95 protein-coding genes, 1 tRNA gene and 3 pseudogenes (2 of these 99 running past the window's edge) are annotated in these 115343 nt (G+C 58.7%); 44 read left to right on the top strand and 55 right to left on the bottom strand.

All coding sequences use genetic code 11. The features are described from left to right. Window positions 1-1850, bottom strand: the 5' portion of a protein-coding gene (gene smc, locus ACA068_RS10230) for a chromosome segregation protein SMC (protein WP_497309526.1). Its footprint begins 1639 nt before the window's first position; only the first 1850 of its 3489 coding nucleotides appear in the window; it begins with the start codon at window positions 1848-1850; the stop codon falls past the left edge of the window. 2 nt (window positions 1851-1852) lie between these two features. After that, a complete protein-coding gene (locus ACA068_RS10225; protein ID WP_109628876.1) occupies window positions 1853-2512 on the bottom strand; it encodes a GntR family transcriptional regulator in 660 nt (219 codons plus the stop codon). Between the two features lie 266 nt (window positions 2513-2778). Here ACA068_RS10225 and xdhA point away from each other — a divergent pair, with 266 nt between their 5' ends. The 4 genes from xdhA to guaD all read left to right on the top strand — a co-directional run bounded on the left by xdhA (window position 2779) and on the right by guaD (window position 8942). After that, window positions 2779-4233: a xanthine dehydrogenase small subunit gene (gene xdhA, locus ACA068_RS10220; RefSeq protein ID WP_497309524.1), complete on the top strand. Its 1455-nt coding sequence runs from the start codon at window positions 2779-2781 to the stop codon at window positions 4231-4233. Further along, window positions 4226-6625 carry a xanthine dehydrogenase molybdopterin binding subunit gene (gene xdhB / locus ACA068_RS10215; protein WP_497309522.1) on the top strand — a complete coding sequence of 800 codons (2400 nt, stop codon included), beginning with the start codon at window positions 4226-4228 and terminating at the stop codon, window positions 6623-6625. The genes xdhA and xdhB overlap by 8 nt, the downstream gene beginning before the upstream one ends. A gap of 143 nt (window positions 6626-6768) precedes the next feature. Continuing rightward, window positions 6769-7614, top strand: a complete 846-nt coding sequence (gene xdhC, locus ACA068_RS10210) for a xanthine dehydrogenase accessory protein XdhC (protein ID WP_497309520.1) — start codon at window positions 6769-6771, stop codon at window positions 7612-7614. Window positions 7615-7637: 23 nt separating this feature from the next. Continuing rightward, window positions 7638-8942, top strand: a complete 1305-nt coding sequence (gene guaD / locus ACA068_RS10205) for a guanine deaminase (RefSeq protein ID WP_497309518.1) — start codon at window positions 7638-7640, stop codon at window positions 8940-8942. A gap of 154 nt (window positions 8943-9096) precedes the next feature. Here the strand turns inward: guaD and ACA068_RS10200 are convergent, their stop codons facing one another. Beyond that, on the bottom strand, window positions 9097-9861 hold the full coding sequence (locus ACA068_RS10200) for a GntR family transcriptional regulator (protein WP_064378756.1): 765 nt from the start codon (window positions 9859-9861) through the stop codon (window positions 9097-9099). A gap of 349 nt (window positions 9862-10210) precedes the next feature. On the opposite strand from ACA068_RS10200, the gene ACA068_RS10195 reads away from it, so the two are divergent. Then, on the top strand, window positions 10211-11401 hold the full coding sequence (locus ACA068_RS10195; protein ID WP_497309516.1) for a benzoate/H(+) symporter BenE family transporter: 1191 nt from the start codon (window positions 10211-10213) through the stop codon (window positions 11399-11401). 193 nt (window positions 11402-11594) lie between these two features. On the opposite strand, the gene ACA068_RS10190 is transcribed toward ACA068_RS10195, so the two are convergent. Then, window positions 11595-11939 (bottom strand): YggL family protein, encoded by a 345-nt coding sequence (locus ACA068_RS10190; protein WP_007896965.1) that lies wholly within the window; start codon window positions 11937-11939, stop codon window positions 11595-11597. 234 nt (window positions 11940-12173) lie between these two features. Here ACA068_RS10190 and dacB point away from each other — a divergent pair, with 234 nt between their 5' ends. Further along, window positions 12174-13634 carry a D-alanyl-D-alanine carboxypeptidase/D-alanyl-D-alanine endopeptidase gene (gene dacB, locus ACA068_RS10185; RefSeq protein ID WP_497309514.1) on the top strand — a complete coding sequence of 487 codons (1461 nt, stop codon included), beginning with the start codon at window positions 12174-12176 and terminating at the stop codon, window positions 13632-13634. Between the two features lie 169 nt (window positions 13635-13803). On the opposite strand, the gene ACA068_RS10180 is transcribed toward dacB, so the two are convergent. Both ACA068_RS10180 and rlmKL read right to left on the bottom strand, forming a co-directional pair. After that, on the bottom strand, window positions 13804-16203 hold the full coding sequence (locus ACA068_RS10180; RefSeq protein ID WP_497309512.1) for a sensor domain-containing diguanylate cyclase: 2400 nt from the start codon (window positions 16201-16203) through the stop codon (window positions 13804-13806). A gap of 141 nt (window positions 16204-16344) precedes the next feature. Then, complete coding sequence (gene rlmKL / locus ACA068_RS10175) at window positions 16345-18615, bottom strand: bifunctional 23S rRNA (guanine(2069)-N(7))-methyltransferase RlmK/23S rRNA (guanine(2445)-N(2))-methyltransferase RlmL (protein ID WP_497309510.1); 2271 nt, start codon at window positions 18613-18615, stop codon at window positions 16345-16347. Between the two features lie 530 nt (window positions 18616-19145). Between rlmKL and rmf the strand changes: the two genes are divergently transcribed. Beyond that, on the top strand, window positions 19146-19361 hold the full coding sequence (gene rmf / locus ACA068_RS10170) for a ribosome modulation factor (RefSeq protein WP_003223300.1): 216 nt from the start codon (window positions 19146-19148) through the stop codon (window positions 19359-19361). Between the two features lie 283 nt (window positions 19362-19644). Here rmf and ACA068_RS10165 read toward each other — a convergent pair whose 3' ends face one another. After that, window positions 19645-20664, bottom strand: coding sequence for a quinone-dependent dihydroorotate dehydrogenase (locus tag ACA068_RS10165; RefSeq protein ID WP_497309508.1), 1020 nt, complete (start codon window positions 20662-20664; stop codon window positions 19645-19647). 231 nt (window positions 20665-20895) lie between these two features. Between ACA068_RS10165 and ACA068_RS10160 the strand changes: the two genes are divergently transcribed. From ACA068_RS10160 to cobA, 7 genes and pseudogenes are all read left to right on the top strand, one after another. Further along, a complete protein-coding gene (locus ACA068_RS10160; protein WP_497309506.1) occupies window positions 20896-22107 on the top strand; it encodes a CmpA/NrtA family ABC transporter substrate-binding protein in 1212 nt (403 codons plus the stop codon). A 15-nt stretch (window positions 22108-22122) separates the two neighbouring features. Continuing rightward, window positions 22123-22698, top strand: a complete 576-nt coding sequence (locus ACA068_RS10155; RefSeq protein ID WP_008146285.1) for an ANTAR domain-containing response regulator — start codon at window positions 22123-22125, stop codon at window positions 22696-22698. A 356-nt stretch (window positions 22699-23054) separates the two neighbouring features. Continuing rightward, window positions 23055-24266: a nitrate/nitrite transporter gene (locus ACA068_RS10150; RefSeq protein WP_497309504.1), complete on the top strand. Its 1212-nt coding sequence runs from the start codon at window positions 23055-23057 to the stop codon at window positions 24264-24266. Window positions 24267-24273: 7 nt separating this feature from the next. Beyond that, window positions 24274-25947: a bifunctional protein-serine/threonine kinase/phosphatase gene (locus tag ACA068_RS10145; protein WP_497309502.1), complete on the top strand. Its 1674-nt coding sequence runs from the start codon at window positions 24274-24276 to the stop codon at window positions 25945-25947. A 423-nt stretch (window positions 25948-26370) separates the two neighbouring features. After that, window positions 26371-27627 (top strand): annotated as a pseudogene (locus tag ACA068_RS10140) (NAD(P)/FAD-dependent oxidoreductase); the annotation flags it as partial. 2 nt (window positions 27628-27629) lie between these two features. Further along, window positions 27630-30344, top strand: a complete 2715-nt coding sequence (locus ACA068_RS10135) for a nitrate reductase (RefSeq protein ID WP_497309501.1) — start codon at window positions 27630-27632, stop codon at window positions 30342-30344. Between the two features lie 10 nt (window positions 30345-30354). Further along, window positions 30355-31140 (top strand): uroporphyrinogen-III C-methyltransferase, encoded by a 786-nt coding sequence (gene cobA / locus ACA068_RS10130; protein WP_497309500.1) that lies wholly within the window; start codon window positions 30355-30357, stop codon window positions 31138-31140. 75 nt (window positions 31141-31215) lie between these two features. On the opposite strand, the gene ACA068_RS10125 is transcribed toward cobA, so the two are convergent. From ACA068_RS10125 to ppsA, 8 genes are all read right to left on the bottom strand, one after another. Continuing rightward, window positions 31216-32250 carry an OmpA family protein gene (locus ACA068_RS10125; RefSeq protein ID WP_497309498.1) on the bottom strand — a complete coding sequence of 345 codons (1035 nt, stop codon included), beginning with the start codon at window positions 32248-32250 and terminating at the stop codon, window positions 31216-31218. A gap of 107 nt (window positions 32251-32357) precedes the next feature. Further along, window positions 32358-32948 (bottom strand): RNA polymerase sigma factor SigX, encoded by a 591-nt coding sequence (gene sigX / locus ACA068_RS10120; protein WP_010456518.1) that lies wholly within the window; start codon window positions 32946-32948, stop codon window positions 32358-32360. 87 nt (window positions 32949-33035) lie between these two features. Next, on the bottom strand, window positions 33036-33860 hold the full coding sequence (locus tag ACA068_RS10115; RefSeq protein WP_008048604.1) for a mechanosensitive ion channel family protein: 825 nt from the start codon (window positions 33858-33860) through the stop codon (window positions 33036-33038). Between the two features lie 2 nt (window positions 33861-33862). Further along, window positions 33863-34111 (bottom strand): CrfX protein, encoded by a 249-nt coding sequence (locus ACA068_RS10110; RefSeq protein WP_497309496.1) that lies wholly within the window; start codon window positions 34109-34111, stop codon window positions 33863-33865. Between the two features lie 63 nt (window positions 34112-34174). Then, entirely contained in the window at window positions 34175-35170 is a 996-nt protein-coding gene (gene cmaX / locus ACA068_RS10105) for a divalent cation transporter CmaX (protein WP_497309494.1), read from the bottom strand. A 39-nt stretch (window positions 35171-35209) separates the two neighbouring features. Beyond that, window positions 35210-35701 carry a ribonuclease E activity regulator RraA gene (rraA, locus tag ACA068_RS10100; protein WP_497309492.1) on the bottom strand — a complete coding sequence of 164 codons (492 nt, stop codon included), beginning with the start codon at window positions 35699-35701 and terminating at the stop codon, window positions 35210-35212. Between the two features lie 121 nt (window positions 35702-35822). Continuing rightward, on the bottom strand, window positions 35823-36812 hold the full coding sequence (locus ACA068_RS10095; protein WP_497309491.1) for an alpha/beta fold hydrolase: 990 nt from the start codon (window positions 36810-36812) through the stop codon (window positions 35823-35825). A gap of 100 nt (window positions 36813-36912) precedes the next feature. Then, window positions 36913-39288, bottom strand: a complete 2376-nt coding sequence (gene ppsA, locus ACA068_RS10090; RefSeq protein ID WP_497309489.1) for a phosphoenolpyruvate synthase — start codon at window positions 39286-39288, stop codon at window positions 36913-36915. 174 nt (window positions 39289-39462) lie between these two features. On the opposite strand from ppsA, the gene ppsR reads away from it, so the two are divergent. Continuing rightward, window positions 39463-40281 (top strand): posphoenolpyruvate synthetase regulatory kinase/phosphorylase PpsR, encoded by an 819-nt coding sequence (gene ppsR / locus ACA068_RS10085; RefSeq protein WP_497309488.1) that lies wholly within the window; start codon window positions 39463-39465, stop codon window positions 40279-40281. A 121-nt stretch (window positions 40282-40402) separates the two neighbouring features. Here the strand turns inward: ppsR and ACA068_RS10080 are convergent, their stop codons facing one another. Beyond that, window positions 40403-41812: an aminotransferase-like domain-containing protein gene (locus tag ACA068_RS10080; protein WP_497309486.1), complete on the bottom strand. Its 1410-nt coding sequence runs from the start codon at window positions 41810-41812 to the stop codon at window positions 40403-40405. A gap of 136 nt (window positions 41813-41948) precedes the next feature. Between ACA068_RS10080 and ACA068_RS10075 the strand changes: the two genes are divergently transcribed. Next, window positions 41949-42836, top strand: a complete 888-nt coding sequence (locus tag ACA068_RS10075; protein ID WP_497310562.1) for a DMT family transporter — start codon at window positions 41949-41951, stop codon at window positions 42834-42836. A gap of 75 nt (window positions 42837-42911) precedes the next feature. Here the strand turns inward: ACA068_RS10075 and prpD are convergent, their stop codons facing one another. From prpD to ACA068_RS10045, 6 genes are all read right to left on the bottom strand, one after another. Further along, the gene (gene prpD / locus ACA068_RS10070; protein ID WP_497309484.1) at window positions 42912-44396 is read right to left on the bottom strand and encodes a 2-methylcitrate dehydratase; all 1485 of its coding nucleotides are present in this window, start codon (window positions 44394-44396) and stop codon (window positions 42912-42914) included. Window positions 44397-44596: 200 nt separating this feature from the next. Next, the gene (gene prpF, locus ACA068_RS10065) at window positions 44597-45799 is read right to left on the bottom strand and encodes a 2-methylaconitate cis-trans isomerase PrpF (RefSeq protein WP_497309482.1); all 1203 of its coding nucleotides are present in this window, start codon (window positions 45797-45799) and stop codon (window positions 44597-44599) included. Between the two features lie 54 nt (window positions 45800-45853). Then, window positions 45854-48448: a Fe/S-dependent 2-methylisocitrate dehydratase AcnD gene (acnD, locus tag ACA068_RS10060; RefSeq protein WP_497309480.1), complete on the bottom strand. Its 2595-nt coding sequence runs from the start codon at window positions 48446-48448 to the stop codon at window positions 45854-45856. Window positions 48449-48653: 205 nt separating this feature from the next. Continuing rightward, complete coding sequence (gene prpC / locus ACA068_RS10055; RefSeq protein ID WP_497309478.1) at window positions 48654-49781, bottom strand: bifunctional 2-methylcitrate synthase/citrate synthase; 1128 nt, start codon at window positions 49779-49781, stop codon at window positions 48654-48656. A gap of 138 nt (window positions 49782-49919) precedes the next feature. Next, window positions 49920-50810, bottom strand: coding sequence for a methylisocitrate lyase (gene prpB / locus ACA068_RS10050; RefSeq protein WP_010456549.1), 891 nt, complete (start codon window positions 50808-50810; stop codon window positions 49920-49922). Continuing rightward, complete coding sequence (locus tag ACA068_RS10045; protein ID WP_178082343.1) at window positions 50807-51526, bottom strand: GntR family transcriptional regulator; 720 nt, start codon at window positions 51524-51526, stop codon at window positions 50807-50809. Before ACA068_RS10045 ends, prpB begins: the two co-directional genes overlap by 4 nt. Window positions 51527-51828: 302 nt before the next feature. Between ACA068_RS10045 and rloA the strand changes: the two genes are divergently transcribed. The 4 genes from rloA to pabB all read left to right on the top strand — a co-directional run bounded on the left by rloA (window position 51829) and on the right by pabB (window position 56354). After that, window positions 51829-52365, top strand: a complete 537-nt coding sequence (gene rloA / locus ACA068_RS10040; protein ID WP_497309476.1) for a retropepsin-like aspartic peptidase RloA — start codon at window positions 51829-51831, stop codon at window positions 52363-52365. A 5-nt stretch (window positions 52366-52370) separates the two neighbouring features. Continuing rightward, window positions 52371-53906 carry an osmotic stress tolerance membrane protein RloB gene (rloB, locus tag ACA068_RS10035; RefSeq protein WP_497309474.1) on the top strand — a complete coding sequence of 512 codons (1536 nt, stop codon included), beginning with the start codon at window positions 52371-52373 and terminating at the stop codon, window positions 53904-53906. Further along, complete coding sequence (locus ACA068_RS10030) at window positions 53906-54892, top strand: alpha-L-glutamate ligase-like protein (protein WP_497309472.1); 987 nt, start codon at window positions 53906-53908, stop codon at window positions 54890-54892. The genes rloB and ACA068_RS10030 overlap by 1 nt, the downstream gene beginning before the upstream one ends. Window positions 54893-55016: 124 nt before the next feature. After that, window positions 55017-56354: an aminodeoxychorismate synthase component I gene (gene pabB, locus ACA068_RS10025; RefSeq protein WP_497309470.1), complete on the top strand. Its 1338-nt coding sequence runs from the start codon at window positions 55017-55019 to the stop codon at window positions 56352-56354. Window positions 56355-56363: 9 nt separating this feature from the next. Here the strand turns inward: pabB and thrH are convergent, their stop codons facing one another. Beyond that, window positions 56364-56981, bottom strand: a complete 618-nt coding sequence (thrH, locus tag ACA068_RS10020; protein WP_497309469.1) for a bifunctional phosphoserine phosphatase/homoserine phosphotransferase ThrH — start codon at window positions 56979-56981, stop codon at window positions 56364-56366. 173 nt (window positions 56982-57154) lie between these two features. On the opposite strand from thrH, the gene ACA068_RS10015 reads away from it, so the two are divergent. Then, window positions 57155-57895, top strand: a complete 741-nt coding sequence (locus ACA068_RS10015; protein ID WP_150800675.1) for a phosphoadenylyl-sulfate reductase — start codon at window positions 57155-57157, stop codon at window positions 57893-57895. Between the two features lie 70 nt (window positions 57896-57965). Here ACA068_RS10015 and ACA068_RS10010 read toward each other — a convergent pair whose 3' ends face one another. Then, window positions 57966-58889 carry a LysR family transcriptional regulator gene (locus tag ACA068_RS10010; protein ID WP_497309467.1) on the bottom strand — a complete coding sequence of 308 codons (924 nt, stop codon included), beginning with the start codon at window positions 58887-58889 and terminating at the stop codon, window positions 57966-57968. Between the two features lie 125 nt (window positions 58890-59014). Between ACA068_RS10010 and ACA068_RS10005 the strand changes: the two genes are divergently transcribed. Then, window positions 59015-59761 carry a 3-oxoacyl-ACP reductase family protein gene (locus ACA068_RS10005; RefSeq protein WP_497309466.1) on the top strand — a complete coding sequence of 249 codons (747 nt, stop codon included), beginning with the start codon at window positions 59015-59017 and terminating at the stop codon, window positions 59759-59761. A gap of 54 nt (window positions 59762-59815) precedes the next feature. On the opposite strand, the gene ACA068_RS10000 is transcribed toward ACA068_RS10005, so the two are convergent. Continuing rightward, window positions 59816-60511: an HAD-IA family hydrolase gene (locus ACA068_RS10000; protein WP_497309464.1), complete on the bottom strand. Its 696-nt coding sequence runs from the start codon at window positions 60509-60511 to the stop codon at window positions 59816-59818. 252 nt (window positions 60512-60763) lie between these two features. Here ACA068_RS10000 and ACA068_RS09995 point away from each other — a divergent pair, with 252 nt between their 5' ends. Then, a complete protein-coding gene (locus ACA068_RS09995; protein WP_497309462.1) occupies window positions 60764-65026 on the top strand; it encodes a DUF6531 domain-containing protein in 4263 nt (1420 codons plus the stop codon). Window positions 65027-65045: 19 nt separating this feature from the next. Here ACA068_RS09995 and ACA068_RS09990 read toward each other — a convergent pair. Next, window positions 65046-66262 (bottom strand): IS3 family transposase gene (locus ACA068_RS09990; RefSeq protein WP_497304932.1). Its coding sequence is split into 2 segments (ribosomal slippage): window positions 65046-65917 and window positions 65917-66262, totalling 1218 coding nucleotides; the frame shifts between segments, so codons are not numbered across the junction. Window positions 66263-66334: 72 nt separating this feature from the next. Between ACA068_RS09990 and ACA068_RS09985 the strand changes: the two are divergent. Together ACA068_RS09985 and ACA068_RS09980 are read left to right on the top strand one after the other, a co-directional pair. After that, window positions 66335-66949, top strand: a pseudogene (locus tag ACA068_RS09985) (scabin-related ADP-ribosyltransferase); the annotation flags it as partial. Between the two features lie 2 nt (window positions 66950-66951). Next, on the top strand, window positions 66952-67347 hold the full coding sequence (locus ACA068_RS09980) for a hypothetical protein (RefSeq protein ID WP_497309461.1): 396 nt from the start codon (window positions 66952-66954) through the stop codon (window positions 67345-67347). A 627-nt stretch (window positions 67348-67974) separates the two neighbouring features. Here the strand turns inward: ACA068_RS09980 and ACA068_RS09975 are convergent. The 7 genes from ACA068_RS09975 to ACA068_RS09945 form a co-directional block, all read right to left on the bottom strand. Continuing rightward, window positions 67975-68184: a hypothetical protein gene (locus tag ACA068_RS09975; protein ID WP_497309460.1), complete on the bottom strand. Its 210-nt coding sequence runs from the start codon at window positions 68182-68184 to the stop codon at window positions 67975-67977. 106 nt (window positions 68185-68290) lie between these two features. Beyond that, window positions 68291-68473, bottom strand: coding sequence for a hypothetical protein (locus ACA068_RS09970; protein WP_497309459.1), 183 nt, complete (start codon window positions 68471-68473; stop codon window positions 68291-68293). 124 nt (window positions 68474-68597) lie between these two features. Beyond that, on the bottom strand, window positions 68598-69026 hold the full coding sequence (locus tag ACA068_RS09965; protein ID WP_497309457.1) for a glycine zipper domain-containing protein: 429 nt from the start codon (window positions 69024-69026) through the stop codon (window positions 68598-68600). Window positions 69027-69219: 193 nt separating this feature from the next. Beyond that, complete coding sequence (locus tag ACA068_RS09960; RefSeq protein ID WP_497309455.1) at window positions 69220-69591, bottom strand: bacteriocin; 372 nt, start codon at window positions 69589-69591, stop codon at window positions 69220-69222. 308 nt (window positions 69592-69899) lie between these two features. Continuing rightward, a protein-coding gene (locus ACA068_RS09955) for an IS3 family transposase (RefSeq protein WP_497303394.1) occupies window positions 69900-71455 on the bottom strand; the annotation gives its coding sequence in 2 pieces (ribosomal slippage) (window positions 69900-70988 and window positions 70991-71455; 1554 coding nt in all). A gap of 146 nt (window positions 71456-71601) precedes the next feature. Continuing rightward, the gene (locus tag ACA068_RS09950) at window positions 71602-71787 is read right to left on the bottom strand and encodes a hypothetical protein (protein ID WP_497309453.1); all 186 of its coding nucleotides are present in this window, start codon (window positions 71785-71787) and stop codon (window positions 71602-71604) included. A gap of 186 nt (window positions 71788-71973) precedes the next feature. Further along, window positions 71974-72294 (bottom strand): YbjQ family protein, encoded by a 321-nt coding sequence (locus tag ACA068_RS09945; RefSeq protein WP_497309452.1) that lies wholly within the window; start codon window positions 72292-72294, stop codon window positions 71974-71976. Between the two features lie 322 nt (window positions 72295-72616). Here ACA068_RS09945 and ACA068_RS09940 point away from each other — a divergent pair. Beyond that, window positions 72617-72950: pseudogene (locus ACA068_RS09940) on the top strand (type II toxin-antitoxin system RelE/ParE family toxin). Window positions 72951-72960: 10 nt separating this feature from the next. Continuing rightward, window positions 72961-73263, top strand: coding sequence for a Fis family transcriptional regulator (locus ACA068_RS09935; protein ID WP_497309450.1), 303 nt, complete (start codon window positions 72961-72963; stop codon window positions 73261-73263). A 189-nt stretch (window positions 73264-73452) separates the two neighbouring features. On the opposite strand, the gene gapS1 is transcribed toward ACA068_RS09935, so the two are convergent. Both gapS1 and ACA068_RS09925 read right to left on the bottom strand, forming a co-directional pair. Beyond that, window positions 73453-75048 (bottom strand): GapS1 family protein, encoded by a 1596-nt coding sequence (gapS1, locus tag ACA068_RS09930; protein ID WP_497309448.1) that lies wholly within the window; start codon window positions 75046-75048, stop codon window positions 73453-73455. Window positions 75049-75331: 283 nt separating this feature from the next. Continuing rightward, window positions 75332-75421, bottom strand: a tRNA-Ser gene (locus ACA068_RS09925). A gap of 308 nt (window positions 75422-75729) precedes the next feature. Between ACA068_RS09925 and ACA068_RS09920 the strand changes: the two genes are divergently transcribed. The 3 genes from ACA068_RS09920 (at window position 75730) to ACA068_RS09910 (ending at window position 78489) form a co-directional block, all read left to right on the top strand. After that, window positions 75730-76419, top strand: a complete 690-nt coding sequence (locus ACA068_RS09920; protein WP_131062465.1) for a crotonase/enoyl-CoA hydratase family protein — start codon at window positions 75730-75732, stop codon at window positions 76417-76419. A 214-nt stretch (window positions 76420-76633) separates the two neighbouring features. Then, window positions 76634-77356 (top strand): 1-acylglycerol-3-phosphate O-acyltransferase, encoded by a 723-nt coding sequence (locus tag ACA068_RS09915; RefSeq protein ID WP_497309446.1) that lies wholly within the window; start codon window positions 76634-76636, stop codon window positions 77354-77356. A 161-nt stretch (window positions 77357-77517) separates the two neighbouring features. Further along, window positions 77518-78489 (top strand): magnesium and cobalt transport protein CorA, encoded by a 972-nt coding sequence (locus ACA068_RS09910; protein WP_497309444.1) that lies wholly within the window; start codon window positions 77518-77520, stop codon window positions 78487-78489. A 108-nt stretch (window positions 78490-78597) separates the two neighbouring features. On the opposite strand, the gene ACA068_RS09905 is transcribed toward ACA068_RS09910, so the two are convergent. From ACA068_RS09905 to ACA068_RS09895, 3 genes are all read right to left on the bottom strand, one after another. Further along, on the bottom strand, window positions 78598-79320 hold the full coding sequence (locus ACA068_RS09905) for an amidotransferase (protein ID WP_497309442.1): 723 nt from the start codon (window positions 79318-79320) through the stop codon (window positions 78598-78600). A gap of 95 nt (window positions 79321-79415) precedes the next feature. After that, window positions 79416-81560, bottom strand: a complete 2145-nt coding sequence (locus ACA068_RS09900) for a 3-hydroxyacyl-CoA dehydrogenase NAD-binding domain-containing protein (RefSeq protein ID WP_497309441.1) — start codon at window positions 81558-81560, stop codon at window positions 79416-79418. 26 nt (window positions 81561-81586) lie between these two features. Further along, window positions 81587-82792 (bottom strand): acetyl-CoA C-acetyltransferase, encoded by a 1206-nt coding sequence (locus tag ACA068_RS09895; RefSeq protein WP_497309439.1) that lies wholly within the window; start codon window positions 82790-82792, stop codon window positions 81587-81589. 599 nt (window positions 82793-83391) lie between these two features. Between ACA068_RS09895 and ACA068_RS09890 the strand changes: the two genes are divergently transcribed. After that, complete coding sequence (locus tag ACA068_RS09890) at window positions 83392-84213, top strand: c-type cytochrome (RefSeq protein WP_497310561.1); 822 nt, start codon at window positions 83392-83394, stop codon at window positions 84211-84213. 120 nt (window positions 84214-84333) lie between these two features. On the opposite strand, the gene ACA068_RS09885 is transcribed toward ACA068_RS09890, so the two are convergent. The 10 genes from ACA068_RS09885 to ACA068_RS09840 all read right to left on the bottom strand — a co-directional run bounded on the left by ACA068_RS09885 (window position 84334) and on the right by ACA068_RS09840 (window position 93547). Further along, window positions 84334-85149: a transglutaminase family protein gene (locus ACA068_RS09885; RefSeq protein WP_497309438.1), complete on the bottom strand. Its 816-nt coding sequence runs from the start codon at window positions 85147-85149 to the stop codon at window positions 84334-84336. Continuing rightward, window positions 85146-86096 carry an alpha-E domain-containing protein gene (locus ACA068_RS09880; protein WP_131062458.1) on the bottom strand — a complete coding sequence of 317 codons (951 nt, stop codon included), beginning with the start codon at window positions 86094-86096 and terminating at the stop codon, window positions 85146-85148. Before ACA068_RS09880 ends, ACA068_RS09885 begins: the two co-directional genes overlap by 4 nt. Window positions 86097-86108: 12 nt before the next feature. Further along, entirely contained in the window at window positions 86109-87518 is a 1410-nt protein-coding gene (locus ACA068_RS09875) for a circularly permuted type 2 ATP-grasp protein (RefSeq protein WP_017337349.1), read from the bottom strand. 399 nt (window positions 87519-87917) lie between these two features. Further along, window positions 87918-88259, bottom strand: a complete 342-nt coding sequence (locus ACA068_RS09870) for a ribonuclease E inhibitor RraB (protein WP_219095560.1) — start codon at window positions 88257-88259, stop codon at window positions 87918-87920. Window positions 88260-88472: 213 nt separating this feature from the next. Beyond that, window positions 88473-88706 carry a hypothetical protein gene (locus ACA068_RS09865; RefSeq protein ID WP_477793103.1) on the bottom strand — a complete coding sequence of 78 codons (234 nt, stop codon included), beginning with the start codon at window positions 88704-88706 and terminating at the stop codon, window positions 88473-88475. 227 nt (window positions 88707-88933) lie between these two features. After that, complete coding sequence (gene speE / locus ACA068_RS09860; RefSeq protein ID WP_497309436.1) at window positions 88934-89809, bottom strand: polyamine aminopropyltransferase; 876 nt, start codon at window positions 89807-89809, stop codon at window positions 88934-88936. A gap of 248 nt (window positions 89810-90057) precedes the next feature. Continuing rightward, a complete protein-coding gene (locus ACA068_RS09855; RefSeq protein ID WP_010456621.1) occupies window positions 90058-90249 on the bottom strand; it encodes a PLDc N-terminal domain-containing protein in 192 nt (63 codons plus the stop codon). 64 nt (window positions 90250-90313) lie between these two features. Further along, entirely contained in the window at window positions 90314-90844 is a 531-nt protein-coding gene (locus ACA068_RS09850; protein ID WP_497309435.1) for a hypothetical protein, read from the bottom strand. A gap of 245 nt (window positions 90845-91089) precedes the next feature. Further along, complete coding sequence (locus ACA068_RS09845; protein ID WP_169856727.1) at window positions 91090-91608, bottom strand: ankyrin repeat domain-containing protein; 519 nt, start codon at window positions 91606-91608, stop codon at window positions 91090-91092. A 112-nt stretch (window positions 91609-91720) separates the two neighbouring features. After that, on the bottom strand, window positions 91721-93547 hold the full coding sequence (locus ACA068_RS09840; RefSeq protein ID WP_497309433.1) for a long-chain-acyl-CoA synthetase: 1827 nt from the start codon (window positions 93545-93547) through the stop codon (window positions 91721-91723). Between the two features lie 343 nt (window positions 93548-93890). On the opposite strand from ACA068_RS09840, the gene ACA068_RS09835 reads away from it, so the two are divergent. Continuing rightward, window positions 93891-94169: a DUF3509 domain-containing protein gene (locus ACA068_RS09835; protein ID WP_090181818.1), complete on the top strand. Its 279-nt coding sequence runs from the start codon at window positions 93891-93893 to the stop codon at window positions 94167-94169. A gap of 201 nt (window positions 94170-94370) precedes the next feature. Here the strand turns inward: ACA068_RS09835 and mtnC are convergent, their stop codons facing one another. From mtnC to aroC, 5 genes are all read right to left on the bottom strand, one after another. Beyond that, entirely contained in the window at window positions 94371-95054 is a 684-nt protein-coding gene (gene mtnC / locus ACA068_RS09830) for an acireductone synthase (RefSeq protein WP_497309431.1), read from the bottom strand. 4 nt (window positions 95055-95058) lie between these two features. Next, entirely contained in the window at window positions 95059-95604 is a 546-nt protein-coding gene (locus tag ACA068_RS09825; protein ID WP_259150911.1) for a 1,2-dihydroxy-3-keto-5-methylthiopentene dioxygenase, read from the bottom strand. A gap of 48 nt (window positions 95605-95652) precedes the next feature. Then, complete coding sequence (locus ACA068_RS09820; RefSeq protein ID WP_497309430.1) at window positions 95653-96279, bottom strand: methylthioribulose 1-phosphate dehydratase; 627 nt, start codon at window positions 96277-96279, stop codon at window positions 95653-95655. Beyond that, a complete protein-coding gene (locus ACA068_RS09815; protein ID WP_497309428.1) occupies window positions 96276-97421 on the bottom strand; it encodes an MFS transporter in 1146 nt (381 codons plus the stop codon). Before ACA068_RS09815 ends, ACA068_RS09820 begins: the two co-directional genes overlap by 4 nt. A 177-nt stretch (window positions 97422-97598) precedes the next feature. Next, on the bottom strand, window positions 97599-98690 hold the full coding sequence (gene aroC / locus ACA068_RS09810) for a chorismate synthase (protein WP_497309426.1): 1092 nt from the start codon (window positions 98688-98690) through the stop codon (window positions 97599-97601). 129 nt (window positions 98691-98819) lie between these two features. Between aroC and ACA068_RS09805 the strand changes: the two genes are divergently transcribed. Both ACA068_RS09805 and ACA068_RS09800 read left to right on the top strand, forming a co-directional pair. Further along, window positions 98820-99773: an alpha/beta hydrolase gene (locus ACA068_RS09805; RefSeq protein WP_497309425.1), complete on the top strand. Its 954-nt coding sequence runs from the start codon at window positions 98820-98822 to the stop codon at window positions 99771-99773. Window positions 99774-99872: 99 nt separating this feature from the next. After that, on the top strand, window positions 99873-100664 hold the full coding sequence (locus ACA068_RS09800; RefSeq protein WP_497309423.1) for a hypothetical protein: 792 nt from the start codon (window positions 99873-99875) through the stop codon (window positions 100662-100664). A gap of 126 nt (window positions 100665-100790) precedes the next feature. Here ACA068_RS09800 and prmB read toward each other — a convergent pair whose 3' ends face one another. Then, window positions 100791-101699, bottom strand: coding sequence for a 50S ribosomal protein L3 N(5)-glutamine methyltransferase (gene prmB, locus ACA068_RS09795; RefSeq protein WP_497309422.1), 909 nt, complete (start codon window positions 101697-101699; stop codon window positions 100791-100793). 238 nt (window positions 101700-101937) lie between these two features. Here prmB and ACA068_RS09790 point away from each other — a divergent pair, with 238 nt between their 5' ends. From ACA068_RS09790 to ACA068_RS09745, 10 genes are all read left to right on the top strand, one after another. Further along, window positions 101938-102528 (top strand): cysteine hydrolase family protein, encoded by a 591-nt coding sequence (locus ACA068_RS09790; protein WP_497309420.1) that lies wholly within the window; start codon window positions 101938-101940, stop codon window positions 102526-102528. 130 nt (window positions 102529-102658) lie between these two features. Then, a complete protein-coding gene (locus ACA068_RS09785; RefSeq protein WP_010456650.1) occupies window positions 102659-102979 on the top strand; it encodes a hypothetical protein in 321 nt (106 codons plus the stop codon). An 87-nt stretch (window positions 102980-103066) separates the two neighbouring features. Beyond that, entirely contained in the window at window positions 103067-103624 is a 558-nt protein-coding gene (locus ACA068_RS09780; protein ID WP_497309418.1) for a Smr/MutS family protein, read from the top strand. A 77-nt stretch (window positions 103625-103701) separates the two neighbouring features. Continuing rightward, window positions 103702-104247 carry a GTP cyclohydrolase I FolE gene (gene folE / locus ACA068_RS09775; RefSeq protein ID WP_003204506.1) on the top strand — a complete coding sequence of 182 codons (546 nt, stop codon included), beginning with the start codon at window positions 103702-103704 and terminating at the stop codon, window positions 104245-104247. A 101-nt stretch (window positions 104248-104348) separates the two neighbouring features. After that, entirely contained in the window at window positions 104349-104720 is a 372-nt protein-coding gene (locus tag ACA068_RS09770; RefSeq protein ID WP_497309416.1) for a glutathione S-transferase N-terminal domain-containing protein, read from the top strand. Window positions 104721-105056: 336 nt separating this feature from the next. Further along, window positions 105057-106406 (top strand): NCS2 family permease, encoded by a 1350-nt coding sequence (locus ACA068_RS09765; protein WP_042932677.1) that lies wholly within the window; start codon window positions 105057-105059, stop codon window positions 106404-106406. Window positions 106407-106478: 72 nt separating this feature from the next. Then, window positions 106479-107108 (top strand): LysE family translocator, encoded by a 630-nt coding sequence (locus tag ACA068_RS09760; protein WP_497309414.1) that lies wholly within the window; start codon window positions 106479-106481, stop codon window positions 107106-107108. 209 nt (window positions 107109-107317) lie between these two features. After that, the gene (locus tag ACA068_RS09755; protein ID WP_497309413.1) at window positions 107318-110917 is read left to right on the top strand and encodes a calcium-binding protein; all 3600 of its coding nucleotides are present in this window, start codon (window positions 107318-107320) and stop codon (window positions 110915-110917) included. A 232-nt stretch (window positions 110918-111149) separates the two neighbouring features. Beyond that, window positions 111150-113039, top strand: a complete 1890-nt coding sequence (locus tag ACA068_RS09750) for a hypothetical protein (protein ID WP_497309411.1) — start codon at window positions 111150-111152, stop codon at window positions 113037-113039. Between the two features lie 108 nt (window positions 113040-113147). Continuing rightward, entirely contained in the window at window positions 113148-115007 is a 1860-nt protein-coding gene (locus ACA068_RS09745; protein WP_497309409.1) for a hypothetical protein, read from the top strand. A 155-nt stretch (window positions 115008-115162) separates the two neighbouring features. On the opposite strand, the gene uraH is transcribed toward ACA068_RS09745, so the two are convergent. Further along, window positions 115163-115343: the 3' portion of a hydroxyisourate hydrolase gene (gene uraH, locus ACA068_RS09740; RefSeq protein ID WP_010456673.1), read on the bottom strand. The gene runs 173 nt beyond the window's last position; 181 of the gene's 354 nt are visible here — the last part of the coding sequence; its start codon lies beyond the right edge, outside the window — the gene reads right to left on this strand; it ends in the stop codon at window positions 115163-115165.

Here is a 115343-nt window from a genome sequence, read left to right as displayed (position 1 = left end):
TGACTGCGCAAGGCCAACGCCTGCTCGAGACTTTCGACCGGTTTGACCTGCCCCAACCAGGGTGACAGATCGATCTGCGCCTCAACCTTGTCGAGCAGGCTGCCTGGTACGCGCACGCCATCGCTCGCCGGGCTGAGTAAACGTAAATCGCCTTGGGCAAAACCGGCCAGATCGAAATCGCCGAAGTCATCCACCAGCACCGCTTGCAGGTCGGCACCGAGCACGGTTTCCACCGCCAGCTCCCAACCCGCTTCAACTTTCAAACCTTCGGCCAGACGCGGACGGTCCGCCAGATGCTGTTCGCGCAGCCATTCAGCGGTGCCGGTGCCCGGATCGAGCGCGGCTTGCTGCAAGGCTTCGAGGGAAGCGAGACGACCGTTCAGGCGCTGCAAATCGCCCTGGGCCTGCTGCTGATTTTGCAGCGCTAATTGCAATTCCTGACGCAGTTGCTCAAGGCGTTCGACCTGGGCTTCTTCGCTGGCCTGCAAATCTTCGAGGGTCGCTTCGCTCGCGGCCAGTTGCTCGCTGAGCTCCATGATCGCCGCGTCTTCCGGGTCCGCCGAGAGCAACGCGCGCTCTTCGCCAAGACGCTTCTGGCGATCGGCCAGACGCTCCATGCTGGTTTCGAGTTGCTGAATGCGTGACTGCTGGACCTCGGACTGGCGGCGCGGCTCGGCGGCCGTGAGGTTGAAGGTGTCCCACTGCTCCTGCCAGCCGTGCATGGTGGTTTCGGATTCTTCCAGCGCCGCGGCGGCCTCTTCGGCGGCGGCGCTGGTGACTTCCTGCTCCGGCGTGAGCATGTCCAGCTCTTCGCCGAGGGTCAGCAGCAAGGTGCGGTCGTGACCCAGGTGCGATTCGGTTTCCAGGCGCGCCCGCTCGGCTTCTTTCAGATCGTCCTGCAACTGCCGCAAGCGCTGCTGACCGTGCTGGATGCTCTGCTCGACCCGGGCAATGTCGCCGCCGACTGAATAGAAGCGCCCCTGCACCAGATTGAAGCGTTCTGACAGGTCATGGTGCCCGTCACGGAAGCGTTCGATGCTGGCGTCGGCGTTGCGCTGCTCGGCAACCAGGGATTCGAAGGTGACTTCCTGATTGCCAATGACTGCTTCGCGCTGCCCGACCTGTTCGTTCAACGCCTGCCAGCGCAGCGCCGACAGTTGGGCCTTGAGCTGACGCTCCTCGCCTTTGTATTCCTGATACTTCTTGGCGGCCTCGGCCTGGCGATGCAGGCGCTCAAGCTGACGCTCAAGCTCTTCACGCAAATCGGTCAGGCGGGCCAGGTTTTCATGGGTGCGACGGATGCGGTTTTCGGTCTCGCGCCGACGCTCCTTGTACTTGGAGATACCCGCCGCTTCTTCGATGAAGTTGCGCAGGTCTTCGGGCTTGGACTCGATCAGCTTGGAGATCATCCCCTGCTCGATGATCGAATAGCTGCGCGGGCCCAGGCCGGTGCCCAGAAAGATGTCGGTGATATCGCGGCGGCGGCATTTGGTGCCGTTGAGGTAGTAGGTGGTCTGGCTGTCGCGGGTCACTTTGCGGCGAATGGAAATTTCCGCGTAGGCGGCGTATTCGCCAAGCAGCGTGCCGTCGGAGTTATCGAACACCAGTTCGATACTCGCCTGGCTCACCGGTTTACGGCTGGTCGAACCGTTGAAGATGACGTCGGTCATCGACTCGCCGCGCAGGTTCTTCGCCGAACTTTCGCCCATCACCCAGCGAACGGCGTCGATGATGTTCGACTTGCCGCAGCCATTGGGCCCGACCACGGCCGCCATGTTGCTGGGGAAGTTCACCGTGGTCGGGTCGACGAAGGATTTGAACCCTGCCAGCTTTATGCACTTGAGCCGCACGCTTAAGCGTCCGTCAGGGCAGAAACCACCAGATCGCTGCTGCGCTGGGCATACGCCGTCAGCACTTCGCGGATCTGCGGAAAGTCACGGGCCAGCACGGCGGCGAGCAAGCGTTCGAACAACTCCAGGAACTCGCTCATCGACGCCTTGCGCTGGTCCAGGGCGAGGAAATACGCACGGCTCATCGCCGGTTGCAGGTTCTCGACGGTTTCCTGCAAGTACGGGTTGTTGGCGAACGGGTACGCGGCGCGCATCACGTTAAAGCTGTCGTCGACGAAGGTGCGGATGTCCTGACGCTCGTAGCTGGCGGCCAGGCGCTGCTGGATCTGCACGAACGGCGCCATGTCGGCCTGAACCTGCCAGCCTTTGGCGACGGCGTTGCCGAGCAAAATGTACAGCTCGCTCATCAGCGTGCACAGGCTCTGCACTTTATGGGCCGTGAGCTCGGTAACGTGGGCACCGCGTCGCGGCAGGATCGCGATCAGGTGGCGGCGCTCGAGGATCAGCAAGGCTTCGCGGACCGATCCGCGGCTGACATTGAGGGCCAGCGTAACCTTCTGTTCCTGGATGCGCTCCCCGGGCTTCATTTCGCCACGAATGATGCGTTCGGCGAGGTGGTGAGCGATTTGCTCGGCGAGGCTGTCCGGCGCCTTGAACGTCATGGTTGTCCTTCAAACTCTTCGATCTGCACAAGCGGCGCAGTGTAGCGCACATGAAGGGTCATGGCGGAGTGCCCACTCAGCGGTTTTTGGCACGAATCAAGCAAAAAGCAGGCTAACCCGCGAGGGTCAATAATGAAGGAACGAGTCGTTGATCGACAAAATGGCTTTTCCTGACCTTTAAGTCAGAAAATCATTGACCGCAAAGTCAGACCTGATAAATTCGGTCCAAGTCGGTTAACAACAATAATGAGTCTGCGAGGCCTTCCGTGATCCAGTTTTTACTTAACCAGGAACTCCGTAGCGAGCACGCCCTGGACCCAAACCTGACCGTGCTCAATTATCTGCGCGACCATGTGGGCAAACCCGGCACCAAAGAAGGCTGCGCCAGCGGTGACTGCGGCGCCTGCACCGTGGTGGTCGGCGAGCTGCAAACGGATGACGATGGCCGCGAACACATTCGCTATCGCAGCCTCAACTCGTGCCTGACGTTCGTGTCGGCATTGCACGGCAAACAACTGATCAGCGTCGAAGACCTCAAGCACCAAGGCGAATTGCACAGCGTGCAGAAAGCCATGGTCGAGTGCCACGGCTCGCAATGCGGCTTCTGCACCCCGGGCTTCGTCATGTCGCTGTTCGCCCTGCAAAAAAACAGCGATCAACCGGATGCTCATAAAGCCCATGAAGCACTGGCCGGCAATCTCTGCCGTTGCACGGGCTATCGACCGATTCTGGAAGCCGCCGAGCAATCTTGCTGTGGTAAACAACCGGACCAATTCGATGCACGCGAAGCCGACACCATCGCCCGCCTGAAAGCCATCGCCCCCACCGACATCGGCGAACTCAACAGCGGCGACAAGCGTTGCCTGGTGCCGCTGACCGTGGCCGATCTGGCCGACCTCTACGACGCTTATCCACAGGCCCGGCTGCTGGCCGGCGGTACGGATCTGGCATTGGAAGTCACCCAGTTCCACCGCACCCTGCCAGTGATGATTTACGTTGGCAACGTCGCTGAAATGAAGCGCATCGAGCGCTTCGAAGATCGCCTGGAAATCGGCGCCGCGACCGCCCTCTCCGATTGCTACGAAGCCTTGAAGGCCGAATACCCGGATTTCGGCGAATTGCTGCAACGCTTCGCTTCATTGCAGATTCGCAACCAGGGCACCCTCGGCGGCAATATCGGCAACGCCTCGCCAATCGGTGACTCGCCTCCCCTGCTAATTGCCTTGGGCGCGCAGATCGTCCTGTGCAAAGGCGAAACCCGCCGCACCCTGGCCCTTGAAGATTACTTCATCGATTACCGGGTCACCGCGCGTCAGGAAAGCGAGTTCATCGAGAAGATCATCGTGCCGCGTGCCTGCGCCGAACAGCTGTTCCGTGCGTACAAGGTTTCCAAGCGCCTGGACGATGACATTTCCGCCGTTTGCGCCGCGTTCAACCTGCGGATTGAAAACGGCGTGATCGCCGACGCCCGCGTCGCGTTCGGCGGCATGGCCGCGATTCCGAAACGTGCGAATAACTGCGAAACCGTGTTGCTCGGCTCACCGTTCAATCACGCCACCGTCGAACGCGCCTGCGCCGCACTGGCCGAAGATTTCACGCCGCTCTCGGACTTCCGCGCCAGCAAGGAATATCGCCTGCTCAGCGCGCAGAACCTGCTGCGCAAATACTTCATCGAACTGCAAACGCCGCACATCGAGACTCGGGTGACCGCTTATGTCTAACCATCACGCCGTAGAGAAGACCCAGGCCGAATTGGCTGAACTGTTCGCCAAGGACCTGACTACCGGTGTCGGCCGCAGCGTCAAGCACGACAGCGCCGCCAAGCATGTGTCGGGTGAAGCGCAGTACATCGACGACCGTCTGGAATTTCCGAACCAGCTGCACGTTTACGCACGCCTGTCGGACCGCGCCCACGCGAAAATCATCAGCATCGACACCAAGCCCTGCTACGCCTTCGAAGGCGTGCGCATCGCCATCACCCACGAAGATGTGCCGGGCCTGAAAGACATCGGGCCCTTGCTGCCGGGCGATCCACTGCTGGCAATTGATGACGTGCAGTTCGTCGGTCAACCCGTACTGGCGGTTGCCGCAAAAGATCTGGAAACCGCACGCAAAGCCGCCATGGCCGCGATCATCGAATACGAAGATCTCGAGCCGGTGCTGGACGTGGTCGAAGCCTTGCGCAAACGCCATTTCGTGCTCGACAGCCACACCCATCAGCGTGGTGATTCGGCCGGCGCCTTGGCCACCGCTGAACATCGCATTCAAGGCACGCTGCACATCGGCGGCCAGGAACACTTCTACCTCGAAACCCAGATTTCTTCGGTGATGCCGACTGAAGACGGCGGGATGATTGTCTACTGCTCGACGCAGAACCCCACTGAAGTGCAGAAACTGGTGGCCGAGGTTCTGGACGTGTCGATGAACAAAATCGTCGTCGACATGCGCCGCATGGGCGGAGGTTTCGGTGGCAAGGAAACCCAGGCCGCGAGCCCGGCGTGCCTGTGCGCAGTCGTCGCCCACCTCACCGGCCAGCCGACCAAGATGCGCCTGCCGCGGGTCGAAGACATGCTGATGACCGGCAAACGTCACCCGTTCTACGTCGAATACGACGTCGGCTTCGACAGCACCGGTCGCCTGCACGGTATTGCCCTGGAACTGGCCGGCAACTGCGGTTGCTCGCCGGACCTGTCGGCGTCAATTGTCGACCGTGCGATGTTCCACGCCGACAACTCTTATTACCTCGGCGATGCGACCATCAACGGTCACCGCTGCAAGACCAACACCGCCTCAAACACCGCATACCGTGGTTTCGGCGGCCCGCAAGGCATGGTCGCCATCGAGGAAGTGATGGACGCGATTGCCCGGCATCTGCACCTCGATCCGCTGGCGGTGCGCAAGGCCAACTACTACGGGAAGACCGAGCGCAACGTCACCCACTACTACCAGACCGTCGAGCACAACATGCTCGAAGAAATGACCGCAGAGCTGGAAGAAAGCAGCCAGTACGCCGAGCGCCGTGAAGCGATCCGTCGCTACAACGCCAACAGCCCGATCCTGAAAAAAGGCCTCGCGCTGACCCCGGTGAAATTCGGTATTTCCTTCACCGCCAGCTTCCTCAACCAGGCCGGTGCGCTGATCCACGTCTACACCGACGGCAGCATCCACCTGAACCATGGCGGCACCGAAATGGGCCAGGGTTTGAACACCAAAGTCGCGCAAGTCGTGGCGCAAGTGTTCCAGGTAGAAATGGACCGCGTGCAGATCACCGCGACCAACACCGACAAGGTGCCGAACACCTCGCCGACCGCCGCTTCCAGCGGTGCCGACCTCAACGGTAAAGCGGCACAGAACGCGGCGGAAATCATCAAGAAACGCCTCGTGGAATTCGCCGCCCGGCATTACAAGGTCAGCGAAGAAGACGTGGAATTCCACAACGGTCATGTGCGGGTTCGCGATCACATCCTGACCTTCGAAGCGCTGATCCAGCAGGCGTATTTCGCCCAGGTGTCGCTGTCGAGCACCGGCTTCTACAAGACCCCGAAAATCTTCTACGACCGCAGTCAGGCCCGTGGTCGGCCGTTCTATTACTACGCCTTTGGTGCAGCCTGTTGCGAGGTGATCATCGACACCCTGACCGGCGAGTACAAAATGCTCCGTACTGACATCCTCCACGACGTCGGCGACTCGCTGAACCCGGCCATCGACATCGGCCAGGTCGAGGGCGGTTTCATCCAGGGCATGGGGTGGCTGACCATGGAAGAACTGGTGTGGAACAACAAAGGCAAACTGATGACCAACGGCCCGGCCAGCTACAAGATCCCGGCCGTGGCCGACATGCCGCTGGACCTGCGGGTGAAGCTGGTGGAAAACCGCAAGAACCCGGAAGACACGGTGTTCCATTCCAAGGCTGTGGGTGAGCCACCGTTCATGCTCGGCATCGCGTCGTGGTGTGCGATCAAGGATGCGGTGGCGAGCCTGGGTGACTACAAGCATCAACCGAAGATTGACGCACCGGCGACCCCGGAGCGGGTGTTGTGGGGGTGTGAGCAGATGCGGCAGTTGAAGGCGGCAAAGGCTGCCGAAACCGAAGTTGAGTTGGCTTCGCTCTGATACCGAGGCGCGGCCTTCGCGGGCAAGCCTCGCTCCTACAGATTGATGGTGTATCGCGATGATGTGCACGACGCGAATACTGTAGGAGCGAGGCTTGCCCGCGAAGAGGCCCGAACAGACAACACAGATGTCGAGGTGAAAACATGTACAACTGGATCGACGCCCTCGCCGACCTGCAATCCCAGGGTGAACCCTGCGTGTTGGTGACCATTATCGAAGAGCTCGGCTCGACGCCGCGCAATGCCGGTTCGAAAATGGTCATCAGCGCCAACCAGACCTTCGACACCATCGGTGGCGGGCACCTGGAATACAAAGCCATGCAGATCGGCCGCGAGATGCTGGCCAGCGGCAAGCAGGACACCCATCTGGAGCGCTTCAGCCTCGGCGCCAGTCTGGGCCAGTGCTGCGGCGGCGTGACCGTGTTGCTGTTCGAACCGATGGGCCAGGTCCAGGCGCAGATCGCCGTGTTCGGCGCCGGCCATGTCGGCCGGGCGCTGGTGCCGCTGCTCGCCAGCCTGCCCTGCCGGGTGCGCTGGATCGATTCGCGGGAAGCCGAATTCCCCGAGCAGATCCCCCACGGCGTGCGCAAAATCGTCGCCGAAGAACCGGTGGATGAAATCGACAACCTGCCCGCCGGCAGCTACTGCATCGTCATGACCCACAACCACCAGCTCGACCTCGAACTCACCGCCGCGATCCTCAAGCGCGACGACTTCGCCTACTTCGGCCTGATCGGTTCGAAGACCAAACGGGTGAAGTTCGAACACCGCTTGCGTGACCGTGGTTTCGACAGCGCCGTGCTGCAACGCATGCGCTGCCCGATGGGCATCGGCGAAGTCAAAGGCAAGCTGCCTGTGGAAATCGCCATCTCCATCGCCGGCGAAATCATCGCCACCTATAACGCCAGTTTCGGCCAGCAAACTGCCAGCGCCGGATCATCGATCGCCAAACTGCTGCCTGCCTCACGCCGCAGCCAAGCTTCGAACTAAAAAGCCACGAACTGAGAAATTTTATGCCTCTGACTCGCAAAGCCTACCGCGCCGCCATCCTGCACAGCATCGCCGACCCCGCCGAAGTGGGCATCGAAGCCTCGTATGAGTATTTCGAAGACGGCCTGCTGGTGGTCGATAACGGCCAGATCAGCGCCCTCGGCCACGCCAGCGACTTGCTGCCGACCCTGCCTGCCGATATCGAGATCACTCATTACCAGGACGCGCTGATCACCCCCGGTTTCATCGACACCCACATTCACTTGCCGCAAACCGGCATGGTCGGCGCCTACGGCGAGCAGCTTCTGGACTGGCTCAACACTTACACCTTCCCGTGTGAGAGCCAGTTCGCCGACAAGGCACACGCTGACGAAGTCGCGGACATTTTCATCAAGGAACTGCTGCGCAACGGCACCACGACGGCGCTGGTGTTTGGCAGCGTGCACCCGCAATCGGTGAACTCATTCTTCGAAGCCGCCGAGCAGCTGGACCTGCGGATGATCGCCGGCAAGGTGATGATGGACCGTAACGCCCCGGACTATCTGACCGACACCGCCGAATCCAGCTACGTGGAAAGCAAGGCGCTGATCGAGCGCTGGCACGGCAAGGGCCGCTTGCACTACGCGGTCACCCCGCGCTTTGCCCCGACCAGCACCCCGGAACAACTGACCCTCGCCGGCCAGTTGCTCAGCGAATACCCCGACCTGTACATGCAGACCCACATCAGCGAAAACCTGAAGGAAGTCGAGTGGGTCAAGGAGCTGTTCCCCGAGCGCAAGGGCTACCTCGACGTTTACGATCACTACCAATTGCTGGGCGAGCGCTCGGTGTTCGCCCACGGTGTGCACCTGTGCGACGACGAATGCGCGCGGCTGGCGGAGACGGGTTCGGCGATTGCTTTCTGCCCGACCTCGAACTTGTTCCTCGGCAGCGGCCTGTTCAATTTGCCGATGGCCGAGAAGCACAAACTCAATGTAGGTTTGGGCACGGACGTGGGCGGCGGCACCAGTTTTTCGCTGCTGCAAACGTTGAACGAAGCGTACAAGGTCATGCAACTGCAAGGTGCGCGCCTGAGCCCGTTCAAATCGCTGTACCTGGCAACCCTGGGTGGTGCGCGTGCGTTGCGCCTGGAAGACAAGATCGGCACGCTGAAACCGGGCACCGACGCCGACTTCCTGGTGCTGGACTACAACGCCACGCCGCTGCTGAGCTATCGCTTGAAGCAGGCCAATAACATTGCCGAGACGTTGTTTGTGTTGATGACACTGGGGGATGACCGGACCGTGTTGCAGACGTATGCGGCGGGGAATCAGGTGCATCAGCGCTAGGTTTTTTCGGGCATAAAAAATCCCCCGTACTCTTCAGTCCGGGGGATTTTTATTGCCTTTGAAGCCGCCTTCGCGGGCAAGCCTCGCTCCTACAGGTTTAACGCGAAGCCCTTGTAAGAGCGAGGCTTGCCCGCGAAGGCCGCAACTCGATCGTTCAGAGTTTGGCAGCAGGCCGCCCAGGCTTCTTGGTCTGCAACAAATGCGAGAACACCGCATGCAAATCATCCGACGCGCTTTCTTCATCAAGGTTGAGTTTGCTGTCGATGTGATCCATGTGATGCATCATCAGGTCCACTGCCAGCTCACCATTACGCGCTTCGATGGCGTCGATCAGCTGGGTGTGCTCGTCGTAGGAACAGTGCGAACGGTTGCCGCTTTCGTACTGGGCAATGATCAACGAAGTCTGGGACACCAAGCTGCGCTGGAAGCTGATCAGCGGCGCATTCTTCGCTGCTTCGGCCAGTTTCAGGTGGAATTCGCCCGACAAACGGATGCCGGCACCGCGATCGCCACGGGAGAAGCTGTCGCGCTCGTCGTTGACCATCTGCCGCAACTCGGCAATCTGCTCGGCGGTCGCGTGCTGAACCGCCAGTTCAGTGATCGCCCGCTCCACCAGACGCCGGGCCAGGAACACCTGACGGGCCTCCTCGACACTCGGGCTGGCGACCACGGCGCCACGGTTCGGACGCAGCAGCACGACGCCTTCATGGGCCAGGCGCGACAGCGCGCGGCGAATGATGGTGCGACTGACCCCGAAAATTTCCCCCAGCGCTTCTTCGCTCAACTTGGTGCCGGGCGCCAGACGCTGTTCGAGGATGGCCTCGAAGATATGCGCGTAGACAATATCGTCCTGGGTACCGCTGCGGCCGGCTTTGCCTGCTCGCGGTTGTTTCTTTAGGGGCTGCAACTGTTCGTTCATGGGCACTCGAGTCGGGAGAACTGCGGCGAATTGACCGTGACTGTAATACGGCACAGTGGGTCGCTGGCAAGTATCGCGTAAAAAACACCGCGATTGTACACAATGGATGGTGGCAACACGACTGTACGGCTGTTTGTCGCTTCTGCTGTATCGCAACGGTTGGTTACTTTTGAGTTTAGGCTTGATCGCAGAATCCGCCGCTTCCACACAATCCTTTGTAGGAGCGAGGCTTGCCCGCGAAGGCGTCGTACCGGTCGACATCAATGTTGAATGATAGGACGCCTTCGCGGGCAAGCCTCGCTCCTACAGGGGATTCGGCATTTTTATCAGAACAAGGAACACCGCTGTCATGAACGACGCCACGCACACACAGCTCCGCCCCTTGGCCGATACGTCACCGTCGGCGATCGTCGCCGGCTTCATCGCGATGATGACCGGTTACACCAGCTCCCTGGTCCTGATGTTTCAGGCAGGACAAGCGGCGGGCCTGACCAGCGGGCAGATTTCGTCGTGGATCTGGGCGATCTCGATTGGCATGGCGGTGTGCTCGATCGGCCTGTCCCTGCGTTATCGCACGCCGATTACCATCGCCTGGTCGACCCCCGGCGCGGCGCTGCTGATCACAAGCCTGGGTGGCGTGAGTTACGGCGAGGCCATCGGCGCCTACATCACTTGCGCGGTGCTGGTGACGATTTGCGGCCTGACCGGCAGCTTCGAACGGCTGGTGAGAAAGATTCCGGCGTCATTGGCCGCCGCCCTGCTGGCGGGGATTCTGTTCAAGATCGGCAGCGAAATCTTCGTCGCCGTGCAGCATCGTACCGGACTGGTGCTGGGGATGTTCTTCACTTATCTGCTGGTCAAGCGCCTGTCGCCGCGTTATGCCGTGCTCGCAGCGTTGCTGATCGGCACGGCGCTGTCCGGGTTCATGGGGCTGCTGGACTTCAGCGGTTTCCATCTGGAAGTGGCGACGCCGGTCTGGACCACGCCGCACTTCTCTTTGGCCGAGACCATCAGCATCGGTATTCCGTTGTTTGTGGTGGCGATGACCTCGCAAAACATGCCCGGCATCGCGGTATTGCGCGCCGACGGCTACACCGTGCCTGCCTCGCCGCTGATCACCACCACCGGCATCGCCTCACTGCTGCTGGCACCGTTCGGCTCCCATGGGATCAACCTGGCGGCCATCAGCGCGGCGATCTGCACCGGGCCGCATGCCCATGAGGATCGCAACAAGCGCTACACGGCGGCGGTCTGGTGCGGGATTTTCTACGGGATTGCCGGGGTGTTCGGCGCAACGCTGGCGGCGTTGTTTGCGGCGCTGCCTAAAGAGTTGGTGCTGTCGATTGCGGCGCTGGCGCTGTTCGGCTCGATCATCAATGGCCTGAGCATTGCCATGACCGAAGTGAAAGAACGTGAGGCGGCGTTGATTACCTTTATGGTCACGGCGTCGGGGCTGACGCTGTTTTCCATTGGTTCGGCGTTCTGGGGGATTGTGGCCGGGGTGTTGACGCTGGTGATTCTGAATTGGCGCAAGGCCTGAGGGACCCTTCGCGGGCAAGCCTCGCTCCTACAGGGTTGAGTGTCGATCAAAAAACATCGGCACACCTCAATCCTGTAGGAGCGAGGCTTGCCCGCGAAGGCATCCCCGAGATCGACATCGCAGGCCAAGCCATACACCTACAAAAAGCAGGCATAAAAAAACGGCGACCCTTGGGCCGCCGTTTTTTATGACATCAAGCTACCGGATTGATCGGCTTTTCCGGGTACCAGACGTCGATCAGCGGGCTGACGGTTGCTTCGGTCAGTTCGCTGCGGCCTTTGAGCCAGGCTTCAACAGCAGCGCGCTGCTCTTCGGACACCGAGCCACGCTTCTGCAGGCAAACCAGACCGAAGTCGTCGCCGCCAACATAACCCAGACCGTTGGCTTCCATGGCTTCTTTCAGAAACGCGTCGAGGAAAGCATCAATGGCTTCATCAGCCAAATCTTCTTTGAAATCCAGGTTCAGTTCGAAACCCAGCTCTTGAAATTCATCGACGCACAGTTTTTTGCGCAGACGCTGGGAACGGTTAGTCGCCATTGGAACAATCCTCATAAGTAATAACGGGCGGCACTTTAGCAGTTTAAGCCGCTAATTGCCCGACTCTCTGGGGCGCGTGGCTGACCGTCGGTAAAAAAATTGCGGATTAGAGGGCCACGGCAAGGCACAAGCCGTTACACCTTGGGGCATAATGCCGACACTTTCATGACCACTGAGGGAATTTATCTTCATGCCCTCGTCTTTTTTCCCCTCGAATGTAGGGTTTTATTTCACATGATCAAATCTTTGCGTCCCTTGTTGCTGGCCGGTTTCCTTCTTCCTCTGGCCTTCTCCGTTTCCGCCGCCACCATCAACACCGGTCTGTCACCCAACGTCGAAAAAGCCCTCAAGGCCAGCAAGCTTCCGGACAACGCCCTGTCGCTGGTAATGATTCCGTTGAACGGCCCGGGCACCCCGACCATCTACAACGCTGACGTTTCGGTCAACCCGGCCTCGACCATGAAGCTGGTAACCACCTATGCCGCGCTGGAAATGCTCGGCCCGAACCATCAGTGGAAAACCGAGTTCTACACCGACGGCACCCTCAGCGGCGGCATCCTCAACGGCAACCTCTACCTCAAGGGTGGCGGCGATCCGAAACTGAACATGGAAAAACTCTGGCTGTTGATGCGTGACTTGCGCGCCAACGGCGTGACGCAAATCACCGGCGACCTGGTGCTGGACCGCGGTTTCTTCGTGCAACCGCAACTGCCGGAGTTCAACGACGACGGTAATGACGAGAACAAACCGTTCCTGGTCAAACCCGACTCGCTGTTGGTCAACCTCAAGGCCTTGCGCTTCGTGGCGCGCAACGACAACGGCCGGGTCCTGGTGTCAGTAGAGCCGCCGATTGCCAGCATCCATATTGAAAACCAGGTCAAAGCGGTCAATTCCAAGCAATGCACCGGTGGCGTGCGTTACAACCCGGTGACCCAGGCCGATGGCAGCGTGACCGTGACGGTCGGCGGTCAGTTGGGCGAAGGCTGCAGCTCGCAGACTTATCTGTCGCTGCTCGACCACGCGACCTACACCGCCGGTGCCGTGCGGGCGATCTGGAAGGAACTGGGCGGCAGCATCCAGGGCAGGGATCGTCTGGCGCCGACGCCGAACAACGCCAAGGTGCTGGCCCGGGCCTACTCGCCGGATCTGGCGGAAATCATTCGCGACATCAACAAATACAGCAACAACACCATGGCTCAGCAGCTGTTCCTGAGCCTGGGCCAGAAATTCCGCACCGACGCCGACGGTGACGACGCCAAGGCTGCCCAGCGCGTGGTGCGTCAGTGGCTGGCGAAGAAAGGCATCACCGCGCCGCACTTGGTGATGGAGAACGGCTCCGGCCTGTCCCGCGCCGAACGTGTGAGCGCTCGTGAAATGGCGGCGATGCTGCAAGCCGCGTGGCGCAGCCCCTACTCCGCCGAGTTCATCAGCTCGATGCCGATTGCCGGAACCGACGGCACCATGCGCAAACGCCTGAAAACCACGGCGATGCGCGGCGAGGCCCACGTCAAGACCGGCACCCTGAACACCGTGCGCGCGATCTCCGGTTACAGCCGTGACGTCAACGGCAACACCTGGGCGGTGGTGGCGATCCTCAACGACAAGGCCCCGTTTGGCGCGTCTTCGGTGCTGGATCAGGTGCTGCTGGACCTGTATCGCCAACCGAAAGTGCCGGAAACGGCTTCGGTGCTCTGACCCGGATCTACACGACACCTCAGATCCAATGTGGGAGCGAGCCTGCTCGCGATGACGGCGGCACTCTAACAATGATGTGACTGACAGACTGCTATCGCGAGCAGGCTCGCTCCCACACTGGGTCAGTGTCGTTTTCTAAAACTGCTCCCACAGGGGTCAGGATGAAGGCTTAGTTCATCTCTCCTTCAACCCGATCCCGTCCCGCCTGCTTCGCCGCATAAACCCCCGAATCCGCCCGCAGCAACAGCGCATCCGCGCCCTCCCCGACTCGCCAACTGGCAATCCCGAAACTCGCGGTAACGACCCCGACGCCTTCGATCGGTGAACTGCGCAACCCTTGCCACAGCTGTAAGGCCAGGACATGGGCATGTTCTGCGTCGATGTCCGGGCACAGCACCATGAATTCCTCACCACCCAGGCGGCAGAACACGTCGGTACGTCGCAGACGATGACCGATGCGTTCGCACACGACCTGCAACACCCGGTCACCCACGGCATGTCCATGCTGGTCATTGATGCGCTTGAAGTGGTCGATGTCGAGCATGATCACCGACAACTCGCCACCACCGCGCTCGACCCGGGCCATCTCGGTGGTCAGGCGTTCTTGAAAGTAGCGGCGGTTGTGAATTCCGGTCAGAGAGTCGGTAATCGACAGCGCCCGCAGCTCTTCTTCCACCCGCTTCAGGTCGGAAATGTCCGAGATGTAGCCATGCCAGAGCACGCCGCCACCCGGCAGTTCCTCCGGGGTCGCCTCGCCGCGCACCCAGCGCAGGCCGCGCTGAGGCAGTTGCACCCGGTATTCCTCGCGCCACGGGCTCAGGGTGTCCGCCGACGCGCGGATCGAGGCGCGAACGCGGGTCGTGTCCTGGGGATGAATCCGCGTGAAAATCGCCTCGGCGTTGAGCAGCAGCACGTCCGGCTCGAGCTCGTAGATCTCACGAATCCCGTCGCTGGCATAGATCACACTGAAGCGACCGTCAAATTCCATCTTGAACTGATAAATGCCACCGGGCACATGGACGCTGAGCTTTTTCAGCAACAGGTCGCGCGCGGCCAACGCCTCGTGAACGCGCTTGCGTTCGGTGATGTCGATACAGATTGCCAGATGCCCGACCCACAGGCCTTGCTCGTCGAGGACCGGGGTCGCGAGCATGTTCACGGTCAAATGGCTGCCATCCTGACGGACCAGCGTCCACTCCCGCGCTTCGTGACCGCCCTCTTCTGCGCCTTCGACCAACATCGCCTGACAGGTCGGAATCCGCTTGCCATATCGCACACTCAGTTCCGCCGAGCGTGCGACCAGCTCTCGGGGAAAGTGCAGGTTTTCCAGGGTCATGCGCCCCACCACTTCAGCGCTGGAATATCCCAGCATTTGCTCGGCCCCGGCGTTAAAGGTGCTGATGACGCCTCGCAGGTCGGTGGCGATGATCGCCACCTGGGTCGCGGCATTCAGCACGCCGCGCAACTGGCCGTGAGTGCCGCGCAATTCCTGCTCGCGGGCGTGCAGTTCCTGGGTGCGCTGCTCGACCATTTTCAGTGCGCGCTGGCGTTGGCTGACCAGCACGTAGAGCAATGCGCTGAGCAGCACGCTCAGCAAGCCACCGAGCACCACGAGGCTGGTCACCGAGGAATGGTTGGCCTTCAAAAAGGCTTCGCTGGGCAGGATGTCGACTTGATAGTCGCGGTCGGCCATACGCAGCAGGCGTGTCGCGGACAGTTCGCTGGGCGCGGGCGAGTTATAGGACTCGTAAAGCACTTCGTGCTGGTCGTCGGTGGATAAGTCGAGGATGCGCACCGAGAGATAGTCATAACTGGCCTCCGGCAAACCGTCCGCCAGCAGCTGACGCATGCTGATCACAGCCATGACATATCCGTAGGGTTTCGTCGCCGCCGTCGCCGCGTCACTCTGACGCTTCACCGGCGCCACCAGCAGCACACCCCGCGCATAGGCCGGCTCGATGCTGACCAGATGCATCGGCTGCGACACCGCCATACTGCCCAGCTTGTCGGCCCGGTCAAGGGTGGCGCGGCGCAACGGCTGGGCGAACAAGTCGTACCCCAGCGGCGAGCCGAGCCGGCTTTGGGTCTGGCTGAAGAGCACGGCCACGTACTCATCCCGTTCGGCCGCCAATTGCAGTTGGCCGTCGGCATTGAGCTCACGCAGCGTGAAGTCGCTCAACCCCTCCTCGCGCACCTTGCGCTCGAACGCTGCCCGCTCGGCACGGGTGATCCGCGCAGCGAATGAATATGCCTGCGTGCGGTGCAGCAACGGTTGGGTATAGCCTTCGAACTCCTCGCGGGAGACCGACTCGGAATTGGCGAAGAACCGGCGCAGGCCGTCGAGGCGCTGCTCCTGATCTTCGAAACGTTCTTCGATGCGGCTGTAACGTTCGCTGGCGAGCAGCTGGAAACGTTGCCTTAATTGATGGTGAAACAGATTCAGTGTCGACCAGGCCAGCAATCCAGTGAGAATCCCACCGACGAGCAATACCAGCAGCGCGACCAGCCAGGCCGAGACATCTTCGCTGATAAATCCCAGGATCTTGGGGCGCACGGCGTGCAACGACATAAACGCAACTCAAAACGCCAGGTGCGGGAAAGCCCATTGGCCATGCGTTGAGTTATAGCTATTAGCCATCAATTTGACCAGCACTGAAAGAACCCAAGAGCCTTTAAAAATCAAGGCTCTGTGGATCCAATTGCTGATCTGTCAACGCGCTGTGATTTTCCAGGCACGGTGGATCTTGCCGTTGCGGGCGAAATCCGGATCGATGGTCTGGGCGGTGATTTCTTCAACGGCATAACGCGCGGCGAGGTTCTCCTCGAGCGTGAACTTGCGGAAGTTGTTGGAGAAGTACAACACGCCACCCGGCGCCAGGCGCGCCATCGCCAGGTCGATCAATTGCACCTGATCGCGCTGCACGTCGAAGATCCCTTCCATGCGTTTGGAGTTGGAGAACGTCGGCGGATCGATGAAGATCAGGTCGTACTCGTCACGGCAGGCATCGAGCCACGCCATCACGTCACCCTGCTCCAGACGGTTCTTGTCAGAGAAACCGTTCAGCGACAGGTTGCGACGCGCCCAGTCCAGGTAGGTTTTCGACAGGTCGACGCTGGTGGTGCTGCGCGCACCGCCCTTGGCTGCGTGAACACTGGCGGTTGCGGTGTAGCTATACAGGTTGAGAAAGCGCTTGCCGGCTGCCTCTTTCTGAATCCGCATGCGCATCGGGCGGTGGTCGAGGAACAGCCCGGTGTCGAGATAGTCGGTGAGGTTGACCAGCAGCTTCACGCCGCCTTCATTGACCTCGACAAACTTGCCCTGCGCCGCTTGGCGTTCGTATTGCTTGGTGCCGCTCTGACGCTCGCGGCGCTTGACCACCACGCGGCTCTTGTCGATGTTCAAGGCCTGCGGAATGGCGGCCAGGGCATCGAACATGCGCGCCGAGGCTTTTTCCGGATCGATGGACTTTGGCGCGGCGTATTCCTGGACGTGGACCCAATCCTGATACAGGTCGATGGCCATGGAATATTCCGGCATGTCGGCATCGTAGACGCGGTAGCAATCAATGCCCTCGCGCTTGACCCACTTGCCCAAAGCCTTGAGGTTCTTTTGCAGGCGGTTAGCGAACATCTGCCCGCCTTCGCTCAAGCGCGGTTGCTCGATCACCACTGGGGCCGGTTTGATCGGGTTGCCATTCTTGTTGTACTTCTCGTACTTGCCGGGTGCCACGTCATTGTCTGCGACTTCGACTTCGGCCTGCTCACGCTCGACCTGACGCTGTTCCGGGGTGCGACGCTCGCCGGTGACGAACTGGTCCGGCGTGACTTTGATCAGCAGCAATTTGCACGGCAAGGCGCCGTTCCAGAACGAATACTGTTTGTGACTGCGGATGCCCATGCGCTTGCCCAGGTCCGGCGCGCCGGTGAAGACGGCCGCTTCCCAGTTCAGGCAGGCCTGACGCAGACGCTCGCCGAGGTTCTGGTAAAGGTAGAGCAGGCTCGCCTCGTCGCCCAGACGCTCGCCATACGGTGGGTTGCAGATCACCAGACCTTTCTGGTTCTGATCCGGACGCGGCTCGAACGTACCGACTTCGCCCTGGTAGATCTTGATCCATTCGCTCAGGCCTGCACGTTCGACGTTGTTGCGGCCGGGTTGAATCAGGCGCGGGTCGGCTTCGTAACCGCGAATCCACAGCGGTGGCTTGGCCAGACCGGCCGCGGCGCGTTCGGTGGCTTCTTCGTGAAGTTTTTTCCACAGCGCCGGCACGTGGCCGAGCCAGGCGGTGAAGCCCCACTGCTCGCGACGCAGGTTCGGCGCCATGTCGGCGGCGATCATCGCTGCTTCGACGAGGAACGTGCCGACACCGCACATCGGGTCAGCCAGTGCGCCGCCATCGGCCGCAATGCGTGGCCAACCGGAACGGATCAGGATGGCGGCCGCGAGGTTTTCCTTCAGCGGCGCCGCGCCCTGCTGCAAGCGATAACCGCGCTGGTGCAGGCTGTGGCCGGAGAGGTCGAGGGACAAAATGGCTTCGCCACGGTCCAGACGCAGGTGGATGCGCAGGTCCGGGTTGAGCTTGTCGATGGACGGACGGTCGCCCTGCGGAGTGCGCAGTTTGTCGACGATGGCGTCTTTGACTTTCAAGGCGCCGAAGTGAGTGTTGTCGATGCCCGAGCCGTGACCACTGAACTCGACGGCCAGGGTGCCATCGTTGAGCATGTGATCTTGCCACTCGATGTCGAGTACGCCGTGGTACAGGTCTTCGGCGTCCTTCATCGGGAAACGCTTGAGCACCAGCAGCACCCGGTTCGCCAGACGCGACCACAGGCACAGGCGATAAGCGGTTTCCATGGTGGCCATGCCGCGCACGGCAGAGGTGTGCTCACGTGCTTCTTCAAGGCCAAGCCCGACGGCTTCCTCGATCAGCAGGCCTTCAAGGCCTTTAGGGCAAGTGAGGAAGATTTCGAATTGATCGGACATTGGAATTTCAGAGCCTTTAGCTAAGTGAACCGGCAACGCATTGCCGGCCCGGTTTTCAATCAGGCGCTTTTCTAAAAGAGCGCCCGCGTGGCACGAAGGTGTGCCGTCCCACCTGTGCTGCTCAGATTAGAAGAGCTTAGATGCACAGGCAGATAAAAATGTTGATGCAACAAAATGTCATAAGCCGACCCTTCGTCGAATAGTCCTCCTGCTCAACAGGAGCCATTCTCACTAAAGGATTAAACCTATCATCCTGCGGGGGCCCGATCATACAGGGCTTTGACCAATAAACACGGGACAAACATCGTGTTACTTATGGCCTTAGCATCTTTACGGTTACGTTCTTATGACAAAACGATCATTCCCTCGATGTGACGCATTGGTTAGAACTCCATACAGGTTGACGCCGCAACGACGTCAACACCTTGGCTCGCGACGCCGGCAGCGAGCCCCAACGGCAGGAATTTTTCTGCCAGACCTCAATTGAGGTCGACGCGATAAATACAGTCAACAAGTGAGGGCAACACCCTATGAGAAGACTTAAGCGTGATCCGTTGGAAAGAGCATTTTTGCGCGGATATCAATATGGCGTTGGTGGCAAATCCCGTGAGCTTTGCCCATTTACTCTACCGTCGGTACGCCAAGCCTGGATTAACGGCTGGCGAGAAGGACGCGGCGACAACTGGGACGGTATGACCGGCACTGCGGGAATCCACAGACTCAACGAACTTCACGCCGTCGGCTAACACAGGGCACACACTCCGACACGACAATCTGATTACGTAACGACTTACCACGCACGCCCCATCCGGGCGGCGGGCTTCGGCCCAGGGGCTCCTTCGAGGAGCCCTTTTTTATGCCTGCAAAAACCTTTCGCGAGTGAAATCGATCTTGTGGCGAGGGAGCTTGCTCCCGCTGGGCTGCGAAGCAGCCTCCAGACACTCAACATTGTTTGTCAGGAAAAACACGACTGCTTCGCAGCCGAGCGGGAGCAAGCTCCCTCGCCACAAAAGCCCGCTCGCAGAGGGTTCAGCGCAGGGCGGCGATGGCGTCGACGGACTCGCGAATCAGCGCCGGGCCTTTATAGATGAAGCCGGAATAGAGCTGCACCAGGCTGGCACCCGCAGCGATTTTCTCAGCCGCGTGCTTGCCTTCGGTAATGCCGCCGACAGCGATGATCGGCAAGCGCCCGGCCAGTTCCGCCGCCAGTACCTTCACGGTGTGAGTGCTCTTCTCGCGAACCGGTGCGCCGGACAGACCGCCCGCCTCGTCACCATGTTCCATGCCTTCAACGCCGACGCGGCTCAAGGTGGTGTTGGTGGCGATCACCGCGTCCATCCCGGTTTCGATCAGCGCCTGCGCGACCTGTGCGGTTTCTTCGTCGGTCATGTCCGGCGCGATCTTGATCGCCAGCGGTACATGTTTGCCGTGGCGCAAGGCCAGTTCCGCGCGACGGGTCGCCAGATCAGCCAGCAATTGCTTGAGCGAATCGCCAAATTGCAGGCTGCGCAGGCCCGGGGTGTTCGGCGAGCTGACGTTGACCGTCACGTAGCTGGCGTGGGCGTACACCTTGTCCAGGCAGATCAGGTAATCGTCGACCGCGCGCTCAACCGGCGTATCGAAGTTCTTGCCGATGTTGATGCCCAGCACGCCTTTGTACTTGGCCGCCGCCACGCGAGCTAGAAGGTGATCGACGCCGAGGTTGTTGAACCCCATGCGGTTGATGATCGCCTCGGCTTCCGGAAGGCGGAAAATCCGTGGCTTGGGGTTGCCCGGCTGCGGACGCGGGGTGATGGTGCCGATTTCGACAAAGCCGAAACCCAACTGCGCAAACCCGTCGATGGCCGCGCCGTTCTTGTCCAGACCGGCCGCCAACCCTACCGGGTTCGGAAATTCCAGACCCATGACGTTCACCGGCATTTTCGCCGGCGCCTTGCACAGCAAACCGTTGAGGCCCAAACGCCCGCCCGCGCCGATCAGGTCCAGGGACAAATCGTGGGAGGTTTCCGGGGAAAGTTTGAACAACAGCTGACGGGCCAGGGTGTACATGGGCGGTTTTGACTCGAATGGCGGCGAAATGAGGCGGCGATTATAGCCGGGCATCGGTGTCGCAAGCGAGGCGCGCGACAAAATCAGCGGGCGGTGGCATATGCCTTGCACCATCACTGACATCAGCACTCATGCCAACGGCGGGATGAGTCGAAAGACAAAGGCGTCGTCACCTGGCCTTGCCACGGCAAGCAGCCCGGTACGGCGCTTTTTTTTGGAAGGTGTTTAGCCATGAATGAAACCACAGCGGGCCCACTGGCCTGGGTCAATGGCAGCGATGCCCCGGAAAAGACTGAAATCAACCTCGGCTTCATGGCCCTGAGTGACTGCGCCTCGGTGGTGGTCGCGGCCACGCAGGGCTTCGCCCAACCTTACGGCCTGACCCTGAACCTCAAGCGCCAGTCGTCCTGGGCCAACCTGCGGGACAAACTGGTCAGCGGCGAACTCGACGCCGCGCACAGCCTGTACGGCCTTATTTACGCCGTGCACCTGGGCATCGGCGGCGTAGCGCCGACCGACATGGCGGTGCTCATGGGCCTGAACCAGAACGGCCAGAGCATCAATCTTTCTCACGGCTTGCAGGCCTTGGGGGTGACCAGTCCTGAAGCACTGGACCGGCACGTGCACCAAAGTCGCCCAAAACTGACCTTCGCCCAGACATTTCCGACAGGCACCCACGCCATGTGGCTGTATTACTGGCTCGCGAGTCAGGGCATTCATCCGTTGCAGGACGTCGACAGCGTGGTGGTGCCACCGCCACAGATGGTCGCGCACCTGCAAGCCGGGCGTATCGACGGCTTCTGCGTCGGTGAACCGTGGTCCGCCAGCGCGGTTCAGCAAAATCTGGGATTCACCCTGGCAACGACCCAGACCATCTGGCCCGATCACCCGGAAAAAGTTCTCGGCTGCACCCGCGCTTTTGTCGAGCAGTGCCCCAACACCGCCCGGGCGTTGGTGATGGCGATCCTCGAAGCCAGCCGCTTCATCGAAGACAGCAGCGAAAACCGCCGCAGCACCGCGAAGCTGTTGAGCGCGCCCGAATACCTCGATGCACCGCTCGATTGCATCGAACCGCGCTTGCTCGGCGACTACGCCGATGGCCTCGGCAATCGCTGGCAGGACCCGCATGCGCTGCGTTTCCATGCGGAAGGCGAGGTCAACGTGCCGTATTTGTCCGACGGCATGTGGTTCATGACCCAGTTTCGCCGCTGGGGCTTGTTGCGCGACGATCCGGACTACCTCGGCGTGGCCCGTCAGGTCCAGCAACTAGACTTGTACCGTGAGGCCGCCAGCGCAGTCGGTGTTGCCGCCGAGGGTGAGGACATGCGCAGCAGCCAATTGATCGACGGCAAAATCTGGGACGGCTCCGACCCGACCGGCTATGCCCGCAGTTTCAAGCTGCACGCCATGAGCGACAGCTCCCCCCTTCTCGCCAGCCGCTGACAGGAGACTGCGAATATGTTGCGTATCCTGCTGATCAACGACACCGCGAAGAAAGTCGGTCGCCTGAAAGCGGCCCTGACCGAAGCCGGGTTCGAGGTGATCGACGAATCCGGCCTGACCATCGACCTGCCCGCGCGCGTCGAAACGGTGCGTCCGGACGTGATCCTGATCGATACCGAGTCACCGAGCCGCGATGTGATGGAGCAAGTGGTGCTCGTGAGCCGCGACCAACCGCGGCCGATTGTGATGTTTACCGACGAACATGACCCCGATGTGATGCGCCAGGCGATCAAGTCCGGGGTCAGTGCCTACATCGTCGAAGGCATTCACGCACAACGCTTGCAGCCGATTCTCGATGTCGCCATGGCCCGCTTTGAAAGCGACCAGGCCCTGCGCGCCCAGCTCAATGCCCGCGACCAGCAACTGGCCGAGCGCAAGCGCATCGAGCTGGCCAAGGGGCTGTTGATGAAGATGAAGGACTGTAATGAGGAAGAGGCCTACACCCTCATGCGCCGCCAGGCCATGAGCCGGCAGCAGAAGCTGATTCAGGTGGCGGAGCAGATTATTGCCATGAGCGAATTGCTTGGCTGAAGCCTTGCGGAGCCTGTGAAGACGCCTTCGCGGGCAAGCCTCGCTCCTACGGGTCTTGTGTCGCCCACACCCTCTGAACTCACCACAAAACCCGTAGGAGCGAGGCTTGCCCGCGAATGGCCGCAACTCGGTTTCACCTGTTGGCACAGATCTCGCTAAGTAATCGCTACAGGTAACCAACGGCGGTTGCCCCACCTACGACAAAGACGTCGCTCACCTCATTTGCCCATGGCGAATCGGGTGGCGGCGTTTTTTCGTTTTGGCCCCAGAGATCGGGGCCGGTGGTGCGGCCGAGGCGGCGCCCCACCTGCAAGCTTCTGACTCCTTCTCGAGACTCCCTACAGCTGAGGTGCGCGATGAATTCAAGCTTCTGGAAATCTGGCCATACCCCGACATTGTTCGCGGCCTTCCTCTATTTCGACCTGAGTTTCATGGTCTGGTACCTGCTCGGCCCCTTGGGGGTGCAGATCGCCGCCGACCTGCACCTGACCACCCAACAGCGCGGGATGGTGGTGGCCACGCCGATTCTGGCCGGCGCCGTGCTGCGCTTTGTCATGGGCCTGCTGGCGGATCGCCTGTCGCCGAAAACCGCCGGGCTGATTGGCCAAGTGATCGTCATCTGCGCGCTGTTTGGCGCCTGGAAACTCGGCATCCACAGCTACGAACAAGCGCTGGTGCTGGGCCTGTTCCTCGGCATGGCCGGCGCATCCTTCGCCGTCGCCCTGCCGCTGGCCTCGCAATGGTATCCACCACAACACCAAGGCAAAGCCATGGGCATCGCCGGTGCCGGTAACTCGGGCACTGTGCTCGCCGCGTTGATCGCCCCGGTGCTGGCGGCCGCCTTCGGGTGGAGCAACGTGTTCGGCTTCGCCCTGATCCCGCTGATCCTGACCCTCATCGTCTTCGCCTGGCTGGCCAAAAACGCGCCTGAGCGGCCGAAAGCCAAGTCCATGTCCGACTACTTCAAGGCCTTGGGCGACCGAGACAGTTGGTGGTTCATGTTTTTCTACAGCGTGACCTTCGGCGGCTTCATCGGCCTGGCCAGCGCCCTGCCCGGCTACTTCAACGACCAATACGGCCTGAGCCCGGTGACCGCTGGCTACTACACCGCAGCCTGCGTGTTTGGTGGCAGCCTGATGCGTCCGTTGGGCGGCGCGCTGGCCGACCGTTTCGGCGGGATTCGCACATTGCTGGGGATGTACACGGTCGCAGCGATCTGCATCGCGGCGGTGGGTTTCAACCTTCCGAGTTCCTACGCGGCCCTGGCACTTTTCGTCTGCACCATGCTCGGTTTGGGTGCGGGTAACGGCGCGGTTTTCCAATTGGTCCCACAGCGTTTTCGTCGGGAGATCGGCGTAATGACCGGTTTGATCGGCATGGCCGGCGGCATCGGTGGTTTCGCCCTGGCGGCGGGCATGGGCGCGATCAAGCAAAGCACCGGCAGTTATCAACTGGCCCTGTGGTTGTTCGCCAGCCTCGGCGTGCTTGCCTGGTTCGGCCTGCACGGGGTGAAACGTCGCTGGAGAACCACCTGGGGTTCGGCCGCTGTGACCGCCGCTCGGGTCTGAGACCGCAATGAGCCTGCAACTGAGTTTCGCCGAAGCGAGCGCCATCGGCCCTCGTGAGGAAAATCAGGACGCCCTGCGCCTGGTCACTCCGGCCCCGGCGCTGGCGGCGAGCAAGGGTTACCTGTTCGCCATCGCCGACGGGGTCAGCCAGTGCGCCGATGGCGGTCTCGCCGCCCGTTCGACCTTGCAGGCCCTGGCGCTGGACTATTACGCCACCCCGGAAACCTGGGGTGTCGCACAGGCGCTGGATCGCCTGCTGCTGGCGCAAAATCGCTGGCTGCAGGCCAATGGCGGTGGGCAACCATTGCTCACCACTGTCAGTGCTTTGGTCATGCGCGGCAGGCGTTTTACCTTGGCCCATGTCGGCGATTGCCGGGTGTATCGCTGGCACGCCGACACGTTGCAGCGACTTAGCAAGGATCACGTTTGGGACCAGCCGGGCATGCAGCACGTGCTCAAGCGTGCGCTGGGGCTCGATCAGCATTTGGTCCTGGATTTTCTCGACGGTGAATTGCGCCTCGATGAGAGCTTCGTGCTGCTCAGCGATGGCATCTGGGCTGTTCTGGGCGACACCGCCATTGCGGCGATTCTGCGCGATCAACCGGACCTGCACAGCGCTGCGCAAACCCTGGTCAGCGCAGCGCACTTGGCCGGCAGTCAGGACAATGCCAGCGCTCTGTTGGTGCGAGTCGATGCCCTCGGTGAAACGAGCATCGGCGATGCGCTGATTCATTTGCAGCAATGGCCGCTGCCGCCCGCGCTGAAACCGGGCCAGACGTTCGAAGGTTGGCAGGTCGAAGGGATGCTCGGCCAGAGCCAGCAGTCGCTGCTCTATCGGGTTCGCGACAGCCAGCAACAACCCTGGCTGCTGAAAACCTTGCCCGGTGCACTGCGCGACGATCACCTCACCGGGCAGGCATTGCTGTCGGAGGAATGGTTTCTCAAGCGTGTGGCCGGACGGCATTTCCCTGAAGTCCATGCCGCCAGTCAGCGTCAGCATTTGTATTACGTGATGCGCGAATATTCCGGCTCCACTCTGGCGCAGCTGCACGAACGGGTTGCCGCGCTGCCGCTGGCGCAATGGCAGGATCTGGCCGAGCGTCTGCTCAAGGCCGTCGGCATGCTACATCGCCGGCAGATTCTTCACCGCGACATCAAACCGGAGAACCTGTTGCTGGGCGACGACGGTGAGCTGCGCCTGCTGGATTTCGGCCTCGCCTACTGCCCAGGCCTGTCAGAAGATCAACCCACGACCCTGCCCGGCACGCCGAGCTATATCGCGCCGGAAGCCTTCGCCGGTGAGGCACCGACACCGCAACAGGATCTGTACGCAGTCGGTGTGACCCTGTATTTCCTGCTGACCGGGCATTATCCCTACGGCGAAATCGAAGCCTTCCAGCGTCCACGCTTTGGCGTGCCCATCAGCGCCAGCCGCTACCGCCCCGACCTGCCGGACTGGATCGCGCAAAGCCTGGAGCGCGCGGTCGCAGCGGATCCGGGTCAACGCTTTGAAACGGCGGAAGAATGGTTGTTGCTGTTGGAACAGGGAGAGCGACGCAGTTTGAGTGTGCGGCCCAGACCGCTGCTGGAGCGCGAGCCGCTGAAGGTCTGGCGGACGTTGGCGCTGGTGATGTTGGTGGTGAATCTGGTGCTGCTGGTTTTGCTGTTTCACTCATCCTGACTCGAACCAGATCCCCTGTGGCGAGGGAGCTTGCTCCCGTTCGACCGCGCAGCGGTCGCAGAATGTTTGGGTCTGCTTCGCAGCCCAGCGGGAGCAAGCGCCCTCGCCACAGGTTCCCCATGCGCCAAGACCGGGCGGCCCGCTTCGAATCGGTGCAGAAACAGTGAATCTGATCCTGAAATCCTACTCAGAACCCACTAAAACCGAATCCTGAACGACTTGGCACAACCACTGCATTACCTCTCCCAACAGACATAAAGCCCAGCCTTCAACGATGAAGGGTGCGCTTCCCGAGAGAACGGGACCAGGACAAAGGCGTCCTCGCTAGGCAACTAGCGGGACGCCTTTTTTTGTTTGCGCAAAATATGTCGAGCAAGACCTGACAGCCCTGATGAGGCGGGTCCGAGCTCCCCGGAGAACCTGATGAAAAAACTAAAACTGGTGATGATCGGCAACGGCATGGCCGGGGTCCGCACCCTGGAAGAACTGCTCAAGCTGAGCAATGAGCTGTACGACATCACGGTCTTCGGCGCCGAACCCCATACCAACTACAACCGCATCCTGCTGTCACCGGTACTGGCCGGTGAACAGACCTTCGACGAGATCGTACTGAACGATCTCGACTGGTACCTGGACAACAACATCAAGTTGCTGCTCAACCGCAAAGTGGTGGAGATCGACCGAATCAAACGCAGGGTCATCGCCGACGACGGCACCGAAGCGGAATACGATCGCCTGCTGATCGCGACCGGCTCGACCCCGTTCATCCTGCCGATCCCCGGCAATACCTTGCAGGGCGTGATCGGCTACCGCGACATCGCCGACACCCAGGTCATGATCAACACCGCGAAAACCCACAAGCACGCCGTGGTGATCGGTGGCGGGTTGCTCGGCCTGGAAGCCGCAAACGGCCTGATGCTGCGCGGCATGCACGTCACCGTGGTGCACATCGGCGAATGGCTGCTGGAACGGCAACTGGACAACACCAGTGGTCAACTCCTGCAAACCGCCCTGGAAGCCCGTGGCCTGCATTTTCGTCTGGGCGAACAGACCCAGGCCCTGCACGATGCCGGCAACGGCCGGGTCGGCTCGGTTGAATTCAAGAATGGCGACATCATCCCCGCCGACCTGGTGGTCATGGCCGCCGGCATTCGCCCTAGCACTGAACTGGCGGAAAAATCCGGCATTCCCTGCCATCGCGGGATTCTGGTCAATGACACCCTGCAAACCTATGACCCACGGATCTATGCCATCGGCGAATGCGCCAGCCACCGCGGAACCGCCTACGGCCTGGTCGCGCCGCTGTTCGAGCAAGCCAAGGTCTGCGCCAACCACCTCGCGCAACTGGGCTTCGCCACCTACAAAGGCTCGGTGACCTCGACCAAATTGAAAGTCACGGGCATCGACCTGTTCTCCGCCGGCGACTTCATGGGCGGCGAAGGCACCGAAACCATCACCCTCTCCGACCCGATCGGTGGGGTCTACAAAAAACTGGTGATCAAGGATGACGTGCTGGTCGGTGCCTGTCTGTACGGCGATACAGCCGATGGCGGGTGGTATTTCCGACAGATTCGTGAGAATCAAGACATCGACGAGATCCGCGATCACCTGATGTTCGGCGACGCTGCGTTTATGGAGCAGGCCCTCGGCGACGCAGGACACCCAGGCAGGGAAGCAAGCTGATGAACCAGATCACCGCTTCCACCTGCTGCTACTGCGGGGTCGGCTGCGGCGTGCTGATCGAGCATGACGGCGAGCGCATCCTCGGCGTCAGCGGCGATCCGAGCCACCCGGCGAACTTCGGCAAATTGTGCAGCAAGGGCTCGACCTTGCACCTGACGGGCGACTTGACCACGCGAGCGTTGTACCCCGAATTACGCCTGGGCAAAGGCCTGGCCCGCAGCCGCACCGACTGGGACACCGCGCTCGACCACGCGACCAATGTCTTTGCCCAAACCATCGCCGAACACGGCCCGGACAGCGTGGCGTTCTACATTTCCGGGCAGTTGCTGACCGAGGACTATTACGCCTTCAACAAACTGGCGCGGGCGCTGGTGGGCACCAACAACATCGACAGCAATTCGCGGCTGTGCATGTCGTCCGCGGTGGTTGGCTACAAGCGCAGCCTGGGGGCCGATGCGCCGCCGTGCAGCTACGAAGACCTGGAACTGAGCGACTGCGTGATGATCGTCGGCAGCAACATGGCCTACGCCCACCCGGTACTGTTTCGTCGCCTGGAAGAAGCCAGATCCCGCCGCCCGCAGATGAAAGTCATCGTCATTGACCCACGTCGTACCGACACGTGCGATTTGGCTGACCTGCACCTGGCGATTCTTCCCGGGACCGATGTCGCCTTGTTCCATGGGATTTTGCACCTGCTGCTGTGGGAAGACTGGGTCGACCGCGACTTCATCCAGGCTCATACCGAAGGTTTGGCCGAGCTGAAAAATCTTGTACGCGATTACACGCCGTCAATGGTGTCGCAGCTGTGTGGGATCGAGGTCGAGCAATTACAGGAATGCGCCAAATGGGTCGGCACCTCCACGAGTTTTCTGTCGCTGTGGTGCATGGGATTAAACCAGTCCACCGCCGGCAGCGCTAAAAACAGCGCGCTGATCAACCTGCACCTGGCCACCGGGCAAATCGGCCGGCCGGGCGCAGGACCTTTCTCCCTGACCGGCCAGCCAAATGCCATGGGCGGACGGGAAACCGGCAGCCTGTCGAACCTGCTGCCTGGCCATCGCGAAGCGGCCAATGCCGAGCATCGCGCGCAAGTGGCGGCTTACTGGGGTGTTGACCAACTTCCGGAAAATACCGGGCTCACCGCGATCGAGTTGTTCGAGAAGGTTCGCAGCGGAAAAATCAAAGCCCTGTGGATCGCCTGCACCAACCCCGCCCAATCACTGCCGGACCAGACCGCCGTGCGCGCTGCCCTGCAGGCCTGCCCGTTCGTGGTGTTGCAGGAAGCCTTTCGCACCACCGAGACCGCCGCGTTCGCCGACCTGCTGTTGCCCGCCGCCAGTTGGGGCGAGAAGGACGGCACGGTGACCAACTCTGAACGGCGTATTTCCCACGTCCGCCGGGCCATCGTCGCACCGGGTGAAGCGCGTTCCGACTGGGCGATCACGGCGGACTTCGCACAACGCCTGGAAAAACAGTTGCGCCCCGGACAAAACAGTCTGTTTGCCTTTGAAACGCCGGCGCAGGTCTTCGACGAATACAAACTCCTGACCCGCGGGCGTGATCTGGACCTGTCCGGGATCAGTCACGAGCTGATCGATCGCCTCGGTCCACAACAATGGCCTTTCCCTTCTGGCGCCAGCGTAGGCACTGCACGCCTGTATCTGGACGGCATTTTCCCGACCGCCAGCGGACGCGCTCAGTTTGTGGCCGATCCGTATCGCGCGGCCAAGGAACAGCGCGACGTACACTTTCCGCTGACGCTGATTACCGGCCGCTTGCGCGATCAATGGCACGGCATGAGCCGCACTGGCACCGCCGCGCAGCTGTTCGGCCATGTCAGCGAGGCGGTGTTGAGCCTGCATCCGGATGAATTGCGTCGGCATCGTCTGCAACCTGGCGATCTGATCAGCCTGAAAAGTCGGCGTGGCGCGGTGATCGTGCCGGTCGCCAGCGACGACAGCGTGCGGCCCGGCCAAGCCTTTCTGCCGATGCATTTTGGTGACCGTTTTCTCAAGGGCGGCGTGAACAGCCTCACCCTGCCCGCCTTCGATCCGCTGTCAAAACAGCCGGAACTCAAACACAGCGGCGTGCGACTTGAGCCGGTGCAGTTGCCGTGGCAGCTGTTCGCCTTGGTCGAGGGCAATGTTCAACAACATTTTGAGACCCTAAGACCGCTATGTGAGGCGTTTTCCTACGTCAGCCTCAGCCTCGTCGGCCGTGAACGCCCCGCGCTGCTGATACGCGCTGCCAGCGCCATCGCACCTGATCCGCAACTGCTGCGTGATATCGACCGATGCCTGGCGCTCAACGACGGTCCGGTACTGGCCTACGACGACCCAGGGCGTTCCATCGGCAAACGCGTGCGGATCGAGAACGGACGGATCACCGCGATTCGCCTGGCCGGCGAAACACTCGCCCGACACTGGCTGCAAAACCTCTGGCTTGAGGGCCGCGCCGACGAACAACTGCGGCGCTGGCTGTTGGCACCGCTGAGCGTGCCACCGGGTAACGCGGGTACTGCGGCAGCGGGCACAAAAACCCTGTGCAACTGCAAGAACGTCAGTCAAAGCGCAGTCTGCGCCGGCATCAGCCGTGGCCCGGACTTGCAGGGTCTGAAACAACAATTGGGCTGCGGCACGCAATGCGGCTCCTGTGTACCTGAAATCAAGCGCCTGCTGGCTGCCACCGCGCAGCCGATCGCCGTCATCTCGTGAGGAAAATACGATGAGCACAAAAGTCTGGCTGGTGGGTGCGGGCCCGGGCGACCCTGAATTGCTGACCCTCAAGGCTGTTCGGGCGTTGAGAGAAGCGGATGTGGTGTTGATCGACGATCTGGTCAATGACGCGGTGCTGGAGCATTGCCCCGACGCGCGGATCATTGCCGTGGGCAAACGCGGCGGCTGTCGCTCCACGCCTCAAGCCTTCATTCATCGCCTGATGCTGCGTTATGCCCGCCACGGCAAATGCGTGGTGCGGCTCAAGGGCGGCGATCTGTGCATCTTCGGTCGCGGCGGTGAAGAGGCGCAGTGGCTGCGCGAGCGCGGTGTTGAAGTCGAACTGGTCAACGGCATCACTGCCGGGCTGGCGGGTGCGACGCAATGCGATATTCCATTGACCCTGCGCGGCGTTGCCCGGGGCGTAACGCTGGTCACCGCCCATACGCAGGATGGCAGCAGCCTGAACTGGCAAGCCCTGGCCCAAAGCGGCACGACGTTGGTGATTTACATGGGCGTGGCGAAGCTGAGCGAGATTCGCGAGCAACTGCTGGCCGGGGGGATGGCGGCGGATACGCCGGTGGCGATGATTGAAAACGCGTCCCTGCCGCACCAACGCGAATGTCGGAGCGATTTGACGGCCATGGAGCAGGATGCCTGCGTGTTTGAACTGAAAAGCCCGGCGATCCTGGTGATTGGCGCTGTTGCAGCCCGCTCTGCATTTTACTGTGAGGGCGAGCCTGCTCGCGAAGAGGCCTTGTCCATCGACATCAATGTTGGATGTCAACGCGCCTGACTGTTCGCCCCTCACCAAATCGCAGACAAAGAAAAGCCCGGCCTAAGCCGGGCTTTTCTCAGAGCTGCGGGCTAATTACTTAGCGTTAGCTTCTACCGACGCTTCTACGCGACGGTTTACAGCTTGGCCAGCTTTAGTAGCGTTGTCAGCAACTGGGCGGGATTCGCCGTAGCCAACAGACTGAACGCGGGTCGATTCAACACCGTACTGGTTGGTCAGAACTTGCTTAACGGCGTTTGCACGACGCTCGGACAGTTTCTGGTTGTAAGCGTCAGGACCGACGGAGTCAGTGTGACCTTCAACAGTAGTGCTGGTGGCAGGGTACTGCTTCATGAAGTCAGCGAGGTTCTTGATGTCGCCGTAGCTGTTAGGCTTGACTACCGACTTGTCGAAGTCGAACTTCACGTCCAGCTCAACACGAACAACTTCAGCAACTGCTGGGCAGCCGTCAGCGTCAACAGTTACGTTGGCTGGGGTGTCCGGGCACTTGTCAACGTTGTCGCAAACGCCATCGTTGTCGCTGTCGGAGCAGACTTCAGCTGGTGCTGGAACTGGAGCAGCAGCAGGCTTGGAGCCGCCACCGAAGTTCACACCGATACCGACGCTTGGAGCCCACTCGGTGTCGCCCTGGTCGATGTTGTATTGAGCTTCAACGCCAGCACGGGCGTAGAAGTTCTCGGTGAAGTACAGCTTGGCACCGCCACCAACGTTGGCGAAGGTGGAACGGTTACGACCGCCCGAACCGTTCTGACCGATGCTCTGATCGGAGAAACCAGCCGATACGTATGGACGCAGCATGTCGCCTGGGTTGTTGAAGTGGTACAGAGCGTCCAGAGCGGTGTTAGCGCCCTTGATGTTACGACCGTCGTCGGAACGCACGTTGTGCACTTCGTCGTAGGCCAGACGCAGTTCAACGTCGTCGGTCAGGAAGTAACCGATCGAACCGCCGAACAGGTTGCCGTTGTTCTTGAAGTTACGAGCGCTGTCGAATTGTTCTTTCTTGGCGAAGCCTTCGATTTCAACTGCGCCTTGGCCTTGTGCCAGAGCGCCGAAAGAAGTGGCGGCAATCAAAGAACCAATGGCCAAGCCCAAGGTGTTTTTCAGTTTCATCCGTTAAATCCCCATCTGGTGATTGTGAAGCAGTCCCGCAAACCGGGGGACAACTCGGCGGCAAGTCTATCAGAACTTGCCTACACGTAAGAGATATTTGCGCCGAACTAAGTTTCAGCAATGCCTGCAAATTTCTCACGCAATTTATCTAGAGCACGTTTGTAACGCATTTTTGTCGCACTCAAACCCATGTGCATGATGTCTGCGATCTCTTGAAATTCCAGCTCTGCGACAAATCGCAGCACCAGAATTTCACGGTCAATCGGGTTCACATACACCAGCCAGCGATCGAGTCCACCCTTGTCCTCGGGTTTCGGCGTCTTCTCTTCAGACGCTTCCTCGAGGGGGTCCAGACTCAAAGCATCCATCAAGCGACGCTTTCGCCGTTCCTTCCGATACTGTGTGATGCATTCGTTGTACGTGATGCTGTAGAGCCACGTTTTGAACTTCGATTTCCCCTCGAAGTTCTTCAGGCCATACAACACCTTCAACATCACTTCCTGACAGACATCGTCTGCGTCGCGATCGTTCCCCAGATATCGTGCACAGACGTTAAATAATGTTCGTTGGTAACGCCGCATCAGTTCTTCATAGGCGCGTGTTACGTGAAACAGCTCGGTATGCGAGCGCGCGACCAACTCCTCATCAGAGAGCTCGCGGGGGTCGTAGCGCGTGGAGAGCGATTGAGCTTTATTCAAAACAAGTCGGGCCGACAGTCAGGTCAATGTCCGCCGCGGCCCTTACAGAGCCATTTGCGGCGGCATACATTAGCAGGGTTTGCCGGGTTAGCGGCTACTCACATGCTGCTCCAGGAGGATCCGATTGGAGAGAGAGACTAGCTCACCCTCATCGGTCAGCAATGTGGTTTTAACCGTGCCGATCTCTTCAATCTGACCTTCGACCTCGCCAACACGCACTTGTTGCCCAACCTGATACAACTCACGCACATAGATTCCCGCAAGAATCTGACCGGCAATTTCCCGGCTTCCCAAGCCCATGGCCAGCGCAACCGCCAGACCAACGGTAATCAATACGATCACAATCACGTGGTTGAGCAGGTCAGTCTTGACCTCCAACTGGCTGATCGCGACCGAAATACTGATGATAATTACCAAGCCTTGGGCAATTCGCCCCAGGCCCGAAGCGTAATCCAGCCCTACGCCCTCTGCTGCACCGCGCACCAGCCCATTGGCCAGTTGCGCCAGCAAAACACCCACCAGCAGCACCAGCGCGGCGCCAAATACTTTCGGCAAATACAGCGCAAGCATGTCAAGCGTAGCCGAAACTCGCTCAAGTCCAAGGGACTCTGCGGCAGAAACCAGAAAAATCAGCAGAACGAACCAATAGACGATCTTGCCGATCAAGGTCGAGATCGGCACTTGAAGGCCGGCCCGGGACAACAATTTTGTCAGACCGGTGCCGCCCATCAGGCGATCGAGTCCCAGCTTGGCGAGCAACTTGGACAGCAAAGTGTCCAAAAGTTTCGCCACGACGAAACCCAATAGCAAAACGACCAGTGCGCCGAACAGGTTCGGGATGAAATTTGCCACCTTGGTCCATAACGCAGTCATTGCAGTGACGAGGCTCTGTGTCCAGAGATCAAGTTCCATATTCAATCAGCCTTATCAGCGGTGCGAACGGTAGATTTACGGTGACGGGATACCGGCGAGACATGGGCCGAGCCGTTATTGAGGGCAATCATCAGCGCGGGCAACCAGCGGCCCAGCAGGCTGAACAGATCGCCGGCGCCGACCTGGCGGTTGGCGGTTTTCAGGACACGCCCAAGGCACGCATCGTCGTCACGGGTGGACGGTGAGGCGTTCAGCATGTCGCGCAAAGACTGTTCAAACGGATCGTGCATACGCACCTCTCGTGATGTCTGTGAAAGACGCGGTCAAATTTGCTCGGGTCACATGACTCATCGTCACACCCAGCGCAAACGTCGGAATAACCACCACTGCCCCAGTGCCACAGAGACCATCACCAGGCAGGCGATCGGGAAACCATAAGGGCTGGCGGAGAATGGAATTCCACCGACGTTGATGCCCAGAAGACCGGCCAGAAAACTCATTGGCAAAAAGATTCCGGTGATGATCCCGAAGCGGTACATCGTGCGGTTCATGCGCACGCTCAAACGTCGATCTTCGGCCTCAAGGACCAGCCCCACCCGCTCCCGGGTCAATTCCAGTTCCTCGAGGTAACGGGTCAGGCTGTTGTTCAATTCGTTCCAGTAATCGCCATCGTCTTCGACAAACCAAGGCAGCTTTATACGCGTCAGTTGGCCAAAAATATCCCGCTGAGGTGCAAGAAAACGTTTCAATGCCGCAGCCCTGCGACGGATCTGCAAAATGGCGCCGTGCTCGGGTGTATACCGTTCGTCGGCATCCAGCTTTTCTTCTTCCTCATCGACCACTTCCGAGAGGCAACTGACCAGATCCTGCACCTTATGGGTGAGGTACTGAGCCATATAAAGGATAAGTTCAGAGGCGGTTTTCGGCCCTTTGCCTTCGGCCAGCGTCACCAGCAATTCATCGGTGGCGCGCAACGGACGCAGACGAAGGGAAATCACACGCTGGGCGGAGGCAAAGATGCGCACCGAGACCATGTCTTCCGGCTCGGCGCCCGGGTTCAGGTTGACCCCACGCAGAAACAGCAGGAGTTCATAGTCCGGTAGAGGCAGAAGGCGCGGCCGGGTGTTTTCTTCGAGCAGCAGGTCACAGCTGAATGCACTCAGACCGCTGGATTTGCGCAGCCAGGTCTGGGTTTGCGGGTGACTGCGATCCCAGTGCAGCCACAGGCTTTCATGGGCCTGCAGCTGCAAGTCATCGAGTTCAGTCCGGGCTATCGAACGCGCACCGCCTTTACCATCCAGCACCAGAGCATGCACCAGCCCCCACTGCGCGTTTTCTTCCTCGAACATCCTCACTCCATGTTTGCCACAAAAGTTCGCATCGACGCTTTATTCAGGCATCTTCAACGGGCTTGGCGAGATGATCACGCCGTTGTTGTCCGCATAAATGTAATGGCCTGGATGGAACGTCACTCCGGCGAAAGTCACCGGAACGTTAAGGTCGCCGAGCCCACGCCTGTCGGATTTCCTCGGGTGGCTGGCGAGGGCCTGAACGCCCAGATCGGTCTGCGCGAGGATATCGACGTCGCGGATGCAACCGTAGATCACCAGCCCCGCCCAACCGTTTTTTGCGGCTTTCTCGGCCAGCATGTCACCCAGCAACGCATGTCGCAGGGAACCGCCCCCGTCGACCACCAGCACCTTACCGTCACCCTTGAGTTCGACTTGCTCTTTGACTCGCGAGTTATCTTCGAAACACTTGATGGTCACGATTTCGCCACCGAAGGAATCACGGCCGCCGAAATTGCTGAACATCGGTTCCAGAACCTGGATCAGTTCCGGGTAGGCGTCGCACAAGTCAGGCGTTACGTAATGGTTCATCGAGAAACTCCTGTAAAGAGGAAGACAATCGAGGATGTCGCAAAGTGACCGAAAAAGCTCAATGCGTCATATCTTAGCCGCATGCCGACCGGAGCGAAATGCCCTTGTTAGAGCATCGGGCTCAGACGGTCGTGGCCAAATCCGGCTTCTCACCCAGTAGCGGCGTTTGTTGATCGGCCAGCCAGCGAGCCACCAACGGCCAGACTTCGACCTGCGCGGCTTTGCTCACCAGCATCTCAACGTGACCGAAATTATCGCCAAAGCCCTGTTCCCGGCCAAGGTTGATGAATTGCTTGTGTTCGCAACCCACTTGATCGAACAGCTTGCGGCACGCCCACGCCGGATCCTGGTGGTCGCCGGCGGCACTCACGGCCAGCACCGGCAATTGAACCTCGGCCAATCCCGCCCACCAGTCCTTGTCCGCATCGCCGAAGCGCCCGAACAGGCCATACCAGCGCATGCTTTCCAGCGCCAGCCCAATCGGCTCGTCCTCCGGGCCGCGCTTGAGCCGGGAACCAGACAGTTGGGCAAAACGCTTGAGAATGAAGCGACCGCTCCACTCCACCGGTGGAATTTTCAACGGCCAGTAGGTGCGACTGACTTGCGTACCGAAGAACGCCGCAGACGCGACGACAGGCTCGCCGATGTATTGCCCACCCAGCGCCGCCGCCAGCGTGATACCGCCCAGCGAGTGACCTATCCAGTGCGGGACTTGCCCGCTCTGCTCGCGCACAAAGGCGCCAATCGCCGGCAGATCGTAACGGGCGTAGTCGGCAACACGGTTCTTGCGGTAGTTCTGATTACGCTGGGACAGGCCGTGACCACGCATTTCGGGAATCCAGACATCGAACCCCAGACGCGTCAGGTAGGCACCCAGCCCAAGCCCTTTGGGCGAGAACCAGAACCGGCGATTGGAAAAACTGCCGTGCAACAAAATTACCGGCACACCGCGCACAGACGATTCATCGGCCATGCCCAGGCGTGTCACCGCCAGTTCAACGGTGCCGTCAGGGCTGTTGCCAGGTTTCAAACGATAGACATCTTCGCTCAGATCGCCGCGACGCTCGGCGCTGATCAGGGCGACAGGAAATAGGTTGCTGCTGCTTTGCATAATGCTCTTGCACAAAAAAGGGCGGCTTCCAGAGGAGCCCGCCCTGCTTGAATCTCTAAAAAGACCGCCCCGTGTGGGAGCGGCCCTTTCTCTCACACCATCAAACTGCTGCTTGACCTTCAGCCAGGAAGAACCAGGTTTCCAGTACGGAATCGGGGTTCAACGAAACACTTTCGATGCCCTGCTCCATCAGCCACTTGGCCAGATCAGGGTGGTCCGAAGGTCCCTGACCGCAAATGCCGATGTACTTGCCAGCCTTGTTGCAGGCCTGAATCGCGTTCGCCAGCAGCTTCTTGACCGCAGGATTACGCTCGTCGAACAGGTGAGCAATGATCCCGGAGTCACGGTCCAGGCCCAGCGTCAGCTGAGTCAGGTCGTTGGAGCCGATGGAGAAGCCGTCGAAGAACTCGAGGAATTCTTCAGCCAGGATCGCGTTGGATGGCAATTCACACATCATGATGATGCGCAGACCGTTCTCGCCGCGAGCCAGCCCGTTTTCGGCCAGCAGATCGATCACCTGGCTCGCTTCGCCCAAAGTACGGACGAACGGCACCATGATTTCAACGTTGGTCAGGCCCATCTCGTTACGCACGCGCTTGAGCGCGCGGCATTCGAGTTCGAAGCAGTCACGGAACGCTTCGCTGATGTAACGCGAGGCACCACGGAAGCCCAGCATCGGGTTTTCTTCTTCCGGCTCGTAGAGTTTGCCGCCGATCAGGTTCGCGTATTCGTTGGACTTGAAGTCCGACAGACGCACGATGACCTTTTTCGGGGTAAACGCAGCGGCCAGGGTGCTGATGCCTTCGACCAGTTTATCGACATAGAAGCCGACCGGATCGTCGTAACCGGCAATGCGCTTGTCGACGCTGTCCTTGATGTCCTGCGGCAGACCGTCGTAGTTCAACAGCGCTTTGGGGTGGACACCGATCATGCGGTTGATGATGAATTCCAGACGGGCCAGGCCCACACCGGCGTTCGGCAGTTGCGCGAAGTCGAATGCACGATCCGGGTTGCCGACGTTCATCATGATCTTGAACGGCAGATCAGGCATGGCGTCCACGGAGTTTTTCTTGATGTCGAAGCCCAGTTCGCCTTCGAAGATGTAACCGGTGTCGCCTTCCGCGCAGGAAACGGTCACGCCCTGGCCGTCTTTCAACAGCTGGGTGGCGTTGCCGCAACCGACCACGGCCGGGATACCCAGTTCGCGAGCGATGATCGCCGCATGGCAGGTACGACCGCCGCGGTTGGTGACGATGGCGCTGGCGCGCTTCATGACCGGTTCCCAGTCCGGGTCGGTCATGTCGGAGACCAGTACGTCGCCTGGCTGGACTTTGTCCATCTCGGACACGTCCTTGATGATGCGGACCTTGCCGGCGCCGATGCGCTGGCCGATGGCGCGACCTTCAACCAGTACGGTGCCGGTTTCTTTCAACAGGTAGCGTTCCATGACGTTGGCCGAGGTACGGCTCTTCACGGTTTCAGGACGGGCCTGAACGATGTAGAGCTTGCCGTCGTCGCCGTCTTTGGCCCATTCGATGTCCATCGGGCACTTGTAGTGCTTCTCGATGATCATCGCTTGCTTGGCCAGTTCGCTGACTTCGGCGTCGGTCAGGCAGAAACGGGCGCGATCAGCCTTGTCGACGTCGATGGTCTTGACCGACTTGCCGGCCGTGGCCACTTCGCCGTAGATCATCTTAATGGCCTTGCTGCCCAGGTTGCGACGCAGTATGGCCGGACGACCGGCGGCCAGCGTGCCTTTGTGGACGTAGAACTCATCCGGGTTCACCGCGCCTTGTACGACGGTTTCACCCAGGCCGTAGGCGCCGGTGATGAACACCACGTCACGGAAGCCCGACTCGGTGTCGAGGGTGAACATCACGCCGGCGGTGCCGGTTTCGGAGCGGACCATGCGCTGCACGCCAGCTGACAGGGCGACCAGTTTGTGGTCGAAGCCCTGGTGGACGCGGTAGGAAATCGCGCGGTCGTTGAACAGGGAGGCGAACACCTCTTTGGCGGCGCGAATGACGTTTTCGACACCACGGATGTTCAGGAAGGTTTCCTGCTGACCGGCAAAGGAAGCGTCCGGCAGGTCTTCGGCGGTAGCGGAAGAGCGCACGGCCACGGCCATGTCAGGGTTGCCGGCCGACAGCGTGGCGAACGCGGTACGGATCTCGGCGTTGAGCTTCTCGGGGAATTCGGCTTCCATGATCCATTTGCGGATCTGGGCACCGGTCTTGGCCAGGGCGTTGACATCATCGACGTCGAGGGCGTCGAGCGCGGCGTGGATCTGATCGTTCAGGCCGCTCAGTTCCAGAAAATCACGATAAGCCTGAGCTGTCGTGGCGAAGCCACCGGGTACCGATACACCGGCACCTGCGAGGTTACTGATCATCTCGCCCAGGGATGCGTTCTTGCCCCCTACGTGCTCTACATCATGGACGCCGAGCTTATCGAGGGAAACTACGTACTCTACCAAGGTGATCTCTCCACTAACTGTGTTGGAAAAGCTCAGAAGCCGGCTGCTCGGGGGAGCGTTTGCCAGCTGTATGGCCTGGACCTGGAAAATAAGTGAGAATGCGGGCCACTGGCGGCCGGCAAATCGCGCCTATCATATCCAAGATTCGTTATTAGCTTAAGGCCCAAGGTGCAAATGAAACGATCTGCTTTCTTCATCTCCGATGGCACCGGCATCACAGCCGAAACCCTGGGTCAAAGCCTCCTGGCGCAGTTCGAGAACATTACCTTCAGCAAATTCACGCGTCCGTACATCGACAACGTGGATAAAGCGCGGGCCATGGTACAACAAATCAACAAAGCCGCCGAAACCGACGGCTTCCGGCCGATTATCTTCGACACCATCGTCAATCAGGACATCCGTGAGATCCTCGCAACGTCCAATGGTTTCATGATCGACATTTTCTCGACCTTCCTGGCGCCGCTTGAACAGGAACTGACCGAGCATTCTTCCTATACCGTCGGCAAGTCTCACTCGATTGGCAGCAACACCAATTACATGGAGAGGATTGAGGCGGTGAACTTCGCCCTCGACAACGACGACGGCGCCCGCACGCATTACTACGACAAAGCCGACCTGATTTTGGTCGGCGTGTCCCGTTGCGGCAAGACCCCGACCTGCCTGTACATGGCGATGCAATTCGGCATCCGCGCGGCCAACTACCCGCTGACCGAAGACGACATGGAACGCCTGCAACTGCCCACTGCCCTGCGCGCCCACCAGCACAAGTTGTTCGGCCTGACCATCGACCCGGACCGCCTCACCGCCATCCGCAACGAGCGCAAGCCCAACAGCCGCTATTCGAGCTACGCCCAGTGCGAGTTTGAAGTACGCGAGGTGGAGAACCTGTTTCGTCGCGAGAACATCCCGAACATCAATTCCACGCATTTCTCCGTGGAAGAGATTTCGGCGAAGATCCTCGTCGAAAAAGGTGTTGAGCGGCGGTTCAAGTAGATTTGTAGCGCCCGCGAGGACGCCTTCGCGGGCAAGCCTCGCTCCTACAGGTTTTATGTCGATCCCGCATGCAGTGAACGAATCGAACCCCGTAGGAGCGAGGCTTGCCCGCGATGAACGATTACACGGTCTCGGTCAATGCCCTTGCCAACGCTTCAAACCCTTGCAGCAGCAACCGATCATCCCCCGCCGAATTGCACACACTCGCCCGAATGCATTGCGGCACCGCCCCATGCCCGACCGCAAACGCCTCCGCGGTGGCCACCAGATAATTGTTCTGCTTGAGCTCCGCCGCAATCTGCGACGCTCGCCACGGCTCGGGCACTTCGATCCAAAAGTGTGGGCTATTGGGATGAGTCTTGTATCCGACCTCTTCTAACACCGCGCTGACCAAACGCTTGCGGCGGCTGATTTCGACAATCTGCTGCCCCAGCAACTGTTCGGCGATACCGTTTTCGATCCACGCCGTCGCCAGCTCCATCGACAGTGGACTCGCCATCCAGCACGTCCCGCGCACCGCTGCGCTCAAGCGTCCGATCAACGGTTGCGGCGCATGCAGATAACCCGCCCGTAAACCCGCCGAAACCGCTTTGCTCAAGCTGCCGATCAACACCGAACGCTCCGGGGCAAAGTGACTCAAGGGCAACGGCCGTTGCTGCGCCAGCACGGCGTGGGCTTCGTCCTCGATGATCAGCAGATTGTGCTGGCGACAGACTTCGGCAATCGCCTCGCGTCGTGGGACGGACATCACCGCCGCCGTAGGATTCTGGATGGTCGGCGTGCAGTACACCGCAGATACCCGATGATGCAGGCAAACGTCCGACAACGCGTCGGGCAGCAATCCTTCGTCATCCATCCCGACGCCGATCAGCTTTATGCCGAGCATGCGGGCGACGCTGATCAGCCCCGGGTAGGTCAACTGCTCGGTCACCAGTGTGTCACCGGGTTTGAGCAGGGCCATCAACACGCAGAGCAAGCCGTGCTGGCCGCCATTGACGCAAATGACCTGCTCGGCGCTCGGCACGAACGCCTGATGCCGCAGCCAATGGGCACCTGCCGCACGATGGCGCGGTAATCCGCCATCCGCCGTGTAACCGCTGATCATCTGCAAGGTGTGCGGGTCGTTGGCCAAAATCTGCAGGCTTTGACTCAGAAAAGCACCTTCCTGCCCCGGAATCGGCTGATTCCGACTCATATCGAAGAATGGCTGTGGCTCGTCGCTGACATTGCGAAAGCCGGAATCGCGCGGCCGTTCCATCCCGCGCTGACGCACATAGGTGCCATCTCCTACACGAGCCACGACCAACCCTACCCGCTCCAGTTCGCCATACGCACGGCTGATGGTGCCGATGGTCACGCCCAGGCTGTCCGCCAACAAACGATGGGGCGGCAGTTTGCTACCGGGCTCGATCAAGCCGTCGCCGATGCTTTTTTCGAGGGCCTCGGCCAGGCGCTTGTACTTCACGCCGCGCCCCTGAGTCAGGCCTTCTCGCAGAATTGACACCGTGGCAATACTTACTTTGACAGTCATTTCCATCCCGAATAGCGTGCTGAAAACAGGATCAATCAGAAATAGACCTATTTGGTAACCGCGTCAATTTCGACGACGAAGGAGCACGATCATGTCCATTGCCCTCAGCGCATCTTCAAGTATCCGCAATCCCTGGCTGGCCGGACTGGTCACCAGCGCACTGTTCCTGATTGTTTGCCTGAGTTGGGGGACCACGTGGCTGGGCATCAAGATTGCCGTCGAAAGTGTGCCGCCACTGACCGCCGCCGGGCTGCGTTTTCTGATCGCTTTTCCGCTGTTTTTGAGTTTCGCCCTGCTGCGTCGCGAGCCGCTGCTGTTTCCACGGCAAAGTCGCTGGTTTTTCGTGTTCGTCACGCTGTCGTATTTCAGCCTGCCGTATTACTTGCTCAACTACGGCGAGATGCACGTGTCGTCCGGCCTGACCGCGCTGCTGTTCAGCTGCATGCCGGTGTTCATTCTGATGTTTTGCGCCGTGTTTCTGCGGGAGAAAATCTACCCCTCGCAAGTGATTGGCATCGCCATCGGTTTCGGCAGTCTGTTCATGATTATTCGTAGCCAGGGGCTGCACCTGGACCACGCCGAATTCTATGGGGTGCTGGCGATTCTGGCGGCAGCGGTCATGCATGCGCTGTGTTACGTGATCACCAAGAAGCAAGGCAGTGCGATCAGCGTGATTACTTACAACACGCTGCCCATCGGCCTGGCCGGTTTGATGCTGTTTGTGGCGGGGCTGCGCTTCGAAGCGCCAGTGTTCGATGACATCACCGCACGGTCTTGGGGCGCCCTGCTGTATCTGGGGTTGGTGGCCTCAGTGGGTGGGTTTATCGTTTACTTTTTGCTGCTCAAACGTTTGAGTCCGATCATTTTGTCGTTCGTGTTTATTATTTTTCCGGTGTTCGCGGTGGTGATTGGCGCGTGGTACGAGGGGCAAAGTCTTTCACGGGAGTTGATGGGGTATTCGGCAGTGCTGCTGACCGGTTTTGCCATCACCAAATTACCCGTCGAAAAATGGCTCAAGGGCTGACGCCGGTCGCCCCTGCAGGAGACAGCGGTGCGGCAAGTCGGATCGCCGCACCGCTATCTCCTACAGGGATTCGTGTCAGATCACGAACAGGTCGACGAAGCGATTCACCGGTGTCGCTTCAAGCTTCGCCTGATCCTTGCACAACGCAAAAATCTCGGCACTGCGCTGGGCGGTGAAGCGCGTCGCCAGGTTGGCCTTGAACTTGTCCTCCAGCAACGGAATGCCATCGGTGCGGCGACGGCGATGGCCGATCGGATACTCCACTACCACCTTCTCGGTGCTCGAGCCGTCCTTGAAAAACACCTCGATCGCGTTGGCGATGGAACGCTTGTCAGCCTCCAGATACTCGCGGGTGTACTGTGGGTCTTCGGCGATGACCATTTTCTCGCGCAACACATCGATGATCGGGTGCGCCATGTGGAAGCTGTCTTCGTACTGCTCGGCTATCAGATTGCCAAATGCCAGCGGCACCGCCGTCATGTACTGAATGCAGTGGTCGCGGTCCGCCGCATTGGCCAGCGGGCCAACCTTGGAAATGATGCGGATCGCCGACTCGTGGGTGGTGATGACGATTTTATCGATCTCATGCAGACGATTTCTAACCTGTGGATGCAGAGTCACCGCCGCTTCACAGGCGGTTTGTGCGTGGAATTCAGCGGGAAAACTGATTTTGAACAGCACGTTTTCCATCACGTAGGTGCCGTATGGGCGGGAGAAGCTGAAGGCGCGTTTGTCTTCGGACTTGAGCGCCAGATCGTTATTGGTGTGGCTGAACAACACATCGTAGAAGCCCCACTGTTTGGCCGTCAGCACGCCGGGAATGCCCATCTCGCCGCGCATCGCCATGTCCGCCAGGCGCACGCCGCGACTGGACGCATCGCCCGCAGCCCAGGATTTGCGCGACCCGGCATTCGGCGCATGCCGATACGTGCGCAGCGCCTGGCCGTCGGCGAAGGCGTGGGATAACGCTGACAGTAACTGCTCGCGATTGGCGCCCATGAGTTTGGCGGTGACGGCGGTCGAGGCGACTTTCACCAGGATGACGTGATCGAGCCCTACCCGATTGAAGGAGTTTTCCAGTGCTATCACGCCTTGAATCTCGTGGGCCATGATCATGGCTTCGAGCACCACGCGGACAGTCAGCGGCGCATCGCCATTGGCCAGGCGCTTTTGCGACAGGTGATCGGCCACCGCAAGAATGCCGCCAAGGTTATCGGACGGATGCCCCCATTCAGCAGCAAGCCAGGTGTCGTTGTAGTCGAGCCAGCGCACGATGCAGCCGATGTCCCATGCCGCTTTGACGGGATCGAGACGGAAACTGGTGCCGGGGACGCGCGCGCCGAACGGGACGACGGTGCCTTCCACGATAGGGCCCAGGTGTTTGGTGCATTCGGGGAAGCGCAGGGCCAGGAGGCCGCAGCCGAGGGTGTCGATCAGGCAGTTGCGGGCAGTGTCCAACGCTTCCTTGGACTCGATTTTGAAGTTGAGGACGTAATCGGCGATGTCCTGCAGGACGGTGTCGTAGTCGGGGCGGTTGTTCAGGTCGACGTTGGCGCTCATGTTCGATTCACTCTTGAAGTGGTTCGTTGATGGGACCTCGGTTCAGATAAATCTCAGTCGATGACAATTTCTTATTATTGAAATGCAATCCAGTGTGAGAGCGGGCTTGCTCGCGAAGGCGGTCTGACATCCAACATTGATGTCGACTGACCCACCGCTTTCGCGAGCAAGCCCGCTCCCACATGGGCTCGGTGTCGGGATCAGAACGAATCGCCGGGAACACGGACATAACCTTCCATCAACACCCGCGCACTGCGGCTCATGATGGCTTTGTTCACGGTCCATTCACCGTTCACCTGGCTCGCCTCAGCGCCCACCCGCAGGGTGCCGGACGGATGCCCAAAGCACACGGCATTGCGTTCGATACCACCCGCGGCGAGGTTCACCAACGTCCCGGAAATCGCCGCTGCTGTACCGATAGCCACGGCGGCCGTGCCCATCATCGCGTGATGCAATTTGCCCATCGACAACGCGCGCACCAGCAAGTCGACATCACCCGCCGCAATCGCTTTGCCACTCGAAGCAACGTAGTCCGCAGGCTTGGCCACAAAGGCAACCTTCGGCGTGTGCTGACGCTTGGCCGCTTCGTCCAGATCCTTGATCAGACCCATGCGCAACGCGCCGTAAGCCCGGATGGTCTCGAACATCAGCAAGGCTTTTGGGTCGCCATTGATCGCGCCCTGCAACTCGGTGCCTGTGTAGCCGATGTCTTGGGCATTAACGAAAATCGTCGGGATACCCGCATTGATCATCGTTGCCTTGAAGGTCCCGACACCGGGCACTTCGAGGTCATCCACCAGGTTGCCGGTGGGGAACATCGAACCGCCGCCACCCTCTTCTTCTGCGGCCGGGTCCATGAACTCGACCTGCACTTCAGCGGCCGGGAAGGTCACGCCGTCGAGTTCGAAATCGCCGGTTTCCTGCACTTCACCGTTGGTGATCGGCACGTGGGCGATGATGGTCTTGCCGATGTTGGCCTGCCACACGCGAACCACGGCAACGCCGTTGTGCGGGATGCGGCTGGCGTCCACCAGACCGTTGCTGATGGCGAACGATCCTACCGCTGCCGACAGGTTGCCGCAGTTACCGCTCCAGTCGACGAAAGGCTTGTCGATCGAGACCTGACCAAACAGGTAATCGACATCGTGATCAGCCTTGATGCTTTTCGACAGGATCACGGTTTTGCTGGTGCTGGATGTCGCGCCGCCCATGCCGTCGATTTGCTTGTCATACGGGTCGGGGCTGCCGATCACCCGCAGTAACAAGGCGTCGCGAGCAGGACCTGGAACCTGTGCCGTTTCGGGCAGGTCTTTCAGGCTGAAAAACACGCCTTTGCTGGTGCCGCCGCGCATGTAGGTGGCGGCGATTTTAATTTGAGGGGCGATTTGAGGTGCGTGAGCCATAATGTTCCTTTTAGGATCGAGCGGGACCGCATGGCCCCGCCCGAACTCATCGTGTTAAACGGCAACCGCCGATTCTTCGAGGAAGTCCTGAGCGAAGCGTTGCAGCACGCCGCCCGCCTCGTAGATCGACACTTCTTCGGCGGTGTCGAGACGACAGGTCACCGGCACTTCGACGCGCTCGCCGTTCTTGCGGTTGATCACCAGCGTCAGCTCGGCACGCGGGGTGCGCTCACCGATCACGTCGTAGGTTTCACTGCCATCGATGGCCAAGGTGTGACGGTCGGTGCCCGGTTTGAATTCCAGCGGCAACACGCCCATGCCCACCAGATTGGTGCGGTGGATGCGTTCGAAACCTTCAGCGGCAATCGCCTCGACACCGGCCAGACGCACGCCTTTGGCCGCCCAGTCGCGGGACGACCCCTGACCGTAGTCGGCGCCGGCGATGATGATCAGCGGCTGCTTGCGTTCCATGTAGGTTTCGATGGCTTCCCACATGCGCATTACTTGGCCTTCCGGCTCGACGCGCGCCAGCGAACCCTGCTTGACCTTGCCGTTTTCCTGAACCATTTCATTGAACAGTTTCGGGTTGGCAAAGGTGGCGCGCTGCGCGGTCAGGTGGTCGCCGCGGTGCGTGGCGTAGGAGTTGAAGTCCTCTTCCGGAAGGCCCATTTTCGCCAGGTATTCACCCGCCGCGCTGTCCAGCATGATGGCATTCGACGGCGACAGGTGATCGGTGGTGATGTTGTCCGGCAGCACCGCCAGCGGGCGCATGCCCTTGAGCGGACGCGCCCCGGCCAGCGCGCCTTCCCAGTACGGCGGACGGCGGATGTAGGTGCTCATCTCGCGCCAGTCGTACAGCGGCGTCACTTTCGGGCCGGTGTCTTCGTGGATGGCGAACATCGGAATGTAGACCTGACGGAACTGCTCCGGCTTGACCGACGCCTTCACCACTGCGTCGATTTCTTCGTCGCTTGGCCAGATGTCTTTCAGGCGGATTTCCTTGCCATCAACCACGCCCAGCACATCTTTTTCGATGTCGAAGCGGATGGTCCCGGCGATGGCGTAAGCCACTACCAACGGCGGCGACGCGAGGAATGCATTCTTGGCGTAAGGGTGGATCCGGCCGTCGAAGTTACGGTTGCCGGACAACACGGCAGTGGCGTACAGGTCGCGGTCGATGATCTCTTGCTGGATAACCGGGTCCAGCGCGCCGGACATGCCGTTGCACGTAGTGCAGGCGAAGGCGACGATACCGAAACCGAGTTGCTCCAGTTCGGTGGTCAGGCCCGCTTCGTCCAGGTACAGCGCCACGGTTTTCGAACCCGGCGCCAGGGACGATTTGACCCACGGCTTGCGGGTCAGCCCAAGCTTGTTGGCATTGCGCGCCAGCAGGCCGGCGGCGATCACGTTGCGCGGGTTGCTGGTGTTGGTGCAACTGGTGATGGCGGCGATGATCACCGCGCCATCCGGCATCTGGCCCGGCACATCGTCCCATTGACCGGAGATGCCTTGGGCGGCGAGATCGGAAGTTGCGACGCGAGCGTGGGGATTGCTCGGGCCGGCCATGTTGCGCACCACCGAAGACAGGTTGAAGGTCAACCCACGTTCGTATTGCGCATTCTTCAAGCTGTCCGCCCACAGGCCGGTTTGCTTGGCGTAGTTCTCGACCAACTGCACTTGCTCGTCTTCACGGCCGGTGAGCTTGAGGTAGTCGATGGTCTGCTGATCGATGTAGAACATCGCTGCAGTGGCGCCGTATTCCGGGGCCATGTTGGAGATGGTTGCGCGGTCGCCGAGGGTCAGTGCGGCGGCGCCTTCACCGAAGAACTCCAGCCATGCGCCGACGACTTTTTGCTGACGCAGGAACTCGGTCAGCGCCAGCACCATGTCGGTGGCGGTGATGCCCGGTTGCAGCTTGCCGGTCAGTTCAACGCCGACGCTTTCCGGCAGGCGCATCCACGACGCGCGGCCAAGCATCACGCTCTCGGCTTCCAGGCCACCGACACCAATAGCGATCACGCCCAGCGCGTCGACGTGCGGGGTGTGGCTGTCGGTGCCGACGCAGGTGTCGGGGAACGCCACGCCGTCGCGCACCTGGATCACCGGAGACATTTTCTCCAGGTTGATCTGGTGCATGATCCCGTTGCCCGGCGGGATCACATCAACGTTCTTGAAGGCCTTTTTGGTCCAGTTGATGAAGTGGAAACGGTCTTCGTTGCGACGGTCTTCGATGGCGCGGTTCTTCTCGAACGCCTCCGGGTCGAAGCCACCGCGCTCGACGGCCAGGGAGTGGTCGACGATCAATTGCGTCGGCACCACCGGGTTCACTTGCGCCGGGTCACCCCCTTGCAGGGCGATGGCGTCACGCAGGCCAGCGAGGTCGACCAGCGCGGTCTGGCCAAGAATGTCGTGGCACACCACGCGAGCCGGGAACCACGGGAAATCGAGGTCGCGTTTGCGCTCGATGAATTGCTTCAGGGATTCGGTAAGCGTGGCCGGGTCGCAGCGACGCACCAGGTTTTCCGCCAGCACGCGGGAGGTGTACGGCAGGGTGTCGTAGGCGCCAGGCTGGATGGCCTCGACAGCCGCGCGGACGTCGAAGTAATCCAGATGGCTGCCGGGCAGCGGTTTACGGAATTCAGTGTTCATCGTCAGGACTCGGTCACGGTGATAACAAAGGGTGGGGCCTGGCACCGATGCTGAAATGAACTCGGTCAAATGTGGGAGCGGGCTTGCTCGCGAATGCGGTGTATCAGTCGACATAGATGTTGAATGTCAGTCCGTCTTCGCGAGCAAGCCCGCTCCCACATTGGGTTTCGGTTCAATCAGTAACCGGTGCGGTAACCCCCACCATTCAGCGTTGTTCGATTGGCACGAACTTGCGCTGTTCGACGCCTACATATTCGGCGCTCGGGCGGATGATTCGGTTGTTGGCGCGTTGTTCGAACACGTGCGCCGCCCAGCCGGTCAGGCGCGAGCAGACGAAGATCGGGGTGAACAACTTGGTCGGGATGCCCATGAAGTGGTACGTCGACGCATGGTAGAAGTCGGCGTTCGGGAACAGTTTCTTCTGTTCCCACATGGTTGCGTCGATGGCTTCGGAAACCGGGAACAACACAGTGTCGCCCACTTCGTCGGCGAGTTTTTTCGACCAGCCCTTGATCACCTCATTGCGCGGATCGTTGTCTTTATAGATTGCGTGGCCGAAGCCCATGATCTTGTCCTTGCGCGCCAGCATGCCGAGGGTGCCCTCGACCGCCTCTTGAGGCGACGAGAAGCGCTCGATCATTTCCATCGCCGCTTCGTTGGCGCCGCCATGCAACGGACCGCGCAGCGAACCGATGGCCGCGGTGACGCAGGAATACATGTCCGACAGCGTCGAGGCGCAAACCCGTGCGGTGAAGGTCGAGGCGTTGAACTCGTGTTCCGCGTAGAGAATCAGCGAAACGTTCATCACCTTGACGTGCAACTCGCTCGGCTTCTTACCGTGCAGCAGGTGCAGGAAGTGGCCGCCGATGGACTGTTCGTCGCTCACACACTCGATGCGTTTGCCTTCGTGGCTGAAGCGATACCAGTAGGTCATGATCGCCGGGAACGCGGCCAGCAGACGATCGGTGATGTCGTGTTGTTCGGAGAAGTCTTTCTCCGGTTCGAGGTTGCCCAGGAACGAGCAACCGGTGCGCATCACGTCCATCGGGTGGGCGTCGGCGGGAATGCGTTCCAGCACTTCTTTGAGCGCTTGCGGCAAGTCGCGCAGCTTGCTCAGTTTGCTCACGTAAGCGGCGAGCTGTGCCTTGGTCGGCAGTTCGCCGTAAAGCAGCAGGTAAGCCACTTCTTCGAATTGCGCGTCAGCCGCCAGTTCGCGAACGTCGTAGCCGCGATAGGTCAGGCCTGCGCCCGACTGGCCCACGGTGGACAGAGCGGTTTGCCCGGCAACCTGGCCACGGAGCCCGGCGCCACTGAGTACTTTTGCTTCGGCCATTGCTGTCTCCAGTTTTTCTTGAATTTGTCAGGGAAACTTGTAGGAGCGAAGCTTGCTCGCGAAAGCGGTGTGTCAGACGACATTAAATTGAATGTCAGTCCGTCTTCGCGAGCAAGCTTCGCTCCTACAGCGCTTTCATTATTTCTTGGCGGCAAACAACGCATCGAGCTTCTGCTCGAAGGTGTGGTAGTCGATGCGATCGTAAAGCTCCATGCGGGTTTGCATGGTGTCGATGACGTTCTGTTGCGTGCCGTCGCGGCGAATGGCGGTGTAGACGTTTTCCGCCGCTTTGTTCATAGCGCGGAAAGCGGACAGCGGGTACAGCACCAGCGACACGTCCGCAGCGGCCAGTTGCTCGGTGGTGTACAGCGGCGTCGCGCCGAATTCGGTGATGTTGGCCAGGATCGGCGCTTTCACGCGGTTGGCGAACAGCTTGTACATGTCCAGTTCGGTGATGGCTTCCGGGAAAATCATGTCGGCGCCGGCCTCGATGCACGCCGCGGCGCGATCCAGCGCAGATTCCAGGCCTTCCACCGCCAGGGCGTCGGTGCGGGCCATGATCACGAAGCTGTCATCGGTGCGCGCATCGACGGCAGCCTTGATCCGGTCGACCATTTCCTGCAGGGACACGATCTCTTTATTAGGACGGTGACCGCAGCGCTTGGCGCCGACCTGGTCTTCGATGTGAATCGCCGCCGCGCCGAACTTGATCATCGACTTGACGGTGCGCGCGACGTTGAACGCCGAGGAACCGAAACCGGTGTCCACGTCCACCAGCAACGGCAGGTCGCACACATCGGTAATGCGACGAACGTCAGTCAGCACGTCATCCAGGCCAGTGATGCCCAGGTCCGGCACGCCGAGGGAGCCGGCCGCCACCCCGCCACCCGACAGATAAATAGCCTTGAAACCGGCGCGCTTGGCCAGCAGCGCGTGGTTGGCGTTGATCGCGCCGACCACTTGCAGCGGATGTTCGCTGGCGACCGCATCGCGGAAACGCTGGCCTGGAGTGCTCTTGTTGGAACTCATGACTCACCTCGTTCAGTGGCTGTCTGGTTAGCGCCGTCCTGGTAATGACGGGCGATATTGCGTTTGGAGGCGCCGATGTGACGGCGCATCAACAACTCGGCGAGTTCACCGTCACGGTCGGCGATGGCGTCGAGAATTCGGTGGTGTTCGGCAAAGGCCTGGTGCGGGCGATTGGGTGTGGTGGAAAACTGGATGCGGTACATGCGCACCAGCTGATAGAGCTCGCCGCAGAGCATTTGCGTCAGGGTGCGGTTGCCGCTGCCCTGGATGATCCGGTAGTGGAAGTCGAAGTCACCTTCCTGCTGGTAATAGCCAACGCCGGCCTGAAACGCCTCATCGCGCTCGTGGGTTTCGAGGACCCGGCGCAGTTCGTCGATTTCTTCGACGGTCATGCGCTCGGCCGCCAGACGGCAGGCCATACCTTCGAGGGATTCGCGAATCTCGTAGAGTTCCAGCAACTCGGCATGACTCAGTGAAACCACTCGCGCCCCGACGTGCGGTACGCGGACCAGCAGACGCTGGCCTTCCAGGCGGTGGATCGCCTCGCGCAGCGGTCCGCGGCTTATGCCATAGGTGCGCGCCAGCTCCGGCTCGGAGATCTTGCTGCCCGGGGCGATCTCGCCTTTGACGATGGCCGCCTGAATGCGGCGGAAGACGTTTTCGGAAAGCGTCTCCGAATCGTCTTGCGTAATCACCGGGGGATCGAGTTGATCCAGCATATTGTCGACACCTTGAAAGCCAATGCCGCAAAAACTAGCGAAAACAGGCGTAACAGTCAAAGGATAAATAGGTATTGTCGACAATCGTCTAATAACCATCTGCACCACAACGAAGCAGCCCCTCTGTTTATAGCCCCCCGCCAGCGCTGGCGCCATAAACCCACCGTGCTAGAATGCCGCCCGCATTTGTTTGTGACATCTGCACTGCTTGTCATAAATAGTTGATAGGCATACGAGGGAGCTTGCGCAGCGATGCCAGGGCCTTGAATCGAAGTACGGACCGCTGCGCACCAGGATTTATGAGACTCAAGCCCTTCCCCACATTCCTTTATCTTCTTTGCCTGCCCGGTTTCGCCGCGGCGGGGGAAAAGACCGTGTACGGCCTCAACGAGTACGCCTCCCTGGACGGCATCAACCTGGAAGTCGCCGCCAAACTCGACACCGGGGCGAAAACCGCTTCCTTGAGTGCCCGCGACATCAAACGCTTCAAACGCAATGGCGAGTCCTGGGTGCGCTTCTTTCTGGCCATCGACACCGCGCATTCACACCCCATCGAACGGCCACTGGCCCGCGTCAGCAAGATCAAGCGTCGTGCCGGCGACTACGACCCGGATGAAGGCAAGAAGTACACCGCCCGTCCGGTGATCGAGCTGGATATCTGCATGGGTTCGGCTTTACGCAGCATCGAAGTGAACCTAACTGACCGTAGTGCCTTCCAATATCCGCTCTTGATCGGCTCCGAAGCGCTGAAACGCTTCGACGCGCTGGTCGACCCCAGTCTTAAATACGCTGCTGGCAAACCCGCCTGCGCCACCGACGCACATACCGCAGAGTAATTCCAATGCGCGCTCTTACCCTCCATCTGAAACTGCTGATCGCCATCCTGGTGGTGCTGGGCATTTCAGTTACGGCCTATCAGATTTTCGTGCTCGGCATTCCCGTGACCGAGGACGCCACCGACGACTTGTGGAACATCGACGCCAAGGTCGAGTTCGTCGCCAGTGCCAAAGACCCGGTCAAGATCCAGATGTTCGTGCCGCCACTGAGCCGCGATTACGTCAGCCTCAACGAGAGCTTCATTTCCAATAACTACGGCGTGGCCGTGAACCGCGTCGACGGCAACCGCAAGGTCACCTGGTCGGCGCGCCGGGCCAAGGGCAATCAGACTCTTTATTACCGTCTGGTGCTGACCAAGCGCTACACCGGCGAAAAATCCAAGGTCAAAGGCCCGACCTTCCGCGACAGCATCGCCGTCGAAGGCGCAGAAAAAATCGCCGCCGAAGCCCTGCTCGCGCCGATCCGCCAACATTCGGCCGACGTCGAAACCTTCATCGGCGAAGCCATCAAGCGTGTCAACAATCTCAACGATGACAACGTGAAGCTGTTGCTGGGCGGCGATCCGTCCCCCGGGCACAAGGCTAAAATCGTCGAGCTGGTCCTGTCCATCGCCCACGTGCCGGTGGAAAAGGTCCACACCATCCGCCTGGTGGCTGACCAGCCGCAACTGCCGGAACTCTGGCTGCGCAGCTTCAACGGCACCGATTGGCTGTATTTCAACCCGGAAACCGGTGAGCAGGGCCTACCGACTGATCGCCTGCTGTGGTGGACCGGCGACGAAAACCTGATCACCGTCGATGGCGGCAAGAAAGCCAACGTGACGTTCAGCCTGAACAACAGCGAAATGAACGCGATTCGCCTGGCCAAGCTGACCGACGAAAACACCGACGCCAACTTCCTCGAATACTCGCTATATGGTTTGCCGCTGCAAACCCAGCAGACGTTCATGATCATGGTGATGATCCCGATCGGCGTGCTGGTGATCCTGATCCTGCGGAACCTGATCGGCTTGCAGACCCTCGGCACCTTTACCCCGGTGCTGATCGCCCTCGCCTTCCGCGAAACCCAGCTTGGCTTCGGGATCGTGCTGTTCACGGTCATCACGGCGCTGGGACTTTCGCTGCGTTCCTACCTTGAACACTTGAAGTTGCAGATGCTGCCGAGGCTGTCGGTGGTGCTGACCTTTGTGGTGGTGCTGATCGCGGCGATCAGCCTGTTCAGCCATAAACTCGGGCTGGAACGCGGATTGTCGGTGGCACTGTTCCCGATGGTGATTTTGACCATGACCATCGAACGCCTGTCGATTACCTGGGAAGAACGCGGCTCCGGTCATGCAATGAAAGTGGCGATCGGTACGCTGTTCGCTGCCTCCCTGGCGCACCTGATCATGAGCGTGCCGGAGTTGGTGTACTTCGTGTTCACCTTCCCGGCCATCCTGCTGATCCTGGTGGGCTTCATGCTGGCGATGGGTCGTTATCGCGGTTACCGCCTGACCGAACTGGTGCGTTTCAAGGCTTTCCTGAAGAAGGCTGACACCTGATGTTCGGTTTCTGGAAGACCTGGAAGGCCCTGGAAGCCCGGGGCATCATGGGGATCAATCGGCGTAACGCAGACTACGTGCTCAAGTACAACAAGCGCAGTCTGTACCCGATTGTCGATGACAAGATCATCACCAAAGAGCGTGCGATCGCCGCCGGCATTCATGTGCCGGAGCTGTACGGCGTGATCTCCACCGAGAAAGAAATCGATAACCTCGACAAGATCATCGGTGGGCGCAACGACTTCGTGATCAAACCGGCCCAGGGCGCGGGCGGCGACGGCATCATTGTGGTTGCCGACCGATTCGAGGGCCGCTATCGCACGGTGTCCGGCAAGATCATCGGCCATGAGGAACTCGAGCACCATATCTCGAGCATCCTCACCGGCCTGTACTCCCTGGGTGGTCACCGTGACCGCGCACTGATCGAATACCGCGTGATCCCGGACCAGATCTTCAAAAGCATCAGCTACGAAGGCGTCCCGGACATTCGCATCATCGTGCTGATGGGCTACCCGGTGATGGCAATGTTGCGCCTGCCGACGCGCCAGTCCGGCGGCAAGGCCAACCTGCACCAGGGCGCCATCGGCGTCGGCGTCGACCTCGCGACCGGGGAGACATTGCGCGGCACCTGGCTGAACAACATCATCACCAAACACCCGGACACCACCAACGCGGTGGATGGCGTGCAACTGCCCTACTGGGACGGTTTCATGAAACTCGCTGCCGGCTGTTATGAGCTGTGCGGGCTGGGCTACATCGGTGTCGACATGGTGCTCGACCAGGAAAAGGGCCCGCTGATTCTTGAGCTCAATGCCCGGCCCGGGTTGAACATCCAGATTGCCAATGATTGCGGCCTGACGCTGCGCACGCATGCGGTCGAAGCGCGGTTGGAAGAGCTGAAAGCGCGCGGGATCACCGAGACGGTGCGCGAGCGGGTGGAGTTTGTTCAGGAGACGTTTGGGCATATTCCTGCGGTTGAGGGTTGATCCCCTCGCCACAGGCCTCTCGCCAGCCGCTCTCAATCTACCAATCCCCGACATCCCCTCTAGGAGCAAATCCTGCAGAGGACTACAATCGCCACCCCGCCTCGATGGCTGATCTGCCCCGCCCATGTTGACCTGTTTCGTACACCCGCTGCCCTATCGCGCCAACCCCGCCGAGTACTTCGCGGCGATTCGTCATGCCCCCGGTGCCGTGCTGCTCGACAGTGGCCGGCCGAGTGCCGAACGTGGTCGGTATGACCTGCTCAGCGCCTGGCCACTGGAGCAATTAGCGGTATTGCCTGACGAAAGTGGCAGGGATTTCCTGCAACGCCTTCGCGACAATCTGACACGACTCGGTAAAGCAGCCGTTCCCTATGAACTGCCGTTTGCCGGCGGCCTGATCGGTTACCTGAGTTACGACTTCGGCCGACACCTGGAACACCTGCCAAGCCATGCCCTGGACGACTTGCACCTGCCAGATGCGCGTTTCGGGCTGTACGACTGGGCACTGATCAGCGACCACCACCAGGCCACCAGTCAATTGGTGTTCCACCCGACCCTGATCGACAGCGAGCGCCAGCGCCTGATCGCCTTGTTCAGTCAGCCTGCGGCTGAGCCGATCGAGCCGTTCAAGCTGAAAGCCTCCATGAAAGCCGACCTGAGCGCTGACGAGTATCGCCAAGCGCTTGAGCGCATTCAGCACTACATCCAGGCCGGCGACTGTTACCAGGTCAACTTCGCCCAGCGCTTTCGTGCGCAATGTGTGGGTGATCCGTGGGCTGCGTACATCGCGCTGCGAGCCGCATGCCCAACACCGTTTTCCGGTTTCCAGAGCCTGCCCGACGGCGGCGCTGTGTTGAGCCTGTCACCTGAGCGCTTCGTCAAAGTCAGTGAACGTCACGTGGAAACCCGCCCGATCAAAGGCACCCGGCCGCGAGGCATGACGTCGGCCGAAGACGCGGCGAACGCCGCCGAACTGCTGGCCAGCCCCAAGGACCGTGCGGAAAACCTGATGATCGTCGACCTGCTGCGCAACGACCTCGGCCGCACCTGCCGCATCGGCTCGGTGCGGGTGCCGGAGTTGTTCAGTCTGGAAAGCTATCCGAATGTGCATCACCTTGTGAGCAGCGTGACCGGCGAACTGGCGGATGACCGGGATACGCTGGACCTGATCGCCGGCAGTTTCCCGGGCGGATCGATTACCGGTGCACCGAAGATTCGTGCCATGCAGATCATCGACGAACTCGAGCCGACCCGACGTGGGTTGTATTGCGGTTCGTTGCTGTACCTGGACGTGCGCGGCGAGATGGACAGCTCCATCGCAATTCGCAGCCTGCTGGTCAAGGATGGGCAGGTGTGCTGCTGGGGCGGTGGCGGGATCGTCGCGGACTCGGAGTGGCAGGCCGAATATCAGGAATCGATTACCAAGGTGAAGGTCCTGCTGGAAACCCTGCAGAACCTCTAGCTTTTGCGGCTACAAACTCAAAGCCCGATTTGAAGCCTTGATAAACTCCTGCTTCAAATCCTCAAAGCTGTGCACCGCCGGAAATTGCGGAAACTCGCGAATCACGTTGTCCGGCGCGTGGAACAGAATCCCGGCATCGGCCTCGCCCAGCATCGTGGTGTCGTTGTAGGAATCCCCTGCCGCAATCACGCGGTAGTACAGGCTCTTGAACGCCAGAACCGACTGACGCTTCGGATCTTTCTGACGCAACTGATAGCTCGTTACCCGCCCAGAATCGTCGGTAATCAGACGATGGCACAGCAATGTCGGGAACCCCAGTTGGCGCATCAGCGGCTGCGAAAACTCGTAGAACGTGTCCGACAGAATCACTACCTGAAACCGCTCACGCAGCCAGTTGACGAACTCGACGGCGCCGTCCAGCGGCTTCAGCGTGGCGATCACTTCCTGAATGTCAGTGAGTTTCAAGCCGTGCTCGTCGAGAATTCGCAGGCGCTGTTTCATCAGCACGTCGTAGTCGGGAATGTCCCGGGTGGTCGCCCTCAGGGATTCAATACCGGTTTTTTCAGCGAACGCGATCCAGATTTCCGGGACCAGCACACCTTCGAGATCCAGACAGGCAATTTCCACAAGACACTCCCATTTGTATTGATTATTGAGTCGAGCGAGTAAAAGGACTGCCGAACTCTAGCGACTCAGGCTGCCCCGCGCAACGCACAGGGCGCGCCCGCCGCCGCAGGATTTTGTTACCATCAGGCCTATATAGAGCGCCCAGCGCCACCGACCTGTAGGAAGCCGCCCTGATGAGCCCATCGTTCGATGTCGTGGAACTCGCCACGACCTATGCCAACAAATCCGCCCAGGACATCCTGAAACTCGCGTTTGCCGAGTTTGGCGATGACTTGTGGATATCTTTCAGCGGCGCCGAGGACGTGGTGCTGGTGGACATGGCCTGGAAGCTGAACAAGAACGTCAAAGTGTTCAGCCTCGACACCGGCCGCCTGCACCCGGAGACCTACCGCTTCATCGATCAGGTGCGCGAGCACTACAAGATCGACATCGAACTGGTGTCGCCGGACTACACGAAACTGGAACCGTTCGTGAAGGAAAAAGGCCTGTTCAGCTTCTACAAGGACGGCCATGGCGAGTGCTGCGGCATCCGCAAGATCGAACCGCTGCGACGCAAGCTGTCGGGCGTAACCGCCTGGGCCACCGGCCAGCGTCGGGACCAGAGCCCGGGCACACGCAGCGCCGTCGCAGTGATGGAAATCGACACCGCGTTTTCCACCCCGGAACGCACCCTCTACAAATTCAACCCGCTGGCGCAAATGACCAGCGAAGAGATCTGGGGTTACATCCGCATGCTCGAACTGCCGTACAACAGCCTGCATGAACGCGGTTTCATCAGCATTGGCTGCGAACCGTGCACCCGCCCGGTGCTGCCGAACCAGCATGAACGTGAAGGCCGCTGGTGGTGGGAAGAGGCGACGCAGAAAGAATGCGGGTTGCATGCGGGGAATATCATCAGCAAGTCCAAGGCCTGATCCCGAGCTTTGTGAAATCCCCTGTGGGAGATTCTGCTCGTGATGAACGATGACGCGGTCTCAAGCCAACTCAAACCGCACTGAACCGCGATCCCAACCTCTGCTCCGCAAACTGCTCAATAATGAAATCCACAAACGCCCGGGTCTTGCCGGGCAGCAGTTTGTGTTCCGCGTAATAAATAGAAATATTGCCATCGTCGACATACCAGTCCGGCAACACCCGCTGCAACGTCCCGGCCTGCAGATACCCCGCAGCAAACGGCATGCTCACCAACGCGATGCCCAACCCCTGGACCGCCGTCGCACACGCCGCTTCCGAATCGCTCATGGTCATGCGCGCCTTGAGCGTCAGCGGGTTGTGTTGCTGAGTACTACTGGTCAATTGCCAGGAACGCACCCGACCGGTTTGTGGCGAGCGGATCAGGATGCCGTCGTGGTCCTTGAGTTGATCGGGCTCGACGATCACCGGCCGCGCCGCCAGATACCCGGCTGAAGCCACCAACACCCGATGCGCCGGCGCCAGCTTACGCGCCACCACGCCTTGCGGCAGCTCGAATCCCCCACCAATCGCCGCATCGAAACCCTGAGCGATCAGATCGACCTGACGGTTATCGAAATGCCAGTCGGGGTTGATCGCCGGAAAACGCCGCAGAAATTCGCCTAGCAAGGGTACGACGTATAAACGCCCGAACACCGTGCCCATGCTGACTTTCAGTGTTCCCGCCGGCAGACCCTCGGCGCTGGCCAGGTTGGCCACCGCATTCTGGATCGTGTGCAAGCTGGAACTGACTTCGCCGAGAAACAGGTGACCGGCCTCGGTCAACGTCAGGCTTCGCGTGCTGCGCTGGAACAGCCGCACACCCAGCCGGGCCTCAAGCTTTGCAACACTTTTGCCCACCGCCGCCGGAGTCAGGCTCAAGCGTCGCGCGGCTTCGGCGAAGCTGCCAACCTCGGCGCTGCGCACGAAGCATTCGATACTGCTGAAGGTTTCCATAGGCGCCACTATAAACTTCTGGTTTACACAGACTATCGCGATTGCCGTCTACACAGCGTGTAATCCGCAATCGATACTAGGCTCCATCAACCGAGACATCTCGCCTCGGGACTTCGGAGATCGTTATGACTACTCAGAACCTCAGCGGCAAAGTGGCTTTGATTCAAGGCGGGTCCCGCGGCATCGGCGCCGCCATTGTCAAACGCCTGGCCGCTGAAGGCGCGACCGTTGCCTTCACCTATGTCAGCTCCACGGCCAAAGCCGAAGCCTTGCAAGACAGCATCACTGGCAATGGCGGCAAAGCCCTCGCCATCAAGGCCGACAGCGCCGACGCCGAGGCCATTCGCAACGCCGTGACCACCACCGTAGAAACCTTTGGTCGCCTCGACATCCTCGTCAACAACGCCGGCGTGCTGGCCGTTGCGCCACTGGAGGATTTCAAACTCGAAGATTTCGACCAGACCCTGGCCATCAACGTGCGCAGCGTGTTCATCGCCACCCAGGCCGCCGCCAAACACATGACTGAAGGCGGTCGCATCATCAACATCGGCAGCACCAACGCCGACCGCATGCCCTTCGCCGGTGGCGGCCCTTACGCCATGAGCAAATCGGCGCTGGTCGGCCTGACCAAAGGCCTGGCCCGCGACCTCGGCCCGCGCGGCATCACCATCAACAACGTGCAACCGGGACCGGTCGACACCGACATGAACCCGGCCAACGGTGACTTCGCCGACAGCCTGATCCCGCTGATGGCGGTGGGGCGTTACGGCAAAGCCGAAGAAATCGCCAGCTTTGTTGCCTACCTGGTTGGGCCGGAAGCCGGTTACATCACAGGGGCGAGCCTGACCATCGACGGTGGTTTTGGCGCCTGATGCTTTAAACACAATCCAAATGTGGGAGCGGGCTTGCTCCCACGTTTTCCGTCGTTAAGCCCATTCGAGGGCTGGCAAACCGCATGCACTCGGGTTGAACGCCTTCAACGAACGAAGAATGCCATCGGCATGCGCATACTTTTCGTCAGCCATCGCCGCGTCGGGAATCGCAATCGCCGTCATCCCCGCCGCTTTCGCCGCCGTGACACCGAACGGTGAGTCTTCGAACACCAGGCAATCTTCGGGCGCAACGCCCAGGCGCCGCGCCGCCGTTAGGAAGATGTCCGGCGCCGGTTTGGCCGCGCCCACTTCAGGGTCATCGGCCGTCACGACGAAATCGAACAGCGCGAACCAGTCACGGTGCAAGGTGGTTTTCTGGCCAAATGACTGGCGCGAAGAACTGGTGCCAACCGCGATCGGAATGTTGTTGGCTTTCAAGTGCCGAACCAGTTCCTCGGCGCCGGGCATCGCCAGCGCTCGCGGAAAACGCTCGCGCATCAGCGGTTCGCGAATCACCAGAAACTCTTCGGCGGTGATGGGCAACTCCAGCGCCTCAACCACGTACCGCGCCAGATCACCCGCGCCACGGCCGATAATGTTCTGTTTGATGCTCCAGTCGAAGACTCGACCGTAGCGCGCGGCAATCATGGACGTGACCTCGGTATAAATGCCCTCGGTGTCCAGCAACAAGCCGTCCATATCGAAAATCACGGCCTTGATCGGGCCGTATTCATTCAGCGGTGCATTCATCGCATCTGATCCGTTTTCTAATGACATCCCAGAGGCGGCTCAGGTGCGGCCGGGTCCGTGATCGATTAAAGGATTCAGCAGCATAGCGAGCGCGGCTGCCATCGAGCAACGGGCAATCCCTGACAGATACAAAAAGTGCTCGTCGTCATTTAGCGATTTTCCCTACATAAAACGCCTCCTTTCCCGACTTCTTTACCCGTTGATCCCTAGCAAAGTCTCGCGCTCAAACTTGATCTGCGCGAGGGACTGCGAATGTTCGTACCTGACAAGGTACTGGCCTTGAATAACGCCATCGGCCTGCTGGTGGTTGCCGCCATGGACCCCGAGCAGCCGAATATCGAGGCGCTGCTCGGCGACTTCCGGCTTTGCCTCAATGACTACGATGCCTGGGCCGAAAGTTTCTGGACCGGCAAGGCGCTGGACATCGAGCAGGTGTTCAAGGTCGGCAACGAAGTCCGCCTGGTCGCGCCGAAGAATTCCACCACCCCTGTCAGTTCGACCGTCGCCGCGTGCCCGGCAGCGGGCCCGCTGACCCTGGTGCACATGTTCGACGCCGCGCGGTTCGTGCCGATCGGCAACACCCCGGTGATGCTTGAGCCTTTGAACAGTGACGGCACGTTCGGCGAGCCGGTCCATCACGAGATCGGCCCCAGCGGCATCCTCGAAATCCCCGAGTGCGAACGCAGCCTGCGTTATCGCACCACCTTCTTCCCGAATGTTTCCGCTGAGCATGTCAAAGCGCTTTATGCCTCTTATCAAGGCGTCATCAGCGGTCTGGAAGGCTGGCTGCGTAGCGAGTGGGCGACTGAATTCGAACCCTCGTGGGCCGAGTTCGCCGAGGCTGGCTTCATCAAACGCTACGGCCTGCTGCAACAAGCCGACTGGCGCGGTCTAGAGAATTCCCTGAACGAGCTATGGGATGACGTGAAGCAGCTCTACGAGTTGATCGCGGACCTGCAAGCCAACAGTGAAAAACTCCTTGAGTACCTGACCGAAACTGAACTTGAAACGCTGCTGGACGCTTCAGCGCAATCCATCGCCAATCTATTGTTGGTATTGAGTGATGAGCCGTTGCTGTTCATTCATCTGGCGGCGATCACCAGTTGGTTGCGGATGTTGCCTCCACAGTTCAGCGCCGAAGTCGTGGCAGAGATTCGTACCGGAATCTTGATCGGCTTCCTGCTAGCGCGCTTCACAGGTCCTACAGGGCTGAAGCTCGGCATCAGCGCCAAGGTGCTGGACAAGGTCAAATCCAAGCGAGCGCGCAAATGGCTGGCCGCCGCGAGCCTGAGGTTGGCCGGGCTTGGCACCCAATCCGACCTGACGACCCACGCGGGCGTACTCAAACCCCTCGCGGTCAATGTCCGAAATGCTCCGCTGAAACCCGCACCCGCCGTGCCGTTGCAGATCAGCATGGGCATTGCGCCGGTTGTGACAGTGCAGAATCCTGTCGCCATTGCTCGCGACAAATCCGCCGCCATGACCCGATTGAGCCGGCAGGAACACCGTGACGACGTTTCCGATCAAGCGAAAAACCCCAACGGCGACAGCGCCGATTGCGGGCCGCTGACCTGCACCAACGGTTGCCCGGTGTCGATGGTCACTGGCGAAGAATTGCTGACACTCGACGATGGTTCGCTGAACGGCTTGCTGACTTTCGCGTTTACCCGGTTGTACCGAACCAGCGCCGTGGAAATGGATTGCGGGCTGGGTTGGGGCTGGAGTCATTCGCTGGCGCATCGTCTGGAGCTGGACGCAGAACAGGTCGTCTGGACCGACCACGAAAACCGTCGCACGACGTTTCCACTGCCCAGTCTTTCGCGTCCAGCGATTCATAACAGCCTGTCCCGGGCCGCGATTTACCTGGGGAACAAACCTGAAGAACTGGTCCTCGTACTGGCCGGTGAGACGGCGCGGTTCTATCACTTTGTGAAGGGTCGGCTGACGACCATCAGTGATGCCTACGACAACCGGCTTCACATTACCCGCGACCGTCAGGATCGCATTCAACGCATCGACAACGGCGCGGGACGTTCACTGCTATTGCGTTACGAGCGCCGACACATCGTAGCGGTCGAGTATCAGTCGTTTCATCCCGCCGACGGGTTGCTGGATGCCTGGCGTACCGAGCAAACGCTGATTGCCTACCGCTACGACGCCCGTCAACGCCTGATCGAAGCGACCAATGCGGCCGGCGAAAGCGAGCGGTACGACTACGACGATCAACACGTGATTCTGCAGCGGCAACTGGCCGGTGGGGCAAGTTTTTTCTGGGAGTGGGAAAGGTCTGGCAAGGCGGCCAGATGTGTCAGGCACTGGGCGACGTTTTCGCAGATGGATACGCGTTATGCCTGGGATGAAGACGGCGCCGTGTTGGTAAAAAACACCGATGGCAGCGAAGAATTTTATGTCCATGACGATAAGGCGCGATTGGTGCGTCGGGTTGAGCCGGATGGCGGCGAGCATCTCAAGGCCTACGACGACCAGGGCCGATTAACGACCGAGCGCGGTCCATCAGGGGCGATCACCCAGTATCGCTACGACGAGGTCGGGCGGCTGATCGCGCTGATTCCACCGGAAGACGAGCCAACATCCTACGAATATCGCAACGGTTTCCTGCATGCGCGATATCGCGGTAAAGCGGTGTGGAAATACCAACGCAATGTGCAGGGGGATGTCACCGAGGCCATCGATCCCGAGGGCCACATCACTCACTACCACTACGATGCTCAAGGACGGCTGCAGTCTATCCGTTACCCGGACACCAGCCGTCATGTGTTCGTGTGGGATGCCATCGGGCAACTGGTCGAAGAGACGTTGCCGGACGGCAGTCAGCGGCGTTTTTCCTACGATGTATTGGGTCGGCAGATTACCCGTCAGGACGAACACGGCGCCGTCGCTCACTACCAATGGGACGCCGTTGGCCGACTTATTCAAACGACTCTGCCTACAGGCGCCAGTCGTGCGTTCAGCTACAACGCCTACGGCAAAATCACCGCCGAACGCGATGAACTGGGGCGCGTTACCCGTTTTGAATACGACGATGACCTGCACCTGGTCAGCCGTCGAATCAATCCCGACGGCACACAGCTGCATTATCGCTACGACAACGCCCGGCTGCTCCTGACAGAAATCGAAAACGAATCCGGCGAACACTATCGACTGGACTACACGCCCGGCGGATTGATCCGACAGGAAACCGGCTTCGATGGCCGGCGCACAGCGTATGCCTACGACCTCAACGGCCATCTACTGGAAAAAACCGAATTCGGTGATGACGGCTCGCAGCTGTTTACCAGTTACCAGCGCGATACGGCCGGACGCCTGTTGGTCAAAAACCTGCCCAATGGTGTCAACGTCGAGTATCGCTATGACCGCCTCGGTCGATTGGCCAGCGTCGATGACGGCCACGACCATCCGCTGGAGTTCGAGTACGACAAGCAGAACCGCCTGATCACCGAGCATCAGGGCTGGGGCACGCTGCGCTATGCCTACGACGCCTGCGGAAAACTCAACCATCTGCGTCTGCCGGACAACAGCAAACTCGACTATCACCACGCCAAGGGTGGTGCGCTGACAGCCATCGACCTGAACGGCACACGCCTTACAAGCCACACGTACAAATCCGGCCGCGAACTGCAGCGCAAGCAAGGCATGTTGCTGAGCCAGTACGACTACGACGAACAGGGTCGTCTGAAAGCGCATGCTGTCAGCCAACACCAGCAACCGCTGTATCGCCGCGACTATGCCTACCGCGCCAACGGCAATCTTGAGCACATCGCCGACACCCGTCATGGCCAACGCAGCTATCAATACGATCCGCTCGACCGACTGATCCGCGTCCGCCACTCCCGCGACCAGCAGCCCGAAAGCTTTGCCCATGACCCCGCCGGCAACCTGTTGATGCAGGACCGTCCAGGCCCCGTCACCCTCAAAGGCAATCGCCTGCTGATGCAAGGCGATCGCCATTTCGACTACGACGCCTTCGGCAACCTGATCCGCGAGCGCCGTGGCGCCGCACAAAAACTCGTCACCGAATACCACTACGACTGCCAGCATCGATTAATCGGCGCCACTCTCCCGAACGGCAACACCGCCAGCTACCGTTACGACGCCTTCGGCCGCCGCATCAGCAAAACCGTCGACGGCAAAACCTCCGAATTTTTCTGGCAAGGCGACCTCCTCATCGCAGAAAGTGGCCGCGAGCATTACCGCAGCTACATCTACGAACCCGGCACCTTCCGCCCGCTGGCCATGCTCGACGGCAAAGGCCCACGCCAGGCCTGCCCGTTCTACTACCAACTCGACCACCTTGGGACACCGCAAGAACTCACCGACTACAGCGGCGATATCATCTGGGCTGCCCAGTACACCGCCTATGGCCGCCTGACTCGCCTCAATCGTGATACCCATCAGGTTCTGGATCAGCCATTGAGGTTCCAGGGGCAGTATTACGATGCGGAGACGGGACTGCATTACAACCGGCATCGGTACTACTGGACTGGCCCCTGCTAAACCGGACACCAATACCCCGTTAAATTGATGCCGCTGCCAAACGCCTAAACTCCCGCGGTGAACGGTATTTTAGAGCGCTGTGCGGATGCTCCTCGTTGTAATGCTCAAAGGCAACCGTCAGGTTGCGCAAGGCGGTTTCCCGGTCAGGTTTGGGCATGTGCGCGACGTAGTCGCGCTTCATCGTTTTAACGAAGCTCTCGGCCATGCCGTTGCTCTGCGGGCTGCGCACCGGTGTCGTCACCGGCTGTAAACCGATCTGTCGGGCAAACTGGCGTGTCTGTTCAGCGATGTAGGCCGAGCCGTTATCGCTCAGCCATTGCACCGGGGTGGCAGGCGGTTCTTCACCGAAGCGTGTTTCCACCGCTTCCAGCATCAGATCGCGGATATCGTCGCCGCTGTACCCCGTCGGGCTGGCCACCCAGCCGATGGCTTCGCGGTCGCAGCAGTCCAGGGCGAAGGTCACGCTCAGCTTGTCGCCGTCTTCACAGCGAAACTCAAACCCGTCAGAGCACCAGCGGGTATCGCTGGTGGCCACTGCGATGCGGCCTTCATGGCGGCGCGCCACTCCGGGCTGTTTAATTCGACGCTCCAGCAGTAACTGATGATCGCGCATCACGCGATAGACCCGTTTGACGTTGATTGGCGCCTGACTTTGTTGTTCGCGCCGACGACGGAGCAAACCCCACACACGGCGGTAGCCATAGCTGGGCAACTCACTGACTTCAGACTGAATCTCTTTGACCAAAGCGGCATCGTCCATTCTTGGACGACGCCTTGCGGGCCGTGCAGCTGGCTTGAGTCGAACCGTTAATTGCGAGCGCGCTACACCGAGACTTTCACTGATCAGCTTCACAGGTCGTCCCCCGGCAACAAGGGTGAGTGCGCAATCCATTTTCGCGACCGAGCAATCTCCACGGCTTCCTGAAGGATCTCGACTTGCATGGTTTTCTTGCCCAGCATCCGTTGTAACTCACGGATCTGTTTGAGTGCGTCGGCCAATTCAGAAGCCGGCACTACGGTCTCTCCGGCACTGACCGCCGAGAGGCTGCCATTCTGATAAAGCTTGCGCCATTGGAAGAGTTGGTTGGCATTCACGCCATGGCGCCGGGCCACGACCGAAACACTTTGTCCTGGTTGCAGACTCTCGCGAACCATCGCCAGCTTTTGCTCTGGGCTCCAACGGCGACGACGCTCCTGGCCCAGCAGCTCCCCACCCTTATCACTACTATTAGTCATATACATAACCGTTTGCCTATCCCTTATCTTAAGGGGGAAACGGTGTCCTGTCTTTCATGGGGCTCGTCCAACTACAACCCGGATGTGGGACGGTATCTGACGCCGGATCCGAGTAAGTTGGCGGGTGGGTTAAACGGGTATCAATACACGCGCAATCCCACCGGGTGGGTTGATCCGTTGGGGTTGAATGATTGTCCTGGAGGGGATGGGTGCAAGAGGCCTTCGTTTGGGGATGAGGATCCGGCGGGGAAGGCGAAGGTTGATGAGGGGGAGCCCAGCGCTCCATCACCTAAACCAAAAAATCGTTACTTATATCGCGGAGATTCACGGGAATCGTGGGAGATATTTGAAGCCGGCTTTGAGCCCTTGGGAGACAGCATGGACCTTTACTTACACGCATTGGACAACCGAAGCCCTCCCAGCTTCTTTGTCAGCACCTCGACTTCGGAAAAGGAAGCTATAAAATTTGCAACGGGTTATGGATATGAAGACGGGTTCGTCTATGTAATAAAAAATATTCGCGGGATAGATGTGAATAAAAAACTCGGCATTATTTCGCCTCATAGAGGTGAGGTTGAAATAGCTATGCCTGGCGGAGTAGACAATCGAGACATTCTCGGTGTGACCCCCGTCAACGCCGATGGCAGCTATAAGGGCTACTCAACCCCCAACCCACGCAGGAAGTGATCGTGAACAAAACAATAGAAATATCCGTAGACTCCTGCGGAGTCACCGAGAAAGTTTCAATCGAATGCGACCGAAAAAATCTGACATTGGTTTTCACAACGAAAAACGGCTTGAGAAAAACATACACGGCTCATGATCTTTACGAATGCTTTGGGCTGTTGCGAGCCGATTTTCCGGAAATAAATTTTCTATGCAAAGGCGCAAAACTCAACGTATATCCCTCGCGTATGGCATCGCAAATGGCCGGTGGCATAGTGGCGTATGAGCTTCATATGGGACAGCCAGCTGAAACTGAAGATGTGGTTAATATCTTCGATTATGAAGACAAAGACATCACAACTGATATTCAACAACAAAGGGACTTCTATAAGCGTTGGCTTGCATCGTTCATGCCCTAGCAAAAAAAAAACGCTATAGCAATCTACGCTCATAAATATCCAAGAGAAAAAAGAGCAGATTTAGTTAGCCACATCACTTTAGCCAAAAAAGCCCAGTTCTAACTGGGCTCATCTTCCTGAAATATATGGATTAACCACCCGAACCACTCGTCCCACCACCAGCACCACCCGTCCCTCCTCCCGCACTACCCGAACTCCCACCGCTCCCACCGCTCCCACCTCCACTCATCCCCGAACCACCAGAACTACCGGATCCTCCAGACCCACTCCCAGAACCACTCCCCATCGAACTTCCACCACTCATCGACCCGCTTCCTGCTCCCGGGCTGGTGCTACTCCCGTTCGCATCACCGGCATTTCCACTGCCAATCGAGCCAGGCGGCAGCGCCTTCCCGTCTCCAGAACCCGCATTCATTTCAGTAGACGGCGGCATCCCGCCCTTATCGACCGGCGCGTCATTGCCGGAAGATTGAGCAAACGCCGCCATTGAACTGACCAACAACACGCCGCTCACCGTCAGGACCATCAATGTTGACCTGATCATGGTGCATCTCCTTAAAAAGGTGCGTACCTGATTTCTGGCAGCGTTGGCTTTTCAAAGGTACAGCCCAATCGACGAATGGTTTTTCAGCTCGGCTCACCGGACCCATCGTTATCAGCAATGTCCGGATCTTCGGGAATAGCCTCCACATCGCCACGTTTCACATCATCAGTCGGCACTTGCTCAACCGCAGTGTCGTCGTCAGGCGGACGTTGATCGCGACTCAAGGAATCGGTGGGCGAAGGCAGCGGGTATTCAGGGGTGTCGTCATCGTCGACTTTCGGATCAGCATTCATAAAGCACCTCTCGAAGGGCCTGAAAAGCAGGCCCTGAAATTTCGAGGGCTGGGCAATGCTTGCGTTCGATCAGAGAGACGATCGGTCGATTGCGCCACAACGCTGGTCAATCTTCGTCTTCATCCTCTTCTTCATACTCGAGGTTTCCCACATCCCCCGCGTCATCGGAATCGTTAAGCGGGACCGTTGCGTCATCCATCAAAGAACCCGGATCTTCGTTGCCGGGGTCATTGATGACCGGGAGCCCACTCGGGCCTTTTTCTTCCTTGCCTTCGGTTTCAGGTGTCATGGCAGTTCTCACAACGTTGGGTGTATGACGTTCGAGGCGGCCTGCGACCAAACGTTCCGGGGTCCAGCAAGCAGATACGAAAAACCCGGCCTGGGCCGGGTTTCTGATGTCACTCGATGTCGAATCAGTGATGTTTATTCTTGTGCTTGTTTTTGTGCTTATTTTTATGGCCGCCCCCGGAATGGGAGCTGCCGTTGTCGCTGCCGAGGTTGTTGCCGACCGCCCCACCTGCTGCACCGCCCAGGCCTGCGCCAATGGTCGAGCCGGTAGAACCGCCGAGGCTATTGCCGATCACCGAGCCGCCTGCCGAGCCTAATCCACCGCCAATCGCTGCCTCTGTGCGACTGCCCTTGTTCGCACCAACCGCACTGCCCGCAGCGCCGCCAACGCCGGCGCCAATCGCTGCGCCTGTGCTGCCGCCCATTTGCTGACCCAATACGTTACCCAGTGCACCGCCAAGACCGCCACCCACTGCTGCAGTGCCGTCACCGGCAGCCATTGCACCTTGAGCGACCAAAAGTCCCAGAAACATCGTGGACAATGTCAAACGCATGATATGAACCTCAAAATTCCGTATCGGGGGTAAAAGTACGCGCTACGGATGGGCGTGAGTCTAACACCTGCACTCACTGAATCCGGCCAGCGATGAAGGTTGGACAGCTGCAAATTCGAAGTCTGCGAAAACGAAACATCCAGATACGAAAAGCCCGGCATTTAGCCGGGCTCTTCGCTTTGATCGATCAGGATCAGTGACGCTTGTGACCCTTGGCCAGATTGCTGCCTACGCCGCCGCCCAATGCGCCACCCAGGCCTGCGCCAATGGTCGAACCGGTCTTGCCGCCCAGGCTGTTGCCGATTACCGAACCACCGGCCGCACCGACACCGCCACCAATGGCCGCTTTGGTGCGGCTGCCTTTACGTGCTGCCACCGCACTGCCGGCAGCGCCCGCAACACCCGCGCCGATTGCCGCGCCGGTGCTGCCGCCCATGCTCTGGCCGACCACGTTACCCAACGCACCGCCCAGACCACCACCGAGCGCAGCAGTGCCATCACCGGCAGCCATCGCACCTTGAGTCATCAGAAGTCCCAGAACCAGAGCAGGCAATGTTAAACGCATGAAGAAAAACCTCAAAAATTAGGAGAAACCGAAAACCCGGGGATTGAATGCTTTCGAGAAGGAAACGTCCACACAAAAACCGCCCCTCCTCGCCATTGGCGACGGTTGGACAGCTTTTATTGAAAAGGTTTTATGACAGGCAAAAAAAAGCCCGCTGGGGAACGGGCTAGGGTACTGCTTTCTAACGGATGAGCTGAGACTACGTAAGCGGGTGTGAAAACTTTGTGAAATAAACCCAACAGGAAAGTCATCGAGAAGCTGTAATCCATTCGGCGTTTTTCAAGGTAGTTGTCGCGTCAACCGTCTAACTATGCCGCTATTTTCTCGATCTGTTGCTCTCGATCCGGGTTCAGCAGCACGGTGCCGATCGGCTCCCAGTTACGCGTCTGGCCTGACCATCGTTCCGGTTTTTTCTCCTTGGCTCGTTCGTACAGCTCATGTCGCCGGGCCAAGACCTGATGATCCAGCCCCCGATGCCGCTCAGCCGGTGTGACGAACCGGATACGACTATGCCGGTGCTCGTTGTTGTACCAGCGCATAAAGTCCCTCACCCAAGCGCGTGAAGCGTCCAAACTGACAAAGCCATCCTGCGGCCATTGCGGGCAGTATTTCAGCGTTCTAAACAGCGACTCCGAGTAGGGATTGTCGTTGCTCACACGCGGCCGGCCCCGCGAGGGCGTGATGCCCAGTTCGTACATCTTGCTCAGCAGCGTCACCGACTTCATCGGCGCGCCGTTGTCCGAGTGCAGCACCAGCGGTTCGTGCAAACACTGCTCTGCGATCACGCTGCGTTGCAGCAGTGCGGCGGCTTTCTCCCCGCTTTCTGCGTCGTAGACCTCCCAGCCCACGGCCTTGCGGCTGTAAATATCCTCGATCAGATAGAGGTAGTAATACTTGCCGCGTATCGGCGAGGGCAGATACGTGATGTCCCATGACCACACCTGATTGGGCGCTTTGGCCGCATGCGTCGTCGGTGCTGCGTGCCTTCTGGGTCGCTGGCTGCGGCCTCGATGTTGCTGTTGGCCTGCCGCACGTAGAACGCGATAAAACGTCGACTCCGACGCCAGATAACACGCTTGATCGGCCAGTCGTGGCACGATCTGGCTCGGCGGCAAGTGGACGTACTCCGGGCTGTTACACAGCGTCACGATGGTCTGACGCTCGACTTCGCTCAGTGCATTTCGCGGTGTTGGCCGTGTGACAGTCGTTCGGGCATCTGCCGGGATAACGTCTGTTTCAGTCCACCGCTGCAAGGTTCGCAGCGATAGACCGACTTCCCGGCAGGCCCTGATTTTTCTGGCGCCTGCCGCGACCGCGCTACCCAGCCAGGCAACGAGCAACTGGCGCTCTGGCAAAGACGTTAGTTGTCCTCGTTGTCGTTCGTCCCCCAGTAGTCGTTGAGCTTTTTTCGCAGCACCAACAACGCGGCTGTTTCAGCGAGCGCCTTGTCTTTGCGGCGCAGTTCGCGCTCAAGTTCCTGGATGCGTTTCTTGTCTTTGCGAGCTTGCTCGCGATCTTCTTTTTGCTGGGCTTTATCTGCCTTCTGACCGTTGATGCAGGCCTGCCGCCAGGCCGTAATTTGCTCAGGGTAAAGGCCTTTGCGGCGGCAGTATTCACCCAGGTCGATCTCGGATAAACCGGCGGCTTCGAGCACGACAGCAAACTTGGTTTCGGCTGACCAGTTTTCGGCCAACGACTTGTTTTCGGACACTGCACTTCCTTCAGAACTGAGCTGCTTGCGCCAGTTGGACAAAGACATTTCGCTGACCCCTTCGCGCCGGGAAACCTCGGCCATCGACAGGTTCTGCGGGGGAAGCAGCATCTTGAGTAATGCGGCTCTGCGTTCAGGTGAATAGTACGGCACGACCAGTCTCTTTCCGCCCCCGATATGCTTTTTAAGGAAAAATCGGAGAGGCGACAACTATCCTGACACCGGGGGCATTTCCGCAGTGTCGAACCTCGGAAAATAAAAAACCCCACTACTGGCGCGGGGTTTGTCCGGTTGACCATTTACTTCCTAGGTGTCGTCAATTTGGGCAAAAACTTCGACCTGACCACTTTGGTCGCGGTGGATTTCACTTTGCTGGTCTTGAGTGTATCTTCGCCGAAGCCCGCCACATATTCCGTCTGGCCGCACTGCACGCAATTGTTGATTGGAAATTCTGCCCCGTCGTCTTCGATATACGGATCAGCCATAGCCCTTCCCCTCTCAAAGCGGGATCGATACCGGCAAGCCCTATTGCCTGAAAAATATCGACCACCAAGGCTTTTGAGACTAGCCGGTCATTACCGGACTTGTAATTCAGTTTTCCGCATGCCCGACGAATGGATCCGCCGTTTCCTACAAAACCAGTTAGCGATTAAACAGATTCATTCCGTCACTCACCTCAGCTTGACCGCCGTCCCGGTCACAAACACCACGACCATCCCGCCCTTGCCGGCCGGCATGCTGATCTCAAAATCGAGCCCCACCACCGCATCCGCCTGAAGCGCCCGCGCCCGCTCCTTGATCTCGTCGGTCGCCTGAATCCGCGCCTCCTTCAACGCACGCTCCAACGTCTGGGAACGCCCACCGAAAAAATCCCGCATGCCGGCGAACAGGTCGCGGATAACGTTGACGCCCTGCACCGACTCGGCGCTGACGATGTCCAGGTAAGCGGTAATTTGACGGCCTTCGATGGTGTGGGTGGTGGTCGTGATCATGGGGATTCCTTCTTAATCAATATTTGCTCAAGACTACATGGAGAGAAGCTCAGGCAACGCATCCAACGCCAGCAATGTCACAGACATTCCCACGCCGCTATCATTCGTCCTACATCATTTTCAGAAACGCCTCCGCTGATTCACTTGGGACAATTGCAGACCCAAGATAGAAACTCAGACGACAGAAATCCTTGGTTTCTGTTGCCTTAAAAAGATCCGCTTCGTCTTTTGAATAATCATCTGCTGACCGCAACATTTGTTCCGCTGATCGGGCTGGTTGGCGGAAATTTGCGTCATGCACCTATTTAGGTACACTCCACCTATGACTGATGCAGCGCCAGTGCTGAATGTCCGCTTCTTTCGTACAAATGCTGGAAATGAACCTGTGCGCGAATGGCTAGCCGATCTCCCCCGGGCGAATGATCGGGATAGAGATCAAAACCGTTCAGCTTGGGTGGCCCATCGGAATGCCGGTCGTTCGGAAGCTTGAAATCGGCCTTTGGGAAGTCCGGGTCGACCTTGGCGACACCATCGCACGCATTATTTTTACGGTATCTGCAGCCGACATGGTGTTGCTGCATGGATTCATCAAGAAAAGTCAGAAAACACCTGCACCAGACCTGACGACTGCCAAACAACGCAAAGCAAAACTATGAGGCACGAAAGATGAACAAGCATATAGGGTCGGACTTTGATGACTTTCTCGCCGAACAAGGCCTTACCGACGAGGTTTCCGCCGCAGCGCTCAAACGTGTCATTTCGTGGCAGATTGCTGAAGCGATGAAATTGCAGCGCGTCAGTAAGAAAACGCTGGCTGAACGGATGCATACAAGCCGCACCGCCGTGGATCGGGCACTGGACCAAAACGACTCTGGAATGACGCTAGCCACGTTGGCAAGTGCTGCCCGTGCATTGGGCCGGCGTGTAGAGGTACGTCTGATCCCTGAGGGCGAAGAGACTCACGCATGAGTCCGATCGTTGGATTGGCAACCCACAGCCTGCCCCCCATGCCAGCCTTCGCTCGCGCTTAGCGAAAGGTGGCAACACCGTTTTAAAGCCTGGCATCATCAAAAACTACAAAACCCCTGATTTCTCTCGAAATCAAGGGTTCTGGTTACATCGAATTTGGCGGTGAAGGAGAAATTCGGACTCTCTCCATTAAACGGCGCTAAGCCGGTTGAACTGGCGGTGCAGTACGTCAATCACCACCATACGCTGCTGGACCAGTTCTGCGGCTTGTCCTTGCCAAGCAGCTTTATTTGCAGCCAATTCGGCTTGAAAATACTTAAGCCACTCGTCAGCTTTCTGCATGATGATTGAGTGACCGCTTACTTTCCCTGCAAGCTTATCCTGGATCAAATGACTCATTGTGAAGCGCTTACCTTCAGGAGTTTTTAGGGTTGCGATACAATCTTGAATGAAGGACTCAAGATTGATCTCCTTATTCGAGACAGTTTCCAAAATTCGTTCTACTGCATCAATAGTGATAAATAAGATATTACTAAAAGGAACTGGTATGCCCCCATACTTCGCTTCCACCCTAGCTACTAAATCAGGATCAATGTAATTAACCACATCATCCGCCGATGCAAACCAAAAGTCTTCATGAGTAACCACAACACACGCAAATTCAGCTTGTGTGTATTCTTTGGTCAGATGCAACCTATGAATACTTTCTTGACATTGCTCGATACCTTTAATGAAACTATTATTTAAATGAGCACGAAGAATTTCAGGATCAAAAACAGATGAAACTATATCCCCAGGCTCAATCGCTTTAGACTCAAAAATAATATTCAACTTACCGGGGACCAGATAATCAGCCATTTTCCCTCCTACCACGCTACTTTTTCGACAACACTGATTAAGTTCATCTTCCGAAAAATATGCAACCGAAGAGGTAGCAAAAAGAGATCCAACATACTTCTCCATGGTAGGGCCAAAATAATCCTTAAACCCCCAGTTTTGAATTTTTTTCAATAAATCAGGAACCAACATACCAGCTGCATTGGAAAACAGCTTAGCATTGTAAATAAATAGATTATCCCCATCCAACAATATTGGCTTCTTTCTAAGCGGAGTAGTTTGAAAGTACTCGCTTTGCTGATGCCTCTCGCCTTTAACACTGTGTGCATTAAAGTAAGCGGGAAGGTCCTGACTCCGCACTGCAACCAATAAAAAATAGCTGATGATCTTCTTCAAAGAAATAGTTGGAGTGAGATTAAATATAACCTCATATAAATTAATTCCGACGACCCCTCGAGCATTATTAGCAACAATAATATCCAAGTACAAGCTGATCATATAAAACTCTTTTAGCGATAGCCCATAGATTTCTTCAAACTTCCCAGAATATGGAGCTCCCTCATCGGAATACCAGATCATTTGACGCGTCATAGCCTTAACATTTGAAACGTCATCCCCTTGATACCAAGCCTGCTGGAGAATCATTGGGCGCAACATCAAATGCACCTCACCGAGCTCAAGTGGACACGCTAAATGCTGCATACGGAATAATTTATTGGCGAGGGTGCTGAATTCCACCTTAACCATATCGCGCCCTCCTTCCTTACTTTCTTGCATAGCAAGTTTGAGCAAGAAAAGGCAAATCCAAGGCATTCCGCTAGCTGGGCGCTCAAGAGTTTGTGACCAGTGAAGATGATCCAGAACATGTTGAAGAAATGAGTCAGGTCGGTACACACTCAACTCGCGTCTGATTTTTGTTATTTCTGCATCATATTTTTCAGCCGTCATGTTCTTCATCCTTAAGAGCAGAGACAATTTCAATACGAAGGTGAGATGGGTAAATCTGAAGTGATCCTACCTAATTTTGTCGCTGAAACGCTCGTCAGATCTGCCGCATAGGCGACATATCTTTCTACCAACCATCAGATAGCCGATTCCTGTAGAGATAGGTGCTACCCGGTCAAAATCCATCCGTATTCCAAATTGTTCCCATATCGCCCTTTTTCAGACGCCAAAAACCACAAACCCCCGACTTTCTCTAGGAAAATCAGGGGTTTGTGTTTACTGAATGTGGCGGTGAAGGAGAGATTCGAACTCTCGATACAATTTCTTGTATACACACTTTCCAGGCGTGCTCCTTAAGCCACTCGGACACTTCACCGTATCTCGTCAAACATGTTCTGTCTGTCGAGGCGCGCTAATGTAGTCGAAAGCTTTTCTGATGGCAAACTTTTTTTGCAGAATTTTCATGCGCTTAGCGTTTTAGTCGTTCCTGTCGGTTCCGGGCGATGGCAAACCTGCCAATCTCTGGCTTCGCGCCCTCTTCTATAAGGAGAGGAATGCACGGCGGGAGTGGCGAGCTACGCTTGCCCGGCGGGGAAAGGGTGACTGGCGGGTCAGTCACGGCGCTTTACCTGGCCTGCGGCGGTGGGTAACGTCTGCCCCAACTTTCATACAAGGAATAGCGTCATGAGTGAGTTGATTTCCTACCATCTCGAAGACGGTATCGCGACCCTGACCCTGAGCAACGGCAAGGTCAATGCCATTTCCCCGGACGTGATTGCTGCGTTTAATGCTGCGCTGGATCAGGCGGTGACTGATCGTGCGGTGGTGATCATTACCGGTACGCCCGGGATTCTGTCCGGCGGTTATGACTTGAAGGTGATGACGTCCGGCCCGAAAGAAGCGGTCGCGCTGGTGACGGCCGGCTCGACGCTGGCTCGTCGTCTGTTGTCGCATCCGTTCCCGGTGATTGTGGCGTGCCCTGGGCATGCGGTGGCCAAGGGCGCTTTCCTGCTGTTGTCGGCGGACTACCGCATTGGTGTCGACGGCCCGTTCAGCATTGGTTTGAACGAAGTGCAGATCGGCATGACCATGCACCACGCCGGTATCGAGATCGCGCGTGATCGTCTGCGCAAATCGGCGTTCCACCGCTCCGTCATCAACGGTGAGATGTTTAATCCACAGAGCGCTGTGGATGCCGGTTTCCTCGACGTTGTGGTGTCGGCCGAAGAGCTGCAAGGTGCTGCGCTGGCGGCGGCGCGTCAGTTGAAGAAGATCAACATGACCGCGCACAAGAACACCAAGTTGAAAGTGCGCAAGGCGCTCCTCGATACGCTGGACAACGCGATCATCCTGGATCAGGAACACATGGGTTAAGCCCGGACAGGCTTCACAGAAAAGCCCGACCGTCGTGTCGGGCTTTTTCATACGCACGCTGTTGAAAATCCCACAACCGCTCTAGCACGCCTCTGACCCACAAGTCGGAAACATGCGCACAAACATCGCCTATCTCCTCCCTCTATAGCGGCAATTGCCGAAAACAGTGCACATCCGTACACTGCGCCACCTTTTGTCCCGGTGGGGCCTGTAAATGCTGTTTGTGTTTCGTATGTTATTGATGGGCCTGCACTTTATTCTGGCCGGTGTGCTTGGCGTGATTCTGGGCCTGTGCCGCCCGTTCAACCCGGACAACAGCCGGTTGTGTGCGCGTCTGTATGCGTGGCCGGCGATGTGTATTTTGCGTTTGCGGGTGAAGGCCGATGTCGGGCCATTGATGGATAAACCCGAAAGCTGCGTGATCATCGCCAACCACCAGTCCAACTACGATCTGTTTGTGTTCGGCAACGTGGTGCCCCGCCGTACCGTGTGCATCGGCAAAAAAAGCCTGAAGTGGGTGCCGCTGTTCGGGCAGTTGTTCTGGTTGGCCGGCAATGTGTTGATCGATCGCGGCAATGCGCACAAGGCGCGCCAGTCGATGCTGACCACCACGCACACCTTGCAGCATGAAGACACGTCGATCTGGGTTTTCCCGGAAGGCACGCGCAACCTCGGTGAAGAGTTGCTGCCGTTCAAGAAAGGCGCGTTCCAGATGGCGATCGCCGCAGGCGTGCCGATCGTGCCGGTGTGTGTCAGCAGTTACGTCAAACACATGCGATTGAACCGCTGGCGCAGTGGGAAAATTCTGATCCGCTCGCTGCCGGCGATTCCTACGGCGGGATTGAGCCTGGACGACATGCCCCTGCTGATTGCCCAGTGCCGCGAGCAAATGCGCGAATGCATCGAGTCGATGGACCGGCAACTCCAAGCCGCTTAACAATAAAACCCGCCTAGTGCGGGTTTTTTTCGCCAGCGAGCTTCTGCCGGCGAACTCGGCAGATTTCATTGACTCTCAAGCAACAGACAAGGCTAAGCTGAGCACGACTTGCCACTGGGTCTTTGTTAATCAAAAGCGCTAATAAGAAGTGAACCAAAATCATGGGTAGAGTTGTTGCTGCTGCGGTTTATAGCGCCGGAAAAAAAGTCTCCAATATCACCCTCGACGAAGGCGCTGCCTGGGCTGCAAAGCCTGACCACTTTGTCTGGATCGGCCTTGAAGAGCCGAACGCCCTGGAGCTGAGCAACCTGCAACGCCAGTTCAACCTGCACGAACTGGCCATCGAGGACGCCCTGGAAAAACACAGCCGACCGAAGCTCGAGACCTTCGGCGACGCCTTATTTATCGTCACGTATTCTCCGGTCCGGCACGAAGGCAAACTGGAGTTCATCGAGACTCATATCTTTGCCGGCAACGGGTACATCATTACCGCGCGCAACGGTCATTCGGCGTCCTACGCGCTTGTCCGCCAGCGTTGTGAGGCGCGTCCGCTGTTGTTGGAGCATGGGGAAGATTTCGTACTCTATGCCATCCTCGATTTCGTGATTGAAAACTACCAGCCGGTGGGCGAAGCGATCCATGCCGAGATCGATGAGCTGGAGCGCAACGTGTTGTGCAGCGCGTTGAATGAACATGACATCCAGAAGCTGCATGGCCTGCGCCGAGACGTTTTGCGCCTGCGTCGTTATGCGGCGCCGATGGTAGAGATCGGTGAGGAACTGCAGAAGCTGAGCTTTCCGTTTATCGACAAGAACATGCGCCCGTACTTTCGCGATGTGCAGATTCACGTAACACGGCAGATGGAGGACCTGACGACCTTGGCCGATATTGCCAGCCAGACCATCGAGGTCGGGGTGCTGTTGGAGGCGTCACGGCAGAGCGTGGTGCAGCGCAAGTTTGCGGCGTGGGCGGCAATTCTGGCGTTCCCGACGGCGGTGGCGGGGATTTACGGGATGAATTTCCAGAACATGCCGGAGTTGACCTGGCATTACGGGTATTTTGCGGTGTTGGGGTTTATTGCGGTGGGGTGTGTGAGTTTGTGGGCGAGTTTCAAGAGGTCGGGGTGGTTGTAGCCATTACTGCGGCGCCTGTGATATTCGCGGGCAAGCCTCGCTCCTACGGGGATCTGTGTCGCTCACAAAACCCGTAGGAGCGAGGCTTGCCCGCGAGCTTTTAAAGTTTCAAACAGCCTCTGGCTTGTGCGCCACAAACCGCATCATCCACTCCGCAACCGTAGCGCCGTGATGCTCCTGTTCAAGGCTTGCCACGCCTTTGGTATAGACCTGCTCGCCCAGCGCCTCCTGCCGAATCTCCAGCAGCGCCCGCGAATAGTCGTGAATGAATTCCGGGTGCCCCTGGAAGCACAGCACCTGATCGTTGATGTGGTACGCGGCGAACGGGCAGAAATCGCTCGAGGCAATGACCGTGGCGTTTTCCGGTAACGACGTCACCTGATCCTGGTGGCTGATCAACAAGGTCAGTTCTTCACGCACCGGACTCATCCATGGCGCCTTGGCAGCGAGTTTGTATTGGTGAGTACCGACGCCCCAACCTTGGGTCGCACGTTCGCTTTTGCCACCCAGCAGCAGCGCCAACAACTGATGGCCGAAGCACACGCCCAGCAACTTGTCGCCACGCTCATAGCGCTTCAGCAAGTAGGCCCGCAGGGTTTCAATCCACGGATCGGTGCCGAAGGAATCGGCCTTGCTGCCGGTGACGAGGTAGGCGTCGAAGGTCAGATCGTCACTCGGGTACTCGCCCTGCATCACGTTGTACACGGTGAACTCGGCAGCGATGGGTTGCTGCGAAAACAGATTCTGGAACATCTGCCCGTAACCCTGATATTGATCGACCAGTTCCGGACGCAGGATGTCGGTTTCCAGAATGCAGATGCGTAACGACATAAAAAATACCTGACACGTGATGGGAATAATGCACACCCCAGAGCCTGCCTCGAAACACCGTAACAAGGCAAGCCCCGGAAGGCGTCATACGTCCCTTAGAAGGCCTCCCCTTTGGCCGCTTTTTCCAGCAGCAACGCCGGCGGCGCAAAACGCTCGCCATACTGCTGGGCCAGGTACTGGGCGCGGGCGACGAAGTCTCTCACTCCGTATTGGTTGATGAACTGCAGCGCGCCACCGGTCCAGGCCGCGAAGCCGATACCGAAGATCGAGCCGACGTTGGCGTCCGCCGTCGAGGTCAGCACGCCCTCCTCCACACAACGCACGGTTTCGATGGCTTGCACGAACAGCAGGCGATCGCGCACATCCTTTGACGAAATCTGCCCGTCAGCTTTCTCGAAACGGGTTTTGAGCTCGGGCCACAGATGTTTCTGGCCACCGGCGGGGTACTCGTAGAAACCGCCTCCTGCGGCTTTACCGGGCCGCTTGTATTCATTGAGCAGCAAATCAATCACGGCGAACGCCGGGTGCTCAATCAGCGGTTTGCCTTCTGCTTGCAGGTCTTTGGCGGTTTGCTGGCGGATATGGCTCATCAGGCTGAGGGAAACTTCGTCGGAGATCGCCAGAGGCCCGATCGGCATGCCGGCCTTGCGCGCTTCTGTCTCGATCATCGGTGCGCTCACGCCTTCGCCGAGCATGGCGATGCCTTCGTTGGTGAAGGTGCCGAACACCCGCGAAGTGAAGAAGCCGCGACTGTCGTTGACCACAATCGGGGTTTTCTTGATTTGCAGGACGAAATCGAATCCGCGCGCCAGGGTGTCGTCGCTGGTGTTGGCGCCTTTGATAATTTCCACCAGCGGCATTTTCTCCACCGGGCTGAAGAAATGCAGACCGATGAACTTCGTTTGATCCGGTACGGCGGTGGCAAGTCCGCTGATCGGCAAGGTCGAGGTGTTGGAGGCGATCACTGCGGCCGGGCCGACGACTTTCTGTGCCGCGGAGGAGACGTTGGCTTTCAGCTCGCGATCTTCGAACACCGCTTCAATGATCAGATCGCAGCCGGCCAGGTCTGCATCGCTTTCTGTGGTATGGATCCGCGCCAGAATCGCCTCGCGCTGCTCCGCAATCATCTGGCCGCGGGCGACTTTCTTGTCCAGCAGCGCCGCCGAATGGGCCTTGCCCTTCTCCGCTGCTGCGAGGTTGATGTCCTTAAGCACCACTTCAATGCCGGCCGAGGCGCTGACAAAGGCGATTCCCGCGCCCATCATCCCGGCCCCGAGCACGCCGACTTTTTGCGTGACGCAAGGTGCAACCCCCTTGGGCCGCGAGCCGCCGGCGTTGATCTCGTTGAGCTGGAACCAGAAGGTGCCGATCAGGTTTTTCGAGATTTGCCCGGTGGTCAGTTCCGTGAAATAGCGGGTTTCGATCAGGTGGGCGGTGTCAAAATCCACCTGGGCACCTTCAACCACCGCGCAAAGAATTTTCTCCGGCGCCGGCATGCAGCCCTGTGTTTTGCTGCGCAGGATCGACGGCGCAATGGCAAGCATTTGTGCGACTTTCGGGTTCGACGGCGTGCCGCCCGGAATCTGATAACCCTTCACGTCCCACCGCTGTACGGCGGTCGGATTGGCGACAATCCAGGCACGCGCCTTGTTCAGCAGTTCATCGCGATCCGCGGCCAGTTCATCGATCAAACCCGCTAGCAAGGCCTGTTGCGGCCGGACTTTCTTGCCTTCGAGCAAGTACGGCAAGGCTTTCTCGATGCCCAGCATGCGCACCATGCGCACCACCCCGCCGCCGCCCGGTAGCAAGCCAAGGGTGACTTCCGGCAGGCCGAGTTGCACTGACGGATTGTCCAGCGCGACGCGGTGATGGCAGGCGAGGCAGATTTCCCAACCTCCGCCCAGCGCCGCGCCATTGATCGCGGCCACCACCGGTTTGCCGAGGGTTTCCAGGGTGCGCAATTGGCCTTTGAGCGTCAGGACCATGTCGTAAAAGGCCTTGGCTTCGGGTTTGCCGACCTTGATCAGTTCATTGAGGTCGCCGCCGGCAAAGAAGGTTTTTTTGCCCGAGGTGATGATGACGCCGGCAATGCTGTCCTTTTCGGCCACCAGGCGGGCGACGCAAGCGGCCATCGCCTCACGATAGACCGCGTTCATGGTGTTGGCGCTCTGGCCCGGCATGTCGATGGTCAGGACCACGATCTGGTCCTGACCTTTTTCGTAACGAATGGCTTCAGTCATGTCACTTGTTCCTTAAGGTCGGGGGCTCAGAGGCGTTCGATGATGGTGGCAATGCCCATGCCGCCGCCGACACACAGCGTCGCGAGGCCATAGCGCAGGCGCCGGGTTTCCAGCTCATCGAGCAGCGTGCCGAGAATCGCGCAGCCGGTGGCGCCCAGCGGGTGCCCCATGGCGATGGAGCCGCCGTTGACGTTGACCTTGTCGGGGTCGATGGCCATATCCTTGATGAATTTCAGCACCACCGAGGCGAAGGCTTCATTGACCTCGAACAGATCGATGTCTTCAACCCGCAGCCCGGCCTTGGCCAGTGCTTTACGGGTGGCCGGCGCCGGGCCGGTGAGCATGATGGTCGGGTCGGTGCTGGTGACCGCTGTGGCGACAATCCGCGCCCGAGGCTGCAGACCCAGCGCACGGCCTTTGGCCTCGGAACCAATCAGCATCAGGGCGGCGCCATCGACGATGCCGGAACTATTGCCCGGGGTGTGGACGTGGTTGATCCGCTCGACATGGCTGTAAACGCGCAATGCGGTGGCGTCGAAGCCCATTTGCCCCATCATCTCGAAGCTCGGTTTGAGTTTGCCCAGGCCTTCGAGGGTGGATTCGGCGCGGATGAACTCATCGTGATCGAGCAGGATGATGCCGTTCTGGTCCTGCACCGGCACCAGCGATTTGTTGAACGAGCCGTTGGCCCGCGCCCGCGCTGCCTTTTGTTGGGAATGTAGCGCGTAGGCATCTACATCCTGGCGGCTGAAGCCTTCAATCGTGGCGATAAGGTCGGCGCCGACACCTTGCGGGGTGAAATGGCTGTGCAGATTGGTTTCCGGGTCCAGCGCCCAAGCGCCGCCGTCGCTGCCCATGGGCACGCGGGACATCGACTCGACACCGCCGACTACCACCAAGTCTTCGAAACCGGAACGGACCTTCATCGCGCCGAGGTTTACGGCTTCCAGCCCCGAAGCGCAGAAGCGATTGATCTGCACCCCAGACACGCTGACGTCCCAGTCGGCGACTTGTGCCGCGGTCTTGGCAATATCGGAGCCCTGATCGCCAATTGGCGTGACACAGCCGAGCACCACGTCATCGACCTGACTGGTGTCCAGTGAAGTGCGCTGCTGCAACGCCGTGAGCAGCCCGGCCACCAGACTCACCGGTTTGACACTGTGCAAGGCGCCATCGGCCTTACCTTTGCCACGGGGCGTGCGTAACGCGTCGAAAATCAAAGCTTGGGTCATGACGTCCTCGAACCTGGGCGGGTGAGTAAATACTGAGCTTCCACCTTAGGCCGAGCCGCCGTGGATTCAATGACCGCAGTGCTCACTGTTGTTGACGGACACGCTCAGACGGACGGTCGCTCACGTGAGGATTAACCGATTGACGTCCCCAAGCTGTCTAGCAAACGGGCGCCCAAGAAGCTGGCAATAGGCCTCATACCTTTTTAAGAGCATTAAGCAAGCAAACCATACGAAATGGATCTAAACCAAGCGTGACGCGGGCTCTAAGGTGAACATGTACGAAGTTGTCGTCGGGTTTTGCCGAGGCACTTGTCTTACAGGACGTTCAGCGCTCTGCCGTCATGGAGTTATGCAGGCAGGCATCAGGAAATAACAAAAAAGGCGGTCAAGCCATGTTCAAACATTCGAAAGTACGTCAAGCCGGGCTCATTCTTTTCGCCACTACGCTGTTGTTGATTTTGCCGAACCTGACCAAGGTGATCGGCTAGTCGGTATTCAAATAATACGGCGCCAGGTTTTTACATCGCCCTCTTAAAAATGTGACTGGCTCGCTACCCGGGCCAGCGTGGGTGTGCCAACCTTTGCGGCACTTCCACGACATGGACGGCGATCATTTGAAAAAGCTCATTCTGTTCGGGGCCTTGCTGCTCAGCACGCCCTTGTATGCCGCACAGCTGAACCTCGAGCTGGGCGCGAGCAGTCGCACCTGGCAGACAGAGGAGTTGCTCAAGCATCCTCAGGTCCAGACCATCACCATCAGCGACGACGTTTCCTACAAGCGGGAGATGAGTTATCGCGCTGTTCCCTTGGCAGCCCTGTTGACGGGCATCAAGCCTGACGACCATCTGCAAGCCGTCGCGCTGGACGGGTTTGCCGCAGAGCTGTCCGCAGCGCCATTGCTGAACGCCCAGGGCGCACGCGCGTGGCTGGCGATTGAAGACCCGGCCAAACCGTGGCCGGCGCTATCTGAAGGGAAACCAGGTGCCGGGCCGTTTTATCTGGTGTGGGTCGATCCGCAAGCCGGCAATATCAGCCCGGAGCAATGGCCGTTTCAAGTGGCGAGTATCAAGCGCTTGGCGCCCGTGGCCGAGCGCTTCCCTGCCCTGCTGCCCGATCCTGCCTTGAAGGCCGACGACCCGGTGAATAAAGGCTTTGCGCTGTTTCAGAAAAATTGCCTGGCTTGTCATCGATTGAACGGTGCCGGGGATGCGCAGTTCGGGCCGGATCTGAATATTCCGTTTAACCCGACCGAGTACTTCGGGGCGGATTTTCTGAAGCGCTACATTCGAGACCCGCAGAGTTTGCGCCAGTGGCCTCAGGCGAAGATGCCGGGGTTTGCGGCGACGGTGTTGCCGGATAGCGATCTGGAGATGCTGGTGGGGTATTTGAAGCATATGGCTGGGCGCAAGGTTAAGCCCTGATCCATTCCCTGCAGGAGCGAGGCTTGCCCGCGAAGGCGTAGTGTCAGTCGACATCAATGTGAATGACACTACGCCTTCGCGGGCAAGCCTCGCTCCTACAAGGGGGTTGTGGTGTTGCGGTTATTGCTGCTGGACTGAGAAAACCGGAGCGGGCATCGGCATCGGCGAAACAAACACCTTCGCGTGCATCTGCTCGCACCCTCCGCCCCGGCGCATCCCGCGAACCGGACAGGCATCCAGGTAATCCAGGCCCACCGCCAGTTTCAAATGCCGCTCAGGCCGGGCCAGTTCATTGGTCACATCGAAGCTGTACCAAGCGTCATCGAGCCAGGCTTCGGCCCAGGCGTGACTGGCCAGGTGTTCGCTGTTCTCGCTGTACAAATACCCCGACACATAACGCGATGGAATGCCCAGGCTGCGGGCACAAGCCAGAAACGCGTGGGTGTGGTCCTGACAGACGCCCGAACGCCCGGCGAAGGACTGGGCGGCGCTGGTGTCCACTTCGGTGGAGCCCGGCGTGTAGGTCATGTGCGAATTCAGGCCATGCATCAAGTCGATCAACGCCGTGCGATCCCTGCGTTTTTTGCATTCCTTTTCCGCGAACGCACGCAGGGCTTCGTCGGCTTCGGTCAGGCGCGTGAAGCGCAGGAACGGAAGCGCCGACTGGCTTTCATGTTCGGCTTCGCGCAATTCGTCGATGTCGACCTGGCCACGGGCGCCAATGATGATCGCCTCGTGGGGCTCGTCCATGGTCAGCACATGCAGGATGTTGCCGAACGGATCGAGTTGCGCTCGCACCGGGCGCGGCAGGTCAAGTTGCCAACTGAGCACGTGCTGACGCTCGCTGTCGTGGGGTGTCAGTCGCAGGTACTGGATGCTCGCCCGCACCTGATCTTCGTAGTGATAGGTGGTTTCGTGGCTAATGGAAAGTCTCATGCAGCCTCCAGGTAGGAACTGTGAATGGCGTTACCCAACTGGCGCACCAGCGGGATGAATTCGGTCAGCCAGGCGTGCAGGCCTTCGTCGAGAATTTCGTTGATGCCGGTGTAGCGCAGGCGCGCGTCCATCTCCGCTGCCAGGCGTTGCGCGGGACGGCCATTGGCCCCCGGCAGTTGGGCAAGGATCTGGTCGATTTCCTCGGTGCAGGCGCGCAGGGAACGCGGTACATCGGCGCGCAGCAACAGCAACTCGGCCACATGCCGGGCGCCGGGGGCGTCGCGGTAAATTTCGGTGTAGGCCTCGAAAGAGGACAGCGCACGCAGCAACGCACTCCACTGGTAATACGCGTGAGCCGTGCCGTCGCTAACCGCTTCAGCTTGATCGCCGGCCATTTCGTAGCGGGCGTCCAGCAGGCGCAACGTGTTGTCGGCCCGTTCGATAAACGTTCCCAGGCGAATGAAGCGGAACGCATCGTTACGCATGATCGTGCCGTAGGACGCGCCACGGAACAGGTGGGAACGTTCCTTGATCCACTCGCAAAAACGGCTCATGCCGTAGCGACTCAGCCCCTGTTCGGCAATCCCGCGAATCTCCAGCCAGGTGGCGTTGATGTTTTCCCACATATCGGCGGTGATTCGGCCACGCACGGCATGGGCACTGGCCCGCGCCGAGCCCAGGCAGCTGTAGATGCTCGCCGGGTTGGCCGCGTCCAGCGCGAAGAAATGCAGCAGCCGCTCGGCGTGCAAATCACCGTGGCGTTCCAGGTAATCGTCCAGAGTGCCGGTGATCAGTAGCGGCATGGCCAGTTCGTGCAGACCGTCACCGCGACCATCCTGCGGCATCAGCGACAGCGAATAACTGATGTCGAGCATCCGTGCGAGGTTTTCCGCCCGCTCCAGGTAACGCGACATCCAATACAAATCCGAGGCAGTTCTACTTAACATGGCAGGCTTCCTTCAATCCTCGACCACCCAGGTGTCCTTGGTTCCGCCGCCCTGGGAGGAATTCACCACCAGAGAGCCTTCACGCAGGGCGACACGGGTCAAACCGCCGGGCACAACCCGGGTTTCGCGGCCAGACAATACAAACGGACGCAGGTCGATATGGCGTGGCGCGATGCCGTTTTCGACAAAGGTCGGACAGGTCGACAGGGACAACGTCGGTTGCGCGATATACGCGTGAGGCTTGGCTTTGATCCGCGCGCGGAACGACTCGATTTCCGCCGCGGTCGCCGCCGGCCCCACGAGCATTCCGTAACCGCCGGAGCCCTGGGTTTCCTTGACCACCAAGTCTGGAAGATTGGCCAGCACGTGGGAAAGTTCAGAAGGATTGCGACACTGGAACGTCGGCACGTTCTTCAGGATCGGCTCTTCGTCCAGGTAGAAACGGATCATGTCCGTGACAAACGGATACACCGACTTGTCGTCCGCGACCCCGGTGCCGATGGCATTCGCCAGCACCACGTTGCCCGAGCGGTAAGACGACAGCAGCCCTGGAACCCCGAGCATAGAATCCGGGTTGAACGCCAGCGGGTCGAGGAACGCATCGTCGAGACGACGGTAGATCACGTCGACGGCTTTCGGTCCGTCCGTGGTGCGCATGAACACCTTGTCGTCACGCACGAACAGGTCCGCGCCCTCGACCAACTCGACGCCCATCTCCCGCGCCAGGAAGGCATGCTCGAAAAACGCGCTGTTGAAGCGACCCGGCGTCAGCACCACCACGCTCGGGTTATCGATCGGGCTGGAGCTTTTCAGGGTGTCGAGCAGCAGGTTCGGATAATGGTCGATCGGCGCGATGCGCTGGGCCGAGAACAACTCGGGAAATAGCCGCATCATCATCTTGCGGTCTTCGAGCATATAGCTCACGCCGCTGGGTGTACGAAGGTTGTCTTCGAGCACGTAGTACGTGCCGTCGCCATCGCGCACCAGATCGACACCGGAGATGTGCGAGTAGATATCGCGGTGCAGATCCAGCCCTTGCATCGCCAACTGGTATTGCTCGTTGGCCAGCACTTGCTCGGCCGGGATGATGCCGGCCTTGATAATGCGCTGCTCGTGGTAGAGGTCGGCGAGGAACATGTTCAACGCCTTGACTCGCTGGATGCAGCCGCGCTCGACGATCCGCCATTCGCTGGCAGGGATGCTGCGCGGGATGGTGTCGAAGGGAATCAGGCGCTCTGTGCCCTGCTCGTCCCCGTAGAGCGTGAAGGTAATCCCGGCGCGATGAAATAACAGATCGGCCTCGCGTCGCCGTTGTGCCAAGAGCTCGTCAGGCGTCTCGGCCAGCCAACGGGCAAACTCCCGATAATGCGGGCGGACCTGGCCGCCGGCATCGTACATCTCATCAAAATAGGTGCGGATCATGCCGTACTCCTTGTCACCCGGACATCTAGGCTTCGCAAGGCCCGTGCCATCGGCAGAAACGCTTTGTTATCAACCAGTTGGATAATCACGCCGTTTGCACCGCACCAATCCTGTGCAGCAAACGCCCCAACCTGATCGCCCCCGCTTCATTGCAAGGCGACGTTGTCGCCTATCACCAGCATAGTCAGAGTTGATTTCACTGCCCGGCCGGCGGTGCGGATAATCCGCGCATTCGCTGTAAAACCTGAACGAACTTCCCTTTAGCCGCCTGCTCAGGCGGTTTTTTTTGCGTCGGGATTCTTGTTTCAGGGTTTTGCCGAGGGAATATTCCGGGCGCCATAAACGAAAACGGCCAACCCGAAGGTCAGCCGTTGCTGAGTGTTGTCACTGTTCATAACGTTATGCGAGTCGCCCTCGTACTTCCTGCTTGACCCCCCACCCTTCGAGGATGCCGCCCAGAGGCTCAACCACCGCCTCGAAACCCTGCTCGAAATCGCCGATGTCATCGTAGGTGGCGTACATGACTTTGCTCAGTTCGAGTGCCCATGCGCCGTCATCGCGCACACTGATCTGCGCGTTCAAGGATTCACCCTTGTATTGCCCTGCCGCCCTGCGTGCCCGCTCCTCGTCCGGGAAAATGGCGTAGAACTCGATGGGATGGAATCGTGAAAAATCGAAACCGCCTTCTTTCATGCGGCGCAACACGCTGCTGCTGATGTCTTCTTGATAGGCTGTGCTCATGAAACGTCCCCCTCAAATTGATGGATAGACTTTCCGTATTCCCGGCACGCGCAACCGATTGGTGCGAGCGATGCGGCAACCAGGTTGCCGGTGGGAAGCAAGCATGTAGCTGACAAGACCAGACCTTAGCGATCCGTTCGCTGATCTCGATTGCAGAGTAGCCCCAAGACAGAGGCGCTGCCAAGGCCTGGATAAGAATGAGACAGGTGTTGTTCAGATTGGCGTGATGCCGAGGATTTGAATGCTGTTCTGGGCTTTGAGACTTTTGACGCTGGCATCAGCGGTTCGCCCTTCCAGATCATTCAGATCCAGTTCGGCGGCGACAGGAAGGAGCCGGGCCTTGATGAGTTTCGCGGCTTGCTCGTTATCCGGGCACTCGTCGCACTCAAAGACTTCATCGACTGTTTCACCGTGATCATCTACGAAAGTGATTTTCCACTTTTGCATCAGTGCCTCCTCGATCAAACCCGCAAATGGGCTTACAACCATCTGGACTTTTGGTCTGAGTGATCGTTCAAACGGATTACCGCATGCAGGTATGAAAAAAATACAGGAACCTGTAGGAGCGAAGCTTGCTCGCGAAAGCGGTGTATCAGTCAACTTGTATATTGCCTGATGCACCGCTTTCGCGAGCAAGCTTCGCTCCTACAAGGGGTTATGCGCACATCTTCAGTTTAGTCGTTGCTTGGCTTGTTCACCGCTTGCAGCACGTATTGCGGCAAGGCGAAGGCGCCGATGTGGATTTCCGGGTTGTAGTAGCGGGTGATGATGCCGCTGCCGGCGAAACGCTGTTGCAGGGTTTCGCGGGACAACTTGCGATAAGCGGTGTTGGTCGCGCCCCAGGCAAAGGTCATCGAGCCGCCGATGTAGGTTGGCACCGCGGCCTGATAGAAGTGCCAGTCCGGGAAGAGGCTGCGCAGGCGACCCGCGGTGGTTTTGACTTCTTCGATCTGCATGAACGGCGTGCCGTTCTGGGTGACCAGGATGCCGCCTTCGTTCAGGCAGCGACGGCAGGCCTGGTAGAAGTTTTCGGAGAACAGCACTTCACCCGGACCGATCGGGTCGGTAGAGTCGGAAATGATCACGTCGAATTTTTCGGTGGTGGTGGCGACGAAACGCATGCCGTCGTCGATCACCAGGTTCAGGCGTGGATCATCGAACGCACCCTTGGAGTGGTTCGGCAGAAATTCCTTGCACATGTCGACCACGGTGCCGTCGATCTCGACCATGGTGATGTGCTCGATGCTGCGGTGCTTGGCCACTTCACGCAGCATGCCGCCGTCGCCACCACCGATGATCAGCACGCGCTTGGCGGTGCCGTGCGCCAGGATCGGCACGTGGGTGAGCATCTCGTGGTAGATGAATTCGTCGGCCTCGGTGGTCTGGATCACGCCGTCCAGTGCCATGACCCGGCCCATGCGCGGGTTTTCGAAAATCACCAGGTGCTGGTGTTCGGTGCGCACTTCGTGCAGCAGTTTTTCCATGCGAAAACGCTGGCCGTAGCCTTCGTAGAGGGTTTCCAGGTATTCGCTGGTGGTGATGTTGCTCATGGGAAGTGCTCCGATGAATGCGGTGGCAACGGACGGTTACCCGCCCATGATGGCCAATCGATCAGCTCGATTAACCGGGAAAGGCGCGCATTCTACGTTGCGGAAGATGACAGGTCGAACCTTCTGACACCCGCATACCTGTAGCAGCGAGGCTTGCCCGCGAAGAACGATAACTCGGTCTCTCTGTTAAACCGTGTAATCGTTCTTCGCGGGCAAGCCTCGCTCCTACAGGGGGGGCGGTGTTGGGGTCAGATCCGGACGTTGCCCCGTGGCCCGGCGATTGCCCAGATGATCAGGCCCAGGACCGGCAGCAGCAGGATCAGCAGCACCCAGATGATTTTCATCCCTGTGTCGGCGCCACTTTTGAGCACGTTGATGATTGCCCAGATGTCCAGGACAAGAATAATCAGGCCAATCAGGCCATTGAACGTGGAACCCATGGTGTCGCTCCCTAAGAGTGGTGTGCACTCTTAGGATAGCCGGGCCTTGCGAGGGTTCCGTTATTTAAACGTGGACCGCGATTTTCAGGGCTTCGAGCGATGGCGCGGCGGTGATACCCACTTGAGCGCACAACTCGAGCACGCGCGGTACATCGTTGCCGTAGACCAATACCACTTGCAGTTCGTCGTCGAGCAACTGGCTGAAATTCATCAGCGTGTAACCGCCGTTTTCCTTGTTCATGCTGCCCATCTGCACCTGAATGCGGTTGAGCGCGGTCAGGGCTTCGGTCTTGGCCAGTTGCTTGGGTTTGATGTTGAAATCAACACCGGGGCCGAACGAGGCGACGATCTGGGCGAACAGGTCGACGTAGGTGTCGGCCTGGAACAGCACGGTTTCCGGCAGGCTGCCGACTACAATCCACTCGCCCAGTGGAATCGGGAAGGAGTCGTCGTAGTTGATATCCGGATTGGCCGTCAGAAAAGCCTCGGGACCGGCGTAGGCCTGAGCCGCTTCCTCAGCGACTTTCAGGATTTCCTCATCTCTCATGCACCCGGAGCTGATTTTAGTGATGAGTTCGACGAGTGCGGCTTTCATGGGGCGGATCCTGTAGCGAGTGAATTTTGAGGGCGCGAAGGATAGCGCATTCGGAGAGAGTTACCGAGCAGACCAAAACTGTGTGGCGAGGGAGCTTGCTCCCGCTCGGCTGCGAAGCAGTCGTAATCCCGGTGTTTTTGGTCTATCTGAACCTCTGCGGTGACTGGTTTTGGGGCTGCTTCGCAGCCCAGCGGGAGCAAGCTCCCTCGCCACAGAAGCCTCTCACCACAAGGGACCGTGTACGATCAGGCCAGCAATTTTTGCAACTGCGCGGTGGTGTCGACGGCGCCCATGGTTTTCGCGGCATCCAGCGCGGTGACGCCATTGGCATCCTTGGCTTTCGGATCGGCGCCTTTGCTGATCAGGTAATCGACGATTTCAACGCGGTTGAACATCGCAGCCATCATCAGCGCGGTGCGGCCGTCGAAGGACGAGCCTTCCACTTGGGCACCACCGTCAACCAACGCCTTGACCACTGCCAGGTCGCCCTTGAACGCGGCGCCGGCAATCGGGCTCTGGCCATTGTCGTTGCGGATTTCCGGGTCGGCCTTGTGTTCCAGCAGCACTTTCACCGTCTCCACGTGGCCGTGGTAGGCGGCGAGCATCAGCAAGGTGTCGCCCTTGTGGTTGCGCAGGTTCGGCGGCAGGCCTTTGGTCAGCAGCGCAGCCATCATGGCCGCATCGCCCTCGCGCGCTTTGTTGAATACCTGTTCGGCAAATTCAGCGGCTTCTTCGGGGGTCATCTGGCGGCTTTGGTCTGACATCGGGGACTCCACTGTCTGTCATTCGGGAAAGCCGACAGTTTCCCGAGCAGCCCCGAGGCTGTCACTTCTTTTTTCTCACACGCCGCCATAGCCACATTCAATAGCGCTGCTTTCAATAACGAAAAGCGCCGCCGTGAATATCCGCCAGCAACTGCGGAGTGACTTGCACGTAAGTCTGGGTGCCGGGCAGCCAGGCGTAGATCGGGTCATCGCCGGTTTTGCCGGGGTCGAAGGCTTCGTCCTTGAGCCGGGTCTTCTGGTATTTGAAAGTCCCGGTGGTCTCCATTTTCACTTTCACCCGCAGGAAAAGCGGTACCGCGTACGCGGGCATTTGCTGGCGGGCAAACGCCAGCAACTCGCTGAAGTCCAGGGTCGCCAAGGATTCGGCTGGCGTGATCGCGGCCATGCCGGCACGCCCGTTGGTGTTGTGGATTTCGACGCCATACGCCACGGCTTCAGAAATATTCGGGTGTTGCAGCAGGATGTTTTCGACCTCGGTGGTCGAGACGTTCTCACCCTTCCAGCGGTAGGTGTCCCCCAACCGATCAACAAACTGCGCATGGCCAAAACCGATGTTGCGCAGCAGATCGCCGGTATTGAAGTAACGGTCGCCCCGGGTGAATACGTCGTGGAGCACGACTTTTTCGGTCTTCTGCGGATCGGTGTAACCGTCCAGCGGCGCCTTGTCGTCGATTCTCGCCAACAACAGGCCCTGCTCGCCTTTGGCGACTTTGCGCATGAAGCCCTTTGCGTCACGAATCGGCAGGCCGCTGTCGTGGTCGTAGGCCACCAGCTCCCAGGCCATCAGGGAAAAACCGATGGTGTTGTCGAAGTTGAGGATGTTGGTGAACCCGATATTGCCGTCGCTGGCGGCGTACAGCTCACAGATGTGCTCAACCGCAAAACGCGTCTTGAACTCGCGCCAGGCGCCGGGCCGCAGGCCATTGCCGATCATCTTGGTCACGCGGTGTGTGCTGTCGTCGGCCGTGGGCGGTTGATCCACCAGGTAGCGGCATAATTCGCCAACGTAACCGAGGGTGGTCGCCTGGTATTTGCGCACGTCGTTCCAGAACTGGCTGGCGCTGAACTTGCGGCGGATGGCAAATCCCGCAGCGCCGCTGATTGCCGAGCCCCAACACACGCAGAGCCCGGTGGCGTGATACAGCGGCAAGGTGCAATACACGACATCCTCGGGCTGCATATTCAGGGCGATCTGGCCGAAGCTCGCGGAGCTGCGCATCCAGCGACCGTGTTTGAACACGCCCGCCTTGGGTAATCCGGTGGTGCCGGAGGTGTAGATATAGAAACAGGGGTCGTCGAAAAAAACCTGCTGGCTGCTGGCCGGATTCTCACTGGACGCCTGGGCGCTGGCGCTCATCAGGTTGATGAAACCGTCGGGCGCATGGCCGGGATGCCGGAAGGTGTCTTGATCGGCGACGAACCAGGTGCGCGTCGGCTCGATCGCCACCCGCTCGCGGACCGCGCTGAAGGCCGGGACCAATTCTTCACCAACAATGACCGCCGCAGGCGCCACCAGGTTCAGGCTGTGGGCCAGGGTGTCGCGGGTTTGCGAAGTGTTCAGCAAGGCGCTGATCGCACCGACCTTGGCCACTGCCAATATCGTCACCAGCAGTTCCGGACGATTCTCGAGAAAAACCGCCACCACATCGCCCTTGCGAATGCCTTGGGTGATCAGGTGATGGGCGATGCGATTGGCCCACTGGTTGACCTGTGCATAAGTCAGCGTCACATCGCCCTGCAGCAACGCCGGGCCATCGGGATTGCGCAAGGTCGCTTGCTCGAACGTCCAACCGAGGCCACACGGTTGGCTCGGGTCCTTGACGTTGGCGACTTTCATGCCCTTCACCACACGCGGAATGGCTTTGGCAATGGAAGGCAGCTTGCGGAGCATCATGCCCCAGGTAATCGTGTCGCTCATGCTTGCTCCCGTTCGATCTTTTTATTGTCGGGCGGCGGTCTATGAGTCCGAAAATACGTCAGCGGTTCTTGAGCTGTACACGCGGTTTTTGAAATGTTTTGTATCCGGGCCTGCGCGTTCGAGATCGGGAACCTCAGCGCGGGTGATTGGTTCCATCGAATCGAGGCCAACCACGCAAAATGCAGGATGCACGATGGCCATTCATGCAGATTGCACGAAAGCAAAAAACCACCAAAAATATAAGATATTGATTTATAACGATTTTTAAAACTTCAGGTGCTGGCACAATCACTGCAACTACCTCTCCATGCTTGCCAATCAAGTGCTAACGGAGCTGATAGACATGAGCCTGATCCAAGAAAAATTTACCTCCCTATTCTCCAACTTCGATGTGACCACCCAGCCGCGTCCGGATGGTGGCATTCTGCTGACCCTGCGCAGTACCGAAGGCAAAGTGTTCAAGCGTTCGATTTCGTACCAGCAATTGCATGCCGGCGATCAGTTGTCGTGGGTCATCAGTGCGATTCGCCGTGACCTGGCCGAACAGGCCAGCGAACTGCCGCAGATTTCCATGCTGCAAAGCCAGCAACGGTTCGCCCTGCCGACCTATCACTCGGCGTGAACCCTGCGGTTGTGTAAATAAACGCGCTGTAAAAAAACAGGCCGTGAAGCGTTCGCTTCACGGCCTGTTTAGTTTCTGGATTTACACAATTCCATGTGGGAGTGAGCCTGCTCGCGATTGCTGTGTGTCCGGCAACATTTAAGTTGAATAGCACTTCGCAATCGCGAGCAGGCTCACTCCCACAGGTTATGGGGTTGGACCTTAGAAAGTAGAAGGATCAATCCGCGCAAAACTGTCGACGGTCACATGCCCCGCCAGCTCCCCGCCTTCTCGGGCCAGCCCGCAAGTGGCCATGCCGGCCATGCGCGCCGCATCCAGTTCCTCGACGATGTCTGACAGAAACACGATCTGCTCAGCCTCCAGCCCGATGGCTAGAGTAATACGCTCGTAAGATTGCGCTTCACGCTTGGGCCCCGACGTGGTGTCGAAGTAGCCGTTGAACAGAGGCGACAAATCACCCGCCTCCGAACAGCCGAAGATCAGCTTTTGTGCCTGGATCGAGCCCGAGGAATACACAAACAGTTTGAAACCGTCCTGATGCCAGCGCTTGAGCGCTTCAACGGCGTCCGGGTAAACGTGGCCTTTTAACTGCCCGGCTTGATAGCCCTGCTCCCAGACCATGCCTTGCAACGCTTTCAGCGGCGTGGCTTTGCGGTCTTCGGCAATCCAGCCCAGCAGGATCTCGATTACCCGCTCAACGTCGGCGCCCGGTTCGTTGCTGTCGCGGCGCACGGCGGCCAGTTGCTCGGCCACATCCGCGCGCTCGGCGTGCTGGCGAACAAAGTCCGGCAGGTGTTTGGCAGCGTAAGGAAACAGCACGTCGAACACAAAACTCACCGCGCTGGTGGTGCCTTCAATGTCGGTGAGAATCGCTTTGATCGGCATCGGTTCAGTCCTCAAGACGCGGGAAGCGGCTGGCGATGTCTTCGCCGGTGAAGTTGGCGACCCAGCCTTCAGGGTTGTTGAACAGACGGATCGCGACGAAGTGCGGATGCTCGCCCATGTCGAACCAGTGTGGCGTGCCGGCCGGTACGGAGATCAGGTCGTTCTTCTCGCACAGCACCGCGTAGACGTAATCGTCGATGTGCAGGGTGAACAGCCCACGGCCGGCGACGAAAAATCGTACTTCGTCTTCGCCATGGCGGTGTTCGTCGAGAAATTTGGCGCGCAGTTCGGCTTTTTGCGGGTGATCGCTGTTCAGGCTGATCACGTCGACGGTGACGTAACCGCGTTCGGTCATCAGCTTGTCGATCTGTTCCTGGTAAGCAGCGATGACTTCTTCCTGGCTGGCGCCCGGCTGGATTTTCGCCGTGGCTTGCCAGCGATCGAAACGCACGCCCTGCTCGGCCAAGGTCGAGGCGATGTCTTCGAAATGGGTCAGCACCTTGTTCGGAATATCAGGGCTTGAGACGTGGTAAACGGACAGGCTGCTCATCAGGGCAACTCCTTAACGGTTCAGGCTAGGCGGTTCATGCGTGACGCTTCAGCTTTTATGGTTCAAGAGTGAGCGCATCTTCAACTCGCATTCGAACAAAAATTCAAACGCTTCGATCTGCCGCAGGGCGTCGCTCATGCGCACGCCCCAGGTGTAGAGGCCGTGGCCGCGAATCAGGTAGCCGACGCAATCGGGGTGGGCTTCAAGCCAAGGCTGCACCTTGGCGGCGAGGCGCGCAATGTCCTGATCGTTGTCGAAAATCGGCACGCGCACCCGGGACTCGTGGGTCGAAACGCCACTGAAGGCTTTTTGCAGTTCGTAATCTTCGAACTCGATGAAATCCTGCGGCGTCAGGCGCGACAGCACCGTGGCGTTCACCGAATGGGTGTGCAGCACCGCGCCGATCTCCGGGCGCCAGCTGTAGAGCTGGGTGTGCAGCAGGGTTTCGGCGGACGGTTTCTTGCCCGGTTCCAGGCTGTTGCCCGACAGGTCGGTGGCCAGCACATCATCCACACCCAACTGGCCTTTGTGCTTGCCGGACACGGTCAGCAGCGCTTCGGTCGGCGACAGACGGGTCGAGTAGTTGCTGCTGGTGGCCGGCGACCAGCCGCGACCGTACAGAAAATGCCCGGCGTCGATGATTTCCTGGGCGAGGTGTTCACGGGTAAGGCTCATGGCCTGTCCTCTTGCATGCGTGTGGCGATGATAACGGCAGCGGCGAAGGCTGCGAGACTGGCAATACTAAAGGTGAACGTGGCTCCGAGCGCATTCCAGCTGTAGCCGGAATACAACGCACCCAAGGCGCCGCCGGTGCCGGCCAGCGCGGCATAAAGCGCCTGGCCCTGTCCTTGCTGACGTGCGCCGAAGCTACATTGCACGAACTGGATGGCAGCGGCGTGAAAGCTGCCGAATGTAGCGGCGTGCAGCACCTGGGCAAACAGCAGCACCCAAAGGAATTCGGCCAGCGAGCCCAGCAGCAACCAGCGCACGGCCGCCAGCAGGAAACTCGCCAGCAGCACCCGACGCACCGAGAAGCGCGCGAGGATTTTGCTCATGGCCAGGAACATCAGAACTTCGGCGACCACGCCGACCGCCCAGAGCATGCCGATCACGCCTCGACTGTAACCGAGCCGTTCGAGGTGCAGGGTCAAAAAGGTGTAATACGGCCCGTGGCTCACCTGCATCAGCGCCACGCAAGCATAAAACGCCAACACGCCGGGATTGCGCAATTGCCTGAGAAACCCGTCTCCGGCAATGCGCTCGCCCTGAACCGGTTGAGCGTTGGGCACCCACAGGCTGCTGACGACAATGCCGGCCATGATCAGCACCAGCGCCACCGGATAAACGTCGAGGCTCAGCCATTCGAACATCCGGCCAAGCGCGACCACGGTGATGATGAAACCGATGGACCCCCAGAGGCGGATCTGACTGTAGCGCGACGTCTGCCCTTTCAAGTGCGCCAGGGTGATGACTTCGAACTGCGGCAACACCGCGTGCCAGAAGAACGCATGCAACGCCATGACCATCGCCAGCCAGGCGTAGGTCTTGCTGACGAAAATCAGCGAAAACGTCAGCAGCGTGCAGACGGCGCCAAAGCGCACGATGGCCAGGCGCCGGCCGGTGTAATCACCGAGCCAGCCCCAGATGTTCGGTGCCACGCAACGCATCAGCATCGGGATCGCCACCAGCTCACCAATGCGCGCGCTGGAAAAACCCAGGTGATCGAAGTACAGCGCCAGAAACGGCGCTGTCGAACCGAGCAAGGCGAAATAGAACAGATAGAAACTGGAAAGCCGCCAGTACGGGAGCGCCGCCATAGTCGTCAGACCCTGGCGGCTGTGAGGCTCTGTACGAAAACTGCCTGCGCGACGATCATGCTGCGTTAAAAACAGGCTCGCAATGCTCATGTAGGTCCCTACACTCCGCTTGCTCGCCTGTTTTTGCCTTGCCTGATCGCCGCTCGGCGAGTTTTCGTACAGACCCTGCGTCAGCCATTAAAGCTGACCCAGCACCGGCGTGCTCACGCGCACGTCGGCATTCTGCCCGCGATGACGCAACAGGTGATCCATCAGCACGATGGCCATCATCGCTTCGGCGATCGGCGTGGCGCGGATGCCGACACATGGGTCGTGACGGCCCTTGGTGATGACGTCCACCGGGTTGCCATGAATGTCGATCGAGCGGCCAGGCGTGGTGATACTCGAGGTTGGCTTGAGGGCCAGATGCGCAACGATCGGCTGACCGGACGAGATGCCGCCCAAAATACCGCCCGCGTTGTTGCTTAGGAAGCCTTCCGGGGTCATTTCGTCGCGGTGTTCGGTGCCGCGCTGGGCGACGCTGGCGAAACCGGCGCCGATTTCCACGCCTTTCACGGCGTTGATGCTCATCAGCGCATGGGCCAGTTCGGCGTCGAGGCGGTCGAAGATCGGCTCGCCGAGGCCTGGCATCACGCCTTCGGCGACGACGGTGATCTTCGCGCCGACCGAGTCCTGATCGCGACGCAACTGGTCCATGTAGGCTTCCAGCTCCGACACCTTGTCCGGGTCAGGGCAGAAGAACGCGTTATCTTCCACCGAATCCCAGGTCTTGAACGGGATATCGATCGGGCCGAGCTGGCTCATGTAGCCGCGAATGACGATGCCCTGGGTGGCCAGGTATTTCTTCGCAATCGCACCGGCGGCCACGCGCATGGCGGTTTCACGGGCGGAGCTGCGTCCGCCACCGCGGTAATCGCGTTCGCCGTATTTGTGGTGATAGGTGTAGTCGGCGTGGGCCGGACGGAACAGATCCTTGATCGCCGAGTAGTCCTTGGACTTCTGGTCAGTGTTGCGGATCAACAGGCCGATGGCGCAACCGGTGGTGCGACCTTCGAACACGCCGGAGAGGATTTCGACTTCGTCGGCTTCCTGGCGCTGCGTGGTGTGGCGGCTGGTGCCGGGTTTGCGGCGATCCAGATCGCGCTGCAGATCCTCAAGGGAAATCTCCAGCCCCGGCGGGCAGCCGTCGACAATGGCGACCAACGCCGGACCATGGCTTTCGCCCGCGGTGGTGACAGTGAACAGCTTGCCGTAGGTATTGCCGGACATGCAGGACGCTCCGTGAAATGAACCTGAATACGTAATGCGCGCCAGTATACGCAGGCTACCCAAGTAGTTCATCCTCGAACCTTATGGGTGCCCGCGAGTCCAACCGGCACCTTTGTGAATGATGGCGTGATGATGCTGCGAGTTCTAGCCTTGAGCCTTACCCTGTTTACCGGCTTTTCCCAGGCCACTGTCCTGCAACGCCCGATCACTTTGGATACCGGCACCGGAGAGCTTTTCGGCTCGCTGTTGTTGCCTAAATCCGACATACCGGTGCCGGTTGTCCTGATCATTTCCGGCTCTGGTCCTACGGATCGTGACGGAAACAACCCTGACGGCGGACGTAACGACAGCCTCAAGCGGCTGGCCTGGGTGCTGGCCAAACACAACATCGCCAGCGTGCGTTACGACAAACGCGGCGTGGCGGCGAGCCTCGCGGCGACGCCGGACGAGCGCAATCTGTCGGTGGAGGCCTATGTGGCCGACGCCGAGGCCTGGGGCCGCAAGCTCAAAACCGATCCGCGCTTTGGCCAGCTGATTCTGCTGGGCCACAGCGAAGGCGCCTTGATCGCCAGCCTCGCGGCGCCGAGCGTCGATGCCGCTGCGGTCATCTCAATGTCCGGCAGTGCCCGGCCGATCGACCAAGTGTTACGTCAGCAATTGAGCAATCGCCTGCCACCGCCGCTAATGCTGCGCAGCAATGAACTGCTCGACAGCCTCAAGGCCGGCCACACTGACGACAACGTTCCGCCGCAGTTGCAGGTGATCTTCCGCCCGAGCGTGCAGCCTTATCTGATTTCGCTGTTCCGCCAGGACCCGGCGGCGGCGTTCGCCAAACTGAAAATGCCGGCGTTGATCATCCAGGGCAGCAACGACATCCAGGTCGGCGTCGGTGACGCCAGGATGCTCAAGGCGGCCAAACCGGACGCTGAACTGGCGCTGATCGAAGGCATGAACCACGTCATGCGCATCGTGCCCAACGATGTAAAACGGCAAATGGCCTCTTACAAGGACCCGCAATTGCCCTTGGCCGCTGAACTCGGCGCGCGAATCCTCGGGTTTATTGACGGACTTCGCACCAGTTAGCCACTACTAACCCTCCAGTCCTGAAAAAAACGGCCGATAAGCCTTTGTCGCCAGCGCTATGACTGACGACAAGCAGAGCTTGGACAGGATCTCGCCGTTATGACTGATACCCAGACTTCACCTGACACGACCGCTGAAAAAGACGCACCGCCAGCGGTCGAGCTGCCGTGGGCGGACGTTCACGTCGAGCACCACAAGATGCTCCGTCTGGCGCCGCTGCAAACCGACCGCAATACCGGTGGGCGGCCGTTACGCTTTGTCGAATTCGGTTACGCCGACCGCCACAGCAAGGACCACAGCCTGATGCGCATGAGCATCAAGCTGCCCGGCCAGCGCGTACGCAAAGAGCAGAATCATCTGGACGTGTGGGTCGATCACACCGCCAAGCGTGTGCATTTCGAGCCCGAAAGCGGCTTGCAGATTGAACCGATGAACCGTGGCATCGGCCGGTTCATGGCCGCTCAAGGGATTACCTGGGCGAAGAAACGTTGGCCCGGCTACACCGTCGACGGCACCGATCTGAACAATAAAGATGCGTTGAACGAAGACACGCGCCTGCGCCGCGATCACTTCCTGAAGTCGCATGGTTTTGAGGTGGTCTACGCCGACGCCCAGCATTTGAAAGGCAGCGTCAAAGAAGTTCAGGTCGAGGATCTGGTGGGTGATTGGAACAGCGAGAAGCTGCAAGTGGTGGAAATCCTCGAAGCCGCGCAGATGCTTCAACAGGCCGATCAGAACCTGGCCGAGCAGGAAGTGAAGCTGAAGAAGCACGAAGAGAAGGTCAGCAAGTACAAGCGTGAAGACGCCGGGCTGCGCTTTACCATTACATGCCTGGTGGCGTTTGCGGTGTTTCAGGCGGGGTTGTTGATCTGGATTGCTACGCACCGGTAACGATCTGAGACCGTGGCGCGGCCTTCGCGGGCAAGCCTCGCTCCTACAGATTCTGCGTCGTGCCCAAATGATGCGGCACACACAAGATCTGTAGGAGCGAGGCTTGCCCGCGAAAGCGCCCTAAAGTCAGACGCGGGACGCGAACAGGGCCTGATGATCGCGGCACTGCTCCGCGCTCAACATGAACACACCATGCCCGCCGCGCTCGAAATCGAGCCAGGCGAAGTCGACCTCTGGGTACAGCCCCTCGACGTGAACCTGGCTGTTGCCCACTTCAACTATCAGCAAGCCCTTCTCGGTCAAGTGATCCGCTGCCTCAGCGAGCATCCGTCGCACCAGGTTCAGGCCATCATCACCGCAGGCCAGACCCAGTTCAGGTTCATGCTGATACTCGTCCGGCATGTCGGCGAAATCTTCCGCGTCAACATAAGGCGGGTTCGACACAATCAGGTCAAAACGCTGACCCGGCAAACCGTCAAACCCATCACCCTGAACGGTGTACACCCGCTCATCAACGCCATGGCGCTCGATGTTCTGGTTGGCCACTTCCAGCGCTTCGAACGACAGATCGGCCAACACCACTTCGGCGTTCTGGAACTCGTAGGCGCAGGCGATACCGATGCAACCGGAACCGGTGCACAGGTCGAGAATCCGCGCAGGCTCGGCGCCCAACCACGGCTCGAAACGTTTTTCGATCAGCTCGCCAATCGGTGAGCGCGGGATCAACACACGCTCGTCGACAATGAACGACATGCCACAAAACCACGCTTCGCCCAGCAGGTAAGCAGTCGGAATACGCTCTTCGATACGGCGCTTGAGCATGCGCTGCAGGTTGACCAACTCGTCCTCTTCCAGGTTGCAGTCAAGGTAGCTGTCGGATATTTCCCACGGCAAGTGCAAGGCACCCAACACCAGTTGACGGGCTTCGTCCCAGGCGTTGTCGGTCCCATGGCCGAAAAACAGATCCTCCCCATGGAAGCGGCTGACGGCCCAACGGATATGGTCACGCAGGGTACGAAGGCGGGAAGTAATCACGGGGGCAAACTCCAGAAAAAACGACTGGCGATTCTAACAGCCAAAACGCGCCACGACGACGCGGGAAAACAGCGGATCAGATGTAGGACATATCCATTTTTGCTGTTGGCTATTGAACAAAACCTGCATCTTGACAAGGCTGCACGCCAGCAACGACGGCGCCTACGATAGTAGCGATTCACAGAACCGCTCAGCCAGAGGACAATGTCGCAAAAGCCCCACTCCAAGGAGCCCCAGAATGTCCGTTCCAAAAACGATGTTTCAACTCAGCGGCCGCGGTTACGCAGCAGCCAATCTGGGTCATGCGACCCTTGTCATCATCGATGCCCAGAAAGAATACCTCAGCGGCCCGCTGGCCCTGACTGGCATGGATGCTGCCGTCGCGAACATCAAGCAACTGGTGGCCGCTGCCCGTGCGGCCGGTCGTCCGATCGTGCATGTGCGTCATCTCGGCACCGTCGGCGGGCTGTTCGATCCACAGGGCGAGCGCGGTGAGTTTATCCCGGGGCTTGAACCACAGGCGGACGAAACCATTATCGGCAAACTGCTGCCGAGTGCGTTTCACGGCACCGAATTGCTGGAACGCTTGCAGAACCTTGGTTCGCTGGACCTGATCGTGTGCGGCTTCATGAGTCACTCCAGCGTCAGCACCACCGTGCGTGCGGCAAAGAACCTGGGCTTTCGCTGCACCCTGGTTGAAGACGCCTGCGCAACTCGCGATCTGCCCTACAAGGGTGGCGTACTCACTGCCGAGCATGTTCAGCACACCGAAATGGCGATCATGGCGGACAACTTCGCCACCCTCGCGCTCACTCACGAACTGATCTGATCGGCCTCGAAGAGCGGTCAATACCGCCGCTCATCCGCAAAAGCCTCTCATTTGCTGCAATTGACTTAGCCTCAGGAACAACCCGGACAACTCCCGGTCGAAGGGCCGATACCCATTGAGGAAGGTCGGAATGAAGCTATCCGATGGTTTTGACGCACGCCGCTTGCGGCCCAAGGGCCAACGCAACTGGCGTTTTCGATTCGGCGCAGCCTTTGCTGCCTTGCTGGCGACGTGCGGTGTGTTGCTGGCAATGGCCGGTGCCGCCAGCCTGCTCGGCCGCCCCCCGGCCCTGGGCGAATTGAATGCCAGTCCGCTGGGCTCGGCGATCATTCTGGCCGTTGGCCTGTTCGTGCTTTATATCGGTGTGTGGCTGTGGCGTCGCTGCCGGCGTCGTTCTCGCCAGTCACGAGAGCTGAACATGTCCCCGCACCTGATGAAAAAACACGATTGAATCGAAGGCCCGACTTTTTGGCGGGCCTCAATTGTTATGGATAGCGCCTCGACTTGGGTAAACTGGCCGCCCTTCGCGGAGGCTGACATGCAAGACGACGATTTTTCCCTGTTCAAAAGTGCGATCCAAGGCGTCAAGCCGATCAAGCACGATCGCGCCGACACCGGCAAACCCAAGGCCGACCGCGCGCAAATCGCCAAGCTGCGCCAGGCCGCGACCGTTCGCACCGATGCCACCACCGTTGATGGTCTGTCCGATCAGTTCGTGATCGACGTTGGCCCGGAAGACGAGTTGATGTGGGCCCGTGACGGTGTTCAGGAAAGCCAGATGCGCAAGCTCAAGGTCGGACAGATTCCGTTCGAAGGCAGCCTCGACCTGCATGGGATGACAGTGGAAAAAGCCCGGGAAACCCTCTGGGCGTTTCTGGCTGAAGCCACCAAATTCGAAATCCGCTGTGTGCGTGTCACCCACGGCAAAGCCGTGCGTCTGGACGGCAAGCGGCCGATGATCAAAAGCCACGTCAACACATGGTTGCGTCAGCATTCCCAGGTGCTTGGCTTCACCTCGTGCCAACCGAAACATGGCGGTGCCGGCGCGGTTTATGTGATGCTCAAACGGACCATGATGGAAGGTCGCGACGAGTAAAGCTGTCGCTTCACGCTTGCAGCGCCGTGTTTGCCACCGTACCCTTGCCCTTTGCGAAAATCCCCACAGGTAGTTTCATGTCCCTGGAACAGAATTACACCGCGATTCTCGGCCAACTGGGCGAGGACGTCTCCCGCGAGGGCCTGCTCGACACGCCAAAGCGTGCCGCCAAAGCCATGCAGTACCTTTGCCGCGGCTATGAACAGACACTGGAAGAAGTCACCAACGGTGCCTTGTTCAGCTCCGACAACAGCGAAATGGTGCTGGTCAAGGACATCGAGCTTTACTCGTTGTGCGAACACCACCTGCTGCCGTTCATCGGCAAGGCTCACGTCGCGTACATCCCGAGCGGCAAAGTGTTGGGCCTGTCGAAAGTCGCGCGGATCGTCGATATGTACGCCCGCCGCCTGCAGATCCAGGAAAACCTCAGCCGCCAGATCGCCGATGCGGTCCAGCAAGTCACCGGCGCCCTGGGCGTTGCTGTAGTGATCGAGGCCAAACACATGTGCATGATGATGCGCGGTGTGGAGAAACAGAATTCGTCAATGATCACTTCGGTGATGCTCGGTGAGTTCCGCGAAAACGCCGCCACCCGAAGCGAGTTTCTCAGCCTGATCAAGTAATTGGTTACACGAAGAAAACCGGCATTCATCGCCGGTTTTTTTTCGCCTGTGAAAAATCAGGTAAGCTGCGCGCCTTCCGTTCGCCCTGTGAGGCTTATTCCGTGTTCGTAAAAGCGCTTCGTGTCGGCCTTGGCCAACTGATCATCTTCATCGACTTCATTACCCGCCCAGGCAAGAAGCAGCGCCCCGCCGCCGCTCAGGCTCAGGTCGAAACGGCCGCCAAGGACCTGACGCTGTATCAGTTCCACGCCTGCCCGTTCTGCGTGAAAACCCGTCGCACCCTGCGTCGCCTGAATGTGCCGGTGGCGTTGCGCGATGCAAAGAACAACGAACAGGATCGCCAGACCCTTCTCGAACAAGGCGGCAAGATCAAGGTGCCGTGCCTGCGCATTGAAGAAAATGGGCAGACCACCTGGATGTATGAGTCCAAGGTGATTATTGAATATCTGGATAAGCGGTTCGCGGCCGCCTGACACGGCGGATTTCGGACAAAAATAAACCGGCCCGTTGGCCGGTTTATTTGTTTCTACCCTCCCCTCGCGCCGTTTTCGTCGCCTGTTTCTGATGCAGGCCGGGTTCGGCCAGCGGCACGACGAAGGCATCCCTCCCGGCGATATATCCCTATTGCCAAACTTTTCGTCTACAAAACCAAAAACATTATTTGCTTTATTTGTATACAAAAGCATAATCCACTTCGTGCGAGTTCCTGACTGACCGGTCAACAAATTCGCAAATGCCTCAATGGGCCGCTGCCACCCTCATGGGTCCGGCCCTGGAAATAACAATAAAACTCTTGAGGAGTATTCGCTGTGGAAAGCCGCAAATCCGAAGCCCCGACGCTGGAACTCTCGCCGCCGTTACGTAATGGCTTGCTTGAGCGCATCTTCAAACTCAGCTTGCACGGCACCACGGTGAAGACCGAGCTGATCGCTGGTCTGACAACCTTCATCACCATGGCCTACATCATCTTCGTCAACCCCAACATCATGGCCGACGCCGGGATCGATCACGGTGCCGCATTCGTCGCGACCTGCATCGCGGCAGCGCTGGGTTGCCTGTTAATGGGCCTGTACGCCAACTGGCCGGTTGGCCTGGCACCGGGCATGGGGCTGAACGCCTTCTTCACTTACACCGTGGTCGGCACCATGGGCTACAACTGGGAAACCGCCCTTGGCGCGGTGTTTGTTTCCGGTGTGTTGTTCATGTTCCTGACCTTTTCGCGGATTCGCGAATGGTTGCTCAACAGCATTCCTGTGAGTCTGCGCTACGCCATGGGCGCCGGCGTGGGGTTATTTCTTGGGTTGATCGGCCTGAAAACCGCGGGCATCGTCGTGGATAGCCCGGCCACCCTGATCAAGCTCGGCTCCCTGCGCGAGCCCGGCCCGTTGCTGGCCGCCATCTGCTTTCTGATGATCGCCGTGCTCAGCTACCACAAAGTGTTCGGTGCAATCCTCATCAGCATCATCACCGTGACCCTCGCGGGCTGGGGCCTGGGCCTCGTCCACTACGAAGGCATCATGTCTGCTCCGCCAAGCCTGGCGCCCACCTGGATGGCCATGAACGTCGCCGGCGTGTTCAACGTCAGCATGATCAGCGTGGTGTTGGCCTTCCTCTTCGTGCACATGTTCGACACCGCCGGCACCTTGATGGGCGTGGCCCAGCGCGCCAATCTGGTGAACGCGGACGGCCGCATCGAAAACCTTTCCCGCGCCATGAAAGCCGACAGTGCTTCCAGCGTGTTTGGTGCGGTGGTCGGCGTCCCGCCAGTCACAAGCTACGTGGAAAGTGCCGCTGGCGTAGCGGCGGGTGGTCGGACTGGTCTTACCGCCGTCACCGTAGGTGTGTTATTTATTGCAGCCATGTTCTTCGCTCCGCTGGCGGGCATGATTCCCGCTTATGCAACGGCCGGTGCGCTGATTTATGTGGCAATGCTGATGATGGGCGGCATGGCGCACATCGAATGGGACGAAGCGACCGACAGCATTCCGGCGATCGTCACTGCGATCATGATGCCGCTTACCTTCTCGGTCGCCGATGGTATCGCGCTGGGTTTTATCACTTACGTGGTGCTGAAGGCCTTCACCGGTAAGCACAAGGAAATTTCCGTCAGTTTGTGGGTGCTGTGCGCGATCTTCATCGCCAAGTTTATTTTCTTGTAAGCGTTACGCCGTAAGCGTTTCAAATCAGCCTCACCCCGTCGGGTGGGGCTTTTGCACAAATGGAGGAAAGTGATGAGTCTGGAAACCTGGCTGCTGTTCAGCGGCGCTGCGCTGGTGGTGATCCTGATCCCGGGGCCCCTGTCATTGCTGATGATCAGCAACAGTCTGAATTTCGGTTTGCGCCGGTCTTACCCGGCGTTCCTGGGGGGCGTGATTGCTTCGATCTGCTTGCTCAGTGCCTCCGCGCTGGGGCTGGGCGCGCTGTTGCTGGCGTCGGAACAGCTGTTCAGTGTGCTGAAAATCGTCGGTGCGCTGTACCTGTTCTACCTCGCCTGGCAGAGCTGGCAGCAATCGCGCCAGCCTTCGGTAGGCGCTGAAGTGCCCCAGGCAGCGCCGGTGCCGCGTTTTCGCGCCCTGTTCGGACGCGCATTCGTGTTAGGCGCGAGCAATCCGAAGGATATTTTGTTCTTTGCTGCTTTCCTGCCGCAGTTTTTGAGCGCCGGACAACCGTTCCTGCCGCAATTGCTGGTGATGATCGCGACCTGGACTGTGCTGGATCTGCTGTGCAAGTTGGCCTATGGGCTGGGCGCTCATGGCGCAGCGAAATATCTGCGCAGTGGCAAGGGACAAAGTTGGTTTAACCGAGTGAGCGCAGGACTCTTCAGTGGTGCGGGTGCAGCCTCCTTATTAAGCAATCACTAATCGGATCGCGCTATTACTGGAACACTTGATCTCATAAGATTTTATTGACGTCAGCACACTTAGAATTGATTGCCAAGGACGGCAACACTTCAACCCCCATCGAGAAACAAACAGCAACAGGCAATATAAATATATATAGTTGTCTTTTCTGAACTCTCTTTACCATGGCGCTGCGACTTCGCACACAACGCCAGAAAAAGGAAGTTCTTATGGCAATTGTTTTCCAATCACCCGACCCCGATCACTACAATGCCGTCGAAGTTACGGATATTGACCTGCAAGCCAACGAGTACTCACCGACTACTATTGATTTCAACAAAGAAAGTATCACCTCCGCCCCAAAACAAACAAACGCCAATAAAAGCCAACTAAGCGTTATTGATGAGCTGTTCGGCCCGATCAAGATAGGCTCCCATTCGATTACCCGATGCGCACTGGATGCATTGGGTGCGACATCGAATGGTCAGCGTTTGAACGGTCAAAACACGTTCTTTCGCCATCCCAAACGGTCTTTTGTGAACTCGTTGCAGTTTGACCCTTTGTACATTGAAGCCCGTATGCGCTCCACCGGCACAAAAGACGATTACGCACTCCCTTCATTACTGTTTGAAATGGCGTCGCAACGCCCGTTGACGGCGCCCCCCCTACTAAGAGACAAACTCGATACGCCTGCCGATCCTGAACAGTACCGACACAAACTGGACGAACTGCTGAAAGCGGCGCAGAAGCTTGATATACGCCACGCGCACTTATCCAAAAGTACGCCCCCATGGGTGAATCGGATCAAGAGCAGCAGCATGGTCAGTATGGGGACCGGACTTCAGGCCTTTGGCATTTACAGCGGATTGCGCGGGCTTCAAGACGCCATCGCACGCAAAGATCACGGCGAAATTGTATTCAACAGCCTCAGCACTTCAGCGGAAGTCACTTCGTTAGCCGTCGAAGTTGCGGTAACCAAGCAAGCAAAATACATGATCGAGGCGGGGCAAAAAGCCTACAAGGATTTTGCCAAAACCAGCTTCGGCGTTCGACTGGGGCGTGGGGCGGGTCTGATCGCCAGCGCACTGACACTTCCCTTCGATGTCATCTCCGCCGTTAAATCCTTTAATGGCGCAGCGGCGACCACAGGCAAAGAAGCCATTGATCACTATGTCGCCGCAGGCTTGAGCGTTACCAGCGCAGCAATGACGTTGATTTTAGGTGCCGCAGCGTTGGCAGGCTTCTCCTTTATCGGCCCGGTGGGGCTGGCAGCCGGACTTCTGCTGGTTGCAGGTTCCCAGGTCTATGCGGCGGTACGCGTTGTCGACGATATCGATGATTACATCGAACTCACTACCCACGAGCGCCTGCGCACGGGCTGGTTCGCCTTTTGGGGAGTCAGTCCTGACGAGAACATACAATCTCGCCACGCGATTGCCAAATCCACCGTTGAACATTCGAGATTATTACAAGCAACCGCCCGAAAATTACTGGAAGGCAAGTTAAAAGACAGCACAGAGGTCATTGTAAACGGCAAGTTTGAGGTCGAGCTAAAGCCGACACAGGTGCCTAGCTTCGATTGGGATGCGCAACAATACACTTATAAATCTGTGCAAAAACCGCATGTCATTGACCGTGACGACACTATTGATGCTCGGGACGGAGTGACTGCGGATATGCCCGGTGCGGAGTTTGGAGCTCCCGGAGAGAACAAAGGAGCGGTGTGGTTTATTGGCGGCGGAAACGACATCATTCTTGGCATTGAAAAAAAGCCAAACAGATTCTATTACGGCGCAGGTATCAAGCAACTGACCGGGGGTGATAAAGACGATGAGTTCGTCTTCGAGGGCGCCGCCGAGCTCCTCAAAAACGGTCCAAAAGACCCTCTACCCACTCTCCTTAAAGGAGGTTTGGGCAACGACACGTTAGTTGTTACCGGAAGCTACCCTGAGGGCAACCGGCAAAGATTCGGATATTTCATCGATCTGGACGACGGACGACTTTCCATCATCACCCGTGACCAAACCAACGACAGCCGTTTCAACTATCGACACACGCTTCTAGAGAGCATTGAGAACGTAGAAACCCTGGCGGGTGCGGAAAACAAGGTCATCGGTACAGACGGCCCGAACATTATCAAGTCTCGCGGTCGCGACACCATTGAGGCGGGCGCCGGAGATGACAAGATCTATCTTCTGAGCAATGAAGGTGCCGCCTCTGGTGGTCCTGGAAAGGATCACTACGCGGTTGCCCATAAATCCGGCAACGTATCTATTACTGAAGATGGCGTGGACGAGAGCGTCATTGCACTTGACTGGAGAATGGACCTGATTAAAGGCTGGAAGATTGTAGAACAGGAGCTGGTCATCACCTCCGGATTTGATCTCGACGATATCAGGGAGAGGGATGTGTACATCAAGGGCGTTTACAAAACAGTCAACAATCAACGACTCCTGCAGAACAGCAAATTGACGTTCGTTACAAAGGATGGGTTTCATTTGATGCCTGAACTTCCTGACACCATTGAGACGGCTGACCCGCTCGACATTAAAACCGTCATTACCCAACAGGGAATAACACAAAACCCGGTCATACTTTACAACCGCGAATACACGGTCGCACACGACAAAGACACGAGCTATTGCATGTCGAAAATCAATGAGCATACGACCCTTGCAGTAAAGCAACGAAGCACAAACACGCTTGCAACCCTTTATCTGGATTACGCCAGCCATGAACTGACCCGGGCCGAGGCTTACTACAACGTAGACCTGATGCGCCAGCCTGATTTCGACCGCATCATGTATAAAGAATGCGGCATGACCTTTCACTTTGACAATAAACGGTTGACTATCAAGAACCTGGCCAGCTCTATCTGGAGCGGAGACCATAGAATCACAAGCCGACTAACGCGCCCCACAAACCTGTTGAACCAGCATTTTATTCTGATCATGAAGGATGGCGTTTCTTATAGAGTCGGCCCACCCTCCCTGCCCGATAGAGCATTTTCCAACGATCAGTTCCAGATAAGCGGCCCGATGGAGCGCACCAGCGAAGTGCCGCTGCCACTAGCGGCTAGAGATGGAAAGTATATTTTTCGTCAACCCTTGGACAACGAAGGCCATAAGCTGGGCAACCGGGAGAAATGCGTCAAACTTATCGCTTACCCGGATCAAACAGCCATCGAACATCTGGAGGGCGACGGCTCGACGTACCTTGTCCACCTCACCTCCGAAATGACGTTAAGCATTTCAACGCCAGGTGCTCGTGCGAACGCCATCCTCAAATCGCAATCAGCGTCTACCTGGGAATTCGATGCAACGAGCCTCGCCTACACCCGCATCAAACGGGTGGATAACCATCTGCTGATCGGAGATACCGATATTCATCTTCCGCACTACGACGATCCTCAAGACTTAGTTGATCAAATACGTGTCATCACGCCAGACGGTGTTATCTACAAAGTCGATCTGGATTTCGACGAGGTCTACATTGACTCGCTGGATGGCAGGTACTTTAAAGGCCACGTTCTGAACGAAGGAGCCCTATCGACAGAACTGACATCCTTGGAAATGGACGACCTCGCCGTTCGAAATATAGCCATGAGAGACGGTACTGCCGGCAGTGTGTCTTACAACCTGTCGGACCGGCGCTGGATACTTGATACAGACAAGTTCCGCACTGTCCTTTACGCCGACCTGGTCCCTATACACCGGTGCGCCCACCAACTAGAACACTGTTATGAATTAATGGAGTTTGGCACCCGATCCACCCCTCCTGTAAACGCTGCCGATCTGCGGATACTTTTAGACACCTGCAAACTTTTATAGAGCCTGTTCAAAACATATATCACTATTAAGCTGAAGCCTTTTGTAGCAAATACCGCCATACCCTATAAATATTTATAGCTTCTCGAGATCTGATCCAATCAAAACTGACCACTGTGATGTCCAGGGCCGTGCACCTTCACGAGCCCTGCCTTTCACCCAACTAACTTTTCGTCTGTTTCAGGTGCCCTTACTGATTTAGACCTTCACCAGATTATTTATCGGAACTGCGGTCATGGCTAAACCACCCAAAAAAGTTTCCAGCCCCAATACGCCTGGCACTTCATCGACCCTCCCCAGACCTTCACCTGAGGATGACGTAGCCAGGGTCGGCTCATCCACCCGTGCTGTCACGCCTGTGCGTGGAGGCGAAAACCCTACAGACACCCCTGCGCCAAGTACGTTGCCAGGCGACACTTCACAACAGCAGTCCGTTGTTGTCACCCATATGCCTGCCCGTACTTACGGCCCCTCCGTGCAACCCGAGAACCTGGTGTCCTGGCCCCGTGAACAGGTTGATCAACTGATACGCGTCGGTGACACCGGGCTCTTCATGAGCAAGGAGCAAAGGTTGTATGCCGATCTTGAAAAAGCAGGCATTGGCAGAATAGAACCGAACGCCAACGGCGATTACCAAGTCTATTTCCCTTTCGCCCCCGACCATGCAGGACCGGTGCTGAGGAAAGTCGAAGGCAAGCCCCTGTGGGCAATCTTGCCGTCAACGCCGGGCTTGCAAGCAGGGGGTTCGCGCGTGACCACTTTGAACGTCGCTGCGCCTGTCCACCTCATCAGAAATCCGGTCGTGATTAAAAAGCTACCGGCCGCCAACAGGCTCGGAATACGCTGGCACAACCTGAGAAGTTATGTCGAGTTAATAGATGAAGGCATTGTTCAAATCGCCAGAAACGCGAATGGAGATTATCAGGCGACCTTCGGCCAGGAATGGACACCTTCCGGCCCCCTACTTGAGAGGATTGGACTGACACGATTCTGGCGACGTAAACCTCAGGCGCAGGCCACTGATCAACTGGCGGCTCCTCAACAATCATCTACCGTCGAAGAGGCCGGTCCGAGCAAGCGTCAGCGCCTAGGGGGGAATGAAGAGCATCCAGACACAAGCGGACCCTCGCAACAGATTATTCCCCTCTATCCCACCCATCCGATAAATCAACATCCGTACCTGTGGGTATCATGGGGAAAGGTCAACAAGCCCCTCGCAAACGAATCCATTCAAATCGGAGAACTTCATTATCAAACTGTACCCGAGGTAAAAAACGTACAAAAAGTCTTGAACTACCTCCAGCACCCCGAATTCCCACCCTCACGCTTCGACCTGTTCGAACAGATGTTGCACGCAAAACCATGGTTACAACCCGTACCAGTCGTTCTGAATAGCGACGGCAAATGGATTGTGAATAGCACCCGCCGGTTGTTTGAAAAACCGATGACGGAATCTGTTTCGGCTGTATTCCCGGACTTTTCGCCGATCACTTCGCGTGCTGTCGCAAAGAAGCTATTCGAACATTCCGGGGATTCCGAAGTGATCGCCCGAGAGGGTTTGTACACCACCACACTTACCCTCGATCACTGGAAGGAACAAGTGGGCATCTTTGATGCAAAATTCGAGAATCCAATTGACTTATTGCCTGTCGCTTCGCGCATGGATCATGAAGGACGAATCATTTCCATGGAGACTCCGACATTTGGCGAGCCATTACGCAGGCTGGACTTCCTTCCCGGACATTTCCAGATGGAATGGGACAACTTTGTCGCGGACCGGTCTGACTACAACCTCAAACGGTTAGTCCGCACCGCGTTGGTACGTAACGGGTATGAGGTATTTCCTTTACTGAATGAGCATCGCAATCCCAAGCTGATATTCAAACGCGCGGGGCACGACAAGGTTTACTTCCTGAAACTCGGGTTCGTTGAGAAAAATGCGATTGCGATAAACTCGCCTCCCTCGCCTGAACTTTCCGACCCGTCTTTATTTTCACAAGTGGGCAATGACGCCCTGCAAGCACTCACCACCGCCAACCAACAGAACAACATTGTTTGGTTATTAGGTGGGTTTCAAACAACCCCGTCTGGATGGCAGCCTGTTTTTATTATCAGAGAGCGTTAATTACGGCCATCTTCATTTACAGCCGACAACACTAAAGCTCCTTATCAGATATTCGATCTTTATCGCTTAAACATCACCAACTTATATAACTACCAAGGAACACTACTCATGGCTAAACCGCCAAAAAGAGTTTCAACTTCCAATACATCCGACACTTCGACAAACTTTCCAAGGTCTTCGTCAGAAGATAATCGGGTACGGGGCGGCGATCACGCCGCGACGGTCGGCAGACCTCTGGGAGACGCCAATCCCGTTTCCGACGCCAATGTTTCAAGCTCATCGCAAAGCACCTTGCCTCGTCAGCCAGTCGTCGTTACCGACATGCCGGTAACCGCAACAAGCGCCGCCGAAATCGCTGCCAACATGATTTCGTGGCCTCGAAACAAAGTCGATGAACTATTCAAGATCGCCAACACCGGGCTATTCATGAGCAGCCGGCAACAGCTATACGCCGATATTGGAGAGGAAGGCATTTTTCTGATCAAAGCAAATGCGAGAGGCGATTACCAGATCCCCCTCCCGTTTGCCCCGGGCCAACCAGGCCCGATCCTGACGAAGGTGCCTGGTCAGCCACAATGGAGAATCACCTGGGAGGGCATGGTTCTTCCCTCCGCAGGCGTACCAGCGAGGCCGGAAGCGCTGGAGATCATTCCCCGGCACTTGGCCGACAAACTGACGCCACCCAATGCCAACGGCCTGCGCTACGACAAGCTGAAAAGAACCTATGTCGACCTTGCGGAAGAAGGCACGGTCATGGTTCGTAAAAATACGGACGGGGACTATCAGGCCTCCTCAACGAGCGAATTGACCCCTTCGGGCCCGGTACTCGAAGGCATTGATGGGATGACGCTATGGCAACGCAAGGCAATCGACACCACGGCCTCAGAAGCTGAAGAGTCAGGCCCTACGCCGGGTAAGCGCCCTCGTCCTGAGGAAAATGCCGAGGCGTCCGACCCCGCGGCAGATAACAGCCATCGCGCTGCCACCTTGAATGAAAACCCGTATTTGTGGGCCTCCTGGGGGAAAATAACCAAACCTGATTCGGTGGAATCCATAAAGATCGGTCAGCTCCATTACCCGATCGTGCCAAAGGGGCCGATGGCCGATCATTTACCCCTCGTTTTCATTCAACACCCGGGATTTGCGCCCTCGCGCTTCGAGGCATTCGAACGCATGCTGCACGAAGCCCCTTCGTTGCAGCCCGTAGCCACCAGCCACCACGCCGGCACAAATACCCGAAAAGTCGACGGTGCGACTCGCCTCTTTGAGAAATCACTGACGCAACAGGTCGCGGATGTCTACAAGGGTTTCACGGAGCCGACTTCGCGAGCCGTCGCCAAGCGACTATTTGAGCTTTCCAATGAGTCGCAGGTGTTCAATGGCCGCGGGTTGGCGCTAATGATGCAAACCTTTCGCCATTGGCAGGGCAAGTCGACCATCGGCGTGCCACGACTCGGCGACCCGTTGGATATGTTGCCTGTCGCGTCCGGCAATGAAGGCGCCAGACGGGTCGTCGAATTGCACGCTCCGGATTCCGTCGCGCCCTTACAGCAGTTGAACTTCAGTCCCGAGAGTACTCATGCCTGGCAGTTCTACGCCGAGCTGCCCAACGGACCGGGTCGACTATCGTTATTGCTCGCCTCGATACTGGGCCACAGCGGTTACAAAGTCTTCCTTCCTGCAAACGTTGAGAATGTCCAGCTCACGCCCCCAACGCTGGTATTTAAAAGGCCCAATCACAACAAGGTCTACTTTCTTAAACTGGGACGTGTGGAGACCGATGCGATTGAAATCAAGCCGCCGTCCATACCAGAGCTTGCCGACCCTCTGCTGAGGGCACGAGTGGGTGCCGAAGCCCACCAGTTGCTGCTTGCCGCCAATGCGAAGGGTGATGTGGTATGGCTGATAGGTGGCGTCCAGCACCTGCTCACTGGAAACCCTGCTGTTTTCATAATCAAGGAACGCTGATAGAGAACGCGCGCACCTCGCCGCCCGTTAGTGGGGTGCAACCCGAAGGTATCGGGTCAAACGCGACGCAAAAAAAAGCCCGCAGTGTGAGCGGGCGAAAGACCAAAGAAGCTATATGCGCAGTCGCTTCCAGGTTGAGGCAGCTGCTTGGGGGATCAACTGCCGCGGTACGTGGAATAGCTGTACGGCGAAATCAGCAATGGCACATGGTAGTGATCCTGTTCCGCAGAGATGCCGAACCGCAGCACTACCACGTCCAGGAACGCAGGTTCCGGCAGCTGAACACCTCGGGCACGGTAGTAATCGCCCGCATGAAACTGAACCTGATAGACCCCG

Source organism: Pseudomonas sp. LBUM1660, from assembly GCF_059695935.1.
This window is presented reverse-complemented; position numbering and strand designations above follow the sequence as displayed.

Bases quoted from the DNA above. Each gene is read 5' to 3' on its own strand.
- rlmKL (WP_497309510.1), bottom strand. From the start codon at position 18,615: ATGTCCGATCAATTCGAAATCTTCCTCACTTGCCCTAAAGGCCTTGAA.
- ACA068_RS09995 (WP_497309462.1), top strand. From the start codon at position 60,764: ATGTTCGTACCTGACAAGGTACTGGCCTTGAATAACGCCATCGGCCTG.
- ACA068_RS10180 (WP_497309512.1), bottom strand. From the start codon at position 16,203: ATGTCGTTGCACGCCGTGCGCCCCAAGATCCTGGGATTTATCAGCGAA.
- cmaX (WP_497309494.1), bottom strand. From the start codon at position 35,170: ATGTTCGAGGAAGAAAACGCGCAGTGGGGGCTGGTGCATGCTCTGGTG.
- gapS1 (WP_497309448.1), bottom strand. From the start codon at position 75,048: ATGACGGCTGAAAAATATGATGCAGAAATAACAAAAATCAGACGCGAG.
- pabB (WP_497309470.1), top strand. From the start codon at position 55,017: ATGTTGACCTGTTTCGTACACCCGCTGCCCTATCGCGCCAACCCCGCC.
- prpB (WP_010456549.1), bottom strand. From the start codon at position 50,810: ATGAGTTCCAACAAGAGCACTCCAGGCCAGCGTTTCCGCGATGCGGTC.
- ACA068_RS09745 (WP_497309409.1), top strand. From the start codon at position 113,148: ATGGCTAAACCGCCAAAAAGAGTTTCAACTTCCAATACATCCGACACT.
- ACA068_RS09910 (WP_497309444.1), top strand. From the start codon at position 77,518: ATGGGTAGAGTTGTTGCTGCTGCGGTTTATAGCGCCGGAAAAAAAGTC.
- ACA068_RS10150 (WP_497309504.1), top strand. From the start codon at position 23,055: ATGAATTCAAGCTTCTGGAAATCTGGCCATACCCCGACATTGTTCGCG.
- ACA068_RS09790 (WP_497309420.1), top strand. From the start codon at position 101,938: ATGTCCGTTCCAAAAACGATGTTTCAACTCAGCGGCCGCGGTTACGCA.
- ACA068_RS09835 (WP_090181818.1), top strand. From the start codon at position 93,891: ATGAGCCTGATCCAAGAAAAATTTACCTCCCTATTCTCCAACTTCGAT.
- ACA068_RS10005 (WP_497309466.1), top strand. From the start codon at position 59,015: ATGACTACTCAGAACCTCAGCGGCAAAGTGGCTTTGATTCAAGGCGGG.
- ACA068_RS10200 (WP_064378756.1), bottom strand. From the start codon at position 9,861: ATGAACGAACAGTTGCAGCCCCTAAAGAAACAACCGCGAGCAGGCAAA.
- ACA068_RS09845 (WP_169856727.1), bottom strand. From the start codon at position 91,608: ATGTCAGACCAAAGCCGCCAGATGACCCCCGAAGAAGCCGCTGAATTT.
- ACA068_RS10095 (WP_497309491.1), bottom strand. From the start codon at position 36,812: ATGCAAAGCAGCAGCAACCTATTTCCTGTCGCCCTGATCAGCGCCGAG.
- xdhC (WP_497309520.1), top strand. From the start codon at position 6,769: ATGTACAACTGGATCGACGCCCTCGCCGACCTGCAATCCCAGGGTGAA.
- prpC (WP_497309478.1), bottom strand. From the start codon at position 49,781: ATGGCCGAAGCAAAAGTACTCAGTGGCGCCGGGCTCCGTGGCCAGGTT.
- aroC (WP_497309426.1), bottom strand. From the start codon at position 98,690: ATGTCCGGCAATACCTACGGCAAGCTGTTCACTGTCACCACCGCGGGC.
- rmf (WP_003223300.1), top strand. From the start codon at position 19,146: ATGAGAAGACTTAAGCGTGATCCGTTGGAAAGAGCATTTTTGCGCGGA.
- ACA068_RS09840 (WP_497309433.1), bottom strand. From the start codon at position 93,547: ATGAGCGACACGATTACCTGGGGCATGATGCTCCGCAAGCTGCCTTCC.
- ACA068_RS10165 (WP_497309508.1), bottom strand. From the start codon at position 20,664: ATGTACACCCTGGCCCGTCAGCTGTTGTTCAAACTTTCCCCGGAAACC.
- ACA068_RS09935 (WP_497309450.1), top strand. From the start codon at position 72,961: ATGAACAAGCATATAGGGTCGGACTTTGATGACTTTCTCGCCGAACAA.
- mtnC (WP_497309431.1), bottom strand. From the start codon at position 95,054: ATGCCGATCAAAGCGATTCTCACCGACATTGAAGGCACCACCAGCGCG.
- ACA068_RS10225 (WP_109628876.1), bottom strand. From the start codon at position 2,512: ATGACGTTCAAGGCGCCGGACAGCCTCGCCGAGCAAATCGCTCACCAC.
- ACA068_RS09800 (WP_497309423.1), top strand. From the start codon at position 99,873: ATGACTGATACCCAGACTTCACCTGACACGACCGCTGAAAAAGACGCA.
- ACA068_RS09865 (WP_477793103.1), bottom strand. From the start codon at position 88,706: ATGCAAAAGTGGAAAATCACTTTCGTAGATGATCACGGTGAAACAGTC.
- ACA068_RS10125 (WP_497309498.1), bottom strand. From the start codon at position 32,250: ATGAAACTGAAAAACACCTTGGGCTTGGCCATTGGTTCTTTGATTGCC.
- ACA068_RS09780 (WP_497309418.1), top strand. From the start codon at position 103,067: ATGCAAGACGACGATTTTTCCCTGTTCAAAAGTGCGATCCAAGGCGTC.
- speE (WP_497309436.1), bottom strand. From the start codon at position 89,809: ATGAGCAACATCACCACCAGCGAATACCTGGAAACCCTCTACGAAGGC.
- ACA068_RS09870 (WP_219095560.1), bottom strand. From the start codon at position 88,259: ATGAGCACAGCCTATCAAGAAGACATCAGCAGCAGCGTGTTGCGCCGC.
- ACA068_RS10195 (WP_497309516.1), top strand. From the start codon at position 10,211: ATGAACGACGCCACGCACACACAGCTCCGCCCCTTGGCCGATACGTCA.
- ACA068_RS10010 (WP_497309467.1), bottom strand. From the start codon at position 58,889: ATGGAAACCTTCAGCAGTATCGAATGCTTCGTGCGCAGCGCCGAGGTT.
- ACA068_RS09975 (WP_497309460.1), bottom strand. From the start codon at position 68,184: ATGAATGCTGATCCGAAAGTCGACGATGACGACACCCCTGAATACCCG.
- ACA068_RS09760 (WP_497309414.1), top strand. From the start codon at position 106,479: ATGAGTCTGGAAACCTGGCTGCTGTTCAGCGGCGCTGCGCTGGTGGTG.
- ACA068_RS09820 (WP_497309430.1), bottom strand. From the start codon at position 96,279: ATGAGCCTTACCCGTGAACACCTCGCCCAGGAAATCATCGACGCCGGG.
- ACA068_RS10115 (WP_008048604.1), bottom strand. From the start codon at position 33,860: ATGGAACTTGATCTCTGGACACAGAGCCTCGTCACTGCAATGACTGCG.
- rraA (WP_497309492.1), bottom strand. From the start codon at position 35,701: ATGAACCATTACGTAACGCCTGACTTGTGCGACGCCTACCCGGAACTG.
- ACA068_RS09885 (WP_497309438.1), bottom strand. From the start codon at position 85,149: ATGAGACTTTCCATTAGCCACGAAACCACCTATCACTACGAAGATCAG.
- ACA068_RS09815 (WP_497309428.1), bottom strand. From the start codon at position 97,421: ATGGCGGCGCTCCCGTACTGGCGGCTTTCCAGTTTCTATCTGTTCTAT.
- ACA068_RS09875 (WP_017337349.1), bottom strand. From the start codon at position 87,518: ATGATCCGCACCTATTTTGATGAGATGTACGATGCCGGCGGCCAGGTC.
- ACA068_RS09945 (WP_497309452.1), bottom strand. From the start codon at position 72,294: ATGATCACGACCACCACCCACACCATCGAAGGCCGTCAAATTACCGCT.
- xdhB (WP_497309522.1), top strand. From the start codon at position 4,226: ATGTCTAACCATCACGCCGTAGAGAAGACCCAGGCCGAATTGGCTGAA.
- ACA068_RS10000 (WP_497309464.1), bottom strand. From the start codon at position 60,511: ATGAATGCACCGCTGAATGAATACGGCCCGATCAAGGCCGTGATTTTC.
- ACA068_RS10030 (WP_497309472.1), top strand. From the start codon at position 53,906: ATGTTCGGTTTCTGGAAGACCTGGAAGGCCCTGGAAGCCCGGGGCATC.
- ACA068_RS10015 (WP_150800675.1), top strand. From the start codon at position 57,155: ATGAGCCCATCGTTCGATGTCGTGGAACTCGCCACGACCTATGCCAAC.
- guaD (WP_497309518.1), top strand. From the start codon at position 7,638: ATGCCTCTGACTCGCAAAGCCTACCGCGCCGCCATCCTGCACAGCATC.
- ACA068_RS10135 (WP_497309501.1), top strand. From the start codon at position 27,630: ATGAACCAGATCACCGCTTCCACCTGCTGCTACTGCGGGGTCGGCTGC.
- ACA068_RS09970 (WP_497309459.1), bottom strand. From the start codon at position 68,473: ATGACACCTGAAACCGAAGGCAAGGAAGAAAAAGGCCCGAGTGGGCTC.
- ACA068_RS10145 (WP_497309502.1), top strand. From the start codon at position 24,274: ATGAGCCTGCAACTGAGTTTCGCCGAAGCGAGCGCCATCGGCCCTCGT.
- ACA068_RS09960 (WP_497309455.1), bottom strand. From the start codon at position 69,591: ATGCGTTTAACATTGCCTGCTCTGGTTCTGGGACTTCTGATGACTCAA.
- ppsR (WP_497309488.1), top strand. From the start codon at position 39,463: ATGAAACGATCTGCTTTCTTCATCTCCGATGGCACCGGCATCACAGCC.
- ACA068_RS09920 (WP_131062465.1), top strand. From the start codon at position 75,730: ATGAGTGAGTTGATTTCCTACCATCTCGAAGACGGTATCGCGACCCTG.
- ACA068_RS09825 (WP_259150911.1), bottom strand. From the start codon at position 95,604: ATGAGCAGCCTGTCCGTTTACCACGTCTCAAGCCCTGATATTCCGAAC.
- prpF (WP_497309482.1), bottom strand. From the start codon at position 45,799: ATGGCTCACGCACCTCAAATCGCCCCTCAAATTAAAATCGCCGCCACC.
- ACA068_RS09900 (WP_497309441.1), bottom strand. From the start codon at position 81,560: ATGACTGAAGCCATTCGTTACGAAAAAGGTCAGGACCAGATCGTGGTC.
- cobA (WP_497309500.1), top strand. From the start codon at position 30,355: ATGAGCACAAAAGTCTGGCTGGTGGGTGCGGGCCCGGGCGACCCTGAA.
- ACA068_RS09905 (WP_497309442.1), bottom strand. From the start codon at position 79,320: ATGTCGTTACGCATCTGCATTCTGGAAACCGACATCCTGCGTCCGGAA.
- ACA068_RS09855 (WP_010456621.1), bottom strand. From the start codon at position 90,249: ATGGGTTCCACGTTCAATGGCCTGATTGGCCTGATTATTCTTGTCCTG.
- ACA068_RS09890 (WP_497310561.1), top strand. From the start codon at position 83,392: ATGGACGGCGATCATTTGAAAAAGCTCATTCTGTTCGGGGCCTTGCTG.
- prpD (WP_497309484.1), bottom strand. From the start codon at position 44,396: ATGAGCGCCAACGTCGACCTGAACAACCGCCCCGACTACGACACCGTC.
- acnD (WP_497309480.1), bottom strand. From the start codon at position 48,448: ATGAACACTGAATTCCGTAAACCGCTGCCCGGCAGCCATCTGGATTAC.
- folE (WP_003204506.1), top strand. From the start codon at position 103,702: ATGTCCCTGGAACAGAATTACACCGCGATTCTCGGCCAACTGGGCGAG.
- ACA068_RS09750 (WP_497309411.1), top strand. From the start codon at position 111,150: ATGGCTAAACCACCCAAAAAAGTTTCCAGCCCCAATACGCCTGGCACT.
- ACA068_RS09915 (WP_497309446.1), top strand. From the start codon at position 76,634: ATGCTGTTTGTGTTTCGTATGTTATTGATGGGCCTGCACTTTATTCTG.
- ACA068_RS09785 (WP_010456650.1), top strand. From the start codon at position 102,659: ATGAAGCTATCCGATGGTTTTGACGCACGCCGCTTGCGGCCCAAGGGC.
- rloB (WP_497309474.1), top strand. From the start codon at position 52,371: ATGCGCGCTCTTACCCTCCATCTGAAACTGCTGATCGCCATCCTGGTG.
- ACA068_RS10080 (WP_497309486.1), bottom strand. From the start codon at position 41,812: ATGACTGTCAAAGTAAGTATTGCCACGGTGTCAATTCTGCGAGAAGGC.
- ACA068_RS09850 (WP_497309435.1), bottom strand. From the start codon at position 90,844: ATGAAAGCCGCACTCGTCGAACTCATCACTAAAATCAGCTCCGGGTGC.
- ACA068_RS09965 (WP_497309457.1), bottom strand. From the start codon at position 69,026: ATGCGTTTGACATTGTCCACGATGTTTCTGGGACTTTTGGTCGCTCAA.
- rloA (WP_497309476.1), top strand. From the start codon at position 51,829: ATGAGACTCAAGCCCTTCCCCACATTCCTTTATCTTCTTTGCCTGCCC.
- ACA068_RS10155 (WP_008146285.1), top strand. From the start codon at position 22,123: ATGTTGCGTATCCTGCTGATCAACGACACCGCGAAGAAAGTCGGTCGC.
- ACA068_RS10190 (WP_007896965.1), bottom strand. From the start codon at position 11,939: ATGGCGACTAACCGTTCCCAGCGTCTGCGCAAAAAACTGTGCGTCGAT.
- ACA068_RS10160 (WP_497309506.1), top strand. From the start codon at position 20,896: ATGAATGAAACCACAGCGGGCCCACTGGCCTGGGTCAATGGCAGCGAT.
- ACA068_RS09805 (WP_497309425.1), top strand. From the start codon at position 98,820: ATGATGCTGCGAGTTCTAGCCTTGAGCCTTACCCTGTTTACCGGCTTT.
- ACA068_RS09755 (WP_497309413.1), top strand. From the start codon at position 107,318: ATGGCAATTGTTTTCCAATCACCCGACCCCGATCACTACAATGCCGTC.
- ACA068_RS09880 (WP_131062458.1), bottom strand. From the start codon at position 86,096: ATGTTAAGTAGAACTGCCTCGGATTTGTATTGGATGTCGCGTTACCTG.
- ACA068_RS10110 (WP_497309496.1), bottom strand. From the start codon at position 34,111: ATGCACGATCCGTTTGAACAGTCTTTGCGCGACATGCTGAACGCCTCA.
- dacB (WP_497309514.1), top strand. From the start codon at position 12,174: ATGATCAAATCTTTGCGTCCCTTGTTGCTGGCCGGTTTCCTTCTTCCT.
- ACA068_RS09950 (WP_497309453.1), bottom strand. From the start codon at position 71,787: ATGGCTGATCCGTATATCGAAGACGACGGGGCAGAATTTCCAATCAAC.
- ACA068_RS09895 (WP_497309439.1), bottom strand. From the start codon at position 82,792: ATGACCCAAGCTTTGATTTTCGACGCGTTACGCACGCCCCGTGGCAAA.